General features: G+C 65.5%; 115 protein-coding genes and 3 tRNA genes (2 of these 118 cut by a window edge). 46 read left to right on the top strand and 72 right to left on the bottom strand.

Annotated features, from left to right (window positions below):
• Both ROZ00_16220 and ROZ00_16215 read right to left on the bottom strand, forming a co-directional pair.
• Positions 1-657 carry the 5' portion of a hypothetical protein gene (locus ROZ00_16220; protein MDT3737775.1) on the bottom strand. 621 nt of this gene lie to the left of the window's left edge, so the window shows 657 of its 1,278 coding nt (coding positions 1-657); the start codon lies at positions 655-657; the stop codon falls past the left edge of the window.
• 186 nt (positions 658-843) lie between these two features.
• Positions 844-1,143, bottom strand: a complete 300-nt coding sequence (locus ROZ00_16215) for a hypothetical protein (GenBank protein MDT3737774.1) — start codon at positions 1,141-1,143, stop codon at positions 844-846.
• 163 nt (positions 1,144-1,306) lie between these two features.
• Between ROZ00_16215 and ROZ00_16210 the strand changes: the two genes are divergently transcribed.
• Together ROZ00_16210 and ROZ00_16205 are read left to right on the top strand one after the other, a co-directional pair.
• Positions 1,307-2,071, top strand: a complete 765-nt coding sequence (locus tag ROZ00_16210) for an ATP-binding protein (GenBank protein ID MDT3737773.1) — start codon at positions 1,307-1,309, stop codon at positions 2,069-2,071.
• Positions 2,072-2,283: 212 nt separating this feature from the next.
• Positions 2,284-2,595, top strand: a complete 312-nt coding sequence (locus ROZ00_16205) for a hypothetical protein (GenBank protein ID MDT3737772.1) — start codon at positions 2,284-2,286, stop codon at positions 2,593-2,595.
• 7 nt (positions 2,596-2,602) lie between these two features.
• Here the strand turns inward: ROZ00_16205 and ROZ00_16200 are convergent, their stop codons facing one another.
• The gene (locus tag ROZ00_16200) at positions 2,603-3,460 is read right to left on the bottom strand and encodes a FecR family protein (protein ID MDT3737771.1); all 858 of its coding nucleotides are present in this window, start codon (positions 3,458-3,460) and stop codon (positions 2,603-2,605) included.
• Positions 3,461-3,547: 87 nt separating this feature from the next.
• Between ROZ00_16200 and leuS the strand changes: the two genes are divergently transcribed.
• From leuS to ybaK, 12 genes are all read left to right on the top strand, one after another.
• Positions 3,548-6,145 carry a leucine--tRNA ligase gene (leuS, locus tag ROZ00_16195; protein MDT3737770.1) on the top strand — a complete coding sequence of 866 codons (2,598 nt, stop codon included), beginning with the start codon at positions 3,548-3,550 and terminating at the stop codon, positions 6,143-6,145.
• 12 nt (positions 6,146-6,157) lie between these two features.
• A complete protein-coding gene (gene lptE, locus ROZ00_16190; protein MDT3737769.1) occupies positions 6,158-6,640 on the top strand; it encodes an LPS assembly lipoprotein LptE in 483 nt (160 codons plus the stop codon).
• Between the two features lie 12 nt (positions 6,641-6,652).
• Entirely contained in the window at positions 6,653-7,666 is a 1,014-nt protein-coding gene (gene holA, locus ROZ00_16185; protein ID MDT3737768.1) for a DNA polymerase III subunit delta, read from the top strand.
• Positions 7,667-7,677: 11 nt separating this feature from the next.
• On the top strand, positions 7,678-8,955 hold the full coding sequence (locus tag ROZ00_16180; protein MDT3737767.1) for a glutamate-5-semialdehyde dehydrogenase: 1,278 nt from the start codon (positions 7,678-7,680) through the stop codon (positions 8,953-8,955).
• Positions 8,956-9,010: 55 nt separating this feature from the next.
• A complete protein-coding gene (locus ROZ00_16175; GenBank protein ID MDT3737766.1) occupies positions 9,011-9,853 on the top strand; it encodes a hypothetical protein in 843 nt (280 codons plus the stop codon).
• Between the two features lie 11 nt (positions 9,854-9,864).
• Positions 9,865-10,434: a chalcone isomerase family protein gene (locus ROZ00_16170; GenBank protein MDT3737765.1), complete on the top strand. Its 570-nt coding sequence runs from the start codon at positions 9,865-9,867 to the stop codon at positions 10,432-10,434.
• Between the two features lie 43 nt (positions 10,435-10,477).
• Positions 10,478-11,422 (top strand): TAXI family TRAP transporter solute-binding subunit, encoded by a 945-nt coding sequence (locus ROZ00_16165; protein MDT3737764.1) that lies wholly within the window; start codon positions 10,478-10,480, stop codon positions 11,420-11,422.
• Positions 11,423-11,548: 126 nt separating this feature from the next.
• On the top strand, positions 11,549-13,606 hold the full coding sequence (locus tag ROZ00_16160; GenBank protein ID MDT3737763.1) for a TRAP transporter permease: 2,058 nt from the start codon (positions 11,549-11,551) through the stop codon (positions 13,604-13,606).
• Positions 13,606-13,992, top strand: coding sequence for a DUF1850 domain-containing protein (locus tag ROZ00_16155; protein MDT3737762.1), 387 nt, complete (start codon positions 13,606-13,608; stop codon positions 13,990-13,992). The genes ROZ00_16160 and ROZ00_16155 overlap by 1 nt, the downstream gene beginning before the upstream one ends.
• Complete coding sequence (locus ROZ00_16150) at positions 13,982-14,452, top strand: methylated-DNA--[protein]-cysteine S-methyltransferase (protein ID MDT3737761.1); 471 nt, start codon at positions 13,982-13,984, stop codon at positions 14,450-14,452. The genes ROZ00_16155 and ROZ00_16150 overlap by 11 nt, the downstream gene beginning before the upstream one ends.
• Positions 14,439-15,335: a site-specific tyrosine recombinase XerD gene (gene xerD / locus ROZ00_16145; protein ID MDT3737760.1), complete on the top strand. Its 897-nt coding sequence runs from the start codon at positions 14,439-14,441 to the stop codon at positions 15,333-15,335. The genes ROZ00_16150 and xerD overlap by 14 nt, the downstream gene beginning before the upstream one ends.
• A 221-nt stretch (positions 15,336-15,556) precedes the next feature.
• Positions 15,557-16,048 (top strand): Cys-tRNA(Pro) deacylase, encoded by a 492-nt coding sequence (gene ybaK, locus ROZ00_16140; GenBank protein MDT3737759.1) that lies wholly within the window; start codon positions 15,557-15,559, stop codon positions 16,046-16,048.
• Here ybaK and ROZ00_16135 read toward each other — a convergent pair.
• Positions 16,045-16,398, bottom strand: a complete 354-nt coding sequence (locus tag ROZ00_16135; GenBank protein MDT3737758.1) for a dihydroneopterin aldolase — start codon at positions 16,396-16,398, stop codon at positions 16,045-16,047. The genes ybaK and ROZ00_16135 overlap by 4 nt on opposite strands.
• Positions 16,399-16,442: 44 nt before the next feature.
• Here ROZ00_16135 and plsY point away from each other — a divergent pair, with 44 nt between their 5' ends.
• Positions 16,443-17,057, top strand: coding sequence for a glycerol-3-phosphate 1-O-acyltransferase PlsY (gene plsY, locus ROZ00_16130; protein ID MDT3737757.1), 615 nt, complete (start codon positions 16,443-16,445; stop codon positions 17,055-17,057).
• Here the strand turns inward: plsY and ROZ00_16125 are convergent.
• On the bottom strand, positions 17,047-17,808 hold the full coding sequence (locus ROZ00_16125) for an HpcH/HpaI aldolase/citrate lyase family protein (protein ID MDT3737756.1): 762 nt from the start codon (positions 17,806-17,808) through the stop codon (positions 17,047-17,049). The two genes, plsY and ROZ00_16125, sit on opposite strands and share 11 nt — an antisense overlap.
• A gap of 1 nt (position 17,809) precedes the next feature.
• Positions 17,810-18,820, bottom strand: a complete 1,011-nt coding sequence (gene tsaD / locus ROZ00_16120; GenBank protein ID MDT3737755.1) for a tRNA (adenosine(37)-N6)-threonylcarbamoyltransferase complex transferase subunit TsaD — start codon at positions 18,818-18,820, stop codon at positions 17,810-17,812.
• Positions 18,821-18,916: 96 nt separating this feature from the next.
• On the opposite strand from tsaD, the gene rpsU reads away from it, so the two are divergent.
• The 7 genes from rpsU (at position 18,917) to ROZ00_16085 (ending at position 25,502) form a co-directional block, all read left to right on the top strand.
• Positions 18,917-19,129 carry a 30S ribosomal protein S21 gene (gene rpsU / locus ROZ00_16115; GenBank protein ID MDT3737754.1) on the top strand — a complete coding sequence of 71 codons (213 nt, stop codon included), beginning with the start codon at positions 18,917-18,919 and terminating at the stop codon, positions 19,127-19,129.
• 137 nt (positions 19,130-19,266) lie between these two features.
• Positions 19,267-19,713, top strand: coding sequence for a GatB/YqeY domain-containing protein (locus ROZ00_16110; protein MDT3737753.1), 447 nt, complete (start codon positions 19,267-19,269; stop codon positions 19,711-19,713).
• Between the two features lie 94 nt (positions 19,714-19,807).
• Complete coding sequence (gene dnaG / locus ROZ00_16105; GenBank protein ID MDT3737752.1) at positions 19,808-21,559, top strand: DNA primase; 1,752 nt, start codon at positions 19,808-19,810, stop codon at positions 21,557-21,559.
• 54 nt (positions 21,560-21,613) lie between these two features.
• On the top strand, positions 21,614-23,770 hold the full coding sequence (gene rpoD / locus ROZ00_16100; GenBank protein ID MDT3737751.1) for an RNA polymerase sigma factor RpoD: 2,157 nt from the start codon (positions 21,614-21,616) through the stop codon (positions 23,768-23,770).
• Between the two features lie 48 nt (positions 23,771-23,818).
• Positions 23,819-23,895: transfer RNA gene (locus tag ROZ00_16095), tRNA-Ile, on the top strand.
• Positions 23,895-25,115, top strand: a complete 1,221-nt coding sequence (locus ROZ00_16090; GenBank protein MDT3737750.1) for an acyltransferase — start codon at positions 23,895-23,897, stop codon at positions 25,113-25,115. The genes ROZ00_16095 and ROZ00_16090 overlap by 1 nt, the downstream gene beginning before the upstream one ends.
• Before the next feature lie 30 nt (positions 25,116-25,145).
• Positions 25,146-25,502, top strand: coding sequence for a CZB domain-containing protein (locus ROZ00_16085; GenBank protein ID MDT3737749.1), 357 nt, complete (start codon positions 25,146-25,148; stop codon positions 25,500-25,502).
• Here ROZ00_16085 and gloA read toward each other — a convergent pair.
• The 10 genes from gloA to ROZ00_16035 all read right to left on the bottom strand — a co-directional run bounded on the left by gloA (position 25,499) and on the right by ROZ00_16035 (position 34,625).
• Positions 25,499-25,888: a lactoylglutathione lyase gene (gene gloA / locus ROZ00_16080; protein MDT3737748.1), complete on the bottom strand. Its 390-nt coding sequence runs from the start codon at positions 25,886-25,888 to the stop codon at positions 25,499-25,501. The two genes, ROZ00_16085 and gloA, sit on opposite strands and share 4 nt — an antisense overlap.
• Before the next feature lie 15 nt (positions 25,889-25,903).
• Positions 25,904-26,656 (bottom strand): SprT family zinc-dependent metalloprotease, encoded by a 753-nt coding sequence (locus tag ROZ00_16075; protein MDT3737747.1) that lies wholly within the window; start codon positions 26,654-26,656, stop codon positions 25,904-25,906.
• Entirely contained in the window at positions 26,634-27,350 is a 717-nt protein-coding gene (locus ROZ00_16070) for a DUF45 domain-containing protein (protein ID MDT3737746.1), read from the bottom strand. The genes ROZ00_16075 and ROZ00_16070 overlap by 23 nt, the downstream gene beginning before the upstream one ends.
• Positions 27,325-28,101: a lysophospholipid acyltransferase family protein gene (locus tag ROZ00_16065; GenBank protein ID MDT3737745.1), complete on the bottom strand. Its 777-nt coding sequence runs from the start codon at positions 28,099-28,101 to the stop codon at positions 27,325-27,327. Before ROZ00_16065 ends, ROZ00_16070 begins: the two co-directional genes overlap by 26 nt.
• Complete coding sequence (gene gmhB / locus ROZ00_16060) at positions 28,098-28,631, bottom strand: D-glycero-beta-D-manno-heptose 1,7-bisphosphate 7-phosphatase (GenBank protein MDT3737744.1); 534 nt, start codon at positions 28,629-28,631, stop codon at positions 28,098-28,100. The genes ROZ00_16065 and gmhB overlap by 4 nt, the downstream gene beginning before the upstream one ends.
• Positions 28,628-30,718 (bottom strand): glycine--tRNA ligase subunit beta, encoded by a 2,091-nt coding sequence (gene glyS, locus ROZ00_16055; GenBank protein ID MDT3737743.1) that lies wholly within the window; start codon positions 30,716-30,718, stop codon positions 28,628-28,630. The genes gmhB and glyS overlap by 4 nt, the downstream gene beginning before the upstream one ends.
• A 2-nt stretch (positions 30,719-30,720) precedes the next feature.
• On the bottom strand, positions 30,721-31,638 hold the full coding sequence (gene glyQ / locus ROZ00_16050; GenBank protein MDT3737742.1) for a glycine--tRNA ligase subunit alpha: 918 nt from the start codon (positions 31,636-31,638) through the stop codon (positions 30,721-30,723).
• 67 nt (positions 31,639-31,705) lie between these two features.
• Entirely contained in the window at positions 31,706-32,722 is a 1,017-nt protein-coding gene (locus ROZ00_16045; GenBank protein MDT3737741.1) for an MlaD family protein, read from the bottom strand.
• Positions 32,719-33,468 (bottom strand): ATP-binding cassette domain-containing protein, encoded by a 750-nt coding sequence (locus ROZ00_16040; protein ID MDT3737740.1) that lies wholly within the window; start codon positions 33,466-33,468, stop codon positions 32,719-32,721. The genes ROZ00_16045 and ROZ00_16040 overlap by 4 nt, the downstream gene beginning before the upstream one ends.
• Positions 33,468-34,625: an ABC transporter permease gene (locus ROZ00_16035; GenBank protein MDT3737739.1), complete on the bottom strand. Its 1,158-nt coding sequence runs from the start codon at positions 34,623-34,625 to the stop codon at positions 33,468-33,470. The genes ROZ00_16040 and ROZ00_16035 overlap by 1 nt, the downstream gene beginning before the upstream one ends.
• A 130-nt stretch (positions 34,626-34,755) precedes the next feature.
• Here ROZ00_16035 and ROZ00_16030 point away from each other — a divergent pair, with 130 nt between their 5' ends.
• On the top strand, positions 34,756-35,076 hold the full coding sequence (locus ROZ00_16030) for a hypothetical protein (protein MDT3737738.1): 321 nt from the start codon (positions 34,756-34,758) through the stop codon (positions 35,074-35,076).
• Positions 35,077-35,190: 114 nt separating this feature from the next.
• Here ROZ00_16030 and lnt read toward each other — a convergent pair whose 3' ends face one another.
• The 7 genes from lnt to ROZ00_15995 are packed head-to-tail and all read right to left on the bottom strand — an operon-like array spanning position 35,191 to position 43,189.
• Entirely contained in the window at positions 35,191-36,729 is a 1,539-nt protein-coding gene (lnt, locus tag ROZ00_16025) for an apolipoprotein N-acyltransferase (GenBank protein MDT3737737.1), read from the bottom strand.
• Positions 36,726-37,556, bottom strand: a complete 831-nt coding sequence (locus ROZ00_16020) for a transporter associated domain-containing protein (GenBank protein ID MDT3737736.1) — start codon at positions 37,554-37,556, stop codon at positions 36,726-36,728. Before ROZ00_16020 ends, lnt begins: the two co-directional genes overlap by 4 nt.
• A 3-nt stretch (positions 37,557-37,559) precedes the next feature.
• Entirely contained in the window at positions 37,560-38,015 is a 456-nt protein-coding gene (ybeY, locus tag ROZ00_16015; protein ID MDT3737735.1) for an rRNA maturation RNase YbeY, read from the bottom strand.
• On the bottom strand, positions 37,975-38,937 hold the full coding sequence (locus tag ROZ00_16010; GenBank protein ID MDT3737734.1) for a PhoH family protein: 963 nt from the start codon (positions 38,935-38,937) through the stop codon (positions 37,975-37,977). Before ROZ00_16010 ends, ybeY begins: the two co-directional genes overlap by 41 nt.
• A complete protein-coding gene (gene miaB, locus ROZ00_16005) occupies positions 38,934-40,265 on the bottom strand; it encodes a tRNA (N6-isopentenyl adenosine(37)-C2)-methylthiotransferase MiaB (protein MDT3737733.1) in 1,332 nt (443 codons plus the stop codon). Before miaB ends, ROZ00_16010 begins: the two co-directional genes overlap by 4 nt.
• A complete protein-coding gene (locus ROZ00_16000; protein ID MDT3737732.1) occupies positions 40,265-40,654 on the bottom strand; it encodes a hypothetical protein in 390 nt (129 codons plus the stop codon). Before ROZ00_16000 ends, miaB begins: the two co-directional genes overlap by 1 nt.
• Positions 40,655-40,684: 30 nt before the next feature.
• A complete protein-coding gene (locus tag ROZ00_15995; protein ID MDT3737731.1) occupies positions 40,685-43,189 on the bottom strand; it encodes a PAS domain S-box protein in 2,505 nt (834 codons plus the stop codon).
• Positions 43,190-43,406: 217 nt separating this feature from the next.
• Between ROZ00_15995 and ROZ00_15990 the strand changes: the two genes are divergently transcribed.
• The 5 genes from ROZ00_15990 to ROZ00_15970 are packed head-to-tail and all read left to right on the top strand — an operon-like array spanning position 43,407 to position 48,922.
• Positions 43,407-43,685 (top strand): PqqD family protein, encoded by a 279-nt coding sequence (locus ROZ00_15990; GenBank protein ID MDT3737730.1) that lies wholly within the window; start codon positions 43,407-43,409, stop codon positions 43,683-43,685.
• Positions 43,682-44,758 carry an ATP-grasp domain-containing protein gene (locus ROZ00_15985; protein MDT3737729.1) on the top strand — a complete coding sequence of 359 codons (1,077 nt, stop codon included), beginning with the start codon at positions 43,682-43,684 and terminating at the stop codon, positions 44,756-44,758. Before ROZ00_15990 ends, ROZ00_15985 begins: the two co-directional genes overlap by 4 nt.
• Positions 44,755-46,143, top strand: coding sequence for an alanine racemase (locus tag ROZ00_15980; protein ID MDT3737728.1), 1,389 nt, complete (start codon positions 44,755-44,757; stop codon positions 46,141-46,143). Before ROZ00_15985 ends, ROZ00_15980 begins: the two co-directional genes overlap by 4 nt.
• Positions 46,140-48,263 carry an urea transporter gene (locus ROZ00_15975; GenBank protein MDT3737727.1) on the top strand — a complete coding sequence of 708 codons (2,124 nt, stop codon included), beginning with the start codon at positions 46,140-46,142 and terminating at the stop codon, positions 48,261-48,263. The genes ROZ00_15980 and ROZ00_15975 overlap by 4 nt, the downstream gene beginning before the upstream one ends.
• A 35-nt stretch (positions 48,264-48,298) precedes the next feature.
• The gene (locus ROZ00_15970) at positions 48,299-48,922 is read left to right on the top strand and encodes a hypothetical protein (GenBank protein ID MDT3737726.1); all 624 of its coding nucleotides are present in this window, start codon (positions 48,299-48,301) and stop codon (positions 48,920-48,922) included.
• 34 nt (positions 48,923-48,956) lie between these two features.
• Here the strand turns inward: ROZ00_15970 and ROZ00_15965 are convergent.
• Both ROZ00_15965 and bcsS read right to left on the bottom strand, forming a co-directional pair.
• A tRNA-Met gene (locus ROZ00_15965) sits at positions 48,957-49,033 on the bottom strand.
• A 54-nt stretch (positions 49,034-49,087) separates the two neighbouring features.
• On the bottom strand, positions 49,088-49,714 hold the full coding sequence (gene bcsS / locus ROZ00_15960; GenBank protein ID MDT3737725.1) for a cellulose biosynthesis protein BcsS: 627 nt from the start codon (positions 49,712-49,714) through the stop codon (positions 49,088-49,090).
• A 205-nt stretch (positions 49,715-49,919) separates the two neighbouring features.
• On the opposite strand from bcsS, the gene ROZ00_15955 reads away from it, so the two are divergent.
• Together ROZ00_15955 and ROZ00_15950 are read left to right on the top strand one after the other, a co-directional pair.
• Complete coding sequence (locus ROZ00_15955) at positions 49,920-51,077, top strand: UbiH/UbiF family hydroxylase (GenBank protein MDT3737724.1); 1,158 nt, start codon at positions 49,920-49,922, stop codon at positions 51,075-51,077.
• 21 nt (positions 51,078-51,098) lie between these two features.
• Entirely contained in the window at positions 51,099-51,803 is a 705-nt protein-coding gene (locus tag ROZ00_15950; GenBank protein ID MDT3737723.1) for a DsbC family protein, read from the top strand.
• Positions 51,804-52,343: 540 nt separating this feature from the next.
• Here the strand turns inward: ROZ00_15950 and ROZ00_15945 are convergent.
• Positions 52,344-53,464 (bottom strand): IS3 family transposase gene (locus tag ROZ00_15945; protein ID MDT3737722.1). Its coding sequence is split into 2 segments (ribosomal slippage): positions 52,344-53,206 and positions 53,206-53,464, totalling 1,122 coding nucleotides; the frame shifts between segments, so codons are not numbered across the junction.
• 515 nt (positions 53,465-53,979) lie between these two features.
• Here ROZ00_15945 and ROZ00_15940 point away from each other — a divergent pair.
• Entirely contained in the window at positions 53,980-55,506 is a 1,527-nt protein-coding gene (locus ROZ00_15940) for an IS1182 family transposase (protein MDT3737721.1), read from the top strand.
• A 236-nt stretch (positions 55,507-55,742) separates the two neighbouring features.
• On the opposite strand, the gene ROZ00_15935 is transcribed toward ROZ00_15940, so the two are convergent.
• The 4 genes from ROZ00_15935 to ROZ00_15920 form a co-directional block, all read right to left on the bottom strand.
• Positions 55,743-56,201: a hypothetical protein gene (locus ROZ00_15935; protein MDT3737720.1), complete on the bottom strand. Its 459-nt coding sequence runs from the start codon at positions 56,199-56,201 to the stop codon at positions 55,743-55,745.
• Between the two features lie 18 nt (positions 56,202-56,219).
• The gene (locus tag ROZ00_15930) at positions 56,220-56,756 is read right to left on the bottom strand and encodes a hypothetical protein (GenBank protein ID MDT3737719.1); all 537 of its coding nucleotides are present in this window, start codon (positions 56,754-56,756) and stop codon (positions 56,220-56,222) included.
• A 75-nt stretch (positions 56,757-56,831) separates the two neighbouring features.
• Complete coding sequence (locus tag ROZ00_15925; protein MDT3737718.1) at positions 56,832-57,617, bottom strand: hypothetical protein; 786 nt, start codon at positions 57,615-57,617, stop codon at positions 56,832-56,834.
• Positions 57,592-58,152 (bottom strand): PH domain-containing protein, encoded by a 561-nt coding sequence (locus ROZ00_15920; protein MDT3737717.1) that lies wholly within the window; start codon positions 58,150-58,152, stop codon positions 57,592-57,594. The genes ROZ00_15925 and ROZ00_15920 overlap by 26 nt, the downstream gene beginning before the upstream one ends.
• A gap of 236 nt (positions 58,153-58,388) precedes the next feature.
• Here ROZ00_15920 and ROZ00_15915 point away from each other — a divergent pair, with 236 nt between their 5' ends.
• Positions 58,389-59,333, top strand: coding sequence for an integron integrase (locus ROZ00_15915; protein ID MDT3737716.1), 945 nt, complete (start codon positions 58,389-58,391; stop codon positions 59,331-59,333).
• 100 nt (positions 59,334-59,433) lie between these two features.
• Here the strand turns inward: ROZ00_15915 and ROZ00_15910 are convergent, their stop codons facing one another.
• Both ROZ00_15910 and ROZ00_15905 read right to left on the bottom strand, forming a co-directional pair.
• Entirely contained in the window at positions 59,434-60,639 is a 1,206-nt protein-coding gene (locus ROZ00_15910; GenBank protein ID MDT3737715.1) for an ammonium transporter, read from the bottom strand.
• A gap of 166 nt (positions 60,640-60,805) precedes the next feature.
• Entirely contained in the window at positions 60,806-62,011 is a 1,206-nt protein-coding gene (locus ROZ00_15905) for a murein transglycosylase A (GenBank protein MDT3737714.1), read from the bottom strand.
• Positions 62,012-62,054: 43 nt separating this feature from the next.
• Here ROZ00_15905 and ROZ00_15900 point away from each other — a divergent pair, with 43 nt between their 5' ends.
• A complete protein-coding gene (locus tag ROZ00_15900) occupies positions 62,055-62,921 on the top strand; it encodes an ATP-binding protein (protein ID MDT3737713.1) in 867 nt (288 codons plus the stop codon).
• On the top strand, positions 62,918-63,856 hold the full coding sequence (locus tag ROZ00_15895) for a Nudix family hydrolase (GenBank protein MDT3737712.1): 939 nt from the start codon (positions 62,918-62,920) through the stop codon (positions 63,854-63,856). Before ROZ00_15900 ends, ROZ00_15895 begins: the two co-directional genes overlap by 4 nt.
• 54 nt (positions 63,857-63,910) lie before the next feature.
• On the opposite strand, the gene ROZ00_15890 is transcribed toward ROZ00_15895, so the two are convergent.
• The 8 genes from ROZ00_15890 to ROZ00_15855 form a co-directional block, all read right to left on the bottom strand.
• Positions 63,911-64,096 carry a DNA gyrase inhibitor YacG gene (locus tag ROZ00_15890; GenBank protein ID MDT3737711.1) on the bottom strand — a complete coding sequence of 62 codons (186 nt, stop codon included), beginning with the start codon at positions 64,094-64,096 and terminating at the stop codon, positions 63,911-63,913.
• A gap of 19 nt (positions 64,097-64,115) precedes the next feature.
• Positions 64,116-64,871: a cell division protein ZapD gene (gene zapD / locus ROZ00_15885; protein ID MDT3737710.1), complete on the bottom strand. Its 756-nt coding sequence runs from the start codon at positions 64,869-64,871 to the stop codon at positions 64,116-64,118.
• An 83-nt stretch (positions 64,872-64,954) separates the two neighbouring features.
• Positions 64,955-65,560: a dephospho-CoA kinase gene (gene coaE, locus ROZ00_15880; protein MDT3737709.1), complete on the bottom strand. Its 606-nt coding sequence runs from the start codon at positions 65,558-65,560 to the stop codon at positions 64,955-64,957.
• Positions 65,557-66,213, bottom strand: a complete 657-nt coding sequence (locus ROZ00_15875; protein ID MDT3737708.1) for an SPOR domain-containing protein — start codon at positions 66,211-66,213, stop codon at positions 65,557-65,559. Before ROZ00_15875 ends, coaE begins: the two co-directional genes overlap by 4 nt.
• A 15-nt stretch (positions 66,214-66,228) precedes the next feature.
• A complete protein-coding gene (locus ROZ00_15870; GenBank protein MDT3737707.1) occupies positions 66,229-67,581 on the bottom strand; it encodes a TrpB-like pyridoxal phosphate-dependent enzyme in 1,353 nt (450 codons plus the stop codon).
• 197 nt (positions 67,582-67,778) lie between these two features.
• The gene (locus tag ROZ00_15865) at positions 67,779-69,191 is read right to left on the bottom strand and encodes a DUF4139 domain-containing protein (GenBank protein MDT3737706.1); all 1,413 of its coding nucleotides are present in this window, start codon (positions 69,189-69,191) and stop codon (positions 67,779-67,781) included.
• Between the two features lie 46 nt (positions 69,192-69,237).
• Complete coding sequence (locus tag ROZ00_15860) at positions 69,238-69,963, bottom strand: type III pantothenate kinase (GenBank protein MDT3737705.1); 726 nt, start codon at positions 69,961-69,963, stop codon at positions 69,238-69,240.
• Positions 69,960-70,736, bottom strand: coding sequence for a biotin--[acetyl-CoA-carboxylase] ligase (locus tag ROZ00_15855; protein MDT3737704.1), 777 nt, complete (start codon positions 70,734-70,736; stop codon positions 69,960-69,962). Before ROZ00_15855 ends, ROZ00_15860 begins: the two co-directional genes overlap by 4 nt.
• A gap of 161 nt (positions 70,737-70,897) precedes the next feature.
• On the opposite strand from ROZ00_15855, the gene ROZ00_15850 reads away from it, so the two are divergent.
• Entirely contained in the window at positions 70,898-71,995 is a 1,098-nt protein-coding gene (locus ROZ00_15850; GenBank protein MDT3737703.1) for a M48 family metalloprotease, read from the top strand.
• Between the two features lie 26 nt (positions 71,996-72,021).
• On the opposite strand, the gene ntrC is transcribed toward ROZ00_15850, so the two are convergent.
• The 5 genes from ntrC to ROZ00_15825 form a co-directional block, all read right to left on the bottom strand.
• Complete coding sequence (ntrC, locus tag ROZ00_15845) at positions 72,022-73,452, bottom strand: nitrogen regulation protein NR(I) (protein MDT3737702.1); 1,431 nt, start codon at positions 73,450-73,452, stop codon at positions 72,022-72,024.
• Complete coding sequence (glnL, locus tag ROZ00_15840) at positions 73,449-74,525, bottom strand: nitrogen regulation protein NR(II) (protein MDT3737701.1); 1,077 nt, start codon at positions 74,523-74,525, stop codon at positions 73,449-73,451. Before glnL ends, ntrC begins: the two co-directional genes overlap by 4 nt.
• Before the next feature lie 49 nt (positions 74,526-74,574).
• On the bottom strand, positions 74,575-75,042 hold the full coding sequence (locus ROZ00_15835) for a DUF4124 domain-containing protein (GenBank protein ID MDT3737700.1): 468 nt from the start codon (positions 75,040-75,042) through the stop codon (positions 74,575-74,577).
• Between the two features lie 130 nt (positions 75,043-75,172).
• Positions 75,173-76,582, bottom strand: a complete 1,410-nt coding sequence (gene glnA / locus ROZ00_15830) for a type I glutamate--ammonia ligase (protein ID MDT3737699.1) — start codon at positions 76,580-76,582, stop codon at positions 75,173-75,175.
• 170 nt (positions 76,583-76,752) lie between these two features.
• Complete coding sequence (locus ROZ00_15825; protein ID MDT3737698.1) at positions 76,753-77,931, bottom strand: cation diffusion facilitator family transporter; 1,179 nt, start codon at positions 77,929-77,931, stop codon at positions 76,753-76,755.
• Between the two features lie 48 nt (positions 77,932-77,979).
• On the opposite strand from ROZ00_15825, the gene ROZ00_15820 reads away from it, so the two are divergent.
• The 5 genes from ROZ00_15820 to ROZ00_15800 all read left to right on the top strand — a co-directional run bounded on the left by ROZ00_15820 (position 77,980) and on the right by ROZ00_15800 (position 83,017).
• Positions 77,980-78,432, top strand: coding sequence for a rhodanese-like domain-containing protein (locus ROZ00_15820; GenBank protein ID MDT3737697.1), 453 nt, complete (start codon positions 77,980-77,982; stop codon positions 78,430-78,432).
• A 68-nt stretch (positions 78,433-78,500) separates the two neighbouring features.
• The gene (gene nadA / locus ROZ00_15815; GenBank protein ID MDT3737696.1) at positions 78,501-79,598 is read left to right on the top strand and encodes a quinolinate synthase NadA; all 1,098 of its coding nucleotides are present in this window, start codon (positions 78,501-78,503) and stop codon (positions 79,596-79,598) included.
• A gap of 69 nt (positions 79,599-79,667) precedes the next feature.
• Positions 79,668-80,417 (top strand): endonuclease/exonuclease/phosphatase family protein, encoded by a 750-nt coding sequence (locus ROZ00_15810; GenBank protein ID MDT3737695.1) that lies wholly within the window; start codon positions 79,668-79,670, stop codon positions 80,415-80,417.
• Positions 80,418-80,426: 9 nt separating this feature from the next.
• Positions 80,427-81,584: a cardiolipin synthase ClsB gene (gene clsB / locus ROZ00_15805; GenBank protein ID MDT3737694.1), complete on the top strand. Its 1,158-nt coding sequence runs from the start codon at positions 80,427-80,429 to the stop codon at positions 81,582-81,584.
• 113 nt (positions 81,585-81,697) lie between these two features.
• Entirely contained in the window at positions 81,698-83,017 is a 1,320-nt protein-coding gene (locus tag ROZ00_15800) for a PAS domain S-box protein (GenBank protein MDT3737693.1), read from the top strand.
• A gap of 1 nt (position 83,018) precedes the next feature.
• Here ROZ00_15800 and ROZ00_15795 read toward each other — a convergent pair whose 3' ends face one another.
• Positions 83,019-83,501: a CoA-binding protein gene (locus tag ROZ00_15795; GenBank protein MDT3737692.1), complete on the bottom strand. Its 483-nt coding sequence runs from the start codon at positions 83,499-83,501 to the stop codon at positions 83,019-83,021.
• A 15-nt stretch (positions 83,502-83,516) separates the two neighbouring features.
• Entirely contained in the window at positions 83,517-84,443 is a 927-nt protein-coding gene (gluQRS, locus tag ROZ00_15790) for a tRNA glutamyl-Q(34) synthetase GluQRS (protein MDT3737691.1), read from the bottom strand.
• Between the two features lie 163 nt (positions 84,444-84,606).
• Here gluQRS and ROZ00_15785 point away from each other — a divergent pair, with 163 nt between their 5' ends.
• The gene (locus ROZ00_15785; protein MDT3737690.1) at positions 84,607-86,553 is read left to right on the top strand and encodes a sensor domain-containing diguanylate cyclase; all 1,947 of its coding nucleotides are present in this window, start codon (positions 84,607-84,609) and stop codon (positions 86,551-86,553) included.
• A gap of 218 nt (positions 86,554-86,771) precedes the next feature.
• Here ROZ00_15785 and ROZ00_15780 read toward each other — a convergent pair whose 3' ends face one another.
• The 20 genes from ROZ00_15780 to ROZ00_15685 form a co-directional block, all read right to left on the bottom strand.
• A complete protein-coding gene (locus ROZ00_15780) occupies positions 86,772-87,116 on the bottom strand; it encodes a hypothetical protein (protein MDT3737689.1) in 345 nt (114 codons plus the stop codon).
• Positions 87,117-87,432: 316 nt separating this feature from the next.
• Positions 87,433-90,210 (bottom strand): DUF927 domain-containing protein, encoded by a 2,778-nt coding sequence (locus tag ROZ00_15775; protein MDT3737688.1) that lies wholly within the window; start codon positions 90,208-90,210, stop codon positions 87,433-87,435.
• An 11-nt stretch (positions 90,211-90,221) separates the two neighbouring features.
• Positions 90,222-90,782: a hypothetical protein gene (locus tag ROZ00_15770; GenBank protein MDT3737687.1), complete on the bottom strand. Its 561-nt coding sequence runs from the start codon at positions 90,780-90,782 to the stop codon at positions 90,222-90,224.
• Positions 90,775-91,011, bottom strand: coding sequence for a hypothetical protein (locus ROZ00_15765; GenBank protein ID MDT3737686.1), 237 nt, complete (start codon positions 91,009-91,011; stop codon positions 90,775-90,777). The genes ROZ00_15770 and ROZ00_15765 overlap by 8 nt, the downstream gene beginning before the upstream one ends.
• Positions 91,012-91,020: 9 nt before the next feature.
• Positions 91,021-91,254: an AlpA family phage regulatory protein gene (locus ROZ00_15760; GenBank protein MDT3737685.1), complete on the bottom strand. Its 234-nt coding sequence runs from the start codon at positions 91,252-91,254 to the stop codon at positions 91,021-91,023.
• Positions 91,255-91,373: 119 nt separating this feature from the next.
• Positions 91,374-91,964, bottom strand: coding sequence for a hypothetical protein (locus ROZ00_15755; protein ID MDT3737684.1), 591 nt, complete (start codon positions 91,962-91,964; stop codon positions 91,374-91,376).
• 47 nt (positions 91,965-92,011) lie between these two features.
• Positions 92,012-92,584 (bottom strand): hypothetical protein, encoded by a 573-nt coding sequence (locus tag ROZ00_15750; GenBank protein MDT3737683.1) that lies wholly within the window; start codon positions 92,582-92,584, stop codon positions 92,012-92,014.
• A 312-nt stretch (positions 92,585-92,896) separates the two neighbouring features.
• The gene (locus tag ROZ00_15745) at positions 92,897-93,079 is read right to left on the bottom strand and encodes a hypothetical protein (protein MDT3737682.1); all 183 of its coding nucleotides are present in this window, start codon (positions 93,077-93,079) and stop codon (positions 92,897-92,899) included.
• On the bottom strand, positions 93,076-93,504 hold the full coding sequence (locus tag ROZ00_15740; protein ID MDT3737681.1) for a type II toxin-antitoxin system VapC family toxin: 429 nt from the start codon (positions 93,502-93,504) through the stop codon (positions 93,076-93,078). The genes ROZ00_15745 and ROZ00_15740 overlap by 4 nt, the downstream gene beginning before the upstream one ends.
• Complete coding sequence (locus ROZ00_15735) at positions 93,504-93,746, bottom strand: AbrB/MazE/SpoVT family DNA-binding domain-containing protein (GenBank protein ID MDT3737680.1); 243 nt, start codon at positions 93,744-93,746, stop codon at positions 93,504-93,506. Before ROZ00_15735 ends, ROZ00_15740 begins: the two co-directional genes overlap by 1 nt.
• Positions 93,747-93,816: 70 nt before the next feature.
• A complete protein-coding gene (locus ROZ00_15730) occupies positions 93,817-94,155 on the bottom strand; it encodes a helix-turn-helix transcriptional regulator (protein MDT3737679.1) in 339 nt (112 codons plus the stop codon).
• 430 nt (positions 94,156-94,585) lie between these two features.
• The gene (locus ROZ00_15725; GenBank protein MDT3737678.1) at positions 94,586-95,875 is read right to left on the bottom strand and encodes a tyrosine-type recombinase/integrase; all 1,290 of its coding nucleotides are present in this window, start codon (positions 95,873-95,875) and stop codon (positions 94,586-94,588) included.
• 289 nt (positions 95,876-96,164) lie between these two features.
• Positions 96,165-97,256, bottom strand: a complete 1,092-nt coding sequence (ychF, locus tag ROZ00_15720; protein ID MDT3737677.1) for a redox-regulated ATPase YchF — start codon at positions 97,254-97,256, stop codon at positions 96,165-96,167.
• Entirely contained in the window at positions 97,253-97,849 is a 597-nt protein-coding gene (gene pth, locus ROZ00_15715) for an aminoacyl-tRNA hydrolase (GenBank protein ID MDT3737676.1), read from the bottom strand. The genes ychF and pth overlap by 4 nt, the downstream gene beginning before the upstream one ends.
• 48 nt (positions 97,850-97,897) lie before the next feature.
• Positions 97,898-98,572, bottom strand: a complete 675-nt coding sequence (locus ROZ00_15710) for a 50S ribosomal protein L25/general stress protein Ctc (GenBank protein ID MDT3737675.1) — start codon at positions 98,570-98,572, stop codon at positions 97,898-97,900.
• Between the two features lie 53 nt (positions 98,573-98,625).
• The gene (locus ROZ00_15705; protein MDT3737674.1) at positions 98,626-99,576 is read right to left on the bottom strand and encodes a ribose-phosphate pyrophosphokinase; all 951 of its coding nucleotides are present in this window, start codon (positions 99,574-99,576) and stop codon (positions 98,626-98,628) included.
• A gap of 71 nt (positions 99,577-99,647) precedes the next feature.
• A tRNA-Gln gene (locus ROZ00_15700) sits at positions 99,648-99,724 on the bottom strand.
• Between the two features lie 6 nt (positions 99,725-99,730).
• The gene (ispE, locus tag ROZ00_15695; protein ID MDT3737673.1) at positions 99,731-100,585 is read right to left on the bottom strand and encodes a 4-(cytidine 5'-diphospho)-2-C-methyl-D-erythritol kinase; all 855 of its coding nucleotides are present in this window, start codon (positions 100,583-100,585) and stop codon (positions 99,731-99,733) included.
• Positions 100,582-101,148 carry a lipoprotein insertase outer membrane protein LolB gene (gene lolB / locus ROZ00_15690; GenBank protein ID MDT3737672.1) on the bottom strand — a complete coding sequence of 189 codons (567 nt, stop codon included), beginning with the start codon at positions 101,146-101,148 and terminating at the stop codon, positions 100,582-100,584. The genes ispE and lolB overlap by 4 nt, the downstream gene beginning before the upstream one ends.
• Positions 101,148-102,887: a tetratricopeptide repeat protein gene (locus ROZ00_15685; GenBank protein ID MDT3737671.1), complete on the bottom strand. Its 1,740-nt coding sequence runs from the start codon at positions 102,885-102,887 to the stop codon at positions 101,148-101,150. The genes lolB and ROZ00_15685 overlap by 1 nt, the downstream gene beginning before the upstream one ends.
• Positions 102,888-102,990: 103 nt before the next feature.
• Between ROZ00_15685 and mutM the strand changes: the two genes are divergently transcribed.
• Both mutM and ROZ00_15675 read left to right on the top strand, forming a co-directional pair.
• Positions 102,991-103,803: a bifunctional DNA-formamidopyrimidine glycosylase/DNA-(apurinic or apyrimidinic site) lyase gene (mutM, locus tag ROZ00_15680; protein ID MDT3737670.1), complete on the top strand. Its 813-nt coding sequence runs from the start codon at positions 102,991-102,993 to the stop codon at positions 103,801-103,803.
• Between the two features lie 88 nt (positions 103,804-103,891).
• Positions 103,892-105,850 carry a dynamin family protein gene (locus tag ROZ00_15675; GenBank protein MDT3737669.1) on the top strand — a complete coding sequence of 653 codons (1,959 nt, stop codon included), beginning with the start codon at positions 103,892-103,894 and terminating at the stop codon, positions 105,848-105,850.
• A 9-nt stretch (positions 105,851-105,859) separates the two neighbouring features.
• Here the strand turns inward: ROZ00_15675 and ROZ00_15670 are convergent, their stop codons facing one another.
• The 5 genes from ROZ00_15670 to ROZ00_15650 are packed head-to-tail and all read right to left on the bottom strand — an operon-like array spanning position 105,860 to position 109,814.
• Complete coding sequence (locus ROZ00_15670) at positions 105,860-106,114, bottom strand: YfhL family 4Fe-4S dicluster ferredoxin (GenBank protein ID MDT3737668.1); 255 nt, start codon at positions 106,112-106,114, stop codon at positions 105,860-105,862.
• Positions 106,115-106,124: 10 nt separating this feature from the next.
• Positions 106,125-106,613 carry a pantetheine-phosphate adenylyltransferase gene (gene coaD / locus ROZ00_15665; protein ID MDT3737667.1) on the bottom strand — a complete coding sequence of 163 codons (489 nt, stop codon included), beginning with the start codon at positions 106,611-106,613 and terminating at the stop codon, positions 106,125-106,127.
• Positions 106,610-107,155, bottom strand: a complete 546-nt coding sequence (gene rsmD, locus ROZ00_15660; GenBank protein ID MDT3737666.1) for a 16S rRNA (guanine(966)-N(2))-methyltransferase RsmD — start codon at positions 107,153-107,155, stop codon at positions 106,610-106,612. Before rsmD ends, coaD begins: the two co-directional genes overlap by 4 nt.
• A complete protein-coding gene (locus ROZ00_15655; protein MDT3737665.1) occupies positions 107,155-108,444 on the bottom strand; it encodes a pitrilysin family protein in 1,290 nt (429 codons plus the stop codon). Before ROZ00_15655 ends, rsmD begins: the two co-directional genes overlap by 1 nt.
• Positions 108,445-108,455: 11 nt before the next feature.
• A complete protein-coding gene (locus ROZ00_15650; GenBank protein ID MDT3737664.1) occupies positions 108,456-109,814 on the bottom strand; it encodes a pitrilysin family protein in 1,359 nt (452 codons plus the stop codon).
• Positions 109,815-109,897: 83 nt separating this feature from the next.
• On the opposite strand from ROZ00_15650, the gene ftsY reads away from it, so the two are divergent.
• The 3 genes in view from ftsY to ftsX are tightly spaced (each overlapping or abutting the next) and all read left to right on the top strand, a layout consistent with a single transcriptional unit that may run on beyond the window.
• Positions 109,898-110,851 (top strand): signal recognition particle-docking protein FtsY, encoded by a 954-nt coding sequence (ftsY, locus tag ROZ00_15645; GenBank protein MDT3737663.1) that lies wholly within the window; start codon positions 109,898-109,900, stop codon positions 110,849-110,851.
• The gene (locus ROZ00_15640; protein MDT3737662.1) at positions 110,848-111,501 is read left to right on the top strand and encodes an ATP-binding cassette domain-containing protein; all 654 of its coding nucleotides are present in this window, start codon (positions 110,848-110,850) and stop codon (positions 111,499-111,501) included. Before ftsY ends, ROZ00_15640 begins: the two co-directional genes overlap by 4 nt.
• Positions 111,498-112,047 carry the 5' portion of a permease-like cell division protein FtsX gene (ftsX, locus tag ROZ00_15635; protein MDT3737661.1) on the top strand. The gene runs 347 nt beyond the window's last position, so 550 of the gene's 897 nt are visible here — the first part of the coding sequence; its start codon is at positions 111,498-111,500; the stop codon falls past the right edge of the window. Before ROZ00_15640 ends, ftsX begins: the two co-directional genes overlap by 4 nt.

Genomic DNA, 112,047 nt, shown 5'->3' with positions numbered 1-112,047 from the left:
GCCGGCCTCCGGCAGGAGCTGGACGCGCGCATGCGCATGCTCGCCGGCCAGGCCCGCGAAATGCGCCTGATCACCGACAACGTTCCGGCCATGATCTGCGCCTACGAGGGCATGATCTGCCGGTTCGCCAACCCGCGCTACGCGGAATTCTTCGGATTCACGACGGAAAGCATCGTCGGCAAGCACCTGCGCGAAGTCATCGGGGAGGAATCCTTCATTCACGCGCAGCCGCTGGTGGAGCGGGTGCTGGCCGGCGAGCAGGTCGCCTATCGCGGACGCCGCTCCTCGCCGGCGTTCGGCGACCGCCTGATGGACGTCAAACTCGTCCCCGAGCAGCCCGAGCCGGGACGGATCAGGGGTTTCTTCGGCCTGTTCCTCGACATCACGGAGCAGGAGCTGGCCGCGGAGGCGTTGCGCAGCCAGAGTTCCCTCCAGGAAGCGCTCCTGCGCGCCCAGTCGGATGCCGGCCTCGGCATGTTCATCATCGAGGCCGGGCACATCGTCCACGCCAACGATGCGCTGTGCCGGATGTACGGCTACACCGAGGGGGAAATCCGGTCGTTGCCCAGCTATATCGAGCTCGCGCATCCGGAGGATCGCGAGCGGGTCAGGCGCAACCACGAACGGCGCCTGCGAGGGGAGAAGTTCGACAACCACTACCGCATTGCCATCGTCACCAAGACCGGCGAACGGCGGGAGGTGGAGATGACGGTCGCCTACATGGACTCGACGCCGGCGCCGCGCGTGCTGGTGATCATGCAGGACGTGACCGGGCGGGTGCAGGCGGAGGCCGCCCGGCAGCGATCGGAAGACATGTTTGCGAGGATGTTCCGCGCCAGCCCGCTACCGGTCTGCATCACCCGGCTGGCCGACGGGACGTATGTGGAGGCCAACGACGCCTTCATCGAGCAGTTCGGCCGCGACCGCAGTGAACTGCTCGGCCGCACCTCCCTCGAGATCCGCACCTGGCCCGATCCGGTCGACCGCCGGCGCTGGATCGAGGCGCTGCGGGCGGAAGGCCGGGTACGCGACTACCAGGCGACGCTGCTCAACCGGGTAGGCGAGCCGCGCACCGTCCTCATCTTCGCCGAAAAGTTCGACCTGGCCGGCGAGGACTACATCCTCACGGTGCTCTACGACCATACCGACCGCTGGCGCGCCGAAGAGGAAGTGCGCCGCCTCAACGCCGAGCTGGAGCAGCGTGTGCAGGAGCGTACGGCGGAATTGACGGCGGCCAACCGCGAGTTGGAGTCCTTCGCCTATTCCATCTCCCACGACCTGAGGGCGCTGCCTTATACACATCTAGATGTGTATAAGAGGCCGCCTCAACGCCGAGCTGGAGCAGCGTGTGCAGGAGCGTACGGCGGAATTGACGGCGGCCAACCGCGAGTTGGAGTCCTTCGCCTATTCCATCTCCCACGACCTGAGGGCACCGCTGCGCGGCATCGACGGCTTCAGCAAGCTGCTCGCCGACGAATACCGCGAGCGCCTCGACGACGAGGGCGTCGACTACCTCGACCGCGTGCGCCGCGCCGCCCAGCGCATGGGCACCCTCATCGACGACATCCTCGAACTGTCCCGCGTCACCCGCCAGGAAATGCGCCGCGTCAGGGTCGACCTCTCCCAGATCGCCGCCGAAATCATCGAGGAGCGCTCCCGCGCCGAGCCCGACCACCGCGTCGCCGTCACCCTGGCACCCGACTGTACCGCCCATGGCGACCCGCAGCTGCTGCGCGTGCTCATGCAGAACCTGCTGGAGAACGCCTGGAAGTACTCCGCCAAGAAGGCCGACCCCGCCATCGAGTTCGGCCGCGAGACGATCGACGGCGAGACCGTCTTCTTCGTCCGCGACAACGGCGTCGGCTTCGACATGAAGTACGCCGACCGCCTGTTCACCCCCTTCCAGCGACTGCACCGCCCCGAAGAGTTCGAAGGCACCGGCATCGGCCTGGCCACCGTCGCCCGCATCATCCGCCGACACGGCGGCCGCGTCTGGGCCGAATCAGGCCCGGACGAAGGAACGACATTGCGGTTCGTGTTGGGCGACAAACCGGCCGGGCAAGGGATATAAGTTAGCGCACACTCTGGTTATTAGGCATGGCCGCCTAATGATGTTGCGTAGCAGCAATTACTTGAACCATATCAAGCAAAACTTACTCAAATCAATCGTACAATGCCGAAACTTTGATTTTGCATTGCAATATCCGTGTCGCCTGCTTTCGCCCATGAAGCCGCCGGCAGGCCGATAGGAAACCACTACACAATGGTTGTAAAGGAGAACGCATGAAGAGCCCGATGATCCTGCCCTGGATCGCCCACAAGGCTGGCATTAGCGAAGCCCGCGCCGAAGAACTCTGGCGCGAAGCCCTCTGCCACGCCACCGACAGCACCGGCTGGGTCGGCACGTCCGAATACTGGGAAGCCGCCGAAGCCCGCCTGCATAAACTGATCGAACGCGAACAGCGGACCCATTGCCTGCCGACCCCGGAAATCAGCCCCTGGGTACGCCTGCAGTCGCGCATGGCCCACCTGCCGCTGCTGCTGGCCGAGAGCTGGTCCCTGGCCTGGGTCCGGCTGCTCTCCGCAAAAGCCTGAACAGGCCCTAGCGCAACACCTTTGCTTCGAGGCCAAGCCGGGCCTTGAGACCCCCCGCCAGCGCCTCGGCCTCGGCACGGCTGGCCAGGTTGCGCAGCAGGACCTCATAGCGCACCACCCCGTCACCGGCGCGCGGCCGGATCGAAGGCGGATAGCCCGCCGCGGCGAGGCGGTCAAACACCGCCAGGGCCTCCTGCTGGCTGTCGGCACGGGCCAGCAGCAGTTTCCACTGCCCGCCGCGACGCAGGGCACCCGCCCCCGGCGCGATTTCGGTTTCCGCAGCCCACTTCCTCACCGTTTCGGGATCGGCTTTCTCGATGCCCTTCGGCGGCTGGCCGCGCGGCGCCACGTAGAAGGTCAAAGGCTCGCTCATCTCCCGTGAATCGCCGTCCTGGTGGCTGACGCCGATGCGGCCTTCCAGCAGGCAGACGAAATCCCGCTCCGGCTCGGTCTTGCCCCAGATGTCGGTGCCGCGGATGCCGGCCGTCACGGTGGCGACGCGGATGCTGATGTCGCGCCGGGAAAGCCTCCTCAGCTTGTCGGTGGTGAAGCGGAAGGCGCCCTTGGCGACATCGAGTGCGGCGGAAAAGAATCGACGGTCGCCGGGCCCCAGGCGCTCGGCCAGGAGGACGCCGTTCTCGCCCAGCTTGACCGTGCTGCCATCGGCGAGCCTGAGGTAAACACGCGAACCCGCACCGGTGCGAATGCGGTCGCGGCTTTTCAGCTCCATCCCCGGCGCCAGCGGCTCGACACGGCCCTCGCGGTCGCGCCAGGCCGGCGCCTGCACGGCGTCCACCACGGCCTGGGGTGCCGCCCAGGCCTGGGCGGCAAGCGCCAGCATGGCCCAAAACAGGGCTTTTCCCATTCTTCCCTCCTCGGTCGGTGACGCGGCTGGGCGTCGCAGGCGCAGAGTATAATCCGCTCCTTTGCAACGCTGATCCGCACTCCCCTCATGCAGGAAAAATACGCCCCGGCCGGGATCGAGCAGGCCGCCCAGCAGCACTGGGAAACCACCGCCGCCTTCCGCGCCGTCGAAGATCTCGCCAAGCCGAAGTACTACTGCCTGTCGATGTTCCCCTACCCGTCGGGCAAGCTGCACATGGGCCACGTGCGCAACTACACCATCGGCGACGTGCTGACGCGCTACCACCGCATGCGCGGCTTCAACGTCCTGCAGCCGATGGGCTGGGATGCCTTCGGCCTGCCGGCGGAGAACGCCGCCATGGCCAATGCCGTGCCGCCGGCGCAGTGGACCTACGACAACATCGCCTACATGAAGAAGCAGCTCAGGTCGCTGGGCTTCGCCCTCGACTGGGAGCGCGAGCTGGCGACCTGCAAGCCCGACTACTACAAGTGGAACCAGTGGCTGTTCCTGCGCATGCTGGAGAAGGGCCTCGCCTACCAGAAGACCGGCGTGGTGAACTGGGACCCGGTCGACCAGACCGTGCTCGCCAACGAGCAGGTCATCGACGGCCGCGGCTGGCGCACCGGCGCCGTGGTGGAGAAGCGCGAGATCCCGATGTACTACCTCGCCATCACGAAATACGCCGAGGAGCTGCTCGCCGCCCTCGACGGACTGCCCGGCTGGCCCGAGCGGGTGAAGACCATGCAGGCCAACTGGATCGGCAAGAGTTACGGCGTGCGCTTCGCCTTCCCCTACGAGCTCGACGGCAAACAGGAGAAGCTGTGGGTGTTCACCACCCGCGCCGACACCATCATGGGCGTCACCTTCTGCGCGGTGGCCGCCGAGCACTCCCTGGCCGCCCGCGCCGCGCGCGACAACCCGGCGCTGGCCGCCTTCATCGAGGAGTGCAAGCAGGGCTCGGTCATGGAGGCGGACCTCGCCACCATGGAAAAGAAGGGCATGCCGACCGGCATCTTCGTCGGCCACCCGCTCACCGGCGAGCAGGTCGAGGTCTGGGTCGGCAACTACGTGCTGATGGGCTACGGCGAAGGCGCCGTGATGGCCGTGCCGGCGCACGACGAGCGCGACTTCCACTTCGCCAAGAAATACGGCCTGCCGATCAATCAGGTCATCGACATTCCGGGCAAGCCGTTCTCGCTCGACGCCTGGCAGGAGTGGTATGCCGACAAGGAAAGCGGCCGCTGCGTGAATTCCGGCAAGTACGACGGCCTCGGCATCAGGGAGGCAGTGGACGCCATCGCCGCCGACCTCAAGGCCAAGGGCCTCGGCGACAAGCAGGTCACCTGGCGCCTGCGCGACTGGGGCATCTCGCGCCAGCGCTACTGGGGCTGCCCGATCCCGCTCATCCACTGCGAGCAATGCGGCACCGTGCCGGTGCCCGACGATCAGCTCCCCGTGGTGCTGCCGGAGGACTGCGTGCCGGACGGCTCCGGCAACCCGCTCAACAAGCGGCCCGACTTCCTCGACTGCGCCTGCCCGAAGTGCGGCGGCCGCGCGCGGCGCGAGACCGACACCATGGACACCTTCGTCGACTCGTCCTGGTACTACAGCCGCTATGCCTGCGCCGGCAACGACCAGGCGATGGTGGACGAGCGGGTGAAGTACTGGCTGCCGGTCGACCAGTACATCGGCGGCATCGAGCACGCCATCCTGCACCTGCTCTACTCGCGCTTCTGGACCAAGATCATGCGCGACCTCGGCCTGGTCGGCTTCGACGAGCCGTTCAGCCGCCTGCTCACGCAGGGCATGGTGCTCAACGAAATCTTCTTCCGCAAGCCGGCGTCGGGTCGCATCAGCTACTTCAATCCGGCCGACGTCGAACTGAAGTTCGACGACAAGGGCAACCGCGCCGGCGCGGTGCTGAAGGCCGACGGCCAGCCGGTCGAGTCGGGCGGCATCGGCACCATGTCGAAGTCGAAGAACAACGGCGTCGACCCGCAGCACCTGATCGAGCAGTACGGCGCCGACACGGCGCGCTTCTTCATGATGTTCGCCAGCCCGCCCGAGCAGACGCTGGAGTGGTCGGACTCGGGCGTGGACGGCAGCTACCGCTTCCTCAAGCGCCTGTGGGCCTTCGCCGCCGCCGCGCGCGATTTCGTGAAGGCAGCGCCGTGCGAGCCGTCAAAGCTGGACAACGCGCTGGCCGCCGTGCGCCGCGACATCCACCTGAACCTGAAGCAGGCCAACTACGACTTCCACAAGTTCCAGTTCAACACGGTGGCCTCGGCCGCCATGAAGATGCTGAACGCCCTGGAGCGCGCGCCGAAGGAGGCCGCGGGCTACGCGGCGCTGGTGCGCGAAGGCCTGTCCGTCCTGCTGCGCCTGCTCTCCCCCATCACGCCCCACATCTGCCATCATCTCTGGCGCGAGCTGGGATACGGCGAGGATATCCTGCATGCCGCCTGGCCGGAGCCGCTGGACGAGGCGCTGGCGCAGAACGAGATCGAGCTGGTGCTGCAGGTCAACGGCAAGCTGCGCGGCGCCGTCAAGGTGCCGGCCGCCGCCGCGAAGGAGCAGATCGAGGCGGCCGCGCTGGCCTGCGATGTGGCGCAGAAATACATGGAAGGCAAGCCGGCGAGAAAGGTGGTCGTCGTGCCCGGCCGGCTGGTCAATATCGTCGTCTGAGTGGAGCGAAGCATGCGCGCGTTGATTTCCGTGATGTTGGCCCTGATGCTCGCCGCCTGCGGCTTCCAGCTGCGCGGCGCGCAGCCGCTGCCCTTCTCCAGCCTGTACATCCCCGCCGACAGCTGGGAAACGGGTGCCCTGCTGAAACGCAACATCCGCGCCCTCAACAGCACGCAACTCACCGAGACGCCCCAGGAAGCCCAGGCGGTGTTCACGCTCCTCGGCGAGGCGCGCGAGAAGAACATCCTCAGCCTGTCCGGCACCGGCCGGGTGCGCGAATACCAGCTGCGCTACCGCCTCGCCTTCCGCGTGCACGACCTGAAGGGCAGGGAATTCATCGCCCCCACCGAGATCGTCCTGGTGCGCGACATCAGCTTCAGCGACGAGCGGGTGCTGGCCAAGGAGCAGGAAGAGGCCCTGCTCTACCGCGACATGCAGAACGACATGGTGCAGCAGCTGATGCGCCGCATGGCCGCCGCAAAGGTCTCCGGCTAAGCGCCCGTATCCATGCAGCTGCGCGCCGACCAGCTCGCCTCGCACCTCGCCAAGACGCTCGCGCCGCTCTACGTCCTGCACGGCGACGAACCGTTGCTGGTGATCGAGGCGGGCGACGCCATCCGCGGCAGCGCCCGGGAAAAGGGCTACAACGAGCGCGAGGTGCTGGTCAGCGGCGCCGGCTTCAAGTGGGATTCGCTGATGCTGGCCGCCGGCAACCTGTCGCTCTTCGGCGGCAACAAGCTGGTCGACCTGCGCATCCCCAACGGCAAGCCCGGCCGCGACGGCGGCGAGGCCCTGCAGCGCTACTGCGAGCGCCTGCCCGACGGCGTGCTGACCCTGGTCACCCTGCCGCAGCTCGACTGGGCCGCGCGCAAGACAAGCTGGTTCAACGCCCTGTCGCAGGCCGGCGTGGCCATCGAACTGAATGCCCCCGGCCTGGCCGAACTGCCCGACTGGATCGCCTTGCGCCTGGCGCGGCAAAGTCAGTCCGCCGAGCGCGCCGCCCTGGAGTTCATCGCCGCCCACGTCGAGGGCAATCTGCTCGCCGCCCACCAGGAAATCCAGAAGCTCGGCCTGCTGCACCCGCCCGGCAATTTGACGCTGGCCCAGGTCGAGGATGCGGTGCTGAATGTGGCGCGCTATGATGTCGACAAGCTGCGCGCCGCCCTGCTCGAGGGCGACGCCGCCCGCTGCGCCCGGCTGCTGGAAGGCCTGCGCGGCGAGGATGTGGCGCCGCCGCTGCTGCTGTGGGCCTTCGCCAGCGAGATCCGCACGCTGGCCGCATTGCGGGCCGCCCAGGACGAAGGCCGGCCGCTGGCGGCGGCCCTGCGCGCCGAGCGCGTCTTCGACGACCGCCGCGCCGCCGCCCTCCAGCGTGCCCTGCCGCGGCTGCGCGCGCCGCAACTGCGCACAGCGCTGCTCGCCGCGGCGCGCATCGACCGCATGATCAAGGGGCTGGTGCAGGGCGACGTCTGGGACGAATTTCTCCAGCTGGCCCTGCGGCTGGCAAGGAAACCGACATGAAGAATGAAGCGATGAACGTGAAGGACTACATGCAGGCCCTCGGCCGCCAGGCGCGCGCGGCTTCGCGCGACATGGCCAAGGCCTCGACCAACGCCAAGAACCGCGCCTTGCTGGCGATGGCCGCGGCCATCCGCCGGGACCAGGCAGCACTGCTTGCCGCCAATCGCGAGGACCTCGACGCCGCGCGCGCCGCCGGCCTCGACGACGCCATGCTCGACCGCCTCGCCCTCTCCAGCAAGTCGGTGGCGACCATGGCCGAGGGATTGGAGCAGATTGCCGCCCTGGCCGACCCGATCGGCGAGATGACCGACCTGAAGTTCCGCCCCTCCGGCATCCAGGTCGGCCGCATGCGCGTGCCGCTCGGCGTCATCGGCATCATCTACGAGGCGCGCCCGAACGTCACCGTCGATGCCGCCGGACTGTGCCTGAAGGCCGGCAACGCCGCCATCCTGCGCGGCGGCTCGGAAGCGATCCGCTGCAACCGCGCGCTCGCCGCGCTGGTGCACGAGGGCCTGCGCGAAGCCGGCCTGCCCGCCGCCGCCGTGCAGGTGGTGGACACCACCGACCGCGCCGCCGTCGGCGAGCTGGTGACCATGAAGGAGTTCGTCGACGTCATCGTGCCGCGCGGCGGCAAGGGGCTGATCGAGCGCATCTCCAGCGAAGCGCGCATCCCGGTCATCAAGCACCTCGACGGCAACTGCCACGTCTATGTGGACGATGCGGCCGACGCCGACAAGGCCCTGCGCATCGTCGACAACGCCAAGACGCAGCGCCTCGGCACCTGCAACACCGCCGAATCGCTGCTGGTGGCGCGCGGCGTCGCCAAGGCATTGCTGCCGCAGCTCGGCGCGATGCTGGCCGGCAAGGGCGTCGAGCTGCGCGGCTGCGCGGAGTCGCTGGCCCTCCTGCGCGGCGCCGGCATCGACGCGGCGAAGCTGAAGGAGGCGACGGAGCAGGACTGGTACGAGGAATACCTCGCCGCTATCCTCGCCGTGAAGGTGGTCGCCGGCGTGGACGAGGCCATCGCGCACATCAACCAGTATTCCTCGCAGCACACAGACGCCATCGTCACCGAAGATTACACGCGGGCGATGCGCTTCCTGCGCGAGGTGGATTCGGCCTCGGTGATGGTGAACGCCTCGACGCGCTTCGCCGACGGCTTCGAGTACGGCCTCGGCGCCGAGATCGGCATCTCGACCGACAAGATCCACGCCCGCGGCCCGGTCGGCCTGGAGGGGCTGACCAGCCAGAAGTGGGTGGTGCTGGGCAATGGGGAGGTTCGACAATAACGCTGTAGAAAGTCAGTCGCCGCGACACGGCGGTCAACAACAAAAAGGAGGAGACATGCAAGTCCGCAATGCCATCGTTTCGTTCGCGGCAGCCCTGGTGCTGGCCGCCTGCGCATCCGTGCCGCCGCAGAGCCAGCAGCTGGCGACGAATTTCAAATCGATGTCGCCGACCTCGGGGCTGTCCAAGGACATGTCCATGGAGGAGGCCGAGCGCATCCGCGACGGCCTGGTCGCGGAACTCGCCGCCAGCCAGGGCAGGGTCGTCGGCTACAAGGCCGGCCTCACCAACCCGGCGGTGCAGAAGCGCTTCGGCGTCAACTCCCCGGTGCGCGGCATGCTGCTGGAGAAGATGCTGCTCGAGGACGGCGCGGAAGTGCCGGCGAAGTTCGGCGCCATTCCCTTCTTCGAGGCCGACATCGCGGTGGTGGTCAAGGACGAGGGCATCAACCAGGCGAAGACGCCGGCCGACGTGATGAAGCACGTGGCGAGCATCCGGCCCTTCATCGAGCTGCCCGACCTGGTGACGGCCAAGGAGCAGCCGCTGACCGGCGCCATCATCACCTCCTTCAACGTCGGCGCGCGCCTCGGCGTACTGGGCAAGCCGATTGCCGCAACGCCCGAGATGGCCGATGCGCTAGGCAAGATGACGGTCGTCATGCGCGACCAGACGGGCAAAGAACTCGGCAGGGCGCCGGGCGCCGCCATTCTCGGCCACCCGCTGAATGCCGTGGTCTGGCTGGCGCAGGACGTCGCCAAATCGGGCGGCAAGCTGCGTGCCGGCGACGTCCTCAGCCTGGGTTCCTTCACCGCGCCGAACTTCACCAAGCCCGGCACGGCCGTCACGGTCACCTACGAAGGCCTCCCGGGCAACCCGTCCGTGTCCGCACGCTTCAAGTGAGAGGAGACAGCATGAAAAGAATCACAGCAGCGTTCGCAACCGCGCTTCTCATAAGCCTCGCCCACGCCGCGGAGCTGGAGGGTTTCAAGTTCGACGACAAGCTCAAGCTCGGCAATGCCGAACTCGTGGTAAACGGCACCGGCGTGCGCTCCAAGTTCGGCAAGCGCTACGCCATGGCCCTCTACCTGCCGGCCAAGGCCACGGACGCCAAGGCCGCGCTCGCCGCCAAGGGGCCGAAGCGTGTGGACGTGAGGCTCATCAAGGATGTCTCCGGCGACACCTTCGCCGGCGCCGTCAGCGGCGGCATCAACGACAACAGCTCGGATGCGGAGAAGGCCGCGCTGAAGGACCGCATCAAGCAGCTGGCCGACACCGTCGTCGCGCTGGGCGAGATCAAGGCCGGCACCGCCATCGTGTTCGACTGGGTCCCGGAGCGGGGCATGGTGCTCACCGTCGGCGGCAAGCCGGCCGGCCAGCCCATCCCCGGCGAGGATTTCTACACGGCCCTGCTGCGCGTCTGGCTGGGCGAAGATCCGGCACAGGGAAGCCTCAAGGAAGCCCTGCTCGGCAAGCCGCAATAACTCGCTATAATTCTGCGACCCATTACAACCAGAGGAGACAAACATGAACAAGACGTATCGCGTCCTGGTGGCCCTGGCCGCCGGCGCCCTGCTCGCCCTGCCGGCCCAGGCCCAGCAGTTCATCAACGTGCTGAGCGGCGGCACCAGCGGCATTTATTACCCGCTCGGCGTCTCGCTGACGCAGATCTACGGCAAGGCGATCCCCGAGGCCAAGGCCACGGTGCAGGCGACCAAGGCCTCCGCCGAGAACCTCAATCTGCTGCAGGCCGGCCGCGGCGAGATCGCCTGGACGCTCGGCGACGCACTCTCGCTGGCCTGGAAGGGCGACGCCGACGCCGGCTTCAAGGCGCCCTTGAACAAGCTGCGCGGCGTCTCCGCCACCTACAGCAATTACATCCAGATCGTCGCCTCGGCCGACTCGGGCATCAAGTCCATGGCCGACCTGAAGGGCAAGCGCATCTCCGTCGGCGCACCCAAGTCCGGCACCGAACTCAACGCACGCGCCATCCTCAAGGCGGCCGGCCTCGGCTACGGCGATTTCGCCAAGGTGGAGTACCTGCCGTTCGGCGAGTCGGTGGAACTCATCAAGAACCGACAGCTCGACGTCACCCTGCAGTCCGCCGGCCTCGGCGTGGCCTCGATCCGCGACCTCGCCACCTCGGTGAGCATCGTGGTGGTGCCGATCCCGGCCGACATCGTGGCCAAGGTCGGCGACGCCGCCTACCAGTCGGCCATCATCCCGGCCAACACCTACCAGGGCCAGACCGCGGACGTGCCCACCGCGGTCATTCCCAACTTCCTGGTCACCCACGAAGGCGTATCGGCGGATCTGGTGTGCAAGATGGCCAAGTCCATGTACGACAACCTCGACATGATGGTTGCCGCCCATGCCGCCGCCAAGGCCATCAAGCGCGAAAACGCCACGAAAGGCATGCCGCTGCCCCTGCACCCCGGCGCCGAGAAGTACTACAAGAACGGCGCCTGCTGAAGCAATGCGGTTCCGCCCGGCGCCCCGGTGCCGGGCGGGTGCTTGCGCCGTATCGCCGACACTGACTTTTTTCGGGCCCCGCATGCCACGCTGCGCCCGTCGATAACGCCATGCCCGTGATTTCCGATGAGCACCCCCGGACACGCTGAAGCGCCCGGCCTTGCCCGCGAATTCGGCTGGGACACCGGCCCGCGCGGCCGGACGCTGTTCCTGATCGCCGTCCTGTTTTCCTCGTTCCAGGTGGTCAGCGCCGCCTTCAGCCCGCTCTCCAGCGTGGTGGTGCGCGCCATCCACGTCGGCTTCCTGCTGCTGATGACCTTCGCCCTGTTTCCCGGGATCACCGCGAAACGGCAGCCGCTGCCCGGCGTGGCCTGGCTGCTCGGTGGCGCGGGCTTCCTCCTGGCCTTCTACCACTGGATCTTCGAGGGCGACCTGGTGCAGCGGGCCGGCGACCCGACACAGCTCGACCTGGTGGTGGGCGTCACCACCCTCGTTCTGGTCTTCGAGGCGGCGCGCCGCGTCATGGGCCCGGCGCTGCCCCTCATCTGCGGCGCCTTTCTCGCCTACGCCCTGTTCGGCAATTACCTGCCCGGCCCGCTGGCGCATCGGGGCTATGCCTTCAGCCAGGTGATCGACCAGCTCGGCTTCGGCACCGAAGGGATCTACGGCATCCCCACCTATGTCTCGTCGACCTACATCTTCCTGTTCATCCTGTTCGGCTCCTTCCTCGAACAGGCGGGGATGATCCGCCTCTTCACCGATTTCGCCATGGGCACCGTCGGCCACACCCGGGGCGGACCGGCGAAGGTCTCGGTCATCTCGTCCGGCCTGATGGGCACCATCAACGGTTCGGGCGTCGCCAATGTGGTCACCACCGGCCAGTTCACCATCCCGCTCATGAAGCGCTTCGGCTACCGCGCGGAATTCGCCGGCGGCGTCGAAGCCACCTCCAGCATGGGCGGCCAGATCATGCCGCCGGTGATGGGTGCGGTGGCCTTCATCATGGCCGAGACCATCAACGTGCCCTACGTCGAGGTGGTCAAGGCCGCCACCATCCCGGCCCTGCTGTATTTCGCCTCGGCCTTCTGGATGGTGCACCTCGAGGCCGGCCGCAGGGGCCTGCACGGCCTGCCCAAGGCCGAATGCCCGGATGCCTGGGCGGCGGTACGGCGCGGCTGGTACCTGATCCTGCCGCTGGCGGCCCTCGTGTGGCTGCTGTTCTCCGGCTACACGCCGCTGTTCTCCGGCACGGTCGGGCTGGCCCTCACCGCCATTCTCATCCTCGGTGTCGCCGTGGCGGCGCGGCTGTCCGCCACCGCCCTGCGCTTCGCCTTCTGGATCGCGCTGGGACTGGCTTGTGCGGCCTTCTTCAAGCTCGGCGTCGGCGTCTTCTTCGCCATCGTCGGCGCGCTGGTCGTCGCCTGCCTGTTCATCCAGGGCGGCCGCGGCACCTTGAAGCTGGCGGTCAACGCCCTCGCCGACGGCGCCCGCCACGCCCTGCCGGTGGGCGTCGCCTGCGCTCTGGTCGGCGTGATCATCGGCGTCATCACCCTCACCGGCGTCGCCACCACCTTCGCCGGCTTCATCATCAAGCTGGGCGCCGACAGCCTGTTCCTGTCCCTGGTGCTGACCATGCTGGTGTGCCTGCTGCTCGGCATGGGCATCCCGACCATTCCGAACTACATCATCACCAGCTCGCTCGCCGCACCGGCGCTGCTGGAACTCGGCGTGCCGCTGATCGTCTCGCACATGTTCGTCTTCTATTTCGGCATCATGGCGGACCTCACACCGCCGGTGGCGCTGGCGGCCTTCGCCGCCTCGCCGATCGCCCAGGCTTCCGGACTGAAGATCGGCGTGCAGGCGGTCCGCATCGCGGCGGCCGGCTTCGTCGTGCCCTACATGGCGGTCTATGCTCCCGCCCTCATGCTCCAGGGCGGCTCCTGGCTCGACACGGCCTACATCATCTTCAAGGCCATGCTGGCCATCGGCCTGTGGGGCGCCGCCTCCATCGGGCACCTGCGCGCGCGCATGAACTGGCCTGAACGCATCCTCGCCACAACGGCGGCAGGATTTCTCATCGTGGCCCTGCCGGTGACCGACGAGATCGGCTTCGGCCTGGGCGCAGCCTTCATCGCCTGGCACCTCTGGCGCAACCGCCGTTCCGCGCGGACTGACTTTTCCTGATGCCCCTCTGTATCGCCGCCGGCGCTCTGGCAGCCACACTGGCCGTCGAATCCTTCACCCTGGCATGGACCCATTCGATCGAGAAGATCCGCTGGGAAGAAGACTGGCGCATCGAGAACGGCCGCCTGCACCTGGTCGAGGCGCGCATTCGCGGTTCCGGCGCGGGCATGGAGCCGCCTGCCGGCGCCATCCTGGAAAACGGCACCTGGCGCTATAGGCCGGACATTGCGCCGCTGGAGACGCTTCGGCTCGCGCACTCATCCTTTGTGCCCCCGTATGAATTGTGCTTCGCAGGCCGCTGCCGCCCGCTTGCGGAGCTGGTCGGCAGCGCGGAGAATGGAACGGTTACGCTATTTGCCTGCCCAGGAAGCGATCATGGCCGCTGAATTCGATGCCGTCCTTGCCGCCCCCTTCGGCGCCCTCGGCGTGCGCACCGAGGGCGATGCCATCGCCGAAATCCGTTTCCTGCCGCCCGGCACGCCGGCACTCAAGCCGAAGACCGCCCTGGCCGAGCGGGCGTGCGCGCAACTGGCGTCCTACTTGACCGATCCGAAGGCCGGTTTCGACCTGCCGCTGAAAGCGGACGGCACCGACTTCCAGCGCAGCGTCTGGCGCGCCATCGCCGCCATTCCGCAAGGTAAAACGCTGACCTACGGCGAGATCGCGAAACGGTTGAAAAGCGCGCCGCGCGCCGTCGGCCAGGCCTGCGGCCGCAATCCCTACCCGGTTGTCGTGCCCTGCCACCGCGTGGTGGCGTCGGACGGCGGCCTCGGCGGTTTCGCCAGCGCAACGGGCGGCTACCTGCTCGACACCAAGCGCTGGCTGCTGGAGCATGAAAGAGGCTGACGCACGGCTGCTCGACGCCTTCGCCGACACGCTCTGGCTGGAAGCCGGCCTGTCGAAGAACACTCTCTCGAGCTATCGGGCCGATCTCGCGCAATTCTCCACCTGGCTCGCCCCGCGGGACAAGACGCTCGACCGGGTCGAACCGGTCGACATCCACGACTACCTGCGCGACTTCAGCCGCCGCGCCAGGTCGACCAGCCAGCGCCGCCTGATTTCCGCCCTGCGCCGCTTCTACCAGCACCTGCTGGCGACCGGAGAAATCCAGGCCGACCCCAGCCTGAACATCGAGCCGCCGCCCCGTCCGGAACGCTTCCCCAAGACGCTGTCCGAGGCCCAGGTCGAGGCGCTGCTGGCTGCGCCGGACTGCGACACCCCGCTCGGCCTGCGCGATCGCGCCATGCTCGAAGTCCTCTACGCCACCGGCCTGCGCGTCTCCGAGCTGGTCGCACTGAAACTCTTCGAGGTCGGCATGAATGAGGGCGTGGTGCGCGTCTTCGGCAAGGGGTCGAAGGAGCGGCTGGTGCCGCTCGGGCAGGTGGCGCTGGAGTGGATCGAGCGCTACCTGAAGGAAGCCCGGCCGCAGCTGCTCGAAGGCCGCAACTGCGACGCGGTCTTCGTCACGCGGCGTGCGGCCGGTCTGTCGCGCCAGATGTTCTGGCATCTGATCAAGCGCCATGCCGCGCAGGCGGGCATCGATCCGGCGCGCATCTCGCCGCATACGCTGCGCCACGCCTTCGCCACGCACCTGATCAACCACGGCGCCGACCTGCGCGTCGTGCAGTTGCTGCTCGGCCACGCCGATATTTCGACGACCCAGGTCTACACCCACGTCGCCCGCGAGCGGCTCAAGCAGCTGCACGCCATGCACCATCCGCGCGGCTGAGGCCCCGCAAAATGAGAAGCCCCGCAATCGCGGGGCTCTCGTGCGCCAGCTTCGGCGCGGCGCCTTCGATGAGGCGCAACCACGGGATCGTCGATCCCGTAAAGGTACTCCGGCAAAACAAGTACTTCCTGCTTTTTCCGGCTCGTTCTCCAAGTATGGGAACAATCCATTTATAGCCGCCGGCGCGGCAGGGTTCAAGGCGTATTTTGTAGAATGCTGATATGAAACGCGAAACCCACGCCCCTGAAACGCCGGCGACCGCCTTCCTCCGCCAGCACCGCATCGCGCATTCGAACCATCTCTATGAATATGAGGAGCATGGCGGCACGCGCGTTTCCGCGCGGGAGCTCAATGTGGACGAGCACGCCGTGGTGAAAACGCTGGTCATGGAAGACGAGGCCGGCAAGCCCTTGATCGTGCTAATGCACGGCGACCGCAAGGTATCGACGAAGAACCTGGCAAGGCAGATCGGCGCCAAGAGCGTGTCGCCCTGCAAGCCGGAAGTAGCCCAGCGCCACACCGGCTACCTCGTCGGAGGCACCTCGCCCTTCGGCACGAAGAAGAAGCTGCCGGTGTACATCGAGAAGACCATCCTCGACCTGCCGCTCATCTACATCAACGGCGGCCGGCGCGGCTTCCTGGTCGGCGTGCAGCCGCACGAGATCATGCGCGTGCTGCAGCCGAAGGAAGTGGAATGCGGTCTGCTCGATTAGGCGAGTTTTCCCCGCTCGATCGCCACGCCGACCCGCTTCACGCCTCGCGCCACGCCGGTCTTGGCGATGGAGATCTTCACCCAGGGCGCGCCGAAGTCCCCGGTGAGCAGGGCGACGACATATTCCCCCAGCGTCTCCAGCAGGTTGAAGTGGCGCTCGCCGAGTTCCTTGCGGATGCGGGAGATCACCTCGGCATAGTCGATGGTGTCGGCGATGTCGTCGTGCTGGGCGGCGGCGTCGGGCACGCCGAACTCCAGGCTGATCTCGATGGTCTGGCGCGCCGCACGTTCGCGCGGATAGATGCCGACCCAGGCCTCGACGCGCAACTCGTCGATGAAGATGCGGTCCATAAGGAATTCTCGATTAGAATGCCGCTGATTTTAGGGGATATGTCATGACTACGCTCGGTTTTGCCATCCTGGCCTACCTGCTCGGCTCCATCCCCTTCGCGGTGGTAACGAGCAAGCTGTTCGGCCTGGCCGATCCGCGCAGCTACGGCTCGGGCAATCCCGGCGCCACCAACGTGCTGCGCAGCGGCAACAAGCTGGCGGCCCTGCTCACCCTGCTCGGCGATGCGGCGAAGGGCTGGCTGGCGGTGTTCCTCGTGCAACAGTTCGGCCCGGCTTACGGCGCCCAGCCGCAGGATGTGGCGATTGCCGGCTTCGCCGCCTTCTTCGGCCACCTGCACCCGATTTTCCTCAATTTCAGGGGCGGCAAGGGCGTCGCCACCGCCGCGGGCGTGCTGTTCGGCTTCAGCCTGTGGCTGGGCCTCGCCGTACTCGCAGTATGGATCGGCGTGGTCTGGCTGTTCCGCTATTCCTCGCTCGGCGCCATCGCCGCGGCCATCACTGCGCCGATCATCGCCATCGCCCTGCTCGGCTCGGGCGACACGCTCACCGCCGTATTCTGCATCGCCCTGCTGCTGTTCTGGCGCCACAGCGAGAACCTGCAGCGCATCCGCGCCGGCACCGAACCGAAGATCGGGCAGAAAAAGAACGCTACGCCCTGAACTTCGCGGCAAGGCCGTCGGCCGCCTGCGCCAGCAGGCTGGCATCGACGCCGACGGCAACGAACAGGCAACCCGCCGATAGCCAGCGCCCACCCTCTTCGCTGCGCGCGAGTATCCCCGCCGCCTTGCCCGCAGTGCGAATGCGACGCACCGCGTCCTCGATCGCCGCCTGCACCTCGGGATGCTGCGGATCGCCCAGGTGGCCCATGTCGGCGGACAGATCCGCCGGCCCGATGAAGACGCCGTCCACCCCCGGTGTCGCGACGATGGCATCGAGGTTCTCCAGCCCCTGGCGGGACTCCACCTGCACCAGCAGGCACAACTCCTCCTCGACCCGCTTGTAGTAATCACGGATGCGGCCCCACTGCGTGGCCCGCGTGCCGCCCGCCACGCCGCGGCGTCCCGCCGGCGGATAGCGCATGAAGGCAACCGCGGCGGCAGCCTCCTCTGCCGTCTGCACATAGGGAATCAGCAGGGTCTGGGCGCCGAGGTCGAGCACGCGCTTGACCCACACCATGTCGTTCCATGGCGGGCGCACGATGGGCGTCGTCGCGGAGCCGCGCAGGGCCTGCAACTGCGCCTGCACACCCGGCAGTTCGTTGGGGGCGTGCTCCATGTCGATCAGCAGCCAGTCGTAGCCCGAAGCGCCGAGGAGCTCGGCCACCGAGGCATTGGCGAGAACCGACCAGAGGCCGATCTGCGGCTGGCCTTCGCGCAGCGCACGCTTGAATGCATTCACCGGCAAGTCCATGTCACGCCTCCTGCAAGGCCCAACGCGGCCTGACAGCGAAACTGCCGGCCTGCTTTGCGGCTATCCCGGAAGTCAGCCGCTGCGCACCGGCGAAGGCGATCATCGCGCCATTGTCCGTGCACAACTCCAGTTCCGGGTAAAACACGCGGGCGCCCGCCGTCCGCGTGCCGGCATCCAGCGCGGCGCGCAGGGCCCGGTTGGCGCCGACGCCGCCGGCGACGACCAGTTGCTTCAGTCCGGCCGCATTCAGCGCGGCCAGGGCCTTGACCGCCAGCACCTCGACGATCGCCGCCTGGAATTCCGCGCACAGGTCCGCCTTTTCGGCATCCGAAAATTCCTGCTTGCGCACCTGGGTCAGCACCGCCGTCTTCAGGCCGGAAAAGCTGAAGTTCAGGTCCCCGCTGTGCAGCATGGGTCGCGGCAGGGAAAACCGCCCCGGCTTCCCCGTTTCCGCCAGGCGCGCGAGTTGCGGTCCGCCGGGATAGCCGAGGCCGAGCAGCTTGGCGGTCTTGTCGAAGGCCTCGCCGGCCGCATCGTCCAGCGTCTCGCCCAGCAGTTCGTATTGGCCGACGCCGGACACCCGCATCAGCTGGGTATGGCCGCCCGACACCAGCAGGGCGACGAAAGGAAAGCGCGGCGGATCGGCCGAAAGCAGGGGCGACAGGAGGTGGCCTTCGAGATGGTGCACCGGCAGGGCCGGCACCTTCAGGGCCAGCGCCAGCGATTCGGCGAAACCCGCCCCGACCAGCAAGGCCCCCGCCAGGCCCGGCCCGGCCGTATAGGCGATGGCGTCGACCGCCTCCAGGCCGGTGCCGGCCTCGGCCAAGACCTTGCGCAAGAGCGGCACGACACGGCGAATATGGTCGCGCGAGGCCAGTTCCGGCACGACGCCGCCGTAAGCCTCGTGCAGGTCGATCTGGGAGTGGACGGCATGCGCCAGCAGCCCGCGCCCCGTATCGTAGAGGGCCAGGCCAGTTTCGTCGCAGGAGGATTCGACGCCCAGTACCAGCATGCCGGCCATTCTACCGGGGTCAAACCGGGTCTTGGACTTTCCCGGTAAATGCGGATATAATGCGCGGCTTTCCCAGTTAGAGCAGGGTTAATCCGCATGCCTGGCATCCGCGTCAAGGAAAACGAGCCGTTCGAAGTGGCCATCCGCCGCTTCAAGCGCGCCATCGAGAAAACCGGTCTTCTGACCGAACTGCGTTCGCGCGAGTTCTACGAGAAACCCACGGCCGAGCGCAAGCGCAAGCTGTCCGCTGCGGTGAAGCGCCATCACAAGCGCATCCGCAGCCAGATGCTGCCGCCGAAGATGTACTAATAACCGCCCGGGTGCCGGCACGCCAGCAATGGCGCAGGCATCCTGACGGTTCAGGGCTTAGCGGGCCCCACAGCCAGCCTCGGACTGCGAAGTGCCGGGGCTTTTTGCTTTGCATCCTCTACGTCCGGTAATCCGATATGTCGCTCAAAGCCAAGATCAGCGAAGACATGAAGTCGGCCATGAAGGCCCGCGAAACCGCGCGCCTGGGCGCGATCCGGCTGCTGCTGGCCGCCATCAAGCAGCGCGAGGTGGATGACCGCGTCGAACTGGACGATGCCGGCGTGCTGGCCGTCATCGACAAGATGCTGAAGCAGCGCCGCGACTCCATTGCCCAGTACGAGAAGGCCGGCCGGCAGGACCTGGTCGATGCCGAGAAACTCGAGGTCGGCGTGCTCACCGGCTACATGCCGCAGGCCCTCTCGCCGGAGGAAGTCCAGGCCGCCGTCGCCGAGGCCGTCGCCGCCAGCGGCGCCGCCGGCCCGCAGGACATGGGCAAGGTAATGGCGGTGCTGAAGCCGAAGCTGGCCGGCCGCGCCGACATGAGCCAGGTTTCCGGCCTGGTCAAGGCCGCCCTGTCCAAATAAGCGGGAATTCCGCCGGCAAAACCGGCGGCCTTTCCTATAATGGGTTGAAGGCCGGGAGCGCGGCCCGATTGCGCGGCCTCCCGAGAAATTGAGCGTGATTCCAGAATCCTTCATCCAGGAACTCCTCGCGCGGATAGACATTGTCGACGTCATCGAGCGCTACCTGCCCCTGAAAAAGGCGGGGGCCAACTACGTCGCCTGCTGCCCATTCCACAGCGAAAAGACCCCCTCCTTCTCGGTCAGCCCGAGCAAGCAGTTCTACCACTGCTTCGGCTGCGGCGCACATGGCAGCGCCATCGGCTTCGTCATGGAATATTCCGGCCTCGGCTTCGTCGAAGCGGTTGAAGACCTCGCCGGACAGATCGGGATGCAGGTGCCGCAGCAGCGCCCCGACGAACGCCGGCAGAAAGCCGCCGAAGCCGCCCCGCTCACCGAATTCATGGCCCGCGCGGCGAAGTACTACAAGGAACAGCTCAAGGCCAGCCCGAAGGCCATCGACTACCTGAAGGGACGCGGCCTCACCGGCGAGATCGCCGCCCGCTTCGGCCTCGGCTATGCACCGGACGGCTGGCAGAACCTGGCTGCCGTCTTTCCCGACTACCAGAACAAGTCGCTGGTCGACTGCGGCCTGGTCATCGAAGGCGATGCCGGCAAGCGCTACGACCGCTTCCGCGACCGCATCATGTTTCCCATCCTCGACAATCGCGGCAATGTCATCGGCTTCGGCGGCCGGGTCATCGGCCAGGGCGAGCCGAAATACCTCAACTCGCCGGAGACGCCGCTGTTCGAGAAGGGCCGCGAGCTCTACGGCCTGACGCAGGCGCGCGTCGCCATCCGCGACGAGGACTGCGTCATCGTCGTCGAAGGCTACATGGACGTGGTCGCCCTCGCCCAGCACGGCGTCGGCAATGCCGTGGCAACGCTGGGCACTGCCACCACGCCAACCCATGTGCACAAGCTGCTGCGCCAGGCCGACCGCGTCATCTTCTGTTTCGACGGCGACAACGCCGGCCGCAAGGCGGCGGCCCGTGCGCTGGAAGCCAGCCTGGAGCAGGTCGCCGACAATAAGACCATTGCCTTCCTCTTCCTGCCGCCCGAGGACGACCCGGACAGCTATGTGCGCGCCCATGGTGCCGACGCCTTCCGCAGGCTGGCCAGGCAGGCCATGCCGATGACGGATTTCCTCATGCAGGAATTGAAGGCCGGCAAGGATCTCGCCACGGCCGAAGGGCGCTCGCAACTGGTACATGCCGCCAAGCCGCTGCTCGGCCGGCTGCAGGCCCCCTTGCTGCGCCTGCAGTTGGTCAAGCTGCTGGCCCAGGCGAGCGGATTCTCCCAAGCAGAAATCGAATCGCTCTGCGATCTACCGGCGGCGGTGCGCAAGGCGGCGCCGGCGCGCTCGCCGCGCGGTACGCCATCGCCCATTGCCAGGAAGCTCCTGCGCCTGATCGTCCAGCAACCCGGTTTGGCAGCACGCCTGCCCATCGACCTGATCCCCGAGGGACATGCCGAAACCGACACGCTGAACACCCTGATCGCGGCCGTCGCCGAGGGCGGGCTGTCCGGCGAAGGCTTCGGCATGGTGCTGGAACATTTTCGAGGCACGCCGCACGAAGGGCTGATTTCCGAAATCCTCGGGGAACTCGTCGAGCAGGAATTCGACGAAGAATCCATCGAGGCCGTTTTCGCCGATACCGTCGAGCGCTTGCGTCAGGCCGGCATCCGCAGCGAAATCGACGCGCTTAACGCCAAGAACAAGAGCGTCGGACTGGCTCCCGAGGAAGTACGTCGTCTCCAGCAATTACTGACACAGAAACAGGCAGTTAAACCCGCAACACCTGCCTGATTTTTTGATATAATTTTAGGTTTTCCCCGCATACCGCGCTCACTGAGGAACGACATGGCCAAGGAAAAAGCCAAAGCGGCCGCAAAATCCGCCGGAAAACGGAGCAAGGCTGTAGCCAAGCCGTCTGCCAAGCCAGTCAAGTCGTCTAAGACGGCCAAGGTAGCCAAGGCAGCGCCCGCCAAGGTGAAGGCTCCGGCCAAGCCGGCTCCAGCCAAGGCGGCCAAACCGCGCAAGGAAGCCCCATCGGCTGCCCCCGTGGCGGCAGTCGTAGCAACCGCCCCCAAGGCCGCTGCCAAGGAAGCGCCAAAACTGAAGGCAGGCCGAGGCAAGGGCCGCACCGCGCTCGCGCCCGCCCCGCAGGCGCAACCGCTCGACCTTGAAACGCGGCGCACCCGCCTGAAGAACCTGATCGCACTGGGCAAGGAACGCGGCTTCCTGACCTACGCCGAGGTGAACGATCATCTGCCCGACGACATGGTGGACGCCGAGCAGATCGAGTCCATCATCAGCACCTTCAACGACATGGGCATACAGGTTTTCGACGAGGCTCCTGCCGCCGAAGACCTGCTGATGACCGAAGGCACGCCGCCGGCAGTCGCCGACGAGGACATCGAGGAAGAGGCCGAGCAGGCCTTGTCCACGGTCGAGTCCGAATTCGGCCGCACCACCGACCCGGTGCGCATGTACATGCGCGAGATGGGTTCCGTCGAACTGCTCACGCGCGAGGGCGAGATCGAGATCGCCAAGCGCATCGAGGACGGTCTCAAACACATGGTGCAGGCCATTTCCGCCTGCCCGACCACCATCGCCGAAATGCTCGACATGGCGGCGAAGGTGGCGCGCGACGAGATGCGCATCGACGAACTGGTGGACGGCCTGATCGACCCCAATGCCGCCGAGGACATCGAGGCGCTGGCGGAAAACGAGGAACTGGCGGTCGAGGAAGACGAGGCCGAGGAGGACGGCGAGGGCGGTGCCGTATCCGCCTCGCTGCTGCAGCTCAAGGCCGACGCGCTGGAGCGCTTCACGACCATCCACGGCCTCTTCGTCAAGATGCAGAACGTGCTGGTCAAGAAGGGCCCGCGCGAAAAGGCCTATCTCAAGGCACAACAGCAAATCTCCGGCGAGCTGATGAACATCCGCTTCACGGCGCGTATCATCGAGCGGCTGTGCGATTCGGTGCGCCACATGGTGGAGGACGTGCGCAACCACGAGCGCAAGATCCTCGAGCTGTGCGTGAAGAAGGGCAACATGCCGCGCCCGCACTTCATCAAGGTCTTCCCCGGCAACGAAACCAACCTTGAGTGGCTCAAGCACGAAGTCACCGGCGGCAAGCCCTATGCCTCCACGCTGATGCGCGCGGCGCCGGCGATCATCGAGGAGCAGCAGAAGCTGATCGACCTGCAGAACCACATCGGCATTCCGCTGAAGGACCTCAAGGACATCAACAAGCAGATGTCCACCGGCGAAGCCAAGGCGCGCCGCGCCAAGCGCGAGATGACCGAGGCCAACCTGCGCCTGGTGATCTCCATCGCCAAGAAGTACACCAACCGCGGCCTGCAGTTCCTCGACCTGATCCAGGAGGGCAACATCGGCCTGATGAAGGCGGTGGACAAGTTCGAATACCGCCGCGGCTACAAGTTCTCGACCTACGCGACGTGGTGGATCCGCCAGGCCATCACCCGCTCGATCGCCGACCAGGCGCGCACCATCCGCATCCCGGTGCACATGATCGAGACCATCAACAAGATGAACCGCATCTCSCGCCAGATCCTGCAGGARACCGGCCAGGAGCCGGATCCCGCCACSCTGGCGRTCAAGATGGARATGCCCGAGGAGAAGATCCGCAAGATCCTCAAGATYTCCAAGGARCCGATMTCSATGGAGACGCCGATCGGCGACGACGACGAYTCGCAYCTGGGCGAYTTCATCGAGGACGCCGCCACTTTGGCGCCGGCCGAGGCCGCCGTGTACGCSAGCCTGCGCGAYGTCACCAAGGARATYCTCGACWCGCTGACSCCGCGCGARGCCAAGGTGCTGCGCATGCGCTTCGGCATCGAGATGAACACCGACCACACYCTSGAGGAGGTCGGCAAGCAGTTCGACGTCACSCGCGAGCGSATCCGYCAGATCGAGGCCAAGGCSCTGCGCAAGCTGCGSCAYCCCTCGCGCTCGGAGAAGCTGCGCAGCTTCCTCGACACGGAAACTTGAGCAAGAAAAACGGCAGCCCAGGCTGCCGTTTCAGTATCATCCTGCCGGGGGCCGTTAGCTCAGTCGGTTAGAGCAGGGGACTCATAATCCCTTGGTCGTTGGTTCGAGTCCAACACGGCCCACCATGCATTTCCGCGAGGTGCTGCGCGACCTCGCTGGGCCGAGGGCTTCGCTATGGAAACAGTCCCATAACCCTTGGTCGTTGGTTCGAGTCCAACACGGCCCACCAAAAACAACAAACCTTTGCCTGATGAGCACCCGCACTTCCCGCCTGCCCCTCATCGACGCTCTCAAGGCGGCGGCTTCGCAACTCATCGTGCTGCACCATCTAGCTTTATATGGCCCGATGTCGGACACGGCGTATGGCCTGGCGCCGGCTTTTATCGATTGGCTATGCCAGGATGCCCGCATCGCCGTGCAGGTGTTCCTCGTCGTCGGCGGATTTCTTGCCGCCAGAAGCTTGGCGCCGCAGGGACCATCGCCAATCGAACGCCCCCTCGCCCTTGTCTGGAAACGCTATCGTCGCCTGGTCGTGCCCCTGCTCGCTGCCATCGGGCTGGCCATCGCCAGCGCCGCCATCGCCCGTATCTGGATGCGCCTCGAATCGATTCCGGCCGCTCCGACCTCCCCGCAGTTGCTCGCGCATGCCCTGCTCTTGCAGAACCTGCTTGGCTACGAATCGCTTTCGGCCGGCGTCTGGTATGTGGCCATCGATTTCCAGCTTTTCGCCCTGACGGTCGCCCTGCTCTGGCTGGTCCGCCAGATCACCCCCGGCGCCGGCGGATATCGGCACCTGGCACCGGCGCTCGTCTCCATTCTGGCTCTTGCCTCGCTTCTTCATTTCAACAGGGATGCGGCCTGGGACAATTGGGCGCTCTACTTCTTCGGTGTCTACGGGCTGGGCGTGCTGGCTTTCTGGGCCTCGCAGCGGGAAAGATCAACTCTCTGGCTCGGCGCAATCGCGGCAATCGGACTCGCTGCATTGCTGCTGGATTTCCGCAGCCGCATCGCCGTGGCCCTCCTGGTCGCCCTGCTGCTCGGCGCCACCTGGCAAGTCCGTACTGCATCATGGAAATGGCTTGATTCACGCCCGCTTGCCTTCCTGGGCGGCATCTCCTATTCGGTGTTTCTTGTCCACTATCCGGTCTGCCTGCTCGTCAATGCCGCATTCGCGGCACTCGCCCCAGGCAGTCCGCTCGGCAACGCCTTCGGCCTTATGATTGCGTGGGGCGCCAGCATCCTGGCCGGCGCCCTGTTCCATCGGCATGTGGAGATGCCCGCTGGCGCCTCGCAGTTACGCCATGCCGCCTCGCGCCTTGCCGGGGGGGCGTGCGGGGCGAGATAATCGACGCATCGCTTCGCCGGCATTTCCCAGATGATTACACGTGAAGAAATCGACGCCGTCCTGGCTGCCCATGCCGCCTGGAAGGCCCGTTTCCACGATTTCCTCGTCGGCCGCTCCGGCGTGGACGTCACCGTGCTGGGCACGACAGACCATTGTGCCTTCGGCAACTGGCTCGACAACTACGGGGCGAAACACCTGAAGAAGGAGCAGTACGAGGAAATCGACGCCTTGCATACGGACTTCCACAGGACTGCGGCGGAAGTGGCCGCCAGGCTCAAGGCTCGCGATTATGCCGAAGCCCACGCCTTGATCGCGCCGGGCGGCAAGCTGGAGCAGGCCAGCAATGCACTGGCCACCAGACTGCTGGCCATCAAGAGTACGCTTTAGGCCGCTCTTTTCTGGATCAGCTCGATCTTGTAGCCGTCCGGGTCCTGCACGAAGGCGATCACCGTGCTGCCGTGCTTCATCGGCCCCGCTTCGCGCGTCACCGTACCGCCGCGCCGCTTGATCTCCGCACAGGCGGCGTAGGCGTCATCGACTTCCAGCGCAACGTGGCCGTAACCGGTGCCGATGTCATACTTGTCCACGCCCCAGTTGAAAGTCAGTTCCAGCACGGCGCCGTCGCGCTCCTCCTGGTAGCCGACGAAGGCCAGGGTGAACTTGCCGTCCGGGTAGTCGGCGCGCCGCAGCAACTTCATGCCCAGCACCTCGGTGTAGAACCCGAGCGAGCGGTCGAGGTCGCCGACGCGCAGCATGGTATGCAGGATGCGCATGTCTTTTCCTTTCTCCTAAATCTGCGGACAGGTCGCGGCCAGCCGCCTTAGTTCGTCGCGTGCAGAACGATAGTCCGGGCAGAGCCGTTCGACGACCTTCCAGAAGCGCGGCGAATGGTTCATCTCGACGAGATGCGCCATCTCGTGCGCCACGACGTAGTCGAGCAGCCGGGGCGGCGCATGGATCAGCCGCCACGACAGGCGGATGCCGGTCTTCTCGCTGCAGCTGCCCCAACGCGTCTGCGCGTTGGACAGCGCCAGGCGCGGCAGCGGCCGGTTCAACTGAGCGGCGTGATGCACCGCCCGCTCCCTGAACACCTCGAGCGCGCGCTCGCGCAAGGCGCGGCGCGCCAGCTGCCGCAAGTCGGCGTCGGGGCGAGCCTGCAGGATCAATGTGTGGCCAACCCAGCGCACGCGATTGGCGCCCGGCTCGATGCGCACCACGCATTCCTCGCCGAGCACCGGAATCGATGCACCGTCGCAGATCGCCAGGTGGCGCGCCTGGCCGTGGCCGTGCCATTCGTCGAGCTTCTTCAGCACCCAGGCGGCGTTGTGGCGCAGGAAGCGCTCGATGTCGGCCAGGGAAGTGCGTGGGCTGGCGCCGACGCGCAGGCCGCGCTGGTCGATGGTCATGCCGAGGGTGCGCCGGCTGGAACGGATCAGGCGGTAATCGACGATGCGCGTGCCGAGCTGGATGTGGCGGGTCTGTTCGGCCGGCGGCGCGGCGCGCCGGAACAGCGGCAGTTCAAGCTGGAAGAGTCGCAGCATCGTCTTCCCACAACTCCGGCGCCGGGCGGACGGCCGCGAGTTGCGACAGGTACCGGCACACCACGCTGCCGACTTCCTCCGGCGAGATGTGCACCAGGCGCCAGGACAGGCGCAAACGCCCATCCGGGTCGACGCCGCCCCAGGCGCCGGCCGCGAAGGAAAGCCGCCACGGCGGCACCGCCACGCCCAGGCGCCGGCAGCCGGCCTCCAGTTGCGCCTCGATGGCCAGACGGGCCTGCGCCTGCAGCCAGCCTTGCACGCTGTCCTTGATCTGCTTCTCCCCGGCCTCCGGCGGCAGGGGCAGGTGCAGTGCGTCGCCGCACAGCGCAATGCCGTCGCGCCCGCCGTCCAGGCACAGAACGACTTCGCGGCCCAGGAAGGGGAAGCGCACGCCGTCCTGCCAGCGCGTCGGCAACGGCAGCTTGCCGGCGCCGGCGGCCTTGCCGGCCAGCTTGCCGACGATGGCGCGGCTGCCCTCGCGGATGGCCTGCTCGATCTGCGGCAGGGTCATGCCGCGCGGGGCATTCACCTCCAAGCCCTGTTCGTCCACGCGCAGGCTGACCTTGGCGCGCTGCGAGCGGCGCAAGCGGAAAGGCAGGGGCTGGTCGTCGAACTCGAGGGAAAACTGGCCGCCGGCCGTGTCCGGCGCCGTGCCGCCCAAGGGCAGGTCAAGCTGCAGTTCCGCCTGATTCATGGTGCTCGTAGCAATGTGGGCTGATGCGGCGCATCTCGGCCTCCATCCAGGCTTCCGCGCGCGCGCTGACATCTTCCGCCGAGAGGCCGGCCGGGTCAATGGCCGGGCCGATGCTGACCGTCACCGTGCCGGGATACTTGATGAAGGCGCGCCGGCTCCAGAATTCGCCGGCGTTGAGCGCCACCGGCACCACCGGCGCGCCGGTTTCCACCGCCAGGTGGGCGCCGCCGACCTTGTAGCGGCGATGGGTGCCGACCGGCGTGCGCGTGCCCTCCGGAAAGATGATCACCCAGTATCCCTGGCCGAGGCGCAGCCGCCCCTGGTCGACCAGTTGTTGCAGCGCCGCCTTGCCGGCGCCGCGGTCCACCGAGATCATCGGCGTGGCGGCCAGCGCCCAGCCGAAGAAGGGCAGCATCTTCAGTTCCTTCTTCCAGACGAACAGCGTCCACGGGAAGATCAGCTGCAGGACGATGGTTTCCCAGGCCGACTGGTGCTTGGAGAGGATCACCGAGGGACGGTCCGGGATGTTCTCGCGGCCGACGACGCGGTAGTCGATGCCGAGGACATGCTCGATCAGCCAGGAGGCGACATGCACCCACGGCACCACCGACTGCCGTCGCCAGCGGTGGGGCAGCGGGAAGCAGAGCATGACGCCGAGGGCGTAGGGCACCGTGAATACCACCAGCACCCCCATGAAGAGGGCCGAACGCAGGACGATCGGCAGGGTCGGCCTGGGCGCCTTGCGGGTCATGCCGCGATGTGCGCCGCCGCCGCGGCCAGGTCGGGAAACACCAACGTCTCGCGCGGCAGGTCGGGATGATCGTGGGTCTTCGCGCCCTTGCCGGTCAGCACAAGGAAGGGCTGGGCGCCCATGGCGACGGCGGCCTGCAGGTCGCGCAGGCTGTCGCCGATGGCCGGCACGCCCTTGAGGTCGGTGGTATAGCGCTGGGCGATCTCGCGCAGCATGCCGGGCTTCGGCTTGCGGCATTCGCAAGTCGCGTCCGCCGCATGCGGGCAGAAGAAGATCGCGTCGATGCGGCCGCCGGCCAGCGCGACAGCCTTGATCATCTTGTCGTGGATGGCATTGAGGGTATCCATGTCGAACAGGCCGCGCCCGACGCCGGACTGGTTGGTCGCCACCACCACGCGGTAGCCCCACTGGGTCAGGCGGGCGATCGCCTCCAGGCTGCCGGGCAGCGGCCGCCACTCGTCCGGCGACTTGATGAACTGGTCGCTGTCGTGGTTGATGACGCCGTCGCGGTCGAGGATGACCAGCTTCATGCGGAAAGCCTGGACAGGTCGGCGACGCGGTTCATGGCGGCATGGAGGCTGGCGAGCAGGCCGAGGCGGTTGGCGCGCAGCGCGGCATCGTCGACGTTCACCATGACGCGGTCGAAGAAGGCGTCGACCGGGCCCTTCAATGCCGCCAGCGCTTGCAGCGAGGCGGCGTAGTCGCCGTGCTCGAAAGCGGCATCGGCCTGCGGCTTGATGCTGGCCAGCGCAGCGTTCAAGGCCACTTCCGCCGGCTCCTTGAGCAGCGAGGCATCCACCTTCGCCGTATCGCCGGGACTGACTTTCTTCAGGATGTTGCCGACGCGCTTGTTGGCGGCGGCAAGGCTGGCCGCCTCGGGAAGTTGCGCAAATGCGCGCACGGCCGCGAGCCGCTTCGGGACGTCGCCGAGCCGCTGCGGCGCCAGGCCGAGGACGGCGTCCACCTCGAGCGCCGAATAGCCCTGTTCGCGCAGGCTGCCGGCCAGGCGCTCATGGATGAAATCCGTGAGCTGACCGACCACCTTGCCGTCGGCAATCCTCGCCGCCTGGAACAGCCACGCCAAGTCGAGCGGCAGGTCGCGCTCGATGAGCATGCGGATGACGCCCAGTGCGTGGCGGCGCAGGGCGAAGGGATCCTTGTCGCCGGTCGGCAACTGGCCGATGCCGAACATGTCGGCCAGCGTCTGCAGCTTGTCGGCGAGCGCAACGCACAGTCCGACCTGCCCGCGCGGCAGCTCGTCGCCGGCGAAGCGCGGCTTGTAATGGTCCTCGATGGCATCGGCGATCTCGGCCGGCTCGCCGTCGTGCAGCGCGTAGTAGCGACCCATGATGCCCTGCAGCTCGGGAAACTCGCCGACCATGTCGGTGAGCAGATCCGCCTTCGACAGCACCGCGGCGCGGTCGGCCTGGTTGGCGAGCGTCTCGTCGCCGAGCTTGCCGGCGATGGCACGGGCCAGCGCGGCGACACGCTCGACGCGCTCGCCCTGGGTGCCGAGCTTGTTGTGGTAGACAACCTTGGCCAGGCCGGGAATGCGATCCATCAGGGACTTCCTGCGATCCTGGTCGAAGAAGAACTTGGCGTCGGCCAGGCGCGGGCGCACGACGCGCTCGTTGCCGCCGATCACCGCGCTCGGATCGGCCGGCCGGATGTTGCTGACGACGAGGAACTTGTTGGTGAGCCTGCCGGCGGCATCCAGCAGCGGGAAGTACTTCTGGTTGGCCTTCATGGTGAGGATCAGGCATTCCTGCGGCACGTCGAGGAATTCCTGCTCGAATTTACATGTAAGCACGTTGGGACGCTCGACCAGCGCCGTCACCTCGTCGAGCAGCGCCTCGTCGTCGATGGGCTTCAGCCCCTCCTTGGCCGCGGCCGCCTTGAGCTGTTTCTCGATTTCGGCGCGGCGCGCAGCGAAACCCGGGATCACCGCGCCTTCGCTTTCCATCTGCTGCGCGTAGCTGTCGGCATCCTTGATCGACACGACCGGATGCGCCGCCTCGAAGCGGTGGCCCTGCGTCTCGCGCCCGGCCTGCAGGCCGAGGACGGAAACCGGCACGACGTCGGTGCCGTGCAGCGCCACCAGCCGGTGCGCCGGCCGCACGAAGTTCACGCTGTTCCAGCCGTCGGCGAGCTGGTAGCTCATCACCTTCGGGATCGGCAGCGCGGCAAGGGCGGCCTCGATGGCTGCCTGCAGGCCCACGGCCAGCGTCGCGCCAGGCACAATACTGTCGAGGAACAGCGCTTCGGCCTTGCCGTCCATCTGGCGCTTCAACTTTGGCACGACGGCAGCATCCGCGCCCAAGGCGGCGAGCTTCTTCAGCAACGCCGGCGTGGCGTTGCCGGCGGCATCGAGCGCCACTGAGACCGGCATCAGCTTTTGCTGCACGGCCTTGTCGGCCGCCTTGGCGGCAACTGCCGTCACATGGACGGCCAGGCGGCGCGGCGAGGCATAGGGCGTCGCCACCGAGCCCGCATCGAGCAGGCCCTGCGACCCGAGGCTTGCCGCCAGCGCGGCGGCGAAACTCTCGCCGAGTTTCTTCAGCGCCTTCGGCGGCAGTTCCTCGACGAACAGTTCGACCAGCAGGTTCTTCGCGCCCATGCTCACGCCACCTTCTTCGCCAGTTGCGCCAGCGCTTCGTCGGCATGCTCCCGTTTCGCCATTGGAAAGCCGCGGCGGGCGCGGCTGTCGACGTAGCTCTGCGCGACGCTGCGCGCCAGGTTGCGGATGCGGCCGATGTAGGCGGCGCGCTCGGTGACGGAAATCGCGCCGCGCGCGTCGAGCAGGTTGAAGGTGTGTGCGGCCTTGAGGACCTGCTCGTAAGCCGGCAACGCGAGCTGCTGTTCCATCAGGTGGCGGGCATTGCCCTCGTGCGCGCCGAAGGCATGCAGCAGGAAGTCGACGTTGCTGTGCTCGAAATTGTAGGCGCTCTGCTCGACCTCGTTCTGGTGGAAGACGTCGCCGTATTTGAGGCCCGGCGCATAGACGAGATCGAAGACGTTCTCCACGCCCTGCAGGTACATCGCCAGGCGCTCCAGGCCGTAGGTGATTTCGCCGGTGATCGGCTTGCAGTCGATGCCGCCGACCTGCTGGAAGTAGGTGAACTGCGTCACCTCCATGCCGTTCAGCCAGACTTCCCAGCCGAGGCCCCAGGCGCCGAGCGTCGGGTTCTCCCAGTCGTCCTCGACGAAGCGCACGTCGTTCCGTTTCAGGTCGAAGCCGAGCGCCTCCAAGGAGCCGAGATAGAGCTCGAGGATGTTCTTCGGCGCGGGCTTCAGCACCACCTGGTACTGGTAGTAGTGCTGCATGCGGTTCGGATTCTCGCCGTAGCGGCCGTCCTTGGGCCGGCGCGAGGGCTGCACGTAGGCGGCCTTCCAGGGTTCCGGGCCGAGGGCGCGCAGGAAGGTGGCGGTGTGGCTGGTGCCGGCGCCGACTTCCATGTCATAAGGTTGCAGCAGGGCGCAGCCCCGCTTGTCCCAGAATTCCTGGAGACGCAGGATGACTTCTTGGAATGTGGGCATGAAACGACGTGCAGAATCGCAAAAGCGCGATTTTACAGGCTTTTACCCGGACAAGGCTCGCTCCGGCTCAGGGATTTTCGGTCTTGCGCTTGCCGCGCAGGATGGCGTCGGGCTGCTGCTCGAGCAATTCCGCCAGTTTGCGCAAGGCTTCGGCGGCGCGGGCGATCTCCTTCAACGCCAGGTTGACGTTCTGCTGCGTCGGCGACTCCGCCTCGGCCAGGGTGCGCACGGCGTGGGCGGCCCCGGCCAGTTCCTCGCCGGCGCGCGTCAGGTTTCGTACGAGTTCGGAGTCGGAACCTGCCAGGGCGCCGACCCGATCCGCGGCGGTTTCCAAACGGCCCATGGCCGCCTGAGCCGCCTTCAGCGCCTTGCGCATCTCGACCAGGTCGGCACGTGCCTCCTTCAGGATCGGGCCGCTGTTCGCATCCAGCCGGGCCGCCATCGACTCCAGATGCTTCAGCGTGGCGTCCATCCGGCGCGGCAGGTTGCGCATCTCCTCCGAGGTCAGCGTCCCCCGCAACGACTCGCTGATGGCCGCGACGTCGGCCAAAAATCGCTCCATCGGGAAGTTGTCCAGCCTGGCGGTCAGTTCCTGCACCGCCGTGCGGATGGTGGGGATCTCGCTGGCGTCCTGATCGGCGCCGACGTAGCGGGCCGGCTTGTCCGGATGGAAATCGAGATCAACATACAACTGGCCGGTGAGGATGCTTTGCAGGCGCAGTCTTCCGCGCAAGCCCCGCTCCACCAGGCGGTGCAGCGTATCCCGGTCGCGCAAATCGATCTGCTCGCCGCCCTTCGTGCGGACGATGTGCGGCTCGATCTCGATGGTGACCGGCACGACGAACTTGTCGCCGGACTCGTCGAGGCCGAGCCGGATGTCCTTGACGGTGCCGACCTTGACGCCTAGAAAGACTGCCGGCGCCCCCACCTGCAGCCCCTGCGCCGCCCCTTCGAAATAGAGCATGTGCTGGCTGCGCTTGCTGAACCAGTCGTCACCGGCGACCAGCAGGATGGTGATGACGGCCAGCGCGATCGCGCCAAGGACGAAGGCGCCGATCAGGGCGGGGTCGGCTTTTCTGCTCATGCTGTTCCTCTGGTCAAGAAATGACGCACTTTGGGATCGCCCGAAGCCAGGGCCTCGCGCGGATTGCCTGTCGGGATCATGGTGTGCGTGTCTGCGTCAAGGTAGATCGAGTCGCTGCCAATGGTGAGGATGCTGGCCAGGTCGTGGCTGATGACGACGACGGTCGCACCGAGACTGTCGCGCAGTTCGAGGATCAGGTCATCCAGCCGCCGCGCCGTCAGCGGGTCGAGGCCGGAGGACGGTTCGTCGATGATCAGAATATCCGGATCGAGCGCCATCGCCCGTGCCAGGCCGGCCCGCTTCTTCATGCCGCCGGACAGTTCGGAGGGATAGAACTCCTCGAAGCCGGCCAGCCCCACCAGCGCCAGCTTGAAGGAAACGATCTCGGCGATGTGCTTGGGCGGCAGGTCCGTATACTCGGCCAGCGGGAGGGCGACGTTCTCCGCCAGGGTGAGCGAGCTCCACAGCGCGCCGCCCTGGAACATGATGCCGAGGCGGCGTTTCATCCGCTCCTGGTCCCCCTGTGCGACGCCCCAGAAATCCTCCCCATCGTAGCGCACCGTGCCGGCAGCCGGGCGCTGCAGTCCGACGAGGGCGCGCATCAACGTCGTCTTGCCGCAGCCGTTGCCGCCCATGATGACGAAGACGTCTCCCTTGCTCACGGTGAAGCTGAGGTCGCGCTGTACGACGAACTCGCCGTAGGCCATGGAGAGATCGCGGACTTCGATGTGCGGTGCCCGGTCCATCAGATGTCCAGCTGATAATAGACGATCGTCATCACCGAGGCGGCGATGGTGATGAGCAGGATGCCGGTCACTACCGCCGAAGTGGCCGCCTCGCCGACCGCCTCGGCGCTGCGGCCGCACTGCATGCCGCGCAGGCAGCCGGCGAAGGCGACCATGGCGCCGTACACCGAGCCCTTCGACAGGCCGACCCAGAAATGCTTCAGTTCGAGCGCGCGCAAGGTTTCGTTGTAGTACTCGAACAGGCTGATGTCGAAGATGGTGACCGATACGACCAGCCCGGCGAACATGCCGACGAAGCCGGAATACAGCGTGAGCAGCGGCACCATCAGCATCAGCGCCAGGATGCGCGGCAGCACGAGGAAGTCCACCGGCGAGATGCCCAGCGTGCGGAAGGCGTCGATCTCCTCGTTCACCTGCATGGTGCCGAGCTGGGCGGCGAAGGCGGCGCCGGTACGGCCGGCGATGATGATGCCGGTCATCAGCGCGCCCACCTCGCGCACCATGCCGATCGCCACCAAGTCGGCGATGAATATCTGCGCGCCGACCAGTTTCAGCTGGTCGGCGCCGAGGTAGGCCAGGATCAGTCCGACGAGAAAGCTGATCACCGAGACGATGGGCAGGGCGCGCGGGCCGACCTGCTCGATTTCCAGCCACATGTCGCTCGGGCGGAAACGGGCGCGGCCGGTGGCGAGGCGCAGGAAGGAGAGGGTGATCTCGCCGAGGAAGCGCAGCATCGCCGGCGCGCTGCGGATGAAATCCTGGGCGGCCTTTCCCACGCGCACGAACAGGTTCCCGTTCTCTCTGCCGCGGCCGGCCACCTTCTGCTCGGGCACCGCAAAGGCCATGGCGAGCAGGCGCCGGATGCCTTCGGGCAGGCCGTCCTGGTCGACGTCGATGCTGCAACGATTGCAGGCCTTGATCACGCCAGCCAGGAACGTGAGCAGGCCGGAATCCCAGGCGCCCAGTCCGGTTGCGTCGAACGTCAGGCAGCGCACGCCCCCCGCCAGCTCGCGCTCGACGACTTCGTGCGAGGGCAGCGCCTGGTCGAGGCACCAGCGCCCGGACAGGATGAGCATCAGGCAGTCTTCCCCGATCCGGCGTGTTTCGAGCTTCTGCTCCGCCTCCCCGGTGGCGGATGACCCTGCTGTTATTGTCATAGGACGCATCCTAATCGGCACGGGACGCCGTCACAAGCCCGGGTCAAGCGGCAAAATTGTCGGTCCTGCGACTGTGCAAGCGGGATGGATGGGGTAACATTCGCCCGTTCCAACTCAAGCGGAGCTAGCGATGGGCTGTCACGTCACGATCGTCACCGGCAAGGGCGAGCGGCATGAGTTCGAGCTGCACGACGCCGACCTGGCCGGCCTGGATGCGCGCAAGGCGCAGGAATGGCTGGGACAGGAATTCGAGGCGGCCGGCTGCGTGCCGACCAACCCCGTCGGCAAGCTGCTGCTGGCGGACAAGATCCTCTGCCTGGCCAAGACACAGAGGGATTCGGCCTACGCCGAGCCGACGCCCTGGGTGAACAGCTTCGTGCGTGCCGCCGCCGCCGCCATCGGCCGCGCCGTGCTCACCATCGATCTCGGAAGCCACTCCCTCGGCTACTAGCCCGAAAAAAGAACGGGGGCCGAAGCCCCCGTTCCCCTCCTCCTCCCACGGCAGGCTGCAATCGCCTGCCTTGCCTTTGAATGGTGCGGATTCTCCGACTATCGGCCGGCCAGGTCAATGTGCACCGCGGCGTAAACCGGCCAGTGGCGCAAACAGGCCGATGGCGACCATCAGCAGCGCTGCGGCGTTGCCCCACCGCACATAAGGCGTCGCACCGGTGTAGCCGCTCACCTCGCCGACCAGCGCACCCTCCCCGAAGGGCGCCAGCACACGCTCGACCCGGCCGCGCGGATTGACGATGGCCGTCATGCCGGTGTTGGTGGCACGCAGCATGAAGCGGCCGGTCTCCAGGGCGCGCATCTGGGCGATCTGCAGGTGCTGCGGCTGGGCCAGCGAGTCGCCGAACCAGGCCGTGTTGGAGAGATTCACCAACAGCGTCGCCTCGGGCAGGGCGCGGATGATCTCCTCGCCGAAGACGTCCTCGTAGCAGATGTTCACCGCCACCTTCTCGCCGGCCAGCGCCAGCGGCGGCTGGACGGCGGCGCCGGGCGAAAAATTCGACATCGGGATCTTCAGCAGCGCCAGCGTCCAGGCGAAGGCCGGCGGCGTGAACTCGCCGAACGGCACCAGGTGGCTTTTCCGGTAGGCCTGGGTGCCCTCCGGGGCAAAACCGACGGCGCTGTTGTAGTAGCGCCCCTGCGCATCCTGGGCGGCAACGCCGAGCAGCACGTCGCCCTTGCCGCCAGGCGTGGCGCGGCGCAGCTCGGCCACGTAATCGCGCGGCAACTGGTCGAGCATCAGCGGAATCGCCGTCTCGGGCAGCACGACCAGCTGCGCCGGATGGGCGCGCGCCAGGCGCAGGTAGGTCTCAAGCGAGAGCTGCAGCCGCTCCGGCTTCCACTTCAGGCTCTGCTCGATGTTTCCCTGCAGCAGGCTCACGGTCACCGGCTTGCCGGACGGCTGCGTCCATTCGATCGACAACAATCCGGTGCCGACCGCCAGCAGGACCGCAATCGCAGCGCCCGACGGCAGCCAGCGGCCGCGCCGATGAAAACGCCCTGGCGTTTCAGAGGAGGCTAATGCCCGCGAAGCGGGCGTTATGCCGGAACTAAAAGTCAGTCCCGCCAGGGCGGCGATCAACGCTGCGATGAATCCGACGCCATAAACGCCGAGCAGTGGCGCATAGCCGGCGAGCGGGCTGGGCGGCGTCTGGGCGTAGCCGAAGGCCAGCCAGGGAAATCCCGTCAGCACCCAGCCTCGGAGCCATTCCGCCAGCGTCCAGGCGGCGGCGGCGAGCAGCGCGTCGGTCCACGCGCGGTTGCGGCGCAGCCGGGCGAAAACATAGCCCGCCAGCGCCGGGAACAGCGCCAGCACGCAGCAGAACAGAACCGCCGCCAGGCCCGCCAGCAGCAGCGGCATGCCGCCGAACACATGCATGCTGACATACACCCAGGAGACGCCAGCGAGGAACAGACCGGTACCGAACGCGTAACCCTGCAGGGCCGCCATGCGGGGCGTCGCGCCCTGCCAGAGACGGGCAAGCAATGCCAGGGCGATGATCGGGATCGGGAACAGCAGGAACGGCGCGAAGCCGAGAACCGATGCCGCGCCGAGCAGGAACGCCGCGCCGCAGTGCAGCGTCTCGCGGCTCATGAAGCGGCCGGCGACCGGTCCACCAGCAACGTGTGCACCCGCCGGCTGTCGGCGCGCAGCACCTGGATGCGCAGGCCGTCGACCTGCACGACCTCGCCGCGCTTGGGCAGTCGGCCCAGGTTGTGGATCACCATGCCGCCGACGGTATCGAATTCCTCGTCGCTGAAATGCGTGCCGAAGGCGGCGTTGAAATCGGCGACCTCGGTGGTGGCCTTGACGCGGTAATGGCCGGCCTGGTCGAGCAGGATGTTGTCGGCGGCTTCGTCGAAGTCGTATTCGTCCTCGATGTCGCCGACGATCTGCTCGAGCACGTCCTCGATGGTCACCAGCCCGGCCACGCCGCCGTACTCGTCCACCACGATGGCCATGTGGTTGCGCGAGGCGCGGAACTCGCGCAGCAGCACGTTGAGCCGCTTCGAGTCCGGGATGAAGATCGCCGGTCGCAGCATGTCGCGCACGGCGATGTTCTCGCCGGCATGCAGGCGCAGCAGGTCCTTGGCGAGCAGGATGCCGATGACATCATCGCGATTTTCGCCGGTGACCGGAAAGCGCGAATGCGCCGTCTCGACCGCCTTCGCCGTCATGGCCGCCGCGGAATCGGCGATGGAAATCACTTCCATCTGCGCACGCGGAACCATGATGTCGCGCACCTGCATGTCGGAAACGGCAAGCGCCCCCTCGATGATGGACAGGGCGTCGGCATCGAGCAGGTTGCGCTCGAAGGCCGAATGCAGCAGCGTGATGAGCTGTTCGCGGTCCTCCGGTTCGCGCATCAGCAGCGCGGAGAGGCGTTCAAGCAGCGACGGTCGGCTCGGGGAAGGTTCCATAAATCAGTAGGGATCGGGATAGCCGAGCCGATCCAGGATATCGCGTTCCATTCGCTCCATGATGCGGGCGTCGGCGCCCGTCTCGTGATCGTATCCCTGCAGATGCAGCATACCATGCACGACAAGGTGGGCGAAATGGGCGGCGGCCGTTTTGCCCTGCTCCGCCGCCTCGCGCAACACCACCGGCAGGCACAGCACCAGGTCGCCGCTCAGCGCGTGCTCGCGCGCATAGGGAAACGTCAGCACATTGGTCGCGTAATCCTTGCCGCGGTAACGCGCGTTGAGCGCGCGGCCCTCCTCGGCATCGACGAAACGCACCGTCACCTCCGCCGCGCCGGGACGGCTCGCACGCACCCACTTGCGCACCTCGGCGCGCGTCGGCAACGAGGCCTCACGGACGGCGTACTGCACGCTGAGGCTAAGACGCGCCGGCGTCGCGGGCTTTTTCGTGCTGCTCATAGGCGGAAACGATGCGCGCCACCAGAGGGTGGCGCACGACGTCTTCGGCGAGAAATTCGGTGAAGGCGATGCCGCGCACTTCGCGCAGGATGCGCGAAGCCTCGATCAGCCCGCTCTTCGTGCCGCGCGCCAGGTCGATCTGGGTGACGTCGCCGGTGACCACGGCGCGGGCACCGATGCCGATGCGCGTGAGGAACATCTTCATCTGTTCCGGCGTGGTGTTCTGCGCCTCGTCGAGGATGATGAAGGCGTGGTTGAGCGTGCGCCCGCGCATGTAGGCCAGCGGCGCGATCTCGATGGCCTGGCGCTCGAAGAGCTTCGCCACCTTGTCGAAGCCCATCAGGTCGTAGAGGGCGTCGTAGAGCGGGCGCAGGTATGGATCGACTTTCTGCGCGAGATCGCCGGGCAGGAAACCCAGGCGCTCGCCGGCCTCGACGGCCGGGCGCGTCAGCACGATGCGGCTCACCTGGTCGCGCTCGAAGGCGTCGACGGCGGAGGCGACGGCGAGGTAGGTCTTGCCGGTGCCGGCCGGGCCGATGCCGAAGGTGATGTCGTGCTCCTGGATCTGGCGCAGGTATTGCACCTGGCGCGGCGTGCGGCCATGCAGCTCGGGCTTGCGCGTGAGGAGTCCCGGCGCCGGCCGGCCGGCCTGGCCGCGGTTGGCGAGCTCGACAAGGCCAAGCTGGATGGCGTCGATGGAAAGGTGCTCGCCGGCCTCGGCGTAGAAGTGCTGCAGGGCATTCGCCGCCTGCGCCGACTGGGCGGGATGGCCGCGCACGGTAAACCGCTCGCCGCGGCGGGCGATGGCGACGTCGTAGGCGGTTTCGATCTGGCGCAGATTCTCGTCCAGCGCGCCGCACAGATTGGCGAGGCGCTGATTGTCCACGGGAGACAGCACCAGTTCGACGGCTTTGGCTTTCACGATTCGCGGGTGGCAACCTCGCCGCGCAGCGAATGCGGCAGGGCGGCGGTGATGGTGGCCTCGACGAAGCGGCCGAGCAGGCGAGGGTTGCCTGCGAAATTGACGATGCGGTTGTTGTCGGTGCGGCCGGCGAGCTCGCCGGCATTCTTCTTCGAGGCGCCCTCGACGAGGATGCGCTGGACGGTACCGACCATCGCCGCGCTGATGGCCCGGGCCTGCTCCTCGATGCGCTTCTGCAGGCGCATCAGCCGTTGCGTCTTCAGCTCCGGCGGGGTGTCGTCGGCCAGCTCCGCCGCCGGCGTGCCGGGGCGCGGGCTGTAGATGAAGCTGAAGGAGGCGTCGAAGCCGACCTCGTCGATCAGCTTCATGGTGGCCTCGAAATCGGCCTCCGTCTCACCGGGAAAGCCGACGATGAAATCGGTCGACAACGAGAGGCCGGGGCGCGCCGCGCGCAGCTTGCGCACGATCGACTTGTACTCGAGCACGGTGTAGCCGCGCTTCATCGCCGCCAGCACGCGGTCGGAGCCGGCCTGCACCGGCAGGTGCAGGTGGGAGACCAGCTTGGGCAGGCGGGCGTAGGCCTCGATCAGGCGTTGCGTCATCTCGCGCGGATGCGACGTGGTGTAGCGGATGCGTTCGATGCCGGGAATTTCATGCACGCACTCGAGCAGGAAGGCGAAATCCGCCGACTCGCCGTCGTCCATGAGGCCGCGATAGGCGTTCACGTTCTGGCCGAGCAGGGTGACTTCCTGCACGCCCTGCGCCGCCAGGCCGGCGATCTCGGCCAGCACGTCTTCGAGCGGACGCGAGATTTCCTCGCCGCGCGTGTAGGGCACGATGCAGTAGGTGCAGAACTTGCTGCAGCCCTCCATGACGGAGACGAAGGCGGAGCCGCCCTCGACCCGCGCCGGCGGCAGCGCGTCGAACTTCTCGATCTCGGGGAAGGAGACATCCACCTGCGGCCGGCCGGAGGCGCGGCGCTCGCGGATCAGCTGCGGCAGGCGATGCAGGGTCTGCGGACCGAAGACGACATCCACGTAGGGCGCGCGGCGGACGATCGATTCGCCCTCCTGGCTCGCCACGCAGCCGCCGACGCCGATGACCAGATCGGGCTTCGCCTGCTTGAGCAGCCGCACGCGGCCGAGGTCGTGAAACACCTTCTCCTGCGCCTTCTCGCGCACCGAACAGGTGTTGAAGAGGATGACGTCGGCTTCCTCCGGGGAATCGGTCTTCTCGATACCCTCGGCGGCGAGCACGTCGGCCATGCGGTCCGAGTCGTACTCGTTCATCTGGCAGCCGAAGGTCTTGATGTAAAGCTTCTTGGCCACTACTGCTTGGGCGGGGACGAGGATTTCTTCTGCTTGATGAGCTGGTCGGCGACTTCGGCCTCCTCCTGGGTCAGCACCCAGACGCGCTGGACCGTGCCGTATTCGTCGAGCTTGTAGAGAACGGGCACCGAGCCCTGCATCGCCATGGGCATGACGATGCGGTTCTGCGTGTCGCGGATCTGCAGGCTGGCGGACAGGCGCAATGTCTCGCTGCCGAACTGGGCATAGCCATTACTGGGGGGGCTCATCACCGCCAGCGGGCCATTCTGCAGGGCCGGCCGAACGATGCCGGGCGGCGCGCTGGGAGGCGCCACGGGCGCCGGCGTCATCGCCGACTCGAGAATGCTGTCGATGATGCTGCTGAGGATCGCGGAGACAATCGGATTCATGCTAGCAATTATAGGCCATGGCATCCGCTTTCATGGCAACGAGAAATAAAAGGCCGCCCCTATCCCCGGTGCCGCCTCGGTCCAGACGCGCCCGCCATGCCTTTCGATTATGCGCTTGACGATGGCCAGACCCACGCCCGTGCCGGGAAATTCGGATTCCTGATGCAGGCGCTGGAATACGCCGAACAACTTGCCGGCATGCTCGAGATCGAAACCTGCCCCGTTATCCTTGACAAAATAGACCGGATGGCCTTCTTCGATGTGCGCGCCGATTTCTATCCTGGCTTCGGGACGCTTCGATGTGAACTTCAGCGCATTGCCCACCAGATTGAGCATGACCTGCCGCAACAAGGCGGGGTCGGCCGATGCCTGCGGCATGTGTTGTACCGTTACAGTGGCCGCCGGATTCATTTGGCGCAGCTCTTCGACAACGGTGCGCGCCATGGCCTCCATGTCGACTTGCATGCGGTTGAGGGCCTCGCGTCCGACACGCGAAAAGGTGAGAAGATCGTCGATTAATTCTCCCATGCGCACGGCTCCCCGGGCGATGCGTTCGAGCATGGCCGAATGCTCCGGGCCCAGGCGCCTTTTCAATTCATCGTTCAGAATGGTGGCGTAGCCGTTGAGCGCCCGCAATGGCGTTCTCAAGTCATGAGAGATCGAATAAACGAATGACTCCAGTTCCGAATTGGCCTGTGCCAATTCGGAGGTCCTTTCCGCCACTCGGCGTTCGAGCGAGCTGGTCAGTTTCACGATCTCCTCCTGGGCACGCTGACGTTCGGTAATATCGATCACGACCGCCAGGCACTTCCAACGTCCCTCGCGCTCGACCGCCTGGAGGTGCACTTCCACGGGATACTCGCTGCCATCGCTCCGCCTGTGCCTGGTTTCAAAGACCTGCTGGGGCTTCTGCTTGTCGATCAACCCGCCTATCAGGCGCAACAGCGCGTGTTCGGTATATTGGGGCATCAATTCGAGCGGCGTCAGCTTCCTGAGGTGACGGATTGAATACCCGAGATTGTGCAGCGCACCGGCATTGGCATACTCGTAGCGTAGAGTGGTGGCGTCGAAAACGTAGATTTCATTGAGGCTCTGCTCGACGATGGCGATCCACTGCCGGCTTTCCTCCTCGGCCTGCTTGCGCTCGGTGATGTCGGTGACGATGCCGTCGAGCCGGCCTGGACGGCCCGCCTCGGCGTCAACCCTGCGCCAGCGCACCTCGGCCCAGCGTATCGCTCCGTCGGGACGGACGAAGCGGTATTCCATGACGCCCGAGCCGGAAAGCGCGATGCGGCCCACCACGGACCTGGCCTGCTCGCGGTCTTCCGGATGGATGATGTCCAGCCAGAGTCCCGGCTGCGCACGGAATTGCGCGGCATCGCGGCCGAACAGTTCCTTAGACGATTCGCTGGCGAACAGAACTGTTTTCAGGTTCGGCGCAAATGACCAAAGCACGTGGCCCATCGACTCCAGCAGCTTGTCGAGCATCTCTTGCGTCTCGACAAGAGTGCGCTCGCGTTCGGCCAGGATGTCAAACATGCCATTGAGCTGAACGGCGACCTCCGCCACCTCGCGGGCACCTGCAACGGCGGCCCGCACATCCCGCCTGCCGGCACCGAACGCATGGGCCGTCGCCGCAACAGCCGCGATGGGTTGGGAAATGCGTCGCCCGAGGGCGAGAAACAAGGCCAGTGCAAGCGCTAGCACGGCCGTCCCGAAAGCCGCGTGCTTCATCGCGCTCTCGACCACCCCCCGTCGGATGGGCCCGATTTCCTGTCCGACCACCGCCAGCCAGTCCGTACCGGCCACCGGCTCGAAGCCGTAGATGCGTTCCACCCGGTCCATGGATTCGCCTTGCAGGACGCCGCTACGCCGCTCGATGATGGACCGGGTCAATGGGTCGTTCCATCTGTTTTGTCCGACATGCCGGTCCGGGTCCAGCGAACTGGCGATTACCAGCCCCTCCCCCTTCACGATCAGCGATATCGGCCGCTCGGGCAGATCGAGTGCATGGATCAGGGACTGAAAGCGCTCCAGTTGGGCCGCCGCAATCACCATTCCCGCAGCGCGGCTGTCGCCACCGCGCACGGGATAAGCCAACGGCAACAGCCATTCGCCTCCGGGACCGCCCTTGACCGGCGCACCGACCAGCAATCGCGGCTGCCCGTCCGATAGCGGGAGAAGCGGCCGTGCCGCAGTCAGCCCCTCGATTGCCGGCTCCTTCTCGCCCCCCATGAGGCAAATCAGCCGCCCATCCCGGTCCACGACGGCCATTCCGGCATATTCGCGCCGAATGGTGTCGGTATCCGCGAACAGCGCAGGGCAGCGCTCGGGGGCAAGGTGGCCGGTTTCGGCATGTCGAGCCATGTCGCCGAGGCGTTGTTCGGTTCTCGCGAAATAGCCCTGCGCATCAGCTGCAGCAACCTTCGCCAGCCGCCGCACCTCCCCCTGGGCGCGTGCCAGACCAGTCCTGGATTCCTGAAAGACATCGTAGGCAAAGGCCAGAAAGAGGGGGGTCACGGCGACGAACGCCAAGAGCGCCAGTTGCGTCCTGATCGACCGGCGGTGGCCAGCGTGACTGCTATGGACCGGCATGTTTCAGTCTGCCATCATGAATCGACATGGGATAAGCTTGAATCCGCGACTCAAATAACAACGAATGGCACTCAACTAGCATCGCGGAAGCAGGCCCGGAAATGCCTGTAATTGTGAAACTCCAAGCATAATAGCTTCGTTGGGAGGGTTTCCGAAAGTGAACACGGCTAAGCAGGACCATGCTTTGGCTTGCCTTCCGAGTCCTGATGTCTGGGCACGGCTCGCGCTCAGCGACAGCGGATTCGTTTTTGACCCGGTGACGGGCAACAGCTATTCGGTCAACGGCTCCGGATTGGCCATCCTGAAGCATCTGAGAAGGGAACGTGATCTGGCGCGCATCGTCGACTCCCTGCAAGAGGAGTTTGATGCCGATCCGCATGCCATCGAACGCGACGTGATCGAGTTCGCCAACCTGCTGCGCAACACCTTCAAGTGAAGCACGACACTCATCTCACCGTCGCCGTCACCGGGATGAATGCCGTGCCGGACAACCCGGGCGCCGGGTTGGCAGCGGCACGTTGCCTGAGGGAGGCTTTCGGCAAGCGCATACGCATCGTTGGCCTCGGCTATGATGCGCTCGACCCTGGCCTGCATCGCCGAGAATATTGCGACAGCGCCCATCTCATATCCTACCCTGGCAGCGGTGCTGACACGCTGATGGCGCGGCTGAAGGAAATCGACGAAATCGAGGGGATCGACTTCCTGCTGCCTTGTCTCGATGCCGAACTGCCCCTGATGATCAGCCTCACCCCAGAGCTCGATGTTCTTGGAATTCGCCATTTCCTGCCAAGCGCCGAGCAACTGGCCTGCCGCGCAAAGGATCGGCTGGCAGAACTGGCCCGACGATCCGGCGTCCTCACGCCCGAAACCCTGGCCATCACCCGAGCCGAGTTTTTCCGCGATTGCGAATCGAAGGGCTGGACGTTCCCGATGATGATCAAGGGCGTGTTCTACGATGCGCGGACCGCGTCATGCCGTGAGGACGCCGAACTCGCCTTCCGCGCCATTGCGGCGGAGTGGGGGCTCCCCGTTCTTGTGCAGCGCCGGATCGCCGGCGAGGAATACAATTTGACCGGCATCGGTGACGGCAGGGGAGGGCTGCTCGGCGAGGTGATGATGAAGAAGCGCGCCACCACGAGCCGGGGCAAAGCTTGGGCGGGAATCTCCATCCTCGACGACGCGCTGACCGACGTCGCCCATCGCCTTGTCGCAACCCTGAAATGGAAGGGGCCTATCGAGATCGAGGTCATGCGTGACCCCAACGGCGCCTACCAACTGATCGAGATCAACCCGCGCTTCCCGGCGTGGATCTACCTGTCCCATGGCGTCGGGCGCAACCTGCCCGCCCTGCTTCTATCGCTGGCCATGGACGAAAAGCCGCCACAGCTAGCTCCGCCTCAGCCGGGCATTCTGTTCATACGCTCGGTGCAGGAAACGATCGTTCCCTTGTCGGCCTTCGAATCACTCATGATCGAAGGTCGATCCGAGCTCCAAAGCGAGGAGTCATGACACAGCGCCAACCCTGGATCAAGCCGGTCCTGACGCCCCATCGCCCCGGTGGAATGAACAAATTCGGCGCCATGCGCCCGCAGTTGAACCAGTCCGAGCTGGATGGCGTCGCCATCCCCCCCCTTCTCGAACAGTTTGGATCTCCGCTGTTCATAATTTCCGAAAAGCGCCTGCGCGAAAATGCGAGGCATCTGCGTCGTGCCTTTTCCACGCGCTGGCCGAAAGTGCGTCACGGTTGGTCCTACAAAACCAACCATCTCGGGGCGGTATGCAACATCCTCCATCAGGAGGGCGCTTGGGCCGAGGTGGTATCCGGGCTTGAATATCAAAAAGCGCGCGCACTAGGCGTTCCGGGCTCGCGCATCATCTTCAACGGCCCCTGGAAGCCAACGCCGATTCTCGAGCAGGCCCTGCGCGAGGGCGCGGCAATCCATCTCGATCATCTCGACGAGCTGTTCGAGGCGGAGCAGATCGCCAAACGACTGGACCGGCAGGTGCAAGTGGGCCTGAGGCTTAATTTCGACACCGGGCATACCGAGACCTGGAGTCGTTTCGGCTTCAATATCGAGTCCGGCGCCGCCATGGATGCGGCCAGGCGCATCGGCGCCAGCCAGTGGCTGAAGCTGAACGGCCTGCACAGCCACATCGGCACCTTCGTGCTGGATGTCCGCGCCTACGCCCAGCAGGCCCGCATCATGGCGGAGTTCATGGAAGCGGCCGAGCGCGAGACCGGTTGCCATATCGAATATCTCGATATCGGAGGCGGTTTCGCCTCTCGCAACTCCCTTCAGGGACTCTACCTGCCGCCGGATCAGGTGGTTCCCGGGTTCGAGCAATACGCAGAAGCCATTGTCGATGCATTGAACGAAGCCACCCGGGGTCGCCCCGCCCTCGGCAAACCGTTGCCGGTCCTGGTTCTGGAAACCGGCCGGGCGGTCGTCGACGATGCCGAGGTGCTGGTATCGCGCGTCGTCGGCGGCAAGCGCCTGCCGGACGGCCGACGCGCAGCCATACTCGATGCCGGCGTGAACCTGCTGTTCACAGCCTACTGGTACAACCACGACGTGCGCCCCTTGCATGCCATAGAGGGGCTGGCGGAGGAAACCGTGCTGTTCGGCCCGCTGTGCATGAACATCGATACGGTGCGCGCCTCCGTGATGCTACCCCCTCTCAACGTGGGAGATGCCCTGCTGATTTCTCCGGTCGGGGCATACAACAATACGCAGTGGATGCAGTTCATTCAGAGCCGGCCGGCCGTCGTCATGATCATGCAGGACGGCACCGTCGAGCCCGTCAGGCGAGCGGAAACGCTACAAACCCTGACCGACCTCGAATTGCTTCCCGACTCGCTGCGCCAACCCTATCCGGAAGCGCCGGCGCGATGAAGAAGAGGGGCTCGGCGGATTCCCCCCTGACACGTCCGGCGCGGTCGCTGGCGAAAGCCTATGCAGCCGTCTTCTTCTGCCATTCACCCTGGGTTGGCGCCTGGTTCGCCATGCTGACCTGGTGGACGCCGCGCTCTGCGCTCGGTGGGCTGACAGGCCTCGTTGGCTCTGCGCTATGGGCCCGACTGTTCCAACTGCCGGCGAGCGGGCGGCTGCATCTGGTCAATGGCTTGTTGTGCGGGCTCGTCGTCGGCGCCTACCATTCGATAGACGGCGCGTACTTCCTGTGGATCCTTCTCGCCACACTGTTCTCGACCCTGCTGGCGCATTGGCTTGCCGGCATTTTCTGGAATGCCGCCCGCCTGCCCTTAATGAGCCTGCCCTTCGTGCTGTCCTGCTGGATGGTCTTCCTGGCCTGGCAAGTCCATGCGCCGTCAGCGTTGCCCCCAGACATTTTCGCGGATCACGCCACCCCTTTGACATGGCCATGGCTGGACGGCTTCTTCGTGGCCCTTGGCTGGCTCCTCCTCGTTCCCTATCCCTTGGCGGGTGCGTTGGTTTTTGTCGGCCTCGTCGCGGTTTCGCGCTACTTCGCCTTCCTCGCGGCCGCAGGCTACGCAATGGGCACGCTGACGTTGTCACTCCTTGGCGGCGGAGATGCAGGCGCATACGCCTTCAATTTCCCGCTCACCGCCATGGCGCTGGGCGGTTTTTTCGCGGTGCCCAGCCTCGCCAGCTTCCTGCTGGCGCTGGCGGGGAGCGTTCTGGCCGCATGGCTGGTCATGGCATTCGGTGTGCTGGTGCATCCCCTGCATCTTCCGTTGCTGACCCTGCCGCTGCTTGGCGCCGCCTACCTCATGCTCGGAAGCCTGGCGGCGCGGGCGCCCGGACGTTCTCCGCAGCTCGTGCTCGACAAGCCCGTTTCGCCGGAGATGAATCTCGAGCGCGCACGGCTTTTCGCTGCACGCGGTGGCGCTGCCGACAGCCTGCCGCTGTCCCCGCCCTTCCACGGGGAATGGCGCGTCACGCAGAGCTTCAACGGCCCCCTCACGCACCGTCCGCCGTGGGAGCACGCCCTCGACTTCGATATTGTGGAGGGCGAACGTGTCCACCACGGCACCGGTACTTCTCTGGAGGATTATTTCTGTTTCGGCGCACCGGTCCTGGCGCCCATCGCCGGCCAGGTGGCTCGATTGCGCGACGACCTGCCCGATGCCTCTCCAGGCGAGATGGACACAGCCAACAACTGGGGCAACCACCTTGTCTTGCGCACCGGCAGCCTGCATGTGCTGCTTGCGCATTTGAAGCGCGGCAGCGCCAAGGTCCGTATCGGCGAATGGGTCGGCGCAGGTCAGCAACTGGCCGCCTGCGGCAGTTCTGGACGCTCGCCCTTCCCGCACCTTCACCTGCAAGTGCAGAAGGACGATCTGCCAGGCAGCCCGACTTTGCCTTTCCACCTGTCCAATGTGCTGGTGCGCACGGCGACGCAATCCCGAGAATTCCGCCTCTATCATTTGCCGGATGCCGGCGAATCGGTCAGCGCCGCGCTCAACGATGAAAGACTGGTGACGGCAATGCGGCCCACAAGGGAACGATGCCTAGTCTACGCATTCAGGAGGGCGGGAAGCGAAACCCGACGCGTCTCCATGCGCGCCATCACTACACTGACCGGCCAGACGCGCATCGAGACATCCAACGGCGCATCGGCCGCCTACCAGGAAACCGCCGCTGTTCTCGGTTTCTATGACCGGAATGCGAAGCACGATCCGATGCTCGACCTTTGGCTGCTCGCCGTCGGACTGACGCCCTACTCTGCGATAGCCGAACACTGGAGCGATCGCCCGCCTGCGCGCCTGCTGCCGTTGCCGCCCGTGCCAAGGCTGCTGGACGCCCTGCTGCATCCGCTTGGCGCCGCATGCTCGAGCGAATACCGGCGCTGGTGGGATGAAGCCGCGGGGGCGTGGCTTCAGGAGGGGGTTCATAAGCTGCATCTGGGTCCCGGCGCGGAGTGGCAGTGCCGGACAACAGCCTGGATCATGCCTGGCGTGTGCGTGCGCAAGCTGCGTATGGAATCTTCCAGCACGAGTTGGGAAGCCGAACTCGAACCTTCTGAAGCGTGAACCGGATACCATTGAAAAATGAAAAGGAGAGGCCCATGAAGATGAAATTGCGACTTCTCGCCAGGGCGGGAATGGGGCTTGCCGGATTGATCTTGGCAACAGCGCTCGGCGCACAGCAGGATCCCTGGTCCGAATCCTACAAGCTCGAATACCTCGGCAAGCATGCCGAGGCGCTCGAACTGATCGAGCCGATCGCCAAGCGCCAGCCGGTTAACGAGTTCGCCATCATGCGCAGTGCCTGGCTACTGCATTTGCAGGGCAGGTACGCCGAAGCCGAGAAGCGCTACCTGCGTGCCGCGGAGATCAATCCGCGCTCACTGGAGGCCAGGCTGGGCGTAATGCTGCCGCAAATGGCGCTATATCGATGGAACGATGCCATCCAGTCCGGCAGGAAAGTGCTCGCCGAGAGCCCATGGAACTACACGGCACATTTGCGCATCATGATCTGCGAGGAAGCGCTCTCGCGCTGGGAGGATCTATCGAAGCATGCCGCCGAGGTTTCGGCTCGCTATCCCACCGATGCGACATTGCTGGTTTACTGGGCACGCGCCGAGGCGGCGTTGAAGCGGACGCGCAAGGCCAGGGAGCTATATGGCATGGTGATGGAACGCGTTCCCGGACACATTGAGGCCGGAAACTACCTGAAAAACCACAACTGATCCGCAGGGGCAGCAACGGAGAAGGAAGAGGGAGTGGTGGTGATGGGCAGAATCGAACTGCCGACCTAGGGGTTATGAATCCCTCGCTCTAACCGACTGAGCTACATCACCACAGGGAAGGGGGCGAATTATCGTTCGGCCGGCAAACCCTTGTCAAGGCAAGACCTAGAACCATCCGACAAGGGAGGCCCCGGCATATCCGGAGGTGCCGCTCACACGATCGCGTTCCCTGCCGGCCGAAATCGTCAGTTGCGCATGTCGTCCCAGCGATATGTTTTCCAGAGCCAGGCCGACTCGCCGCCGTTCGTAGTCGGTCCCGCGGATGTACTGCAATTCCGGTCCCAGAACGATCCTCTCCGCAAAGACATAGCCGGCCCGCAGCCTCAGCCACTTGTCTCCCAGATTTGCGGTCCGGCTGCCCATGATGGAAAAGTCGATCTCGGTGACCGGGCGCAGAAAGAGGTCGCCCTGCACCCTGATACCCTTGTGCTTTTCCTCGATCTGGCTGAAGGGATCGTCGGGAGACAGGCGTGCGTCTCTGTAGACGCCCCCCAGATAGACCGACAGCCGGTTGTTCCTGTCTCCCAGGTAGGCCAAATACCCTACAGAAGCCTCGAGCTCCCGGCTTGTCCCATGGATGTCCTGACCGGCCAGACTCAGATAGTTGAATGTGGAATGAGCAATCCCCAGGCGCAGCAGCCAGCCGTCCTTGTAAAGATGCGGCGAGGAGATCGGCATGATCATGCCGGCATAGCCGTATCTTCCCAGGCTGCTGCCGGAATATCCTGCCAAGTACAATGTATCTCGAGCGGCAGCGCTGCCACAACTGACCGCAAGATACGCGGCCAAGACAAATCGGGTGCTGCGCGTTGGTCTGTTCAAGGCATTTCCCTTGGAAGGCAGTGAAAGTATAGGGATTGCGCTATAGTGCCGCAAGCGGAGACACGGTTGACCGCAGACTCGGCGTGCGGACCAACCCTTCCTGACATCGTCCCCAATGCGTTACGACATCATAATCGTCGGCGCCGGCCTCGCCGGTGCCAGCCTCGCAGCCGCTTTCCGGGGCAGCCGCTACCGCATCGCCCTGATCGAAGGCCGGCCTCCCGCGCCGGCGCCATCCGGCTGGGACAGTCGCGTCTACGCTGTCAGTCCGGCCGCCCAAGGCTTCCTGCAAACGATCGGCGCCTGGCAGCATCTGGATGCTGGCCGCCTGACGCCGGTCTACGACATGGCCATCCGCGGCGACGCCGAGGGCCGGCTCGACTTCTCGGCCTACGACAGCGGCGTCGGCGAACTCGCCTGGATCGTCGAATCCGGCCTCATGCAGCGCGAACTGTGGGAAACCGTCAAGCGCCAGGGCAACCTCACGCTGTTCTGCCCGGCGCAGCCGCAGCTGCTCGAAATGCGCGACGACGCCGTCCTGCTGGGACTGACTTCCGGCGAGGCTCTGGAGGCAAAACTGGTGGTGGGTGCCGACGGCGCCGATTCCTGGGTGCGCACGCAGGCCGGCCTGCAGGCCGACACGCTGCCCTATGGCGAGATGGGCGTGGTAGCCAATTTCGAATGCGACAAGCCGCACCGCAACACCGCCTTCCAGTGGTTCCGCCCGGACGGCGTGCTGGCCTGGCTGCCGCTGCCGGGGGATCGCATCTCGATGGTCTGGTCGACGCCGGAGGCCCATGCCCGCGAACTGCTCGGACTCGACGAGCAGGCGCTTTCCCGCCGTGTCGCCGAAGCCGGCGGCAACCGGCTCGGTGCGCTCAAGCTCATCACGCCGCCCACCGCCTTCCCCTTGCGGCTGGTGCGCGTGCCGCGCATCGCAGCCCCCCGCCTGGCCCTCGTCGGCGATGCCGCCCATGCCATCCACCCGCTCTCCGGCCACGGCATCAACCTCGGCTTTCTCGATGCACGCGAACTGGCAAAGGTCCTGCTTGCCCTGCCGGAATTCGGCGACTGCGGCGACGAACGGTCACTCCGCCGCTACGCACGCGCCCGGGCCGAGGAAGTCGCCCTGCTGCAGTGGACCACGCACGGATTGCAGAGACTGTTCCGGCCGCGCCACCCCGCTCTCTCCGTCCTTCGCAACCTCGGATTGAACCTCACCGACAGCCTGCCTGTCCTACGCAACGTGCTGGTGCGCTACGCGCTCGGCTGACCCCACCCTTTCGGAGACATCATGTTCAAGCGCATTTTCTCAAGCACCTGCCTCGCCCTTCTGCTGCTCGCCGCCGGCGCCGTCCATGCCGATGAGGCGTCAGTGAAGAAAGCCGTCGAGACCTGGATGGGCGGCAAGGTCGACGCGGTAAGGAAAGCCGGGGTGCTCGGCCTCTACGAGATCCAGATCGGCAACGAGCTCTACTACACCGACGAGAAGGTCAGCCTGCTCTTCGACGGCAACATCATCGACACCAGGACGCGCAAGAACCTCACGCAGGAGCGCCAGAACAAGCTCTCCGCCATCAAGTTTTCCGACTTGCCGCTGCAACTTGCCGTGAAGACCGTCCGCGGCGACGGCAGGCGCGTCTTCGCCACCTTCGAGGACCCCAACTGCGGCTACTGCAAGAAGCTGACGAAGGAAATGGCGGGCATGGACAACGTGACCATCTACACTTTCCTGCTGCCGATCCTGTCGCGCGATTCCGCCGAGAAGTCGCGTGCGGTATGGTGTGCCGCCGACCGCGCCAGGGCCTGGAGCGACCTCATGGTAAATGGCACCGTGCCCGCCGCCGGCACCTGCGACGCCCCCATCGAGCAGGTCGTGGCGCTCGCCCAGAAGTACAACATCCGCGGCACGCCGACGATTTTCCTCTCCAACGGCGAGCGCATCCCCGGCGCCGTTCCCGTGGCGCAACTCGAACAGAAGCTGGCGCAGATCAAGTAGCCGCCGCAGTGCGGCGGCTGACTTTCACGCTGAAATGAAATAATAAAGTCTGTCGGAGAGGCGCCGTCTATCCCATTGATTTAGAGCGTCCCAGGAATTAGCAAAATGTTCGGAAAGTCTGTCGAAGGCAGCGATTTACTCGTCATGCATTTGGCGGGTTGCAATATAGTCTGTCGAGGCCAATAACCGCGCGAGGTTCCCCTCTTCGGTCGAGGCAGGCAACTCTGGCGTGGTTAGATGAAAAGGTTCTGAAGGCCCGCTTTCAACGTCGAAGTTCAGGGGCGCTGCGCGGCGCCTTATCGCGCAGCGTCCCCTGCAACGTGTTGTTAGCCCTCGGCGCCATTTTCCAGTAGGGCAATGATCTCTTGATTTCCAGATTCGCGCGCACAGTCCAAGGGTGTTTTGCCACTATTGTCCGTTACGAGTGAGTTGGCGCCGGCCCTCAAAAGAGCAGTAATGATTTGCGCATTTTCACTAATGATCGTGACCTGCCCCCGTCTTTAGTGCCAGGTCGTGGTTAGTAAAATCCGAAACATAAATCTATCCGATTTCCAGTTCTGTTGCGCTGTCGGGCAAGCTTGCCCGACAGCGCGCCGCGAACTCCGCCGGCGTGAGATACCCCAGTGCGCTATGCGGCCGGCACTCGTTGTAGTCGCGCCGCCAGGCCGCCACCCGCACCCGCGCTTCGGCCAAGCTCGTGAACCAATGCTCGTTCAGGCACTCATCGCGGAACTTGCCGTTGAACGACTCGATGTAGGCGTTCTGCGTCGGCTTGCCCGGCTGGATGAGCTTCAACTCGACACCGTTCCGATAAGCCCACTGGTCGAGCGCCTTGCTGGTGAACTCCGGCCCCTGGTCGGTGCGGATCGCCGCCGGCAAGCCGCGGAAGCGCGCCGCCTGATCCAGCACGCGCGTCACATACTGCCCGCTGATGCTGTGGTCGAGCACGATATCCACGGATTCCTTGGTGCAGTCATCCACGATGTTCAGGCACTTCAGGCGCCGCCCCGAGGACAGCGCATCCATCACGAAATCCATCGACCAGACCTGGTTCGGCGCCTCGGGCAAGGTCAGCGGCTGGCGCTCCATCGCCACCCCCTTGCGCCGCTTGCGCTTGGGCACCGCCAGCCCCGCGCCCTGGTACAGGCGAAACACCCGCTTGTGGTTCGCCTGATGGCCTTCCCGCCGCAACAGCACATGCAGACGCCTGTAGCCGAAGCGGCGCCGCTCGGCGGCCAGTTCGACCATCCGCCCGGCCAGCGCCTGGTTGGCCGGGTCGGTCTTGGCTTCGTAGTTCAACACCGTGCGCGATACCCCCACAAGCCGGCAGGCGCGACGCTGGGAGATGGACGTCTTCTCCTGCATCACGGCAACCGCCTGGCGCTTGGCCTGCGGGGTCAGCGCTTTCCCTTGACAACAACCTTGAGCGCCTCGATGTCGAGCATCGATTCGGCCAGCAGCTTCTTCAGCTTGGCGTTCTCCGCCTCCAGCTCGCGCAGCCGCTTGGCATCCGCCACGTCCATGCCGCCGAACTTGCGCCGCCAGGTGTAGAAGGCCGCATCGCTAAAGCCATGCTTCCTGCACAGATCCTTGATCGCCACCCCGGCTTCCGCCTGCTTGAGGTACCCGATGATCTGCTCTTCCGTGAACCGCTTCTTCATGCCCGCTTCTCCCTTCAAAAGCGGACTTTACTAACTTCAGGCTGGTACTGAAAATGGGGAGCAGGTCAATCGAAAGGTGAAGCGGCGTGTGGCCGTAAATGGAAACGGCGGCAACGTTCGCACCATGCTCAAGTAGTGCGGCTACAGCAGTAGGGCTAGAGCTTACACACGCGAGGTGTAGTGGCGTCCAGTTTTCTGTTCCTCTTGGCTCAAGCGCAGAGCCAGACTGCAGGAGGAGACGAACAATATTGCCTTGGTCGTTTCCGGCGGCTCGGTGAATAGGCAACCACCCATATTGGTCCGGCCGGGCGATAGATGCGCCAACACGAAGCATGTTTCGAACGCGTTTGGTGTTGCCTTGAACCACGGCCTTGATGAACGCATATGGCGAAGGCTTGCGAGGCATCTTGAGAGGGCTAACGAGGGTGTAGAAAAACTCTTTTCATGCCGGCATCCTGCCGTGAACCAAATGGAATATCAAGGCTCGAAGGGGTATTCGGTTTTGGGAGACCGGCGTGGCCCGCTACAAGCACATTGATACCAATCCGCGGTTTCTTGCCGTCGATCTGGAGCGCCAGCTCCTGCCCGGCACCTTCGAGCACGCCCTGCACCATCTGATCGATCATGAGATCGACCTGACCGGCTTCGATGCCCGCTACCGCAACGATCTGACCGGCGCCACCGCCTATCCGCCCGGGATGCTGCTCAAGGTGGTGCTCTTCGCCTACAGCCAGGGCATCGTCAGCAGCCGGGCCATCGAACGGGCCTGCCGCGAGCACGTCACCTTCATCGCCCTGTCGGGGGATAGCGCGCCGCACTTCACCACCATCGCCGCCTTCGTCTCCGAACTGGGGGACGCCATCGTCCCCCTCTTTGCCCAGATCCTGTACCTGTGCGACCGCCAGGGCCTGATCGGCCGCCAGATGTTCGCCATCGACGGCGTCAAGCTGCCGTCCAACGCCGCCAAGCAAAGAAGCGGCACGCGGGCCGAGTTTGAACGGCAGGCGGTGAAGTTGGAGGCTGCCGCCTGCGCCATGCTCGCGCGCCACCGTGCCGAAGACGCCCGCGGGATCGAGCCTGACCTGGCCGAGAAGTCGGCGCGTCGCGTCGCGCGACTCGAACGCGAAGCGGCACAGATGAGGGCCTGGCTCAAGGAGAACCCCGAGGATCGGCGCGGCACCAGGGGCAGTGTCAGGAAGAGCAACCGCACCGACAACGAGAGCGCCAAGATGGCCACCGACAAGGGCGTGGTGCAGGGCTATTGCGGAGTGGCGGCGGTCGATGCCAAACACCAGATCATCGTCGAGGCGCAAGCCTGGGGCACGGGCAGCGAGCAGGCGCTGCTCCTGCCGGTGGTCGCGGCGCTCGAGCCGCACATGAGCGACGAGACCCTGATCACGGCTGACGCCGGCTACCACTCGGAAGCCAACTTGAAGGCCCTGGCCAGCCGCAACATCCCTGCGCTGATTGCCGACAACGGCCTGCGCGCTCGCGACGAACGCTTCAAGGGGAGAGCCAAATACAAAGCGCTGCCCGATCCGCTCCACGACAAGATGCGGCCGGCGGACAAGGCGCAGCACTACCGGCCCGAAGACTTCGCCTACGATCCAGCCGCCGGCACCTGCACCTGCCCGGCGGGCAAGGCGCTCTACCGCAACGGCGCGAACTGCATCCACAACGGCTACGTTGCCGTGAAGTTCCAGGGCGCGCTGCGCGACTGCCTGCCGTGCAGCCAGCGGGAACGCTGCCTGCGCACGCCGCAGAAGACGAAGACCCGGCAGGTGTGCTTCTTCCGCGGCAAGGCGAAAGACACGCCGGAGAGCTACACCGACATCATGAAACGGGCCATCGACAGTCCGCAGGGGCGTGCCCTCTACGGGCGGCGCTTCGCCACAGTGGAACCGGTCTTCGCCAACATTCGCCACAACAAGGGCCTCAACCGCTTCACGCTGCGCGGCAGGAAGAAGGTCGATGCGCAGTGGAAGCTCTACTGCCTGGTGCACAACATCGAGAAGCTGGCGCACCACGGGTTCGGAAGGTAGGAAACGGAGGGGAAAACCTCCGCCTGGGGAAAAGTCAGTCGCTGCGGGACGGCGAGAAATCAAATCATGAATGAAAAACGGCGCGGTAATGATCCGCGCCGATTTTTATGTGCTCTGTTCAGAGGGGAAAGAGGGTTTTTCTACAGCTTCAACGTTTAGCTTGAGGGGCCGCCCGGCGGCGCAGCCGACGGGGAACCGAGAAGCGCAGCTTCTCGGCGGTCCCCTCGAAGCGATAGTTAGAACTCATAGATTTCACTGAACGTACGCGGACTATTGAAGATTGCAATTGCCGGCACTTCTGCGGCTAATACCTCAACTATATTATTACCTCCGCATACGATGTAGTGCTCAAGTTTTGCATTTTCAAACACAGCTTTCATTCCAAGACGCAGATTGCGCATGACCAGTGGCGAATTAACCCATTTGTAGCTTGAGCTCGCCTTTAGTGTATGGCCACCAGCTGCCACCCATTGTGGGTCAGTTGGCGCATTGAGTTCTTCATAAACCATCACTAGCGGCGCATCTTTGAAAACGACTGAATAGCCAGGATATTTCCCAAGGCCTTGCGGCATTACGATCACAATCAGAGAGTTGTCAGAAGCTGAGAATATTGGTTGTACAGCAGGGAAAAGCATGTCTACGAATGGTGTATCCCACCGAACAACTGTTGACTGGTCAGAGACGTGCGGCGCCATGAGTTCTAACGTCCAAGCTCAGGGGCGCTGCGCGGCTTCATCGCGCAGCGTCCCTTGGAGCGCAGTGTTAGAACTCTGTTGCAATTGCAACCGAGATAAATGTGTTGCAATGCGCCAGTAGTAAACAAACATGAAGAGCGCCGCAAATGCAAAGGAGTACAGCTCAAATACAAAAGCTGGATTTCGGAAGCTTTGCGGGGTAACAACATAACTAAACCCGAAATATCCAACAATGCCGAAAAAAAGTCCCGCCAGAAATAGCTTGATACCGACTGGAATACTTATAACGGTAAAGCGTTTCAGGAAGTCGCGGCCGAGTGGACCACCGTTGGCCTTAAAGCATTCCGCGACACCAATTACAGAGATGAGCAATACGCAAATAAATTCATACAGAAGAAGCCAACTCCGATAGGTACCGGCCAAAAGGGCGTAGTAAATAGCAAACGAATACAGCCCTGCGCCAATCATGGCGTAGCGCATCGTCTCAATCTCGGAGACGTTGTCATCCGCGAGGCGCTTGATCAGTTTGTCAGTGTTCCAGAAGTGGATAGCCATAGAGTTCTAACGTGGAGGTCACCGGCGCTGCGCGGCTTTATCGCGCAGCGTCCGTGTGGACTGCCGGGTTATGCGTCATTTGATCGCCGAGAGAATCTCTCGCTCCAATGCACCCGTAGAGACACATTCGGCTGCCTGCCCTTGGTTAGCCATTGGAAATGAAGCACCAGACCCTGAATTGAAAGAGATAGTGTCGGTCTTGGTTTGCGGGATGTTGTTAGCCGCACTCTGAACAACTTGCGTTCTTGTCACGACATATCTCGTATTTGCAGTTATGCGGGTTGTCGTGGGGCTAACTTCCTCGAAGATCAAGTTCACTCGACCTTCTAGATTCATGCGGCGATCAAGGTGAAATAGTCCAACACTCGGATTCATTATTTCGTATGACTGTTGCGCCTTCGCTCCGGGGAAGTCGTATGTACGCTCTCCGCGAGCGTTCTTCACATAGGAGGTAATTCGTCCGCAGTCTATGTAGCGTTCGGGGTCGCCCGTATAGCTGATGTTCATTAGGCCGGACGATTTATCGAGATTGTTGATTACAAAAAACTGCTTACCCAGTTCAGGAACGCTTGCGTTCCATACCGCCTCACGCGGTCTATCGATGGTCTTGACGTTCGATGCGGGAGCAAGTTGCGTAGTTGGGCGAACGTAATCGACTTTTCCGGCGCATGCCGCGACAGAAAGCGGAATTGCAATGATCAGCAAGCGACGCATGATATTTCTCCCTTGTGCTGCCGGAGTGGCAAATGATTGTGACGCATAACGTGATAGCTCAGGGGCGCTGCGCGGCGCTTTATCGCGCAGCGTCCCCTGGAGCGGCGGGTTTGATGCGGGATTAAGCAGCAGCACGTTGTGCCCCACGAATGGTTTCGAAGATGGTTTTCGCGTTTGCGACTAACTCGAAGCGAGGGCCTAAGTACGCACCCATGCCCGGCCAGCCAGAAAAGCCGCCAAACATTGAACCGAAAGGTGATCCACCTCCGAAGGCGATGGTGCCTTCATCGCCTTTGGTTTCTGAAAGCGAGAGGTCGGAGAGGGTGCGAAGGTTTAGCGACTGAACTTTGCGCCCAAACAAGCCAGAGACAATTAGTACCCGTTCATTGGTTACCGCGTAGTAGGTACGGGCGCGGCGCTTTGCCTCGAAAAAGAAGCGGCCGATGATGAGGTAAATGCCGATGAGAACGAAGGGAATTCCAAACAGCACGAAAAATGCCGGCGCGTTGGAATTGATAACTGAAAGCTCCCAGAATATGGCGAAGCCGCCCCACAACAGGCTGAACGGAATCATGAAAGCGTCGGTGCCCCGAAGAATGATGCCCTGACGTGGTTGCCCGGACCACAGCACACTTTCACCGGTGGATAACTGGGTCTTGATGTCTTTAGTGATTGGAGTCATGAGATAAGCATCTAACAGTTATTAGACGGACCCATGGGTCCGTCTATCAATTGATAATGATGCAGGCATTTTATTGGTCTATCCATATGATTTGCAAGTTTTTTGAAATTCCTGCGTCCGCCTAAGAACCCTCAATAGTCCGGACAGGTTGGCAAGGGGGCCGCCAGCCGCTAGGTTGGCGCTATTTCATCAAGGAGTGACAATCATGGGGTCCATTAAACCCCGCCCGCCCTCGCCTGCTCGATCAGGTTTCCGCCACTTGCCGGCGCCGTCATTACAGCCGGCGCACTGAAGAGGCCTACCGTTTCTGGATCAGGCAATTCATCTTCTTTCACGGCAAGCAGCATCCGAGCGATCTGGGGGCCATTGAGGTCGAAGGCTTTCTGAACCACCTGGCCGTTGAACGACGGGTGGCGGCCTCCACCCAGACCCAGGCCCTGAATGCCCTGGTGTTTCTGTACGACAGCGTGCTGCACAAGCCGCTTGGGCAAATGGCCGGGTTGAAGCGCGTGCAGCACCGGCATCGCGTTCCAGTGGTGCTGACTCAGGATGAGGTGCGCGCGACCCTTGGCCTGATGACGGGATCCTGCCGCCTGATGGCGGAGCTGATGTATGGCGCCGGACTGCGTGTGCATGAGTGCGTCACGCTCAGGGTCAAGGATATCGACATGGGCGCACGCACGATCTCTATCCGGAACAGCAAGGGAAGCAAGGACAGGACGACGGTGCTGCCCGACCTGGCAGCGCTATCGATTCAGCAACACCTGCTCCGGGTAGCGACCCTTCACAAGGAGGACCTGTTGCGCGGGGCGGGCCTGGCGCCGATGCCGGATGCGCTGGCGAGGAAGTATCCTGCCGCCTCGGCATCCTTGGCCTGGCAGTATTTGTTCCCCTCGTCCGTATTGAGGCCGTGGGGCAAGAGCGGCCGGCTGGTGCGTTGGCATGTGTCGGATTCCACCATCCAGCGCGCCTTCAAACAGGCAATCGCAGGCGCTGAGATTCGCAAGCACGCCAGCGTGCATTGCCTGCGCCACAGCTTTGCCACGCATCTGCTCGCCTCCGGTACGGATATCCGGACCATCCAGTTGCTGTTGGGTCATCGCAGCCTGCAAACCACGATGATCTACACCCATGTCCTGGAGGTGACCCGGGCCGTGAAAAGTCCGCTGGACCGGCTTTAAGAGGTAGTGCATGGAGGTATCGAGGCGGGTTGCTCCGCCTCGGTCTCGACAGACTTTATTCCCATCCGACAGACTTTATTGTTTCCTATCAACGCCGCCCTCACCACAGCGTCTCGCGCTCGGCCGTCGCCGTGATCTTGTGGATGGAAAGGTCGGCGCCGTTGAATTCTTCCTCGGCATCGAGGCGCAGGCCGAACAGCTTCTTCAGCGTGCCGTAGACGATGAAGCTGCCGGCCACGGCCACTGCAATGCCCATCAGCGTGCCTGCGAGTTGCGACATGAAGGCGACGCCGCCCATGCCGCCAAGCGCCTTGGCGCCGAAGATGCCGGCGGCGATGCCGCCCCAGGCGCCGCACAGGCCGTGCAAGGGCCAGACGCCGAGCACGTCGTCGATCTTCCAGCGGTTCTGCGTCATGGTGAATAGATAGACGAACAGGGCGCCGGCGATCGCGCCGGTCGCCAGCGCGCCGAGCGGATGCATCAGGTCCGAGCCGGCGCAGACGGCGACGAGGCCGGCGAGCGGGCCGTTGTGCACGAAGCCCGGGTCGTTCCTGCCGGCGATCAGCGCGGCGAGCGTGCCGCCGACCATCGCCATCAGCGAGTTCATCGCCACGAGGCCGCTGATTTTATCCAGCAGCTGCGCGCTCATGACGTTGAAGCCGAACCAGCCGACGGTGAGCACCCAGGCGCCGAGCGCGAGGAAGGGAATGCTCGAGGGCGGATGCGCCGAGACGCCGCCGTCCTTGTTGTAGCGGCCGCGGCGCGCGCCGAGCAGGACGACGGCGACGAGGCCGATCCAGCCGCCGACGGCATGCACCACCACCGAGCCGGCGAAGTCGTGGAACTCCTCGCCGAAGCTGGCCTTCAGCCAGGCCTGGATGCCGAAGGCCTGGTTCCAGGCGATGCCCTCGAAGAAGGGATAGACGAAGCCGACTAGCAGGAAGGTCGCCGCCAGCTGCGGGTTGAACTTGGCGCGCTCGGCGATGCCGCCGGAGACGATGGCGGGGATGGCCGCGGCGAAGGTGAGCAGGAAGAAGAACTTCACCAGGTCGTAGCCGTTCTTCTGCGCCAGTGTCTCGGCGCCGGCGAAAAAGCTCACGCCGTAGGCGATGCCGTAGCCTATGAAGAAGTAGGCAATGGTCGACACCGCGAAGTCGACCATGATCTTCACCAGGGCGTTGACCTGGTTTTTCTTTCTCACCGTACCCAGCTCCAGAAAAGCGAAGCCGGCGTGCATGGCGAGGATCATGATGGCGCCGAGCAGGACGAACAGGACGTCGGCGGACGTGATCTTGAGGGGCTCCATGGTGCGCTCCGAGAATGGACTGAGCGCTTTGGTGCAAAAACCGTTCCAGAAAAATTGGAACGTCGAATCAGGGAATTAAAGTCAGCCCCTGCGGGGCGGCGCACCAGCGCGGTGCAGGGCGTCGGGGTCGCGCACCGCGACGGTGCACGGGATCAGGTCTTACGCACTACTTCGCGGCGTTGTTCGGAATGTGACCGTACGGCAGCACGGCCCACATCTCACCCTTCTGTCGCATGCGCCCGGCCTGCGCGCCGGCCTCGGCGCCGAAGCCCCAGAAGAAGTCGGCACGCACGGCGCCCTTGATGGCGCCGCCGGTGTCCTGCGCCATGACCAGGCGTTGCAATGACTGCTCGCTCAAGGGCAGCGTGGTGGACAGGAACACCGGTGCGCCGAGCGGAACGGCGCGCGGGTCGACGGCGATGCTGCGCCCCGGCGTCAGCGGCACGCCGAGCGCGCCGAGCGGGCCGCCGCCGTTGTCCGGCAGTTCACGAAAGAAGACGAAGCTCGGGTTGGCGTTGAGCAATTCGTTCAGGCGACGCGGGTTGGCGCGCGCCCAGGCCTGGATGCCCTGCATCGAGGCCTCTTCCAGCTTCAGTTCGCCCTTCTCCACCAGCCAGCGGCCGATCGACTGATAGGGATGGCCGTTCTGGTCGGCATAGCCGACGCGCACGCGGCGTCCGTCGGGCAGCTCGACGCGGCCCGAGCCCTGCACCTGCAGGAAGAACAGCTCGATCGGGTCGGCCACCCAGAGCAGCGCCTTGCCGGCGAGCGCCGGCGCCTGCGGCGTGAGTTCCGCGCGCGACCAGTAGGGCACCACGCGGCGCCCGTCGAGGCGGCCGCGCAGGCGGAAGTTCTTCAGCTCCGGATAGAGTTCGCCGAGGTCCACCACCAGCAGATCGTCGGGCACGCCGTAAATGGCGTGGGCGAAGCTGCGGCTGCGCTCGCGGCTGCCGCGCAGCAGCGGCTCGTAGTAGCCGGTGACGAGGCCCTCGGTGGATTCGTCCGGGTTCACCACCCGCCAGGGGCGGAAGCGCGATTCGAAGAAGGCGCGCAGGGCGGCGTGCTCCGCCGGCAGCGCGCGCGCCTCTTCGCACACGCCGCGCCAGGCGGCCTGCTTCGCGAGCGCGTCGCAGGAGGCAAGCAGCGCGCCGTGCGCCTCGGCGAGGTTGTCGGCACCCCAGCCCTTGACGTCTTCCCAGCGCGCTTCCTGCAGCGGCTTGGCTGGAGGCTTGGGCGGCGTCACGGCCGGGCAGACGGGGCAGGCGGCGCACACGCATTGCGCATCGGGTTTCGTTTGGGCAGTCGGCAATTGGGCGCAGCCGGCAAGCACGAGCATGGCGCCCAGCGCGGGCGCGAGTTGGCGAAGGAACATGAATTTCGCTAAAGTCGAAGTTTCCGCAAGTATAGCAACCGCGATGAACGACCTTTCCCGATTGATCTCCCGCGCCGAGGCGCTGCTCGAGCGCATCGAAACCCTGTTGCCTCAGCCTGCCGCCGCGCCCGACTGGAAGGCGTCGACCGCCTTCCGCTGGCGCAAGCGCGGCGGCCGCAGCCATCTCGAGCCGGTGGCCAAGCCGCACCGCATCCGCCTGAAGGACCTGCGCAACGTCGACGAGCAGAAGCAGCGCATCGAGCAGAACACGCGCCAGTTCGTCGAAGGACGCAGCGCCAACAACGTGCTGCTCACCGGTGCGCGCGGCACGGGCAAGAGCTCGCTGGTGAAGGCGCTGCTCAACCGGTACGCGGCGAAGGGGCTGCGCCTGATCGAGGTGGACAAGCACGACCTCATCGACCTGCCCGACATCGTCGACCTCATCGCCGGGCGCAGCGAGCGCTTCATCCTCTTCTGCGACGACCTCTCCTTCGAGGCGAGCGAGCCCGGCTACAAGGCGCTGAAGAGCATCCTCGACGGCTCGGTGGCGAGCACGCCGGACAACGTGTTGCTCTACGCCACCTCGAACCGCCGCCACCTGATGCCGGAATTCATGGACGAGAACCTGGAGACGAAGCACGTCGACGGCGAGATCCATCCCGGCGAGACCACCGAGGAGAAGGTCTCGCTCTCCGAGCGCTTCGGCCTGTGGCTGTCCTTCTATCCCTTCGACCAGGACGAGTACCTCGCCATCGCCGGCCACTGGCTGCGCGAGTACGGCGTGCCGGCCGCCGCCGTCGCCGCCGCGCGCGAGGACGCCCTGCAGTGGGCGCTGATGCGCGGCTCGCGCAGCGGCCGCGTCGCCTGGCAGTTCGCCCGCGACTACGCCGGCCGGCACGGCGGGAAATGACGCGCAAGATCGTCGAGGCGGCGGCCGCGGTCATCCTGCGGCCCGACGGCAGCTTCCTGCTCGGCCGGCGGCCCGAGGGCAAGCCCTATGCCGGCTACTGGGAATTCCCCGGCGGCAAGATCGAGCCGGGCGAGACCGCGGCGCAGGCGCTGGTGCGCGAGCTGCACGAGGAGCTCGGCATCGAGGCCGACCGCTACACGCCGTGGATCACCCGCGAGCATGTCTATCCGCACGCTCACGTGCGGCTGCACTTCTTCCGCGTCAGCGGCTGGCGCGGCGAGATCCGCGACATCCACCACGACGCGCTGGCCTGGAAACGCGCCGACAAGGTCGACGTCGCGCCAATGCTGCCGGCCAATGTCGCCGTGCTGCGCGGACTGACTTTGCCGGATTTCTACGCCATCACCCACGCCGGCGAGGTCGGCGCCGAGGCGCAGCTGGAGAAGCTGGAGCGTGCGCTCGCCGGCGGCCTGCGCCTGCTGCAGGTCCGCGAGGCGACGCTGGCGGTGGAAAAGCGCGAGGCCTTCGCCCGCGAGGCGACGCGGCTGGCGCACGCTCAAGGCGCGCGCGTGCTGGTGAACGGCGACCTCGCGCTGGCGCGGCACGTCGGCGCCGACGGCGTGCACCTGCCCTGCACCCAGCTCATGCAATTGGCCGAGCGGCCCGACCTGCCGCTGGTGGCGGCCTCCTGCCACAATGCACCGGAACTGGCGCGCGCCGCCGCGCTGAAGCTGGATTTCGCCGTGCTGGGTCCGGTGCGCGAAACGCTCAGCCATCCCGGCGTCGCCGGCCTGGGCTGGGAGCGCGTCGCGCATCTGCTGGAAAATATCCCGCTGCCGGTATTCGCCCTCGGCGGCCTGCAACGCGGCGACCTGGAGGCGGCGCAACGCGCCGGCGCGCATGGCATCGCCGCCATCCGCGCGGCGTGGGCGTAGCCCTGTAGGTCGGCCTTCAGGCCGACAGCGGCCGATGTCGGGCTGAAGCCAGACCTACTGCTCGTCGGGCAGCGGCTTCTCCTGCTCGGCCACGCGATACTCTTCCGCCGCCCAGGCGCCAAGGTCGATATTGCGGCAACGCTCGGAGCAGAACGGGCGGAAGGCGCTGGCGGAAACCCACGGCACCGGCTTGCCGCAAGTGGGGCAGTTGACGACGCGCGGGGCGGCAGGCTTCGTCACGATCCGGACGGGATGAGAACTACAGGTTGCAGAAGGTCATCTCGAAGACGACATCGCTGTCGGCCTGGCGCGGGCGCGCGTCGGTGCCGGGCGTGGTGAAGCGGATGTTGAGGGCGTACTTGTTGGCGCTGATCTCGGGCACATAGGGTTCGCTGCGCTTGACGCGCAGGCGCACCATCTGCGCCGTGCGGCCGCCGAGCATGAGCTGGTAGGCGCCATGCTGCGCGACCTGCTCTTCCTGGCGGCCTGAGGCGCGCAGCAGGCGCAGCACGATGGACAGGCCGTCGCGGATCGGCAGCATCGGATTTAGCCAGGCGGCGAGGTCGCGCTGGCGTGCCTGCGGCTCGCGGTGCAGCCAGTAATGGTAGGAAGGCAGGTCGAATTCGCAGACGCCGCCGGGAATCGAGGCGCGGCTCTTGATGCTCATCAGCCAGTCGTTCTCGCGCAGGTAGTGGCCGATCTTGCCCTGCATGTTGAGCAGCGCGGCGCTGGCCTGTTCGATCTCGTAGAGCGCGCCGGAAAGCGCCGCCTCGGAGATGTCGGGGTTGTTGCGGAAGGAGAGCAGGATCTGGCGCTGGCGCTCGAGTTCCTGCACGAGGTCGAATTTCAGGTCGGCGCGGCTGGCGACATCAAGGATCTCGAACAGCGTCACCAGGGCGACATGGTGCTCCTGCGCACCGTCCGCGCCGATGAAGTGCCCCGTCTTGTCGAACAGGTCCTCCAGGCGCAGCAATGTGCGAATGCGCTCGTTCAGAGGATATTCGTAGGTGATCACGCCGCGCCGTGCCGTGCCGAGGAATAAATTCGGCCAATTCTGAACCATTCCCCGACAAATAACAACAAAAAGCCCCCGGAAACCTATGAAACTGCGGCCATTTCCAGATAGCGCCGGTGCAGGGCCTCGACTTGCGGGCGCAGGGCGGCCAGGTCGCCGCCATTGTCGATGACATCGTCGGCCACGGCCAGGCGCTGCTCGCGGCTGACCTGCGCCGCCATGATGGCACGGGCTTCCTCGGCAGATAGCCCGCTGCGGGACATGACCCGCGCCACTTGCACCTCCTCCGGGCAATCGACCACCACCACGCGCCGGACGCGGCTGCGGTAGCCGCCGGACTCGACCAGCAGGGGCACCACGAGCACGACATACGGCGCACGGGCGGCGGCGCTGCGGCGGTCGGCTTCGGCGCGGATCAGGGGATGCAGGATGGCTTCCAGGCGGGCCTTGGCCGAGGCGTCGGCGAAGACCTTGAGACGCATGACGGCGCGGTCGAGCGCGCCACGCGCATCGATGACCTTATCGCCGAAGGCGCAGCGTATGGATTCGATCGCTGCCCCGCCCGGTGCGGTCAATTCATGTGCGATGACATCCGTATCGACCACGGCGGCGCCGAGCGCCTCGAAAAGCGAGGCCGCCGCGCTCTTGCCGCTGCCGATGCCACCGGTAAGGCCGACGAGGAACGTCATGGCCTGGCGGCCGGGCATTCGGCTTTCTGCGCGGCCGAGAACTCCGCCGGCAACTCGGTCAGTGCCTTGGACAACTGGTCAGGTTTTCCGCTCACTTCGACGATCATCTTGTCGCCGGCCGTTTCGCGGGCCAGGATGCGCGCCGATTTCACGCCCTTCTTTTGCAGGGCGCCAAGATAGTCCTTCGCGGCCTCCTCGCTCTTGAACAGGCCAAGCGAGACCGCATACTGGTTGGGGCCGCTCTCCCGCACAACGTAGAAATCCTTGACGGCCAGCTTGGAAAGTTCGGCAGCCTTCCTGTCGGCCTGAGCGCCGTTGGGCTGGGGCGGGATATGCACCCACCAGGACTTCGGTTCTTCGAGCGCCCGCAGGGACACCTTGAGTTGCGCATCGCGGCCGGAAATCAGGTCGGCCAGTTTTCCAGCCGCTTCGCGCTCCAGTCCGGCGAGGACGCGGCACTCCTCACGGGGCGGGGCGGCCGCCGTTGCGGGCGGCGCGCCCTTGCCGGCAATACGCAATTTTTCGGGTTCGATCTGGGCGGACAGGCGTTCGGCTTCGCCGCCGCCCGTCGTGCCGAAATAACCCTGTCCCCAGACGAACAGCAGCAGGTTGCCGAGCACCAGCAGGAAAAAGAGGGTGCGCAGAACCTGCATGCCGTCCTTTCCGCCTTAGGCGACCTTCGGCAGGCGCTTGAGCGCTTCCTGCACGGCTTCGGCCGGATACTCGTAGTCCACCAGCTCGCCGGCGAAATACTTGTCGTACGACGCCATGTCGAAGTGGCCGTGGCCGGACAGGTTGAAGAAGAGGGTCTTCTTCTCGCCGCTTGCCTTGCAGCGCAGCGCCTCGTCGATGCAGGCACGGATGGCGTGGCAGGACTCCGGCGCCGGGATGATGCCCTCGGCACGGGCGAACTGCACGCCGGCCTCGAAGGTGGCGATCTGCGGCACCGCCACCGCTTCGATCAGGCCCTCGTTGTAGAGCTGGCACACCAGGGGCGAATCGCCGTGGTAGCGCAGGCCGCCGGCATGGATCGAGGGCGGCATGAAGTCGTGGCCGAGGGTGTACATCTTCATCAGCGGCGTGTAGCCGGAGACGTCGCCGAAATCGTAGGCATAGACGCCCTTGGTCAGGCTCGGGCAGGAGCTCGGCTCGGCCGCCACCAGGCGCACCTTCTTGCCGGCCGCCTTGTCGGCGAGGAAGGGGAAGGCGGTGCCGGCGAAGTTGGAGCCGCCGCCGCAGCAGGCGAACACCATGTCGGGATAGTCGCCGACCTTCTCGAACTGCTTCTTGGCCTCGAGGCCGATCACCGTCTGGTGCAGGCAGACGTGGTTGAGCACCGAGCCGAGGCTGTAGTTGGTGTCCTTGCGCGAGGCGGCCTCTTCGACCGCTTCGGAGATCGCCAGGCCGAGCGAGCCGGGGTTGTTCGGGTCGGCCGCCAGCGCGGCGCGGCCGGCGTTGGTCATGTCGGTCGGCGAGGCGTAGACCTCCGCGCCCCAGGTCTGCATCATCGAGCGGCGGAAGGGCTTCTGGTTGTAGCTCACCTTCACCATGTAGACGCGCACCTCGATGCCGAACATCTGGCCGGCGTAGGAAATCGAGGAGCCCCACTGGCCGGCGCCGGTTTCGGTGGTCAGGCGGGTGATGCCGACCATCTTGTTGAAGAAGGCCTGCGGCACCGAGGTATTGACCTTGTGCGAGCCGGCCGGGCTGACGCCCTCGTACTTGTAGTAGATTTTCGCCGGCGTGCCGAGCATCTGCTCGAGGCGGCGGGCGCGGAACATCGGGGTCGGGCGCCATTGCTTGTAGATCTCGCGCACCGGTTCGGGGATCGGGATCCAGCGCTCGCCGGACATTTCCTGCTCGAGCAGCGGCCCGGGAAAGATGGCCAGCATCTGCTCGGGCGTGACCGGGTTGCCGTCCGGTGCCAGCGGCGGCAGGGGCGGATTCGGCATGTCGGCAACGACGTTGTACCAGTGGGTGGGAATATCGGATTCGTTGAGCAAAATCTTGACGTCAGACATCTCGTTTCTCCTCCTCGTTATTTATGGATGGATGCCAGGCCCGCTCCCTCTCCCCGCAGCCTGATCGATACCGCCTTGCAGAATCACCTTAGCCCAAGTGCGGGAAAAATAATAGCCCGGGTATACTGCATACACAAGCTGCTTTTCTGTCGGGTTCGTCCATCAGTTAGCAGCCCGGTCCCGCCTTATGAGGCTGCTCACCAGCGCATCCTGACGCTGTAGTCGAGCGTGGCCTTGCCGCCGGCCGGAACCGCCACCAGCCAGACGGCGGAATGGGCGTCGCCCTTGGTGTGCTTCTGGCTCTCCGCGACCATCTCCCAGTCGCCCGGCACCGGCTCGACCACTTTCACCGTCACCGGAATGTCCTTCGCGTTGCTCAACTCGATGCTGAAGGCGCTCTCGTAGACCTTGTCGGCGATCTTGCGGAAGGACGTCTGCTTGCGCGCCGCCTTGACGTCGAAGGCATCGCCCAGTTTCAGCCGCACCACCTCGTTCTTCGCCGTGTGGTCGATGCGGTCCTCGCCGATGAAGAGGGCGTTGCCGCGCGAGTCCTTCTTGTACACCCGCACGATGCCCTTGGGCAGCGGCTGGCCTAGCTCGCCGCCCTTGTTGTCGAACTCGATGAAGACGCCGACCTTGTGCTGGCGGCCGAGGTCGGACTGGGCGCCGCGGTAATACCAGTCCTGCCCGGCGAGACGGTATTCCTTGCGCAGCGGCACGCTTGAGGCGGAGAGCAGCGCCACCTGCTTGGTCTGGTTGTCGAGAATGGTCGTCGGCCGGTTGAGCGAATAGAGGTGGTATTCGAACAGCTGTTCGCGCGCCATTTCCGGCGCCGGCGCCGCCATGACCTTGGCGGCGAACTGCTGCACGCGCATCTCCTCGCGCACGCGATTGACGTCGCCGGCCACCAGCTGCAGGCGGGCCTTCTCGTAGCTCGCCCCGCTCTGGTTGGTCAGCGTCACCCAGCCGGCCAGGTCGAGTTTCGACTCGTCGCCGGTCAGTTCGGCCACGTAGTCGGCGCGCCAGGACAGCCCGCCGGAAAGATAGGACAGTTCCGTCGCCGGCCGGCCCGCCGCCGCGCTCTCCAGCTGCACCACCAGGGTCGGCCGGTCGCGCAGGTTGGCGGGAATCGCGCCGTAGGCGATGCGGCCGGGCACGCCGGTCTCGATGCGGTCGGCGTATTTCAGCACCACGCCGCCGTTGGTCGCCAGCACCTCGGCCTGCTCGCGCGTTTCCGCGCCGGTGGCGGGATTGGTCTTGATGACGGTGACGCTGCGGCCGACGTATTTCTCCAGCAGCTTCTGCGGCGTCAGCAGGTCGAAGTCGAAGTTCTGCTCGATGAGGCGCAGGCTGCCGCCGGACAGCGCGCGCAGGCTGGCGGTTTCCGGCCGCATCTTCGCGCTGACGTCGCGCAGGGCGATGCTGTTGGCGCCGCGCCCGAAGGGAATGCGGCGCACCTCCTTGATGAGGGCGAGCGAATCGTTGTAGATGGTGACGGCGACTTCCTCGCGGTCCTCGGCGCGGCTGATTGTCTCGGCAGCGAGCGCGGTCAGGGAAAAGGCGGCGAGGATCGCCAGCGCAAGGGCGCGGCGCGGTGTGCGGATATTCATGTCGGCTCCAGTGGTGGGTACGGCTGCGTAAACGCCGCAGCCTCGCCTACGGGGTTAATTCGCGGCCGATGCGGGCCAGGCCTTCGAGCACCAGGTTGTCGACCCTCGTCTTCGGCACGCGCAGCAAATCGAAGAACTGTCCTGCCGCGCCGCCGCCGACGAGGCAGGCCGCGCCCGGATGGGTCGCCACCTGCTCGAACATGCGCTCGACGGCCCCGGCCTGCGCGTGCAGGCAGCCGCTGACGATGGCGTCCATGGTGTTGCGCGGCAGACCGGTGAACTTGCCGTCGGCCAGCGGCAGCTGCGCAGTGTTGGCGGCCAGCGCGCGGTACATCAGTTCGACGCCGGGCAGGATCAGGCCGCCCTGGAAGCTGCCCTCGGCGTCCAGCACATCGACCGTCGTCGCGGTGCCGGCACAGACGACCAGGCAGGCCTGCGGATGCAGAGCGCGCGCGCCGACCAGCGCCGCCCAACGGTCGACACCGAGCTGTTCCGGCCGCTCGTAGAGGTTGCGCACGCCGTATTGCGCAGACTGACTTTCCGCCCAATGCAGCGGAATGCCGAGCGCCGCCACGGCGGCGGCGACGGCTTCGCCCACCTGCGGACCGGCGACATTGGCCGCGACCGCCTTCGTTGCGCGCGGCTGGGATTGCAGCAGTTCGGCCAGCCCGGGCAGGCCGGCATAGTCGAGCGGCCCCTGCGCGCGCCAAGCATCGCCGTCATGCAAGCCCCATTTGAGTCGCGTGTTGCCGCAGTCGATGGCCAGGATCATTTCTGCCTCAGCGAGACTTCGCCGCTGACGATGCGGCGCAGGCCCGTCGCGGTCTCCAGCAGCAGCGCGCCATCGGCGTCGACCCCGGCGCAACGCCCCTCGACCGGGTCGGCGCCTTCTGCGAGGATGCTGACGAGCTGTCCGGCATGGGCGTTGCGCGCCAGCCAATCCTCGATGAAGCCGGGAAAGCCGGCCTGGCCGAAGGTCTCGAGCATCTCCGCCAATCCCTCGAGCAAACCCGCCAGCAGCAGATTGCGCGAGGGCGTGAAAGGCATCACTGCATCGAGCGCGCCCGCCGGAACATCGATGGCCGAGGCGATCGTCTCGGGCAGACGTACGTTCAGGCCAATGCCGATCACCGCGACATGCCGGCCGCCCGACGTCAGGGTTTCGATCAGGATGCCGCCGAGCTTGGCGCCGCCGGCGAGGATGTCGTTCGGCCACTTCAGACGCACGCCGGCAGCGCCCATGCCTTCCAGCACGCGCGCCGCGGCCACCCCGACGGCCAGGCTGAGGCCGGCAGGCGGCGGCGTGCCCTCGGGGAAGCGCCAGAGCAGGGAAAAGGTCAGGCTGTCGCCCGGCGCCGACAGCCAGCTGCGGCCGCGCCGGCCGCGGCCGGCTGTCTGCCGCTCGCAGACGACAACGCTGCCGGACGGCGCGCCCTGCTGGGCGCGCTCCAGCAGCAGGGTGCTGGTCGATTCGCAGCTGTCGAGCAGCGCAATGGAGAATCGCTCCGGCGCGGACAGCGCTGCTGCAACGATCCGGGTGTCCAAGGGCTCGGGCGCGTTTGTTTGCATGCGGTTTGGATAGGGCTGCGGCTTCTCCGCCGCATTATGCTGGAATCGCCCGATTTTCGCCGTGACTTGGGAGGGCAGGCTCATCTACACTCCGGCATATGCGCTTTCCCAAACCCGTCCTCCCCGTCCTTTCGCGCATGGTTCTGCCGCTTGCCTGTGCAGCAATACTGGCCACCGGCTGCAGCACTTCCCCCACCAGCGGGCGCGCACAGTTCAACATCCTGCCCGGCGAACTCGAGACCACCGTGCCGGACCTGCGCTTCGGCGCGAAAACCCTGCTCGTCTCCGGCGGCGAATTCTGCCGCGAGGACGAAGATCCCTGCCCGGCCCGGGAAGCCGCCGAAAAGCTCGCGCAGCGCATCGCACCCATCGCCGAGCGCCTCGGCACCACGGCCGCGCAGCTCAGCCCGGAGCTGGCGTCCCGCATCCCGCAGGTGGAGGTCTTCGTCGTGCCCGGCGACTCGCCGGCGGTGAGTTCCAGCGCCGGCGGAAAAATCGCCGTCGGCGTCGGCCTCGCCCGGCTCGATCTCACGGACACGGACCTGGCCTTCGCGCTGGCGCGCGAATTCGGCCGGCTGGCCGCGGCGCATCACCGCGAAAGCACCTCGGCGGGCCTTGCGGTCTCCCTGGTAGTCGGGTCGCCGCTGACCAGCGCCTATCTGGCCACCTCCATCCTGGCCGACATCATTTTTCCGATGGGCGCACTCGCGAAGGTGGGCATCTCGCTGCTCGCCTCGATGGGCACCGAACAGCTGGTCGAGTCTTCGCAGCAGGACGAGGCTGACGCGTTCGCAGGCAAGCTAATCATGGCGGCCGGCTACGATCCGAAGGCGCTGGCGGATCCACTGTCAAACTCGCCGCAGGGTGCGTTGAAGCTAGGCTGGCTGCCTTCGTTTCTGGCTTCGCGCGACAAGGTGGCTGCATTGGCGCTACCCGACCCCTGGCCGGACGAAGCGCCGCCTTCGCTCGCCTTGGCCGCCGCGCCCGACCCCTGGCCCGACGATGAACAAGTCATTCCGCCTCAGGAAGTGACCGCCATGGCCGGGGCGTCGGTCGTTTCACAGCTTGCCGTATCCGCGCCCGAGCCCGATAAGGCCGTGGAAGCGCCACAGGTGGCCCCGGCCCCGCCCAAGAACGCTGCGGCCAAGAAAACGCGGGGGAGTATCAGGCAGCCGGCCGTGAAAAAACCCGGGAAAACGATCCGCAAGACAACGAAGAAGAGCAGGCGACGCTAGGGCTGTCAGGGCATCGCCGCCGTCCTTCAGCGGCTGACTTTTTCCGGCGGCTCCTTGTCGGCGCCGCCGTTTTCCATCCCCAGCTCCTGGATCTTGCGCGTGATCGTGTTGCGGCCGATGCCGAGCATCTGCGCCGCCTCGATGCGCCGCCCGGCGGAAGCCAGCAGGGCATGGCGGATCAGGGTGCGCTCGAATTCGCGCACCAGTCCGTCCCACACGGCGCCGGGCCGCCCGGCCAGCATGCGGTCGGCTTCGGCGCCGAGGGCCACCTTCCAGTCCGCCTCCGTCTCGCGCGGCGCCTGCGCGCGCAGCTCCGGCGGCAGGTCGGCGATCTCGATCACCTGGCCGGGCGCCATCACCGTCAGCCAGTGGCAAAGGTTCTCCAGCTGGCGCACGTTGCCGGGGAAAACCAGGGCCGAAAGGAATTTCAGCGCCGCATCCGACACCCGCTTCGGCTCGACGCCGAGGTCCTGTGCGCTCTTGGCGAGGAAGTGCTTCACCAGCAACGGGATGTCCTCGCGCCGCTCGCGCAGCGGCGGCAGGCGCAGGCGGATGACATTGAGGCGATGGAACAGGTCCTCGCGGAACAGGCCCTGCTTGACGCGTTCGTCGAGGTCCTGGTGCGTGGCGGCGATGACGCGCACGTTGGCCTTGATCGGCTGGTGGCCGCCGACCCGATAGAAGTTGCCGTCCGAGAGCACGCGCAGCAGGCGCGTCTGCAGCTCTGCCGGCATGTCGCCGATCTCGTCGAGGAACAGCGTGCCGCCCTCGGCCTGCTCGAAGCGGCCGCGGCGCATGGCGGTGGCGCCGGTGAAGGCGCCGCGCTCATGGCCGAACAGCTCCGACTCGAGCAGGTCGCGCGGGATGGCCGCCGTATTGAGGGCGACGAAGGGCTTGTCGGCGCGCGGGCTGTGGCGATGCAACGCGCGGGCGACGAGCTCCTTGCCGGTGCCGGACTCGCCGTTGATCAGCACCGTCGCATGCGACTGCGACAGGCGGCCGATGGCGCGGAACACCTCCTGCATCGAGGCCGCCTTGCCGAGGATTTCCGGCGCCATGGCGGAGGACTCGGGCACCGCCTCCTGCCGCGTCGACTCCTCGATGGCGCGGCGCACCAGCTCGAGCGCCTGGTCGATGTCGAAGGGCTTGGGCAGGTACTCGAAGGCGCCGCCCTGGAAGGCGGATACCGCGCTGTCGAGGTCGGAATAGGCGGTCATGATGATCACCGGCAGGGTCGGATAGCGCGCCTTGAACTTCTGCAGCAGCGACAGACCGGATTCGCCCGGCATGCGGATGTCGGTGACCAGCACCTGCGGCGGCGGCGTGCCCGCGTCGAGCGTGGCGAGGGCCTCGGCCGCCGAACCGAAGCTCTTGAAAGGAATTTCCTCGCGCGTCAGGGCCTTCTCGAAGACCCAGCGGATGGAGCGATCATCGTCGATGACCCAGACGGAATTCATCGTGGTTCCTCATTGCTCTCGTGTAAGGGCAGCATTACCGTGAAGCAGGTGCGTCCGGGCCGGCTGTCGATCTCGATGCTGCCATGATGCTGCTGGATGAAGTTCTGTGCCAGCGTCAGGCCCAGCCCGCTGCCGCCTTCTCGACCGGAAACCAGCGGATAGAACATCTGGTCGCGGATCGCATCCGGGATGCCGGGACCGTTGTCGATCACCTGCAGTTGCAGCGCCAGTCGATAGCGCCGCTTGGCCAGGGTCACCTGACGCAGCGCGCGGGTGCGCAGGACGATCTCGCCGTGCCCCTCCAGCGCCTGGGCGGCATTGCGCACGATGTTGAGGATGGCCTGGATCAACTGCTCACGGTCTCCTGTGACATCGGGCAGGCTGGTGTCGTAGTCGCGCTTGACGTCCACGTCGGGAAACTCGGCCAGGATCAGCGATCGCACCCGTTCGAGGAGTTCGTGGATATTTACCTGCTGCGGCTGCATCAGGCGATGCGAACTGAGCAGGCGGTTCATCAGTTCCTGCAGCCGATCGGCCTCCTTGATGATGACCTGGGTGTATTCGTGCAGCTGGGGGTTGGCCAGCTCCCGCTCGAGCAATTGGGCCGAACCGCGGATGCCGCCGAGCGGGTTCTTGATTTCATGGGCCAGATTGCGGATCAGCTCGCGGTTGGCCTGCTGCTGTTCGGCCAGACGCTCCTCCCGCTCCGTCTTCAGCTGCTGGTCGATGTGGCGAAACTCGAGCAACAGGCGGATCTTGCCGGCTTCCACCGGGGTCACCGTGCAGTCCAGGTGCAGGGGCACTGCACCATGACGGTGCGTCGTAAGGTTCTGCCCGGTATAGCTCCAGTTGTTCGTCAGCGCATTGTCGAGAGCGGCCGACAGGCCCGGGGGCTCCCCCAGCAGCTGGGCAAGCGGCCGGCGTAACAATTGCCTGGCACTGATAGCAAAGAGATTTTCCGCTGCCGGATTCAGGTACTGGATGACCAGATCGGCATCCAGCAGGATGACGGCCGAGGAAAGCAGGTCAAGTCCGGCAAAGGCGGTGACTGGGAGTTTTTCCGGTGCGGCCATGCATTGAAGGTTAGCAAAAACCGCACCATCGAGCCGGGGCGGGGCGTGCTTACCTGAGGTTGCCGATTTCCTTCTTCAGGGCCTCTATGTTGCGCTCGTGCAGCGCCACCCTGTCCTTGTAGGGCTGCAGGCGATCCAGCACCCGCTGGTAGTTGCGCTCGTCGCCGGTACGAATGGCCTCCTGTTCGGCCAGTTCCTTTTTCGCCTGCTCCAGGCTTTTCTGCTCGGCCGTCAGTTCCTGCTCGAGGATCTTGCGCCGGTCGTTGTCGCGCGCCTTCTGCGTGTCGCCATCGACTTTCGGAAAGCTGGCAGGCGAAGGCGTACTCGCTGCGCGACCCGGCACGGTGGACACGCGCTGATCGCGGCTCAAGGTGGTGCATTTCGCCTTGGGGGAAGGCTTGGCGTTGGTATAGGTGACGTGGCCATCCTCATCCACGCACTTGAAGACATCCGCCTGTGCCAACGGAATGGCCAGCAAGCCAAACCCGAAGGCAATCATTTTTTTCAAAATATTCATGATGTTCCGCCGTAAAACGAGAACCTACCTCAAGTGTATGCGAAGAGTGGGCCCTTTACAAACGCTTTTGACGCCGGGAAGTGCACAAAAAAAGGACGGCCGCAGCCGTCCTTTTCCGGGTTTGCCGGCCTTACAGGCTGTAATACATGTCGTACTCGACCGGGTGAGTCGTCATGCGGAAGCGCGTGACCTCCTCCATCTTCAGTTCGATGTAGGCATCGATCATCTCGTTGGAGAAGACGCCGCCGCGGGTGAGGAACTCGCGGTCCTTGTCGAGGTAGTCGAGCGCCTGGTCGAGCGAGGAGCAGACGGTCGGTATCTTGGCATCCTCTTCCGGCGGCAGGTCGTAGAGGTTCTTGTCGGCCGGGTCGCCCGGGTGGATCTTGTTCTGCACGCCGTCGAGGCCGGCCATCATCAGGGCGGTGAAGGCCAGGTACGGGTTGGCGGTCGGGTCCGGGAAGCGCACCTCGATGCGGCGCGCCTTGTCGCTCTGCACGTAGGGAATGCGGATCGAGGCGGAGCGGTTGCGCGCCGAGTAGGCCAGCTTGACCGGGGCCTCGAAGCCGGGCACCAGGCGCTTGTAGGAGTTGGTGCCGGGGTTGGTGATGGCGTTGAGCGCGCGGGCGTGCTTGATGATGCCGCCGATGTAGTAGAGGGCGAACTCGGACAGGCCGGCATAGCCGTTGCCGGCGAACAGGTTCTTGCCGCCCTTCCAGATCGACTGGTGCACGTGCATGCCGGAACCGTTGTCGCCGACGATCGGCTTGGGCATGAAGGTGGCGGTCTTGCCGTAGCTGTGCGCCACGTTGTGCACGATGTACTTCAGCACCTGGGTCTGGTCGGCGCGGCGCACCAGGGTGTTGAAGAGCGTGCCGATCTCGCACTGGCCGGCGGTGGCCACTTCATGGTGATGCACTTCCACCTCGACGCCGCAGGCTTCCAGCGCCAGGCACATGGCGGCGCGGATGTCGTTCAGGCTGTCGACCGGCGGCACCGGGAAATAGCCGCCCTTGACGGTGGGACGGTGGCCGGTGTTGCCGCCGTCGAACTTCTCGGCGGAGGCCCAGGCGGCCTCCTCGGAGAACACCTTGGAGTAGGAGCCGGACATGTCGACCGACCACTCCACGGAATCGAAAATGAAGAACTCAGGCTCGGGACCGAAGTAGGCGACGTCGCCCAGGCCGGTGGACTTCAGGTAAGCCTCGGCACGCTTGGCGATGGAGCGCGGGTCGCGGTCATAACCCTTGCCGTCGGCCGGCTCGACCACGTCGCAGGACAACACCAGGGTGGTCTCGTCCATGAAGGGATCGATGTAGGCGGTGGCGGGGTCGGGCATCAGCAGCATGTCGGAGGCCTGGATGCCCTTCCAGCCGGCGATGGACGAACCGTCGAAGGCATGGCCGGACTCGAACTTGTCGGCGCCGAAGTGCTTGACCGGCACGCCGACATGCTGCTCCTTGCCGCGTGTATCCGTGAAGCGGAAATCGACGAATTTGACTTCCCTTTCCTTGACCAGCTTAAGAACGTCTTGAGGGGACATCGCACTCTCCTAGCGAATTGAATTCGGACAACGAAAAAACTGCATGCCAAGGGCTTTAGCAGAAAATGTGCCAACGCCCGAAAAAGGGGAGGTCATTGTGGCACAAGGGAGAACCCGGCAAGCCGAAAAGAAAAATGCACCAAAGTAGTGCGCAATAAATCAATGGCGCACTACTTTGGTGCGATCCGGCAATTCAGGGAGATGGCGCGAAATACGGGGTCGCTACTCAATTGCCCGGCAATACGCTGTTCCAGCCGGTTCATGCGCGCCAAATCCTGGCAGGTCTCGAGCGGCAGGAAAACTTCCGCCTCGACCCGGTTCCCAAGATAGTGCAGCACCGTTTTCTCGATCCCTGCCGCTTCCTCCCCCAGCAAAACATGCAGGTGCGCCATGAGCGCGTCGCGATCCGGCAGGTCGGCGCCGCTGCTCATCAGTGCCTGATCCTCCTCGGCATCAATGTGCACCAGCACATCGGCCACCTCGGGATGCGCGTCCAGCACGCGCTGGCGGGCTTGCTCGCCAAGACGATGGCCCTCGGACACGCTGATGCGCGGATCGACCAGCACATGCGCATCGACCAGCGCCTGATGGGCCATGCGCCGCGTCCGCAGTTCATGCAGGCCCAGCACGCCGGGCGTGTCCAGCAACGTCATGCGAATCGCCTCTACCTTCTCCTTGTCGAGTCCGGTGTCGATCAGCTCCTGCAGGGATTCCCAGGCCAGCTTGAGGCCCATGCGCAGGATCATGAAGCCCATGATCGCTGCCGCCAGCAGATCGAGGAATTTCCAGCCCATGAGGGCGCCGGCGATGCCGACCACCACCACCAGCGCCGAGGCGGCATCGGCGCGCGTGTGCCAGGCGTTGGCCGCCAGCATGGGCGAGCGCAGGCGTTCGGCGACGCGCAGCAGATAGCGGAACAGGACTTCCTTCGACGCCGCCGTGAAGATCGCCACCCACAGGGCCAGCAGCTCGACCGGCGGCAGTTCGGCAACATGCTGCAGGCGCAACGTTGCTTCCCAGAGGATGCCAAAGCCGATCGTCGCCAGCGAAGCGCCGAGGATCAGCGTGGCGGCCGTCTCGACGCGGGCGTGGCCGTAGGGGTGCTCGCGGTCGGCCGGGTGACTGCCCTGGCGATTGGCATAGAGGACGAGAAAATCCGACAGCAGATCGGAGAAGGAGTGCAGCCCGTGGGCAATCAGCGATTGCGAGTGGGCCACCCAGCCGACGACCAGCTGGGCAACGGTCAGGGCCAGGTTGAGCGCCGCCGAGATCCAGGTGGCCCGATTCGCCTCGCGGTAGCGTTGCGGATCGACCGGCCCGGCACGCAGCAGGGATTCTTCGACGGACATGGGGGCTTCACTTATACTTGTTTCGTCATTCTAATCGCCGCAGCCGCAATGGGAAAACTCAGCGACATACTGGCCCTGGCGCAGAAGCGCGCCCGCGAACTTGGCCTGCCCTATGAAGGCGCGCTCACGCCGGCGGAAGCCTATGAGGTGCTCCAGCTCGCGCCGGGTGCGAAGCTGGTGGACGTGCGCACGCGCGCCGAACTGGATTTCGTCGGCCGCATTCCCGGCGCGGTCGAGATCGAATGGCAGTTTTATCCGGGGTACGCGGTGAACACCCATTTCATGGCGGAACTGAAGCAACAGGTCGACCCGGAGTCGCTGGCGCTGTTCATCTGCCGCAGCGGCCACCGCTCGCACCGTGCCGCCGCCCAGGCGACCGAAGCCGGCTTTCCCGACTGCTACAACGTGCTGGAAGGTTTCGAAGGAGACAAGGACGCGAAAGGGCACCGCGGCAAGGTGGGCGGCTGGCGCGCAGCCGGCCTTCCGTGGCAACAAAGCTGAGGGATTCCTTCCCAAATTTGTTAAATTAGGCGGCTTGCAAACCCGCAAGCCCGGAATACCCGCAAAACATGCAAGCAGCCATTCAGTTCGACCGTTTCAACACCCTCGCCGACGCGGACGCGCAGGAGCGCATTCTCGCTGCGCGCGCGCGGCTCGGCAGCCGCGCCGTCCTGCTTTGCCACCACTATCAGCGCGCCGACGTCTACCGTCACGCCGACCTCACTGGCGACTCGCTCAAGCTGTCGCGCCTGGCGGCGCAAAGCGATGCCGAATTCATCGTCTTCTGCGGCGTGCATTTCATGGCCGAGGTGGCCGACATCCTCTCGAAACCGGAGCAGGTGTCGATCCTGCCGGACCTCGCCGCCGGCTGCTCGATGGCCGACATGGCGAACCTGGCCAAGGTGGAGCGCTGCTGGCGCGAACTGGAAGCCGTCGTCGGCGATCCCGACAAGCTGTTCACCCCGGTCACCTACATCAATTCCAGCGCCGACCTGAAGGCCTTCTGCGGCGAGCACGGCGGCATCGTCTGCACCTCCAGCAATGCGCCGAAGATTCTCGAGTGGTCGTTCGCGCAGCGGGAAAAGGTGCTGTTCTTCCCCGACCAGCACCTCGGCCGCTGGAGCGGCCACAAGATGGGCATCCCGCTCGAAGAGATGGTGGTGTGGGATCCTGACCTGGAAAACGGCGGCCTCACGGCCGAGCAGATCCGACGCGCCCGCATCCTGCTGTGGAAGGGCCACTGCTCGGTGCACCAGATGTTCCAGGCCGGCCACATCCTGCGCTTCCGCAACGAGCATCCTGACGGCCTGGTCATCTCCCATCCCGAATCGAATTTCGACGTCTGCCGCCTGTCCGACCACGTCGGCTCGACCGAGTACATCATCAAGACCATCAAGGCGGCGCCGGCCAACACGCGCTGGCTGGTCGGCACCGAGCTGAACCTCGTCAGCCGCCTCGCCGAGGAAGTGAAGCCGGAAGGCAAGGTCGTGCAGTTCATGGCGCCGATGGTCTGCATGTGCTCGACCATGGGACGCATCGACCCGCAGCATCTGGCCTGGTGCCTGGAGAACCTGGCCGAAGGCAATGTCGTCAATCGCATCTCGGTGCCGGCGCACGAGGCGGAACTGGCGAAAGTGGCCCTCAACCGCATGCTGGACGCTTCGTAAGAGTTCGTGGTCAAGCCCGCCGTCACCCGCCGCCAGACAAGTCCGTCGGGCGCCGCAACGCGAGCACCGGTGCGCAAGCTGCACGTGTGCACCTACAACATCCACAAGGGCTTCTCGCAGTTCAAGGCCCGCATGATGATCCACGAGCTGCGCAAGCGCCTGCACAGCCTCGGCCCGGACATCGTCTTCCTGCAGGAAGTCCAGGGGCTGCACGAGGGCCACGCCGAGCGTCACCACGACTGGCCCGAGGAAGGCCAGCATGATTTCCTTGCCGACGGCGTCTGGCCGGATACGGCCTACGGCGGCAACGCCATCTACGACCACGGCCATCACGGCAACGCCATCCTGTCGCGCTTTCCCATCCTGTCCTCGCACAACCAGGACATCTCCGAGCTGAAATTCGAGCGGCGCGGCATGCTGCACACCGAAATCGCCGTGCCCGGCTGGGAGCAACCCCTGCATTGCGTCTGCGTGCACCTCGGGCTCACCGCGGCCGCGCGGCGCCGCCAGATGCTGGCCCTTGCCGAGCGCATGGAAGAAGTCAGTCCCGGCGACACGCCGCTCATCATCGCCGGCGACTTCAACGACTGGCACAACCGCGCCGGCAACCTGATCGCGGAACGGCTCGGCATGGTCGAGGTCTTCGGCGGCATCAACGGCCAGCCGGCGCGCAGCTTCCCGGCCACGCTGCCGATGTTCAGGCTGGACCGCATCTACGTGAGGGGCTTTGCCATCGAGCGCTCCGAAGTGCATTTCGGCCGCCCCTGGTCGAAGATCTCCGACCACGCCGCGCTGTCGGCGCACATCGCCGTCGAGTAAGCAGCGGGGATGAAAGCCGAGTTCCTTCCCGGCAACCGCATCACCCTGCTCGAAACCGGCAGTGCCTACTTTCCTGCGCTGCTGGAAGCCATCGACGCCGCAACGGACGAGATCCACCTCGAAACCTACATCTTCGAAGACGACGAGACCGGTCGCCTGACCGCCGCGGCCCTCTCGCGCGCCGCCCGCCGCGGCGTGAAGGTCCGTGTGCTGGTGGATGGCTTCGGCGCGCGCGAATTCCCCGCCAAGCTGATGCCCGCGCTCGAAGCGTCCGGCGTGCGGGCATTGGTCTACCGAAGGAAGATTTCGCCCCTGACGCTGCGCCGCCAACGCCTGCGCCGCCTGCACCGCAAGCTGGTCGTCGTGGATGCCCGCCTGGCCTTCGTCGGCGGCATCAACATCATCGACGACGCGCATGCGCCGGGCCAGCCGCCGCGCTACGACTACGCGGTGCGCGTGGAGGGCCCGCTCATCGCGCCCATCCACGCCTCGGTCCACCAGCTATGGAAACTCGTGGCCTGGGCCAATTTCCGGCGCCGACTGCGCGTGCTCATCCACGCCCCGGTGATTGCCGACCCCTGCGGCAGCATGCGCGCTGCCTTCCTGGTTCGCGACAACCTGCGCCATCGCCGCGACATCGAGGAGGCCTACCTGGAGGCCATCAAGGCGGCAAGCAAGGAAATCTTCCTGGCCAATGCCTACTTCCTCCCCGGCATCCGTTTTCGTCATGCGCTCATGCACGCCGCGCAACGCGGTGTCCGGGTCACCATCCTGCTGCAAGGGCGCGTGGAATACCTGCTGCAGCACTATGCATCCCAGGCGCTCTTCGACGCACTGCTCGGCGCCGGCATCCACATTTTTGAGTACCACCTCAGCTTCCTGCATGCCAAGGTGGCGGTGATCGACGGCCAATGGGCCACGGTTGGGTCCAGCAACATCGATCCTTTCAGCCTGCTGCTCGCACGCGAAGCGAATGTCGTGGTGAGCGACGAGGCCTTCGCCGGGGAGCTTCGCGCCAGCCTGGAAAGCGCAATCGTCGGCGGCGCCAGGGAAGTGAAGCGCGAGGACTGGCAGCGCAAGCCTTGGCCGCACCGCCTGGCCAGCTGGATGGCCTATGGCCTGGTGCGCCTGATGATCGGCATCGCCGGCTATGGCGGCAGGCACTGAATTCAGGCCTGTCCAAAGCGCCGGCGATGGGCGCATAATTGAAGCCAAAATAATTTACCCGGAGGATGCTCAGGGCGCCATCCGGGGAAAACTGTTGCAGGAGCAGGCACCCGATGACGGCTCAAGGCATTGGCGCGGGCGCAGCACCCCGCTCGGTACGCGTCATTTACATCTCGCGAACGCTGTCGTTCGCCTATGCGTTCGGCGTGCTGGCGCTTCTCGCCTGGCAGCGCGACATGGGGGGCCATATCTGGATCGGCCTCGCGCTCCAGTTCCTTGCCTACCCGCATATCCTGTATGTGCACTCACGGCAGGCGGCGGATCCCAAGCGGGCCGAACTGAACCACCTCTGGCTGGACTCCTTCCTGCTTGGCGCCTGGCTGGCCCTGTTCGGCTTCTCCGAATGGATCGCCTTCGGGCTGGTGCTGGCGACCACGCAGAACAGCATCGTCTTCCGCGGCCTGCCCGGCTTTGCCGGCAGCCTGTTTCTGTTCTCCGCAGGCGCTCTCCTCGTCGGCGCAACTACCGGATTCCGCTATGAACCCGAAGTGGGCCAGGCGGTATTCATCCTCTGCATGGTCGGCTCGCTCGCCTATGCCTGGATGATCAGCTATTTCGTCTTCCACAACAGCCGCAAGCTGGCCAAGGCGCAGAAGGACGTCCGTCGCAGCGAGGAACGCTATCGCCTGATCACCGAAAACGTGGGCGACCTCGTTGCGTTGCTCGACGGGGAGGGGCGCTGGGTCTATTTCAGTCCCTCGCACAGCCTCTATCTCGACGACGCGGCGCTGCGTATCGGCGGCGATGCCTATGCCTGCCTGGCGCCGGAAGACCGCCCCCGGCTCGCGGCGGCGGTGCAGGAAGCGATGGCTCACGGCACGCCCTTCGAACTGAGACTGCACTTGCCGGCCAGGGACGGCCGCACACGCCTGCTGAAGAGCATCGGCCGCGCGGTCGCCGGCGCCATGGGCTTTCCCGCGCATGTCGTCCTCGTGTCGCGCGACATCAGCGAGCTTTGCGATCAGCAGGAGCGGCTGGAGGTGGCGGCGCATGCCTTCGACGAGATGACGGAGGCCATCATGATCTGCGCGGCCGACGGCACGGTGGTCACGGTAAACGAGGCCTTCTGCCGCATCACCGGGCTGGCCGCCGGCGATGTGATCGGCAGCTCCGAGCGAAACACCCGCCTGGCCTGCCAGCCCGCGTCGTTTTACGACGAACTGTATGCCACGGTCGAGCGCGAAGGCCGCTGGACCGGCACGACATGGAGCCGCCGCAAGGACGGCTCGCTCTACCGCGAATGGCGCAACGTCAGCGCCATTCGCGACCATGCGGGAAACGTCACCTATTTCGTCAGCCTTTTTTTCGAGCTGGATTCGCGGGACGCCCACACGGCCCCGCCGGTGGCGCACCTGGCGATGCGCCGGCGCTGAATCAGCGCCCTGCCGGCGCCGGGCAGGGCGGTCGCCGGGACGAGACGATGCCGGTGTTCACGCCGAACCAGCTCAGGCCGCCGAAGAGGCGCGCGTATTCGATCTTCACGCAGCGGTCCATCACCACTTCCAGCCCGGCCGCCTCCGCCCTGCGCGCCGCCTCGGGGTTGATCACACCGAGCTGCATCCACAGCACCCTGGCGCCGATGCCGATCGCCTCGTCCGCGATGGCAGGAATATCTTCTGCACGGCGAAAGCAGTCGACCATGTCTACCTTTTGCGGCACATCCCGCAGGGAGGGATAGCATGCCTGTCCCAGCACCTCCTTGTAGGCGGGATTGACGGGGATCACCGTGTAGCCGTGTTCGAGCATGTACTTGGCGGCGAAATAGCTTGGCCGATGCCAGTTGGCGGACAGGCCCACCACCGCGATCGTGCGGTTCTGCGTCAGGATGCGGCGCAAGCCGGCAACATCATCGATCATTCCAACCTCGTCTGTTCATGAATAGGCGGCCGGGGCGACGGCAGTGCGACAGCGTGGCAGCCCCTTCCGATTCCAGTGCATTATCGCCCAGCGCCACAGGCTGTCCAGGTCGGCTTCTGGCAAGGCGGCGGGTGGCTGCTGGCCGAGAAATGCCAGCGCGGCCGAAAGCGCTGCCTGCGGTCGTAAGTCTTCGACCGGCTTCGCCCGTGTCTGCTTCGACAGCTTTTCCCCCGACGCGTTGACTGCGGCCGGCAGATGCAGATAGCCTGGCTGTGCCAGGCCGAGATGCCGCTGCAGGCAGATCTGGCGTGGCGTCGAATCGATCAGGTCGGCGCCGCGCACAACGTGCGTCACACCCTGCTCCGCATCATCCACCACTACCGCCAGTTGGTAAGCAAAATAGCCGTCGGCGCGCAGCACCACGAAATCGCCCACCTCGGCGGCCAGGTCCTGGCAGTAAAGACCCTGGAGTGCATCCTCGAAGCAAACCTGCCCGGGCTCGACCTTGAGCCGCCAGGCGCGCGCCTCGCGGCCCTGAGGCAGGCCATTGCGGCAAGTGCCGGGATAGCGTGGCGCCCCGTCGACGCCGATGATGGAATCGGCGACTTCGCGCCGGGTGCAGGCACAGGCAAAGACGGCGCCGGCGAGGCGCAGGCGCTCGAACGCCGCCTGGTAATGGCGCTTGCGCCGACTCTGACAGGCAACCTCACCATCCCAGGCGAAGCCAAATCGCTCCAGGGTGCGCAGGATGGCACCCGCCGCGCCGGGCACTGATCGCGGTTCGTCCACATCCTCCATGCGCATCAGCCATTTGCCGCCCGCCGCACGTGCGTCGAGGCAGCTTCCCAGGGCTGCCACGAGAGAGCCGAAATGCAGCGGTCCCGTCGGCGAAGGCGCAAAACGCCCGCAATATGCCGCTGCGGAAACCTCCTTCGGAATCATGCCCGGATGATAGCGCAGCGCGGCTCAGCCGGCCGTCGGCCGGGATCTGCCGCTGAGGGGAAGCGTGACGCTTTTCACGGCGACTCATGACATTTGCGAGTAGCATCGCTGCTCGATCGTGCGGCGACGCATGATGGCCGACTAACCACAGAGGGGGAGATGCGTGTCGGAGCCGTACCGGCTTGAGAACTGGCAGACGGGCGTCAGCATGGCGTGCCATGCCGAGCGCGTGCGGCTGTTGTTCAGGCTATCCGGCACCTCCATCGCCGCCTCGCTCGCCGCCGCCCTGCTTGTCGCGGTCTGGCTATGGCCCATCGCCTCCCGCGGCGCGCTGTTCATCTGGTTGTCCATCATGTTCTGCAATATCGGCGCCCTGATCTGGATGCAACGACGCTATCGCGCGCAACGGCCTCGCGTTGAAGAAGCGCCGCGCTGGGAGCGCTGGTTCTCGGTCAAGACGGCGGTCGGCGGCCTGCTCTGGGGCATGGCGGCCTGGTTGTTCGCTCCCCAGGTGGGGGAATCCGCACACCTCTTCATCGTCCTTGCGCTGTGCCTGGTCTGCCTGGGCGCTACTGCCCTGCTCGCGCCTTCGCGTCCCGCCTATTACGCGTTCATAGCTCCAATGGTGCTGCCGGCGGCAATTTTTCTGCTATCCGGCCAGCCGGACGGTTTCGCTGCGACAGGCTGGGCCGTGTTGATCTACCTCGCGGTGCTCGTCGGCGCGCATGACGTCCTGCACCGGAACCTGGTCGACACCTTCCGCGGACGCTACGAAAGCGAGGCGCTCGCCGCAGAGCACAAGGTGATTCTCGATTCCGCCGCAGAAGCCATCGGCCTGCTCAGACCGAACTACCTGGCGAAATGCAACCGGCAATGGTGCGCTCTGTTCGGTTATGAAATGGACGAGGCCATCGGCATGCCGGCCTGGGCTTGGTGGCCGAGCTATGAAGAGTGGAGCCGGTTCGCCCGCGACTGCATGGCGCCCGTCAGCGAGGGCAAGCCCTATAGTGCCATCGTCCAATTGCGCCGCAAGAGCGGCGAATTGTTCTGGGCGGAAATCAGCGGCATGGCGGTCGACCCAGACAATCTTGACTTTGGCGTGGTGTGGATGGGAACGGACATCAGCGACCGGCTACGCACCGAGGCGGAACTGAAGGCCAGCGAACAGCGTTTCCGCGACCTGGTTTCACTCTCCACCGACTGGTACTGGGAGCAGGACGCCGAGTTCCGCTTCACCCGCTTTAGCGGACCGGCCCTGGAGAAGATCGGCATCGACCTCAGTACGATTCTCGGAAAATCGCGATGGGAAATAGGTCAGTTCGACGGGGTCACGCCGGAACAATGGCAGGACCACCAGGAAACCCTGCGGGCGCATCTGCCCTTCCGGGATTTCATCTATGAAATCCGGCCGCCCTCGGGGGAGCGGCGCTGGTTTTCCATCAGCGGCAATCCGGCCTTCGACGAGAACGGCGATTTTGCCGGCTACCATGGCGTCGGCACCGACATCACCGAACGCGTCCATGCCGCCGAGCAATTCCGCCATCTAGCCCATCACGACACACTAACCGGCCTGCCCAACCGGCGCCTGCTTGGCGATCGGGCGGAGCAGGCGTTTGCGCTAGCCAAGCGAAGCGGCCATCTCGTCGCAATGCTGTTGCTCGACCTCGACGACTTCAAGATCATCAACGATACCGACGGCCATTCGGCGGGCGACACCGTGCTTGTCACCATCGCCCAGCGTCTGCGCGGCCTCGTGCGCGAAATCGATACCGTCGCCCGCCTCGGTGGCGACGAATTTGTCATCCTGCTTCAGGAAATGGGGCACCCGAGAGACGCCACGCGAGTGGCCGAAAAGATTATCGAGGCAGTGCGGGAGCCGGTCGAGGTCGGCGGACGTCAATACCTGCTGGGCGTCTCGGTCGGCATCGCACATTTTCCCGAGCACGCTCCCAACATGGAAGGCCTGATGCAGAAGGCGGATATCGCCATGTATCGCGCCAAGCAGGCAGGCGGTGCCGCCTATCGCTTCGCCGACGGCACCACGGCCGCCGATAGCTCAGCGTCCTTGCATCCGGCCGGACAGGCCCCGGAAAACAAGACTACACATTGAAGCGGAAGTGCTGTAGTCATCACACTGTTTTTCAATCGCTTTTCCGCTATATGCCGTTTTCATTTTAGCTTCCGTACCCGCTTCCGTACCCGCTTTGCGGCATGCGTGCCGCAACCCTCCCCCTGCAACCCACCCCCACCCCCCCGAAACTCCCGCTCGAAAAAATTTGCCTAGGCGTCCGGTGTCCGGTGAAGAGACTGCAGAGATTTACACCCCCCCTACCCTTGCTCACACAACCCCGGCCAGCGCTCAAGCGCCGGCCTCGGGTCTGGATCTCCCGCAGCAGGTAGATAGGCCGGGCAGCGCTGCAGCAGGAAGCGCGGCGGGCTGTAGGGCAGGCGTGCCACGATCTCCCGGCGGATCGCCGCCAGGCAGCGGCCCGACTCCGCCAGGTTGCGGCAGCAGGCGCACGGCCGGCGGTTGTCTTCCTGGTCATCGAACACCGCAGGCCTGCCGCTGCGCAGACGCAGCCACTCGAACTGCTCCCGCGATTCCAGCGCCATACCGAAGGCCTCGGCGCGATCCGCCTCCGTGTCGTTCTCATGGGTGAAGACGCTGGCCACCAGGAATGCGGCTTGCGCTCGCTCGGCCTCCTGCGGCTGCCAGGGTAGCGTTTCGACGGCGCGAAGTTCGTCCGTGCGCCGCGCCGCACGCGCGCCGGCTTCCATCGGTTTTTTTTCTGACCCTGTATTTTGCGGTGGGGCAAGTGGGGCAGGTGGGGCAATCGCCCGGAAACCCGCGCCAGTGCTTGATCTACGTTGCCCCACTTCATCCGAAAACGCATGGGGCACGGTGGGGCGCGGTGGGGCGGAATCGTCGCAGGACGTAGCACCACCCGCCCCAGGCTGCCCCGCCGGCGGCGGAAAGAGAGTGTCCAGATCAAGCATCGTCGTCTCCGAACAGCGCCGGCAGCACGTGGTACACACGGCGCCGGCCTTCGCCGGGCAGCTCGATCTTGGGGGTATGCGCGTGCTTCTCCTCCTTGGTTGTCTCGATCATTTCACGCTGCGACAGCAGGCGCGCAACTTCACGGGGATCGAAGCCTTTGCATACCTCGCTGCGCCACACCTGCGGGTAGACGTACCACTCGGTGCGGTCCTCGACTTCATCGTGTCGCCTGAAGCCGGCCTTGTTGATGACGCGTGGCGCATGATCGTCCTTCGTTGCCGGCCTCTCCCAGTCGGCAAAGCGTGCCTCTCCGTGCCGCTCGAAGAACTCCCGTACCTGCGCCAGCATGGCGCGCTCTTCCTGGTTGCTCTCGCCGCCGCGCTGCGACAGCCAGGCCTTGAGGCAGGCGCCGGCCGCCTGCAGCGCCTCGCCCGGCTGCCAGCCGGTCAAGCCCAGTTTCGTTGCCAGCTCGCCGGCGCCCGCCACCAGGGCGAAGCGTCCCGACACGCGCATTGCCTGCCCGCCGGCCTCGCCGGTGAGGTATTGCGCTTCGAACTTGCGCTGCAGTTCGCGCAGCAGCCCCGGCAGCGCATCAAGCTCGGCGATGATCGCTTCAAGGAACGCCGGCCAGGCCGTGCCGTAGTAGCGGCGCGTTGCCTGGTCGAGCGTCTTGGCGAACTCGCTGCCGTTCGCCTGGCCGCGCAGATCCTCGAAGCAGCCAAGGCCTGCGCCGGCATCGGAAGGAATTTCGCACAGGCGGATTTCCTGCCCGGCGCGGGTGCGCTTGCCGGCTTCCGCCATGTGTTCGGCCAGGCCGATCTCGCCGGCCGACTGGAACAGCACGCGCCAGTTCGCCCGCTCACGCAACGTGCCGGTTCTCGCCGCCCGGCTCTTGCCGCTGCCGTTGGCGAGCATGTACGCCACCTCGCCCGCCGCCCGCGGATCGAGCTGCGCCAGTTCGTCGAGCAGCAGAGGCGAATCGCAATGCTGCAGCGCCATCGCCTCAAGCCCGTTGTCCGTCGCACGCCAGCGCTGCATGAATTCCGGCCCGCCGCACACGCTGGCTGCCACACGCAGCAGCGTCGTCTTGCCGGCCGAGGAGCCACCGCGATAGTGGAAGCCGCCGCCCTCGGCGCCGGCCGGGTGCAGCAGTGCCGAGGCGAAGGCCGCCGACACGGCGAACACCAGGCGAGAATTGCCGGCGCAGGGCTTGGCGACGTGTTCCCGCCAGGCGTCGAGCGTGCCCTTGCTCTTGAAAGTGTTCGTACCCGGCGCGTCGCTCTGGAAAATCACTTCCTCCTCGGCGGCGCCGATGCTGCGGTCAGGCAACACGAAGACACCGCCTTCGTGCCAGCCGGTGCGGTCCGTTACGCGGGCGCGCTTTTCCGGATTCGCCCGCTTCAGATAATCGATCAGATGCGACTCGCTCTTGTGCGCCGGGATGAAGCCCCGGTCGAGCAGCAGCGCCAGCGCTTCGGCGCCCTCGCCCTTCAGGAAGGCGTGCGGGATGATGACACGGTGCCGCTTCCAGTCCCGATCATCGAAGGCCAGCAGCAGGCCCCAACCGCAATTCGAGTGATCGCGCACCAGGGCGACGACTTCCAGCGGCGGCGATATCCAGCGCGGCGATTTCTCGGGCTCATGCAGCCACAGGCCGCGCTCGTTCAACTCGAAGCGCCGGCCGGATTGCGCCTTCGCAGCCGGAGCATCCGCCTCCGCCGGCGCCGAATCCCGGCCGCTGCGCGGCTTTCTGAGGGCAGTTGATGCCGAGGCATCTCCCAAGGCCTGCAACGCCGCCTGGATCGACTCCTTGATCTTCGCCGCCCCTTCCCGCTGCGCCAGGTCGTTGAAGTCGGTCGGCTCGCCGGCCAGGTCGGCGAACTCGGGCACGGCCAGCTCGGCGCCGGCCGCTTCCGCCGCCTCGCGCCCTTTCGTCACGCCCGGATTGCCTTCGGTGAATTGATCGTTGTCGACGCAGACGACCAGGCGCGCCTCGGGATATTTCACCCGAAGCACCTCGGCAACCGGCTTCAGGTTGCCGCAGTCGAAGGCCACAGCAACGGCATGCCCGGTCGCTTCATGCAGGCTCGCGCCGGTGGCGTAGCCTTCCGCCACCAGGATGACGCCGGCCGGCTTGCCGATGGCGTGATAGCAGCCGCGCTTCTCGCCGCCGGGCAGAAAATCCTTGTCCCGCCCCAGGGCCGCATCCCGCTCGGGGAAGATCGCCTGCAGGCTGTGCAGCGTGCCCTTGCTGTCGCGCATCGGCACCAGCAGCGCCCCATCGATGCGCCGTTCCTGCCACTGCCCGCCCTCGGCCTGGTGCCAGGCGCGCCAGGTTGCCGCCTTCAGGCCGTGCCCCTTGACGCCCTTGCGCTGCAGGTAAGGGTGCGCATCGTCGCAGGCCTTGGCGCCCCTCCAGATCGCCGCCGCGCGCTTGCGGGCATCGGCCTTGCGCTTCGCCTCCTCGGCCGCCTTTGATCGCTCGGCCTCCTCCATGCGTTGGCGATGCGCCGTCCGCTCGTCCTCGGAGATCTCCCGCTCCGCCTTCAGGCACCAAGTATGCGTTTCCCAGCCGCCGCGATGGGTGCCGAACCAACCCGCCGGCACGCCATCGGCGTACAGGCAGTAGGTGCCGTTCTTCGTGCCCGCCTTGTCGCCAGCGACGTAGAAGCGATGCGGCTGGCCATCGGCTTCGATCTCGTCGTCGGTATCGATGCCGGCCTCTCGCATGGCGGCGCGGAAGGCCGCAACTATGTCCACTCGGATCATCTCGCGCGCCCTCAGAGATCGAGAGGGTTGGCCGATTGCCACAGATCGGCGGCGCCGGGATCAACGCCGGTGCGCAGGATCGCCGCCGCCCGCTCCGTAAGGCGCGCATTCGTGAGCGCGTCGACATTCGCGATGATGGCCGGCAACCGCTCGGGCCGGTGCAGGACGATTTCCAGAAACTCACCCATCCGGCACAGGAAGGCGCCGCGCACCGCGTCCGCCTTCGGCGACAGCGGCAACAGACCGTCAGCAATTTCCACGATCAACCCCTGCGCCGGATCGGCGACGAATCGCTCGCCTGGCGCGAGCGGCCAGGGCCGTGCCAGCTTCAGGCAGGCATCGCCAATCAACCCGCCCAAGGCGAAGATACCCATGCCCAGCGTGTCGACGGAACCGTCCGGCATCGGCGCCGGCGCCTTGCCGATGACGTGGAAGGCCATGTAGCGGAAGTTGGGGAACTGCCCGGCGTTGGCGTGCCCACCTTCCCCGATGCGGAAGGTATGGTCCGGCAGTGGCGTGGGCTTGTTCAGAAAATCCTCGATGCCCACCAGGAAGGGCGGTCGTTCAACCATGCTGGCGCCCCTCCATTCGCTCGGCGACCCGTTCGGCGAGAAAGATCAGTGCAGACGCTTGCACGAATCCCGCCACCAGCACCGGGTGCCTGGCCGCAAAGCCGGCGCCGAACTGCAGATCGATGCAATGCTCGGCCGATTCCAGGAAGCTCATCGCCGTATCGCCGGCACTGACTTCCAGTTCGCTGATATTCACGCCAGCGGGCGCGCTCTGTTCTTGTTCCCTCATGGCCGCCCCCTACGCCTGCGTTTCGGGATTCGGCGCTGACGCACCAGCACGCTGCGCCTTGCGACTTTCCTTGATCCGCTCGGAGATGAAGCGGTCGATTTCCTCAGAGGGAAACGCACTGGCCCGCTCACCAACCTTGATCGGCGGCGCGATGCGCCCGGCTTTCACTTCGCGGTACAGCTGGGAAACGGAAATTCCGCAACGCTTCGCAGCATCGCGGGGACGTTCGAGAGTTTGAGACATGTTTCGCTCCGTTGAGTGTGGCCCCACCGGATGGCAGGGCTAACGGAGCGTATTTCTAAGCGGAGCGTGTTCGCGACGAAAGGTTAATTTAAACGCTGATTTCCTCTTGCGAAAATAACTCACTCTTGCCAAACCATAAAACGATCTAGCTGCCATTGGTCAAGGCAAAAGTGAGGATCAAATTTTCCCAACGCATCGGACAATATGCCCCGCACACGCTCTGCGGATAGCGAATAGCCAGCCTTTGCCAGAACATCTTGCAAAGCCGCCACAGCATCGCTCTTATCGTAAAGGGAAGGCCTGTCTCTGCCGGCTGCCAACCAAAGGTGAAGAAAGAAGTCCGCCGCTATTGGAAGCTCCGGCTTAGTGCGCGACCTCGGGTTCTCGTCAGCCAAGCGATCAGCTGTTTCCGCCAGCTCGGTCAATTGTGAAAGCAACCCCTTGTACCGCGCCGTGTTGGCTCCAGGATGCGCAATCCAACTACCATCATCGCCGACACGGGGCGGCGGGTCCTTGTCGAATTCGCATTCCAAGTAGAGCCATTCCTGCTCATCAAGCATGGAAGTGATAGACCGCAACCTCGTCGCAAGGCCTCGATGGCGCCGAGAATCCTCTGCATAGTCGTAGCGATTTCCACGGCGCCATGCCAGCCACTCGATCAGCTTACTGAGACTCGCTTCTAGGTTTAAATCGGGATACTTGCTCTGCATGTTTATGCTCCCCGCTTCCGCGCACCCCATGAGACAGGATGCCGCGCCTAGAGCAATGCCGTTGGAGAAACCTGCGCAACACTGCCGCGCCCAGGCCAGCAGATGATGTTCTCGATCTGCGCGCACCTGGGCGCCGTGGCCACCACTCGCGCTTCGGCGAAGGCGCGGCGCAGTTCGGCCATCTGCCGAAGAATCCGCTGCTGCGACTCGATGCTGAGCTTTAGCCCCTTATGCTCAACGAGAGCAAGCCCACGTAGTTGGTTCAGCATGGCATCCGCCAAGCCGGCAGTGCGCCGCGCACGATCTTCCGGATTCTCGCCGTCGCAGACCTCTTCATTCACATCCGGTTTGCACGCCAGTCGCTTTTTTTCTATTTCGGCGTCCAATTTGGCCCGCCTTCTCTCATGGAATTCCTCAAGACGTTTTTGCTGACCGAACGTTGCTAGCACCTCGACCATGAATGAACGAGCTGAGATTCGGCACACGGTGATATGCGCCCCTTGCTGCTTTTTCCCGCGGGTATTTCCTAAGAGCAAGCGCGGACCATCCGAGTCGAAAAGAACCTGCTGGCGGGTTTTGTTGTTGCCGGGTAAGCCGGGGCACCATTCCGGGCGCAGCAAGCCTCCTGCTACCAGAGCTGCGACAGTCCCACGGCACTCCCAAGTTTTCCAGTAAGCCCGAACATGCACCGGTCCCTCCGCTGTACCCAATTTAAACCCGATATATCCACGGGTATCCATGGCTGCATCTGCCGGCATCTCTATCGTCGGCATTCCCCAGGATGGGCAAATAGACTCTGCGTTCTTTGTGTTACACGTGGTAGGCTGCGACTCATCCATGATGCTTACCTCCTGCACAGGTTGCTTCGTGGGTAGAGGGCGCTGCGTGCTGTCACACGCTGCGCCCTCGCTCTTTGCCTTACGGCGTAAACTCTACTTCTCGTCCGCCCCTTCCTTCAGCTTGGCGCGCTCGCGCCTCACATAATCCAGAAGAAGCGGCAGGATCGCCTTGGCCGCGATCGCCGGGTCCGGCTTGTTGGCGGCAACCACAATGATCTGACGGCGCCGATTTCCGCCCGCCTTGGCCAGCTTCGGCCCGGGCGTCTTCTTCGTCACAGCGAAAACCCCACCGTGCGCAGCTTCAGCCGCCGCGCGTTGCTCGCCTGGTTCGCGTCGAGCGTGGCCAGTTCCTTCGCCCCGGCTTCCAGCGCAGCCGCTAAGTGCAGCGCATCACCGGCGCGCAGGCCGTGCCCGTGCTGGCGGGCGAGCGCGGCGGCCTCTCGATAGGCCTCCCGGCTGAGCGGCAGCAGACGCAGGCCGGCGTCGCAAAAGTCCTCGAACTCGCGCCAGGCGTCCCGCGCATCCTTCGCGGCCAGCATGCCGGCACGCTCCTTCATTGCCAGCGCGCTGGCGAACTCGGTCACGATCCAATCCGACGACACCAGCGGCACGGCGCAGCCCTCGTACCAGGCGTCGACGGCCGCGCTCGACGGCTCGAGCACGAACAGCGGCACGGCGGCGCTGGTATCGAGATAGATCATCAGTAGCGCGCCTCCTTGCGCATGCCCTCGACCGTCGCCTCGGTGAGCGGCATCGCCGCACGCCGCTTGCGGGTGCGGGCGAGAAAGGCCACCTTGTCGAAGGGCTTGGCCGGCGTCAGGGTGATTTCGCCGGCCGGCGTGATCTCTGCCTCAACGCTATCGCCCTCGCGCAGACCCGCAGCGCGCGTGCATTCGGCGGGCAGGCGCACCGCCAGGCTGTTGCCCCATTTCGCCACCTGCAGTTTCATGACGCACTCCTATGTATAAACGTGTCGATACATCGTAGCACGCGCCGCGCCCTTTGCAAGCGCTTCAGGCCTCCGGCGCCGGCTTGCCCGGTTGCGTCCCGGCCAACAGATCGGCGCCGCCCAGCTCGCGCACCCGCTGCCGGGCGCGCCCCTCCCCGCCGGGTTCGTCGGCCGCGCCTTCTTCGGCAGCCGCTTTTGCCGGCTTGATGGGGCGCACGTACTGGCGGTGCAGGCGGTCAATTTCCAGCGCCATGCCGAGGTACGCCGCCACCGGTCCCGGCACCGGCGGATCGCCGGCTGCCCAGCGAGACACGGTGGTATCCCCGACCTCGACGCGCCGCGCCAGCTCGCTTTGCTTCCATCCGAGCGTCTTCAAAGCCTGCTTCAGTTCTTCCGCCGTCATTCAGTGCGCTCCCGTATTACGCGCCTCGCGCGCGCGTGACAATCCGAGGATAGCGCAACTACGCGAAAATACAAAGTATTTTCTGATTTCATTGTAAAAGTGGGAGACACAATTAAACATAACACCTGTTATCGGTAGTAATTCGAGGAAGTGGGAAATTGCGTACGTTTTCCGGCTATTTTTGGCCTCTGGGTGGGAAATCCAAAAATCGCCCCTTCCGATGGCGGCAGGCAGGGGGCGCCTTTCGCGCCGCCGATGCGCCGTCTTGACACGGAAATGCCCCACCGCGCCCCACCGTGCCCCATGCGTTTTCGGAGGAAGTGGGGCAGCGTAGATCAAGCACTGGCGCGGGTTTCCGGGCGATTGCCCCACCTGCCCCACTTGCCCCACCGCAAAACACAGGGTCAGAAAAGAAACCGGCAGCGAAAGGTCAGGCGGCGCGGCCGAAGTGGGAGACGATGACATTCTCGGCCGCCAAGGAGGACAGGTAATCGGCCCAGGCCTGCATCATTGCCCGCCGCTCCTCGATCAGCAGCGAGCGGTCATAGGCGGCGCGCACCGCATCGCGGGGCACATGGGCGAGCTGCTTTTCGATGGCGTCGGGACGGAAGCCCCGTTCGTTCGCCCATGTCGAGAAGGTGGCGCGGAAGCAGTGCGGACTGGCGCGCTCGGCGAGCGCCAGATCGCGCATCGCATAAGCGAAGCGGGCGGGATCGATGGGGCGCTGCGTGCCGTCGCGGCGCGGCACCAAGTGTGCGCTGTTGCCGGTGATGGCGCGCAGTTCCTGCAGCAGGGCCACCGCCTGGTCGGACAGCGGGGAAATATGGTCGACCCGCGCCTTCATCTTCGCCGCCGGCCGGCGCCACAGGCGCGCCTCGAAATCGATCTCCGACCATTCGGCCGCCGCCACCTCGCCGGGACGCGCGGCCGTGAGCAGGATCAGGCGCAGGGCGAGCGCTGTTTCCGGCCAGCCGCGATAGCCGGTTAGCTTCTTGAAGAAGTCGCGGAGCTGGGGCGCCTGCAGCGCCGCCTTGTTCTCGCTCCGCGGGATCTCCACCAAGGAGCGCAGCAGGTACACCGGATTCGACTCGCACCAGCCGCGCAGGATGGCGAAGTCGAAGATGCCCGACAGGTCCCCCTTGATGTGGATCGCCGTCCACACCCCGCCTTTCAGATCGAGCAGTAGCGGGCGCAGCGTCTTCACGCCGATCTCTTCAAGGGGCAGCTCGCCGAGAGCCGGCAGCAGGTGTTTTTCGACGCGGGCTTTCTTGGCACGGTGGGTGCCGGCCGCCCATTTGCCCTTGCCGTCTTCCAGCCAGGCGCGGGCGGCGCGCTCAAAGCTGTTTTCAGACTTTCGCTTGCGTGCTTCGCTCGCCTCGAGGTTGCGCTGGCGCTCGCTCTGCCGATGGTGCGCAGGATGGATGCCCTTCGCCACCAGTCCACACGCCCTGTCGCGCTCGATGCGCGCCTCGGCCAGGGTGAGGAAGCCGGCGGCGATGCGCTGCGCCCGTTGCTCCTCGCTCTCGCCATCCGGGGCACGGGTGTATTCGCCCAGGGCGAAGGTGTTTTCCTTGCCAGCCAGCTTGTAGCGGTAGCGCCAGAGTTTCGAGCCGGCCGACTTCACCAGCAGGTACAAACCGCCGCCGTCGTTGAGTTTGTAGTCCACGGCCCGCTTCTTGGCCGCCTGGATCGCCTTGTCGTTCGTCAGAAATCGCGCCATCGCCTCGCCTCCTCGAAAAAGCGGGTACTGGGGTCAGTTCCGCAGCCCACTGATTTACCGAGGCGATTCAGAAAAAGCGGGTACGGAGAGCGGGCAACTTATCCACAGTCACCCCAGAAAGCGGGTACACCTTCCGACCTCTCCGGCCTCGGTACCCGCTTTTGTACCCGCTTTCCCGTGCGTTGTCCAGCGATGGTGTGAAACGTACTAAGAGCGTTGAATGCTGATTTACAAGGCTATTTATTGAATGATGCGACGTTCTGGAATGTCCTGAAGCGGGTATCTCAAGTCACACATTGAAGCGGAAGTGCATGACGTCACCGTCCCGCACGACGTAGTCCTTGCCTTCCAGCCGCATCTTGCCGGCCTCCTTCGCCCCCTGCTCCCCCTTGCAGGCGATGAAGTCGGCGAACGAAATTACCTCGGCGCGGATGAAGCCATGCTCGAAGTCGGTATGGATGACGCCTGCCGCCTGCGGTGCGGTATCGCCCGCGTGTATGGTCCACGCCCTGACTTCCTTCACGCCGGCGGTAAAGTAGGTCTGCAGCCCCAGCAACTGGTAGCCGGCGCGGATCAGGCGATTCAGCCCCGGCTCCTCCAGTCCCATGTCCGCCAGGAATACCGCCTTGTCCTCGTCGGCTAGGTCGGCGATTTCCGCTTCCATGGCCGCACAAAAGGCCACCACAGGCGCCTTCTCCTTGGCCGCATGCGCCTCCACCGCGGCCAGCAGCGGGTTATCCGTGAAGCCCTGCTCGTCGACGTTGGCGGCATACAGCGTCGGCTTGGCCGTGATCAGGCAGAAGGACTTGAGATTGAGCCATTCCTCCTTCGACAGGTCGAGCGCGCGCACCGGCTTCGCCTGGTTCAATTGCGCGGCGCACTTGTCGAGCACCGCCACCAGCAGCTTGGCCTCCTTGTCGCCGGCCTGGGCCGGTTTGCGGTAGCGCGCCAGCGCCTTCTCGACCGTCGCCAGGTCGGCCAGCGCCAGCTCGGTCTCGATGGTCTCGATGTCGGAGAGCGGCCTCACCTCGCCTGCGACGTGCACGATGTTCTCGTTGTGGAAACAGCGCACGACATGCACGATGGCATCGGTCTCGCGAATATTGGCGAGGAACTGGTTGCCCAGGCCCTCGCCCTTGCTTGCACCCGCCACCAGCCCGGCGATGTCGACGAACTCGACGATGGCGTTCTGCACGCGCTGCGGCTTGACGATGGCAGCAAGCTGGGCAATCCGGGAGTCCGGCACCTCGACAATGCCGACGTTCGGCTCGATGGTGCAGAAGGGATAGTTCTCCGCCGCGATGCCGGACTTGGTCAGGGCGTTGAAGAGGGTCGACTTGCCGACGTTGGGCAGGCCGACGATGCCGCATTTGAGGCTCATGGTTTTCCTTGGGGGGCCGGCGGCGCCGGCCGTGTATTGATCTTCTGCATGGCTGCCGGGTATTCGCCCCGTTCCAACATCGGCCAGGCATCGAGGGCGCGGCCCAATGCTTCTTCGATCAGCGAGCGCTCCTCGCTGCGGGGTTTTTTCAGGACGTAGTCCACCACCTGGTTACGGTCGCCCGGGTGGCCGACGCCGATGCGCAGGCGCCAGAAATCCTGGGTGCCGAGATGCGCGGCGATATCCTTGAGGCCGTTGTGCCCGCCGAGACCGCCACCGAACTTCAGGCGCAGCGCGCCCGGCGGCAGATCAAGCTCGTCATGCAGAACCAGCATGTCTGCGGGCGAGACGCGATAGAACCGCGCCAGGGCGGCCACCGCCTGGCCGGAACAGTTCATGAAGGTCTGCGGCATCAGCAGCCAGACCTGCCCATGCGTGCGACCGACGATGCCGTGGAAGCGGGATTCGCGCTTGAGCGCCGTGCCGAGCTTCGCCGCCAGCCGCTCGCACAGCCAGAAGCCGGCGTTGTGACGGGTATCTTCGTACTCGGCGCCCGGATTGCCGAGGCCGACGATGAGGCGCGGCGCGGCCACGAGGGAAGCGTTGCGTTGCGGCGGCGGGAACCGCCGCCGCAGACGCGCTTACTTCTTCTCGGGCTGCTTGGCCGGAGCGGCCGCAGGGGCGGCAGCTCCCGCCGCAGGGGCGGCAGCGGCAGCCTGCTCAACCACGGCCAGTTCGGCTTCTGTCGTGCCGCGCGGCACGGTGATGGTCGCCACCACCGGATTCTCGTTCCGGTGCAGAACCGCCTCGACGCCCTTCGGCAGATTGAGGTCCTTGACGTGCACCGAATGGCCGACGGAGACGTCCTTCATGTCCACCTCGACGAACTCCGGCAGATCGGCCGGCAGGCAGATGATATTGAGTTCGTTCAGCACATGGCTGACCACGCCGCCCTGAAGCTTGACGCCCGGAGCGATGTCGGCGTTGACGAAATGCAGGGGCACCTTCATGTGGATTTTCTTGTCGGCGGCGACACGCTGGAAGTCGATGTGCAGCACCTGCGGCTTGAAAGCGTGCATCTGGTAGTCGCGCAGCAGGACCGGCTGCTTCTGGCCGTCCAGGTTCATGGTCAGAATGGAAGCGTGGAATGCCTCCTGCTTCAGGCTGTGGAAGAGGGCGTTGTGATCCACCTCGATCGGCAGGGCCGCCGTCTCGCCACCGTACAGAATGCCGGGCACCTTGCCAGCGCGACGCAGGCGGCGGCTCGCTCCGGTGCCCTGCAGTTCGCGCTTGTTTGCGTTGAACTCGATTTTCATATGATTGCTCCAGTAAAAACCCTGACCGCGACCAGCCAGGGGGTTGTAAAAAACTATTCCATGAACAGCGAGGAAACCGACTCCTCGTTGCTGATGCGCAACATCGTCTCGGCCATCAGTTCGGCGATGGAGATCTGCCGGATGCGCGAACAGGCACGGGCCTCCTCGCTGAGCGGGATGGTGTCGGTCACCACCAGTTCGTCCAGCACCGAGTCGGCAACGCGCTGCACGGCGCTGCCGGAAAGCACCGGGTGCGTGCAATAGGCCAGCACCTTGGCGGCGCCATGGTCCTTCAGCGCCTGCGCCGCCTTGCACAGCGTGCCGGCGGTATCCACCATGTCGTCCATGATGACGCAGGTTCGCCCATCGACTTCACCGATGATGTTCATCACCTCCGAGACGTTGGCCTTCGGGCGGCGCTTGTCGATGATCGCCAAGTCGGACTCCAGACGCTTCGCCAACGCCCGCGCACGCACCACGCCACCGACGTCAGGGGAGACGACCAGCAGATCCTTGTGCTGGTTCTTCCAGATGTCGCCAAGCAAAATCGGCGCCGCATAGACGTTGTCCACCGGGATGTCGAAAAAACCCTGGATCTGGTCCGCATGCAGGTCCACCGTCAGGACGCGGTCGACACCAGCTGCCTGCAGCATGTTTGCCACCACCTTGGCCGAAATCGCCACGCGCGCCGAGCGCGGCCGGCGATCCTGGCGCGAATACCCCATGTAGGGGATCGCCGCCGTGACGCGGCCGGCCGAGGAGCGCTTCAACGCGTCGACCATGATGATGAGTTCCATCAGGTTGTCGTTGGTCGGCGCGCAGGTCGATTGCAGGATGAAGCAGTCCTTGCCGCGGACATTCTCCATGATCTCGACATTCACCTCGCCGTCCGAGAAGCGGCCCACCGTGGCGCGCCCGAGCGAGATGTTGAGGCGCCTGACCACGTCGGCGGCAAGCTTGGGGTTGGCGTTCCCCGTGAATACCATCAGGCTGTCGTAGGCCATGAGCGCCTCTGGGACGATCCGTCGTTGCAAACGATGCGGGCAGGTGATTCACCTGCCCGCATTATAAAATTTGGCTGGGGAGGAAGGATTCGAACCTTCGCATGCCGGAATCAAAATCCGGTGCCTTAACCAACTTGGCGACTCCCCAAGAGTCTCAGTCAGCGAGTGCCCGCAGGGGATGTTCATCCAAGCCCCGCGCCACCCAGCCGGTCATGCCTTCCGGCACTTGCGCCAGCACGGTGCGCGCATCCTGCTCGACAGCAAAGGGGGCGAAAACACAGGCTCCGGAACCGGTCATGCGCGCTTCGGCGTGCTGCCTGAGCCAGGCCAGCGCCCGCGCCACCTCCGGGTAGCGTTCGCACACGACGGGTTCGAGATCGTTTTGGCCGAACAGGCCGCCCCAACCCGCTGAAAAGTCCGCCATTTTGATGGCTTTCGTATCCCGTGTCAAATTCGGCGCGGAGAAGATTTCGGCGGTCGGCACACTCACCGGCGGCTCGATCACAAGGTACCAGGCCATGGGCAGATCGACCGGCTGGAAGCACTCACCGACCCCTTCCACGAAGGCATTTCGTCCGAAGATAAAAAAAGGCACATCCGCCCCCAGGCGCAATCCCAGCGCCTGCAGGCGCTCACGCGGCCAATCGAGGCCCCAAAGCCGGTTGAGCCCCAGCAGCACGGTCGCGGCGTCCGAACTGCCACCGCCCAGCCCGCCGCCCATGGGCAGGCGCTTTTCCAACGCTATCTCGACGCCCTGCCTGCAGCCGGCCGCCGCCTGCAGCAGCCGCGCCGCGCGCACGCACAGGTCGCTCTCCTCGGACACCCCGGCAATCGGATGGGCGCGCAGGATGCGGCCGTCCGCTCGCGGCGCAAGGTGCAACGTGTCGCCGCGGTCGATCAGGCGGAATACCGATTGCAGCAGGTGGTAGCCGTCGGGGCGGCGGCCGATGACATGCAGGAAGAGGTTGAGCTTGGCCGGTGCCGGAAAGGCACGGTCCCGGTTCGTCATCGCACCAGGCTCCAGTTGTCGATCTTCAGGCGCACCTCGACGTCCTCGCGCCGGGCCTGCAACAGTTCCGGCAGGGCATCCCGCGCCTCGCTCTCGTAGCGAAGGTATTCGATCGACCAGCCCTGTTCCGAAAGGCCGGTCAGCCGTCCGGCCGCATCCACGCTGGCAGCGCCGCCGAACGCGGAGCGCCCGAGCACCCAGCGCCCCAACCCGGACACCGGCAGCCGTGCGCCGAACACCTGCTCGGAGAGGCCGTCCAGATCCGCTGCCATATAACGCTTCTGGTCGGATGTCTCCAGCAGCGCGGTTCCGTGTCCGGAGGTGAGGCGGGCGAGCCCCTGGCCGAGCGGTCCGCTGACGACGATTTCGTCGGATTGCGCATCGTGGCGCCACTCGATGCCTGCAGAGAAGCTTTCGCCGGCGCGCCGCACGGCAATGCGGCCTTCGAGGCGAAAAGCCTCGATCGCTTCCCGCGCCGGGCGCGATGCCGTCGCCGCCGGCTCCAGCATGGCGCAACCGGCCGACAGTGCGATAAAGGCCGCCGCCGACAGAATGCGCAGCATCAGGGGACGAAACGCTTGATGACCTCGGCCAGGGCTTCGTTGCCGGGATGGGACCTGGCGGCCTCCTGCCAGGTTCTCTTCGCCTCGTCGCGGCGGCCCAGCACCCACAGCACTTCGCCGAGATGGGCGGCGATCTCCGGATCGGGCCGGATCGAGAAGGCCCGCTGCAACTGGGTCAGCGCACCGGCGTTGTCGCCCTTGCGGAAGAGCACCCAGCCCATGCTGTCGATGATGAAGGGGTCGTCGGGAGAGAGTTGCAATGCCTTGACGATCAACTCCTCCGCTTCCGCCAGGCGCAGGTTGCGCTCGGCGAAGGAGTAGCCCAGCGCGTTGTAGGCATGGGCGTGATCGGGCTTGATGCGGATGAGCTTGCGCAGATTGGCCTCCATCACATCGTGCCGGCCAAGCTTTTCCGCCAGCAGCGCGGATTCATAGAGCAGCTCCGGCTGCTCCGGCTCGCCGGCGAGGCCGCCGGCGAGCAGCTCATACGCCTCGCTCGTCCTGCCGGCGTCCCGCAGGAGCTGACTTTCGGCCAGCAGCAGCTGGATGCGGTCGGCATTGCCTGCGGTTTGGGCCTCCTGCAGATGGCGGCGTCCGGCGTCCAGCTTGCCCTGCTTGGCCAGCAACTGGGCAATGCGCAACTGCGCCGCCAGATACTGCTCGCCCGGCGCCACCTCGGCATACCAGCGCAGGGCGTCGTCGTACTGCTTGCGCTCTTCCGCAATCTGGCCGAGGTACAGGCGCACCGTGTCCAGCTCGGCAAAGTCGAGGCCAAGCAGCTTCCTGAAGTTTTCCTCCGCCGTTGCCCAGTCGGACAGCTGCATGGACAGCACCGCCACGGCGTAGATCACGTCGGCATTGCCGGGAAAATCGCCCAGCAGCCGCTGGAATTCGGCGCGCGCCTGCGGAAAGTTCCGGGCCCCGACCAGGTTGCGGGCATACTGCAGGCGGACTTCGCGCGCCTGGGGATGACCGGCAAGATAACGCCGCAGCGTATCGAGTGCCGCTTCGGGCGATTCGGCGCGCTGCAATTGGGCCTTGAGCATCACCGCAATGTCCCAGTCCGGCCTCTGGGCAAGCGCCTTGTCGGCTTCAGCGATGCCGCGCTGCCACTCCGCCGCATTGAGTGCCGCCTGGGCGCGCGCGAAATGGGCTTCGGCGATGCCGACATAGGGCAGGGTAAGCTGTTCGACCATGGCCAGCACGGCCTTCTTGTTCGGGTAGCGGGCAAACAGGCGATTCAACCGCAGCAGGCCGTCCCCGAGGTTCTCCCCTTCCTGCGCCAGGAGCTTGGCGACATGGGGTTGCAGTTCGTCGAGGCGGTTGGCGCTGACCAGCAGTCCCGCCATCATCTGGCGTGCCTGCGGCGACTCGGGGTCGATCTCCACCCACAGCCGGGTTGCCTGCAGGGCCATGTCCAGATTGCGGCCATGCAGGGCGACCTCTGCGGCGCGGCGGGCCAGGCGGGGATCGCGCGTCGAGCGTGCCAAGTCCATGTAGGCCGAGGCCGACAGTCCAAGGTTGCCGCGCTGGCCAGCCACTTCGGCCAGCAGCGTCTGGTAGAGGATCTGCCCCGTAAGTTCCATCTTGGGCAAGGGTTCGCTGCGTACTTTCGGCGCAGTCGCTTCTCCCGGCTCGGATTCCGCCGGACGCTTGGCTGGCGCCTGGGCGCAGGCGGAAAGGAAGCATGCCGCAATGACCGCGGCGGGCAACAGCAGGGAACGGGGAGAGTCGGTCATGTCGGGGTTGGGGCGGCGCAGCGCAGCGTAGAATTAAAATTTGTCCGGATCATGTTAGGGGGTTTTGCCACCCCCGGCAAGCGAGTCCGTTCCGACACTTGTCATGCCAGAACTGCCCGAAGTCGAGATCACCCGCCGAGGCCTGCTGCCCCATCTGCAAGGGCGGAAAATCGACGGCGCCATCGCACGCCACGCCTCGCTGCGCTACCCGTTGCCGCGCGCTCTCGGCCGCCGGCTCGCCGGACAGACCCTGCGCGACATCGAGCGGCGCGGCAAGTATCTGCTGTTCCGTTTCGAAAAGGGCACGCTGATCCTCCACCTGGGCATGTCCGGCAGCCTGCGACTGGTGCCCGCCGGCGAGCCGCCGGGGAAGCATGAGCATCTCGATCTCGTCTTCGGCGGACAGGCACTGCGCTTGCGCGACCCACGCCGTTTCGGTGCCGCGCTCTGGGTCGGGGACGATGCCTCGGCGCATCCCCTCATCGCTCCGCTGGGCATCGAGCCGCTCTCGGATGCCTTCACCGGCGACTGGCTGCATGCCGCCACGCGCGGTCGCGCTACGCCCATCAAGCTTTTTCTTATGGACAGCCATGCCATCGTCGGTGTCGGCAACATCTACGCCTCGGAAAGCCTGTTCCGCGCCGGCATCGATCCACGCACGCCGGCCGGGCGGCTTTCCCGCGCGCGCTGCGGGAGGATCGCGGAGGCGGTCAAGGCCACACTGGAGGCCGCGCTTGCCGCCGGCGGCAGCACCCTGCGCGACTTCATCCACAGCGACGGGAGTGCCGGCTGGTTCCAGCAACAGCTTTTCGTCTATGGTCGCGAGGGGGAACCCTGCCGCATCTGCGGCACCCTGGTGCATTCCCTGCGGCTGGGCCAGCGCTCCACCTTCCACTGCCCCCGCTGCCAGCGCTGACGAACGGCCGATTGCAGCCTCCGAGTTGCATTGCTTTCGCAATGTTGTGTGCTAAATTGGCGTTTTTGAAGCACTTTCCGGGGTTGCCATGGGGCTTGTCCAGCACTTTTCCGCCTACAGCAGATGGCGCCAGGCCGTCTCAGAGAACCTGCTGAATCTGCAGAACTGGCTTGCCGAAAACGAACTCGGCGACGCACAAAGCGAATTGCGCCTGCAGCAGCTGCTGGAGCGACTGCGCGAGGACAAGCTGATCATCGCCTTCGTTGCGGAGTTCTCTCGCGGCAAATCCGAGTTGATCAACGCCATCTTCTTCGGCGATTATGGCAGCCGCATCCTGCCCTCGAGCGCCGGGCGCACCACCATGTGCCCGACCGAACTGCTGTTCGACGCCGGCAAGCCGCCCGCGATCGAGCTCCTGCCCATCGAAACGCGCTCGACAAACGCCAGCGTGGCCGAATTCCGGCGCTTCCCGGAGGAGTGGCGCATTGTCCCGCTGGACACCGCCTCGGCGGAGGCCATGCACGCCGCGCTTGCCCGCGTCGGCGAGCAAAAGCGCGTCGCCCAGGAATACGCCGTCAAGCTCGGCTTTTCCGTCGAAACCGAGGGCAAGGAAGGGCTCAAGCCGGACTCCGAGGGATTGGTGGAAATTCCCTGCTGGCGCCACGCCATCATCAACTTCCCGCACCCCTTGCTCGAGCAGGGTCTGGTGATCCTCGACACGCCCGGCCTGAACGCGATCGGCGCCGAACCGGAGCTGACGCTGTCGCAGCTGCCCAGCGCCCACGCCATCCTGTTCATTTTGGCCGCCGACACCGGCGTGACGCAATCCGATCTCGCCGTCTGGCGAAATCACGTCAATGGTGCGCGCACCCGGCAAAAAGGCCGCATCGCCGTGCTCAACAAGATCGACGGCCTGTGGGACGGCATCCGCAGCGACGTCGAGATCGAGCAGGAAATTTCCCGACAGGCACGCAGCACCGCGGAGATTCTCGAACTGGATGCGGCCCATGTCTTCCCCGTCTCCGCACAGAAGGGTCTGCTCGCCAAGATCAACCGCGACCCCGAACTGCTGGCGAAAAGCCGGCTGCTGGGGCTGGAGCAGGCGCTCACCGCAGAACTGATTCCCGCCAAGCAGGACATCGTCCGCGACAATACCGAGAGCGAGGCGGTGGATCTCGTCGCCCGCACCCTCACCCTGCTGCAGACGCGCCGGCGCGGCATCGTCGAGCAGCTCGCCGAACTCACCGATCTGCGCGGCAAGAACCAAAGCGTCATCGAATACATGATGCGCAAGGTGAAAAGCGAGAAGGACGAGTTCGAGAAAGGCCTGCAACGCTACTACGCCGTGCGCAGCGTTTTCTCCCAGCTCACCAACAATCTCTACTCGCACCTCGGCATGGACGCCTTGCGCGAGGAGACGCGCCGCACACGGGAGATCATGCTGGAGGCCGCCTTCACGAAGAATCTGCGCGACGCGATGAAGAGCTTCTTCCGCCACGTGCGCCTCAACCTGGAGAAGTCCGCCGGCGAAATCGCCGAAATCACGAAGATGATGGACGCCATGTACGAGCGGTTCTCGAACGAGCACGGCATGAAACTGGCCCCGCCGGCACCTTTCTCGCTGCTGCGCTACGAAAAGGAGATCGACCGGCTCGAGGCCGGCTTCAATGCCCATTTCAACACTCTGCTCAACATGGTGACGCACGCCAAGCGCGGCCTCACGCAGCGATTCTTCGAGACCGTGGCGACGCAGGTGCGGCGCGCATTCGAACTGATCAACCGGGACGTCGACCACTGGCTGCGCGCCGTCATGTCGCCGCTGGAAACCCAGGTGCGCGAATACCAGTTGCAGCTGAAGCGGCGGCTGGAGAGCGTCAAGCGCATCCACCAGGCCACGGATACGCTGGAAGACCGCGTGCGCGAACTGGCGCAGATGCAGGCTGCGCTGGAGGCCCAGCTGGCGGAGTTGAACGGAATCGCCGCAGCGCTGCAGGGTACGCTGCATGCCGAGGCGGGAGAGGCTGCCGCCGTCGCGGCAGCAGCCTGAACGGCGCAACTACGCCTTCTGGGCGGTCAGCTTCAGGAACTTCTGCTGCAGCTGATCCTTGTCCTCGGCATGGTCCGGGTTGGGGATGATGCAATCCACCGGGCACACCTCGATGCACTGCGGCGTGTCGTAGTGGCCGACGCACTCGGTGCACTTGCCCGGGTCGATCTGGTAAATCTCCTCGCCCTGCGAAATCGCGCCGTTGGGGCACTCTGGCTCGCACACGTCGCAGTTGATGCATTCGTCGGTAATCATCAAGGCCATCTTGCTTTCCTCACTTGCTTGAAATTCTCTGACGCAGCCGCTCGAGCACCTTCGGCTGCACGAACTTGCTCACGTCGCCGCCCAGCACGGCAATCTCCCGCACCATCGTGGCGGAAATGAACTGGTACTTTTCGGCCGGCGTCAGGAACACCGTCTCGACGTCCGGGTTCAGGCTGCGGTTCATGCCGGCCATCTGGAATTCGTACTCGAAGTCGGACACCGCGCGCAGGCCCCGCAGGATGATGCGCGCATCCTGCTGCCGCAGGAAATCCATCAGCAGACCGTCGAAACCCTCGACGCGGACGTTCGGATAGGCCGCCAGCGTCTCGCGCGCGATGTCGACGCGCTCTTCCAAAGTGAAGAACGGCCGCTTGGAGCGGCTGTCCGCCACCGCTACCACCACCTCGCCGAACAGGCGCGAAGCGCGCCGCACGAGATCCTCGTGGCCGAGAGTCAGCGGGTCGAAAGTGCCGGGGTAGATTGCCACTCCGTCGCTCATGCCGTTTTCGCCTCCAGCAGATGGTAATAAACCTGGCCCGAGCGTCCGCTGCGAGCGGTTTCCCAGGCGCCGATGCGCTCGATGGGATGCTCGGCTTCCGCATAAATGCGCGCATCGGGTGCCAGCACGCCGGGCAGCCGGAGTTCGACGCGCTCGATCCAGCCTTGATGATAGGGGGGGTCGAGAAACAGCAGGTCGTAGCACCGGGATGCGCGGGGGAGGAATTTTAACGCATCCGCACGGATCAACTCCAGCCGATTCGTGCCGAAGACGGCGGCATTATCCTGCAGCGTGGCGAAGGTGCGCGGATCGCGCTCGACCAGGGTGACATGTGCGGCGCCGCGGGAAGCGGCCTCGAAGCCGAGCACCCCGCTGCCGGCGAAGAGGTCCAGGCAGGCCAGTCCGGTGAGATCCTGCCCCAGCCAGTTGAACAGCGTCTCGCGCACGGCGTCCGGCGTCGGCCGCAAACCGGGGGCATCATGAAAGCTGACGAAGCGGCGCCTCCATTCGCCGCCGACAATGCGCACGCGGGACAAGGCCATCAGTCTCCGGCAACGATCACCGTGACGAAATGCTCCGGCTTCACGTGCCGCGCGAAGGCCGCGCGGATGTCGGCGACGGTCACCGCCTCCACCTTGCGCGGGAAGTCGTCGAGATAGCTGAGCGGCAGGCCGTAGAAACCGACCATCGACAGATACTCGAGCAGCTTGCGGTTGCTGTCGATGCGCAGTGGAAAACCATCGGCCAGGTTGCGCCGCGCCGCCCTGAGTTCCTCCTCGCTCGGCCCATGGGCGAGGAATGCGGACAGCACGTCCTCGACCACCTTGAGTGCTTCGCTTGCCTGCTCGCGCTTGGTCTGCAGGCCGACCTGAAAGGGGCCGGGCTGCTTCTGCGGCTGGAAGTAGCTGTACACGCTGTAGGCATAGCCGCGTTTCTCGCGGACCTCCTTCATCAGGCGCGAAACGAAGCCGCCCCCGCCGAGGATGTAGTTGCCGACGAAGAGGGGAATGTGGTCCGGATCGCCGCGGCGCACGGCGGGCAGGCCGAGAAGAATGTGCGCCTGCGTCGCCGGATGATCGATGCGTACGGTGTTGCGCGCCGGCAGCGCCGTCTCCGGCAGACTGACTTCCGCCGGCGCGTCCGGCAGGCTTGTCGTCAGGCGCTGTGCGATCGCTTCGGCCTCGGCACGCGAGAGGTCGCCGATGATGGAGACGACGGCGCGCCGCGCGCCGTAATGTCCACGGTAGAAGGCCATCACGTCCTCGCGGGTGATCCTTTCGACGCTCTCGACGGTGGCGGAGCGGCCGTAAGGATGCGCCGGGTAGAGGGCGGCGGAAAAGCGCTTGGCGGCGATGCTGGCCGGGCGCGTGTCGGCTTCGCGGATGCCGGCGACGGTGCGCGCCTTTTCGCGCTCGAGCGCGGCGGCGGGGAAGGCCGGCTGCTGCAGCACCAGCCGCATCAGATCCAGCGCCGCCTCGCGCTCGCGCGGCGAGGAGAGGGAACGCAGGGAGACGCTGGCGCGATCCTGGTCGGCGCCGCCTCCCAGCCGCGCGCCGATGTCGGCGAGCCGGTCGGCGATCTTTTCCTCGTCGAGCGCACCGGCGCCCATGTCAAGCAGGCCGCGCGTGAGGCCGGCGAGGCCGGTCTTGTCCGCCGGGGCATAGGCGCCTCCGGCGGCGAAGTCGACCTGCACGTCGATGATCGGCACGACACGGCTTTCGATGAAGAGCACGCGCGCACCGGAGGGAGCGGTCCATTGCTCGATGCGAGGGCCTGCCTGGGCCAGGGTTGCGGCCGTGGTCAGCAGGACAAACAGCAGGAATCTTTCCATGGCGCTATCTTTCAATGCCGTAGTGAGGAGACTGACTTTTGCGCCGCTCCCTCGGGCAGCGGCTGCGGATCGAGCACGGCCACGGTCAGCCTGGCATCGTCGAAGTATTTCTTCGCCACCGCCTGCACCTCCTCGGCGGTCACGCTGCGGATTTTTTCCAGCAGGGTGTCGATGTCGCGCCAGCGCACCCCGGCAGCCTCGAGGCGGCCGATCTCCATCGCCTGCGCCATCATCGAGTCGCGCTTGTAGACCTGCGCGGCGATGGTCTGCGTCTTGACGCGTTCGAGCTCCTCGGGGCTGACCCCCTCGTTCGCCACGCGGGCTATCTCGGCGCGCAGCGCCGCTTCCAGGTCGGCTACGGTCTTGCCCTCGGCCGGCGTGCCGGCGACGCTGAACAGCGCCTCGCCGCGCACGGTGGCATCGTAGCCGGCGCCGGCCGAAACGGCCATTCGCGTGCCGCGCACCAGATTGCGGGGGAAGCGCGCGCCCTCGTGCCCGTCGAGCACGCCGGCGAGCACTTCCAGGGCATAAGGTTCGCGCTCCGTCTGCAGGTCGCGCAGCGCCGGCACTTTCCAGGCCATCGACAGATAGGGCAGCTTGGCCGGTGCCTTGACGACCAGGCGCTTGACGCCAATCTGAGGAGGCTCCGCCTGCGGCTTGCGGCCCGGCAGGGCGCGGCGCGGGATATTGCCGTAATGCTTCTCGGCCAGCCGGAACACCTCGTCCTTGTTCACGTCGCCGACGACGATCACATAGGCGTTGTTCGGCGCATACCAGCGGCGGTACCAGTCGCGCGCATCCGCCGCGGTCATGTTCTCCAGATCGTTCATCCAGCCGATGATCGGCCGGCGGTAGGGATGCGCCTGGAAGGCGGCCGCCATCTGCTTCTCGTGCACCAGGGCCTGCGGGTTGTCCTCGGTGCGCAGGCGACGTTCCTCCATGACAACCTTGATTTCCTGCTCGAATTCCTTCGCATCCAGGACCAGGTTGGCCATGCGGTCGGCCTCCAGGGCCATCATGTCGCCGAGCCGCCTGGCCGGCACCTGCTGGAAATAGGCGGTGTAGTCGAGGCTGGTAAAGGCGTTGTCGCGGCCGCCGGCGGCGGCGACGCGCTTATTGAACTCGCCCGGCTTGAGGTTCTTCGTTCCCTTGAACATCATATGCTCGAGGACATGGGCGACCCCGGACGTGCCATCCACCTCGTCCATGCTGCCGGCGCGATACCAGACCATGTGCACCGCCGTCGGCGCACGGCGATCCTCCTGGACGATGACGCGCAGGCCGTTGGCCAGCGTCTTTTCGTAGGGGTCGGCCTGCGCCGCGGCGGCGGCCAGAGACAGCGCCGCCAAAACAAATAGCCTGATCTTCATGGGGTCATTCGCGCTTCTGATAAAATTCGTATTGTCATTTTCGCACGGGTAACGAGCCCGCGTCCGGTCTGACCGCCGCATCTATGTTTGGTTTCCTGAAGAAGTCCGATGCTCCCGCCGAACCGCGGCCCTCGTGGACCGAGCGCCTGAAGGCCGGCCTCTCGCGCACCCGTGCCCAGCTCGGCGGCCTGTTCGGCCGGCGCATCGACGACGAGATGCTGGAGGAACTGGAAACCACGCTGCTCATGGCCGATGTCGGCGTCGAAGCGACGCAATACCTGCTCGATGAACTGAAAACCGCCGTCCGCCGCGACAAGCTGGAAACCGGCGAGCAATTGCGGCGGGCGCTGGGCGATATCCTGCTGAAACTGATCGCGCCGCTGGAGCAGCCGCTCGACGTCTCCGCCCACAAACCCTTCATCATCATGATCGCCGGCGTGAACGGCTCGGGCAAGACCACCTCCATCGGCAAGCTGGCGAAGCATTTCCAGGCGCAGGGCAAATCGGTCCTGCTGGCCGCCGGCGACACCTTCCGCGCCGCCGCGCGCGAGCAGCTGGCCATCTGGGGCGAGCGCAACGACGTGATGGTCATCGCGCAGGAATCGGGCGACCCGGCCGCCGTCATCTTCGATGCCGTGACTGCCGCCAAGGCGCGCGGCATCGACGTGGTGCTGGCCGACACCGCAGGACGCCTGCCGACCCAGCTGCACCTGATGGAGGAAATCGCCAAGGTCAGGCGCGTCATCGGCAAGGCCGATGCGACGGCGCCGCACGAGGTGCTGCTGGTGCTCGACGCCAACATCGGCCAGAACGCGCTGGCCCAGGTCAAGGCCTTCGATGCGGCCATCGGCGTCACCGGCCTTGTGCTCACCAAGCTGGACGGCACCGCCAAGGGCGGCGTCATCGCCGCCATTGCGCGCCAGCAGCCCGCCGGCCACCCCATCGCGCTGCGCTATATCGGCGTCGGCGAGGGCATCGACGACCTGCAGCCTTTCTCGGCGCACGAATTTGTCGGCGCGCTATTCGAGAAGGCATGATCAGGTTCGAACAAGTCAGCAAGCGCTATCCCGGCGGCATCGCCGCCCTGGCGGAACTGACTTTCGCCGTCGAGTCCGGCGAGATGGTCATCCTCTCCGGCCATTCCGGCGCCGGCAAGAGCACCTTGCTCAAGCTGATTCCCGCCATCGAGCGGCCGACGCAGGGGGCGGTCGTCGTGAACGGCCAGAACGTCGCCGCCCTGAAGCGCGCCGCCGTCCCCTTCCTGCGCCGGAACATCGGCATGGTCTTCCAGGACCAGAAGCTGCTCTACGACCGCAGCGTCTTCGACAACGTCATGCTGCCGCTGGCCATCGCCGGGGTGGCCACGCGCGACGCCGGCCGCCGTGTGCGCGCCGCCCTCGACAAGGTCGGCCTGCTCGAGCGGGAAAAGGCCATGCCGGTGGCGCTCTCCGGGGGCGAACAGCAGCGCCTGGCCATCGCCCGCGCAGTGGTGGCGCGCCCTTCGATCCTCATCGCCGACGAGCCGACGGCCCATCTCGACGACGACACGGCACGCGACATCGCCACGACGTTTCATGCCTTCAACCAGGTCGGCGTCACCGTGCTGGTGGCCACCCACCATGAGTCGCTGTTCACGCCCTTCATGACGCGCCGCATCACCTTGGCACACGGGAGGCTCCTGCCATGAAGGGCTGGCTGCTGCACCATCGCCAGGCCGCCGCACAGGCGCTGCGCCGCCTGGCGGCCACGCCCCTCAATACCCTGCTCGGCGCACTGGTGCTGGGCATCGCACTGGCCCTGCCTGCCGGCGGCGAGATGATGCTCGCCAATTTCCAGCGACTGGCACAGCGGATCGCCGCCACCCCTCAGATTTCGGTATTCATGGCCCTCGATGCCGGAAAGAAGGATGTCGCCGAAGTCGAATCGCTGCTGAGAAAGCACCCGCAGACGCAAAAGGTGCGCCTGGTGCCGCGCGAGGAGACGCTGCGCCGGCTCAAGGAAAGCGAAGGGCTCGGCGAGGTCATCGAGAGCCTGCCGCGCAACCCCTTCCCCGATGCCTTCGTCGTCGTGCCGAGCGACGAGGCGCCCGACGCCCTCGAAGCGATGCGCGCCGAGTTCGTGAAATACCCCAGGGTCGAGCACGTGCAGCTCGATTCGGCCTGGGTGAAGAAACTCGATGCCTTCCTGCGACTGACACGCCTGACGGTCACCCTGCTGGCGGCCGTGCTCGGCG

It is taken from the genome of Denitratisoma sp. (assembly GCA_032027165.1).
In the GTDB taxonomy this organism is placed as follows: Bacteria; Pseudomonadota; Gammaproteobacteria; order Burkholderiales; family Rhodocyclaceae; genus Desulfobacillus.
The sequence above is the reverse complement of the archived record's forward strand: the minus strand, read 5'-3'. Positions and strand labels throughout refer to the sequence as shown.

Bases quoted from the DNA above. Each gene is read 5' to 3' on its own strand.
- ROZ00_16170 (MDT3737765.1), top strand. From the start codon at position 9,865: ATGAAAAGAATCACAGCAGCGTTCGCAACCGCGCTTCTCATAAGCCTC.
- plsY (MDT3737757.1), top strand. From the start codon at position 16,443: ATGACTACGCTCGGTTTTGCCATCCTGGCCTACCTGCTCGGCTCCATC.
- ROZ00_15730 (MDT3737679.1), bottom strand. From the start codon at position 94,155: ATGACGGCGGAAGAACTGAAGCAGGCTTTGAAGACGCTCGGATGGAAG.
- ROZ00_16200 (MDT3737771.1), bottom strand. From the start codon at position 3,460: ATGGGAAAAGCCCTGTTTTGGGCCATGCTGGCGCTTGCCGCCCAGGCC.
- ROZ00_15910 (MDT3737715.1), bottom strand. From the start codon at position 60,639: ATGGAGCCCCTCAAGATCACGTCCGCCGACGTCCTGTTCGTCCTGCTC.
- ybaK (MDT3737759.1), top strand. From the start codon at position 15,557: ATGAAACGCGAAACCCACGCCCCTGAAACGCCGGCGACCGCCTTCCTC.
- ROZ00_15755 (MDT3737684.1), bottom strand. From the start codon at position 91,964: ATGCAGAGCAAGTATCCCGATTTAAACCTAGAAGCGAGTCTCAGTAAG.
- ROZ00_15770 (MDT3737687.1), bottom strand. From the start codon at position 90,782: ATGGTTGAACGACCGCCCTTCCTGGTGGGCATCGAGGATTTTCTGAAC.
- ROZ00_15860 (MDT3737705.1), bottom strand. From the start codon at position 69,963: ATGATCCTGGCCATCGACTGCGGCAACACGCGACTCAAATGGGGCTTG.
- ROZ00_16165 (MDT3737764.1), top strand. From the start codon at position 10,478: ATGAACAAGACGTATCGCGTCCTGGTGGCCCTGGCCGCCGGCGCCCTG.
- mutM (MDT3737670.1), top strand. From the start codon at position 102,991: ATGCCAGAACTGCCCGAAGTCGAGATCACCCGCCGAGGCCTGCTGCCC.
- ROZ00_16210 (MDT3737773.1), top strand. From the start codon at position 1,307: ATGTGTATAAGAGGCCGCCTCAACGCCGAGCTGGAGCAGCGTGTGCAG.
- ROZ00_15975 (MDT3737727.1), top strand. From the start codon at position 46,140: ATGAAGAAGAGGGGCTCGGCGGATTCCCCCCTGACACGTCCGGCGCGG.
- tsaD (MDT3737755.1), bottom strand. From the start codon at position 18,820: ATGCTGGTACTGGGCGTCGAATCCTCCTGCGACGAAACTGGCCTGGCC.
- ROZ00_15675 (MDT3737669.1), top strand. From the start codon at position 103,892: ATGGGGCTTGTCCAGCACTTTTCCGCCTACAGCAGATGGCGCCAGGCC.
- ROZ00_15795 (MDT3737692.1), bottom strand. From the start codon at position 83,501: ATGATCGATGATGTTGCCGGCTTGCGCCGCATCCTGACGCAGAACCGC.
- ROZ00_16040 (MDT3737740.1), bottom strand. From the start codon at position 33,468: ATGGACCGGGCACCGCACATCGAAGTCCGCGATCTCTCCATGGCCTAC.
- ROZ00_15800 (MDT3737693.1), top strand. From the start codon at position 81,698: ATGACGGCTCAAGGCATTGGCGCGGGCGCAGCACCCCGCTCGGTACGC.
- ROZ00_15905 (MDT3737714.1), bottom strand. From the start codon at position 62,011: ATGTTCCTTCGCCAACTCGCGCCCGCGCTGGGCGCCATGCTCGTGCTT.
- ROZ00_16155 (MDT3737762.1), top strand. From the start codon at position 13,606: ATGCCCCTCTGTATCGCCGCCGGCGCTCTGGCAGCCACACTGGCCGTC.
- ROZ00_15820 (MDT3737697.1), top strand. From the start codon at position 77,980: ATGGGAAAACTCAGCGACATACTGGCCCTGGCGCAGAAGCGCGCCCGC.
- ROZ00_16065 (MDT3737745.1), bottom strand. From the start codon at position 28,101: ATGACCCGCAAGGCGCCCAGGCCGACCCTGCCGATCGTCCTGCGTTCG.
- ROZ00_15870 (MDT3737707.1), bottom strand. From the start codon at position 67,581: ATGTCTGACGTCAAGATTTTGCTCAACGAATCCGATATTCCCACCCAC.
- coaD (MDT3737667.1), bottom strand. From the start codon at position 106,613: ATGAGCGACGGAGTGGCAATCTACCCCGGCACTTTCGACCCGCTGACT.
- ROZ00_15740 (MDT3737681.1), bottom strand. From the start codon at position 93,504: ATGATCTATCTCGATACCAGCGCCGCCGTGCCGCTGTTCGTGCTCGAG.
- ntrC (MDT3737702.1), bottom strand. From the start codon at position 73,452: ATGAATTCCGTCTGGGTCATCGACGATGATCGCTCCATCCGCTGGGTC.
- ROZ00_16175 (MDT3737766.1), top strand. From the start codon at position 9,011: ATGCAAGTCCGCAATGCCATCGTTTCGTTCGCGGCAGCCCTGGTGCTG.
- ROZ00_15950 (MDT3737723.1), top strand. From the start codon at position 51,099: ATGTTCAAGCGCATTTTCTCAAGCACCTGCCTCGCCCTTCTGCTGCTC.
- ROZ00_16205 (MDT3737772.1), top strand. From the start codon at position 2,284: ATGAAGAGCCCGATGATCCTGCCCTGGATCGCCCACAAGGCTGGCATT.
- ROZ00_16035 (MDT3737739.1), bottom strand. From the start codon at position 34,625: ATGACAATAACAGCAGGGTCATCCGCCACCGGGGAGGCGGAGCAGAAG.
- ROZ00_16090 (MDT3737750.1), top strand. From the start codon at position 23,895: ATGCATTTCCGCGAGGTGCTGCGCGACCTCGCTGGGCCGAGGGCTTCG.
- clsB (MDT3737694.1), top strand. From the start codon at position 80,427: ATGAAAGCCGAGTTCCTTCCCGGCAACCGCATCACCCTGCTCGAAACC.
- rpsU (MDT3737754.1), top strand. From the start codon at position 18,917: ATGCCTGGCATCCGCGTCAAGGAAAACGAGCCGTTCGAAGTGGCCATC.
- ROZ00_15655 (MDT3737665.1), bottom strand. From the start codon at position 108,444: ATGGAAAGATTCCTGCTGTTTGTCCTGCTGACCACGGCCGCAACCCTG.
- ROZ00_16180 (MDT3737767.1), top strand. From the start codon at position 7,678: ATGAACGTGAAGGACTACATGCAGGCCCTCGGCCGCCAGGCGCGCGCG.
- ROZ00_16135 (MDT3737758.1), bottom strand. From the start codon at position 16,398: ATGGACCGCATCTTCATCGACGAGTTGCGCGTCGAGGCCTGGGTCGGC.
- ROZ00_15775 (MDT3737688.1), bottom strand. From the start codon at position 90,210: ATGATCCGAGTGGACATAGTTGCGGCCTTCCGCGCCGCCATGCGAGAG.
- rsmD (MDT3737666.1), bottom strand. From the start codon at position 107,155: ATGGCCTTGTCCCGCGTGCGCATTGTCGGCGGCGAATGGAGGCGCCGC.
- ybeY (MDT3737735.1), bottom strand. From the start codon at position 38,015: ATGAGCAGCACGAAAAAGCCCGCGACGCCGGCGCGTCTTAGCCTCAGC.
- ROZ00_15725 (MDT3737678.1), bottom strand. From the start codon at position 95,875: ATGGCGCGATTTCTGACGAACGACAAGGCGATCCAGGCGGCCAAGAAG.
- ROZ00_15765 (MDT3737686.1), bottom strand. From the start codon at position 91,011: ATGAGGGAACAAGAACAGAGCGCGCCCGCTGGCGTGAATATCAGCGAA.
- ROZ00_16110 (MDT3737753.1), top strand. From the start codon at position 19,267: ATGTCGCTCAAAGCCAAGATCAGCGAAGACATGAAGTCGGCCATGAAG.
- lolB (MDT3737672.1), bottom strand. From the start codon at position 101,148: ATGCTGCGCATTCTGTCGGCGGCGGCCTTTATCGCACTGTCGGCCGGT.
- ROZ00_15685 (MDT3737671.1), bottom strand. From the start codon at position 102,887: ATGACCGACTCTCCCCGTTCCCTGCTGTTGCCCGCCGCGGTCATTGCG.
- ROZ00_15970 (MDT3737726.1), top strand. From the start codon at position 48,299: ATGAAGATGAAATTGCGACTTCTCGCCAGGGCGGGAATGGGGCTTGCC.
- ROZ00_15670 (MDT3737668.1), bottom strand. From the start codon at position 106,114: ATGGCCTTGATGATTACCGACGAATGCATCAACTGCGACGTGTGCGAG.
- ROZ00_15875 (MDT3737708.1), bottom strand. From the start codon at position 66,213: ATGCAGGTTCTGCGCACCCTCTTTTTCCTGCTGGTGCTCGGCAACCTG.
- gloA (MDT3737748.1), bottom strand. From the start codon at position 25,888: ATGCGCATCCTGCATACCATGCTGCGCGTCGGCGACCTCGACCGCTCG.
- ROZ00_15705 (MDT3737674.1), bottom strand. From the start codon at position 99,576: ATGGCCTACGACAGCCTGATGGTATTCACGGGGAACGCCAACCCCAAG.
- gluQRS (MDT3737691.1), bottom strand. From the start codon at position 84,443: ATGATTCCGAAGGAGGTTTCCGCAGCGGCATATTGCGGGCGTTTTGCG.
- ROZ00_15930 (MDT3737719.1), bottom strand. From the start codon at position 56,756: ATGGCTATCCACTTCTGGAACACTGACAAACTGATCAAGCGCCTCGCG.
- ROZ00_15640 (MDT3737662.1), top strand. From the start codon at position 110,848: ATGATCAGGTTCGAACAAGTCAGCAAGCGCTATCCCGGCGGCATCGCC.
- ROZ00_16160 (MDT3737763.1), top strand. From the start codon at position 11,549: ATGAGCACCCCCGGACACGCTGAAGCGCCCGGCCTTGCCCGCGAATTC.
- ROZ00_16215 (MDT3737774.1), bottom strand. From the start codon at position 1,143: ATGGTCGTAGAGCACCGTGAGGATGTAGTCCTCGCCGGCCAGGTCGAA.
- ftsY (MDT3737663.1), top strand. From the start codon at position 109,898: ATGTTTGGTTTCCTGAAGAAGTCCGATGCTCCCGCCGAACCGCGGCCC.
- ROZ00_15650 (MDT3737664.1), bottom strand. From the start codon at position 109,814: ATGAAGATCAGGCTATTTGTTTTGGCGGCGCTGTCTCTGGCCGCCGCC.
- glnL (MDT3737701.1), bottom strand. From the start codon at position 74,525: ATGGCCGCACCGGAAAAACTCCCAGTCACCGCCTTTGCCGGACTTGAC.
- glyQ (MDT3737742.1), bottom strand. From the start codon at position 31,638: ATGCCCACATTCCAAGAAGTCATCCTGCGTCTCCAGGAATTCTGGGAC.
- xerD (MDT3737760.1), top strand. From the start codon at position 14,439: ATGAAAGAGGCTGACGCACGGCTGCTCGACGCCTTCGCCGACACGCTC.
- ROZ00_15760 (MDT3737685.1), bottom strand. From the start codon at position 91,254: ATGTCTCAAACTCTCGAACGTCCCCGCGATGCTGCGAAGCGTTGCGGA.
- lnt (MDT3737737.1), bottom strand. From the start codon at position 36,729: ATGAGCCGCGAGACGCTGCACTGCGGCGCGGCGTTCCTGCTCGGCGCG.
- ROZ00_15835 (MDT3737700.1), bottom strand. From the start codon at position 75,042: ATGAATATTTTGAAAAAAATGATTGCCTTCGGGTTTGGCTTGCTGGCC.
- ROZ00_16020 (MDT3737736.1), bottom strand. From the start codon at position 37,556: ATGGAACCTTCCCCGAGCCGACCGTCGCTGCTTGAACGCCTCTCCGCG.
- ROZ00_16045 (MDT3737741.1), bottom strand. From the start codon at position 32,722: ATGAGCAGAAAAGCCGACCCCGCCCTGATCGGCGCCTTCGTCCTTGGC.
- coaE (MDT3737709.1), bottom strand. From the start codon at position 65,560: ATGACGTTCCTCGTCGGCCTTACCGGTGGCATCGGCAGCGGCAAGAGC.
- ROZ00_15850 (MDT3737703.1), top strand. From the start codon at position 70,898: ATGGTTCTGCCGCTTGCCTGTGCAGCAATACTGGCCACCGGCTGCAGC.
- leuS (MDT3737770.1), top strand. From the start codon at position 3,548: ATGCAGGAAAAATACGCCCCGGCCGGGATCGAGCAGGCCGCCCAGCAG.
- ROZ00_16070 (MDT3737746.1), bottom strand. From the start codon at position 27,350: ATGAATCAGGCGGAACTGCAGCTTGACCTGCCCTTGGGCGGCACGGCG.
- ROZ00_15895 (MDT3737712.1), top strand. From the start codon at position 62,918: ATGACGCGCAAGATCGTCGAGGCGGCGGCCGCGGTCATCCTGCGGCCC.
- ROZ00_15900 (MDT3737713.1), top strand. From the start codon at position 62,055: ATGAACGACCTTTCCCGATTGATCTCCCGCGCCGAGGCGCTGCTCGAG.
- ROZ00_15710 (MDT3737675.1), bottom strand. From the start codon at position 98,572: ATGAAAATCGAGTTCAACGCAAACAAGCGCGAACTGCAGGGCACCGGA.
- ROZ00_15955 (MDT3737724.1), top strand. From the start codon at position 49,920: ATGCGTTACGACATCATAATCGTCGGCGCCGGCCTCGCCGGTGCCAGC.
- ROZ00_16000 (MDT3737732.1), bottom strand. From the start codon at position 40,654: ATGAATCCGATTGTCTCCGCGATCCTCAGCAGCATCATCGACAGCATT.
- ychF (MDT3737677.1), bottom strand. From the start codon at position 97,256: ATGAGCCTCAAATGCGGCATCGTCGGCCTGCCCAACGTCGGCAAGTCG.
- ROZ00_15920 (MDT3737717.1), bottom strand. From the start codon at position 58,152: ATGACTCCAATCACTAAAGACATCAAGACCCAGTTATCCACCGGTGAA.
- ROZ00_15865 (MDT3737706.1), bottom strand. From the start codon at position 69,191: ATGAATATCCGCACACCGCGCCGCGCCCTTGCGCTGGCGATCCTCGCC.
- lptE (MDT3737769.1), top strand. From the start codon at position 6,158: ATGCGCGCGTTGATTTCCGTGATGTTGGCCCTGATGCTCGCCGCCTGC.
- ROZ00_16150 (MDT3737761.1), top strand. From the start codon at position 13,982: ATGGCCGCTGAATTCGATGCCGTCCTTGCCGCCCCCTTCGGCGCCCTC.
- ROZ00_15935 (MDT3737720.1), bottom strand. From the start codon at position 56,201: ATGGCGCCGCACGTCTCTGACCAGTCAACAGTTGTTCGGTGGGATACA.
- ROZ00_16125 (MDT3737756.1), bottom strand. From the start codon at position 17,808: ATGGACTTGCCGGTGAATGCATTCAAGCGTGCGCTGCGCGAAGGCCAG.
- ROZ00_16030 (MDT3737738.1), top strand. From the start codon at position 34,756: ATGGGCTGTCACGTCACGATCGTCACCGGCAAGGGCGAGCGGCATGAG.
- glyS (MDT3737743.1), bottom strand. From the start codon at position 30,718: ATGGGCGCGAAGAACCTGCTGGTCGAACTGTTCGTCGAGGAACTGCCG.
- ROZ00_16085 (MDT3737749.1), top strand. From the start codon at position 25,146: ATGATTACACGTGAAGAAATCGACGCCGTCCTGGCTGCCCATGCCGCC.
- ROZ00_16075 (MDT3737747.1), bottom strand. From the start codon at position 26,656: ATGCTGCGACTCTTCCAGCTTGAACTGCCGCTGTTCCGGCGCGCCGCG.
- holA (MDT3737768.1), top strand. From the start codon at position 6,653: ATGCAGCTGCGCGCCGACCAGCTCGCCTCGCACCTCGCCAAGACGCTC.
- ROZ00_15980 (MDT3737728.1), top strand. From the start codon at position 44,755: ATGACACAGCGCCAACCCTGGATCAAGCCGGTCCTGACGCCCCATCGC.
- ROZ00_15825 (MDT3737698.1), bottom strand. From the start codon at position 77,931: ATGTCCGTCGAAGAATCCCTGCTGCGTGCCGGGCCGGTCGATCCGCAA.
- glnA (MDT3737699.1), bottom strand. From the start codon at position 76,582: ATGTCCCCTCAAGACGTTCTTAAGCTGGTCAAGGAAAGGGAAGTCAAA.
- ispE (MDT3737673.1), bottom strand. From the start codon at position 100,585: ATGACGAACCGGGACCGTGCCTTTCCGGCACCGGCCAAGCTCAACCTC.
- nadA (MDT3737696.1), top strand. From the start codon at position 78,501: ATGCAAGCAGCCATTCAGTTCGACCGTTTCAACACCCTCGCCGACGCG.
- gmhB (MDT3737744.1), bottom strand. From the start codon at position 28,631: ATGAAGCTGGTCATCCTCGACCGCGACGGCGTCATCAACCACGACAGC.